The organism is Cognataquiflexum rubidum (assembly GCF_022538115.1).
Classification (GTDB): domain Bacteria; phylum Bacteroidota; class Bacteroidia; order Cytophagales; family Cyclobacteriaceae; genus Cognataquiflexum; species Cognataquiflexum rubidum.
In genome coordinates this window covers 1-115,343 of record NZ_JAKZAL010000004.1, presented here as the reverse complement: position 1 = coordinate 115,343, position 115,343 = coordinate 1, and the positions used below count along the sequence as shown (strand labels likewise).

Below are 115,343 nucleotides of genomic sequence, written 5' to 3'. Positions count from 1 at the left end.
AAAGATATTGCAAAAGAACTTGGGATATCGGTTTCTACAGCTTCACGCGCTTTAAAAGAACACCCTGACATTGCAAAAGATACGATTCGTTTAGTTAAGGAATATGCTGAGGCCCACCATTATGTCCCCAATTTTTTGGCTGTTAACTTTAGGAAAAGCAGAACCTTCAACATAGGCCTGATCGTACCCGAATTGGTTCACCATTTTTTTTCGACCGTCATCAGCGGAGCTATCGATGAAGCAAAAAAATGTGGTTACAATGTATTGGTCAGCCAATCGAATGACTTGCTCAAAGATGAAATAGTAGCCTGCCGCACCATGTTGGCATCAAGTGTCGATGGACTCTTGATTTCCATTTCCAATGAAACCTTGGAAGGAGATCATTTATCGGATTTCATTTCCGAAGGAAAACCTGTCATCCAATTTGATAAAATCACAGACCAACTAGACACTCCCAAAGTAACGGTAGATGACTTCGAAGGTGCCTACCACGCTGTTAGCCATTTAATCGACCAAGGATATGGACGGATCGCCCACCTCCGAGGTAGAGAAAATGTCAAAAATGCAAAAGAAAGATTTGAAGGCTACCGAAAAGCGTTGTCGGATCATGAGATGGAGTTTTCCGATAATTGGGTAAAATCCTGTATCGCCATAAGTGAACAGGAGGGTTTTGATTTTGCCAAAGAACTGATGGAAGGAAACAATCCACCGGATGCCTTTTTTTGCATTACTGATCTTGTGGCCTTGGGAGTTATCAAATACCTCAAAGGTGCCGGGTATCAAATTCCGGGTCAGGTAGGGGTAATGGGATTCAGCAATTGGAAACTCGCGGAGGTGGTAAGTCCGGGTTTAAGTTCTGTAGACCAATTTGGGTATGAGATGGGAATCAAATCCATGAAACTACTGATCGAATTGATACAGAATCATGATTTGGAAAACCATGAAACCTTCGAAATCAAAACCAAATTAATCGTAAGAGAGTCTTCCTTGAAAAGACAGAAATAAGTAACATTTTCTTAACATTAATGTAAAGAATTTTTAATGTCATATGGCAGGAATTGAATTGAATGCTATATTTGTGTATTTAAAATGCAATTTATGGAGACCTTCTTTTCTTTTGCCCTACTGACCGTCACCTACTCGTTATTTTTTTTATCTATTTATCCGGAAAAGTACCTGAAAAAAGTCAGCCATATCTATAGCCATAGGAATTTTCCTGAATACACTAAATTCTCTCTTTCCGTCCCGATATTTTTTTCATTTCTATTGGGATATTCATTGGCTGCAACCATGGTATTTCTTTTTATCCGATAGGAAAAAGTATAAAACCATCAAAATTACTATTGAGTTATCCAATCAGTATTTTTAAATTTGATTTTTTCCAACCTTAAATACTGACAATCATGGGTAAAGGAGACATCAAATCCCGGAAAGGAAAAATCTGGAAAGGATCATTTGGGGCCTGCAGACCAAAATCCAAAAGGAACCAAGCTTCGAGGAAAATCAAACTCGGCTTTTCAAAAAAATGATTTTCCGGAATCAAAGCATTGCGACAAAGGCAATGCTTTTTATTTTTAAATAGACTCAGAGTTGGTTTGCCGCTTGAATATTAATTAAATTAGAAAATTACAAAAAGGTTTTTTCGTGAATAATCCTAAAGTTTTACAGATATTAAAGGATTCCCCATGGCTGGAAGCGCATGCGCAGGATATCCAAGAACGGTATGAAAGATACCTTGCCACGATCAAATTTATAAACCATGGTTATGGCAACCTTTTGGAGTTTGCACGGGCACATGAGTACTATGGTATTCATTTTGACAGCTTTAGAAAGGGCTGGGTATACCGGGAATGGGCTCCAAAAGCATTTAACTTATTTTTGATGGGTGATTTCAATCATTGGAACAGGTATAGCCATCGAATGAAAAAAGACCACCGAGGCGATTGGGAGATATTTTTGCCATATGAAGAATATAAAAATTCTTTTGTTCATCAAAGTAGCGTTAAGGTACACATCGAAGGTGAAAATGGAGCCTTGGACAGGATCCCTGCCTATATTCGGAGAGTGATTCAGGATGAAGCCACGCATGATTTTACAGGTCAGCTTTGGTTTCCGGAGGAGCAATTTTTATGGACTGACCTGGGTTTTGACCCTACGGAGAATCTCAGGCAACCCCTAATCTATGAATGCCATGTTGGGATGGCTCAAGAAAAACTGGGAGTGGGTACCTATATGGAATTCGCTGAAAACATACTTCCAAGAATCAAAGCTGCAGGATATAATACTATTCAGATGATGGCGGTGATGGAGCATCCCTATTATGGATCATTTGGCTATCACGTTTCCAATTACTTTTGTCCGACCTCAAGGTTTGGAACTCCGGAAGAATTGAAGTTTTTGATCAACAAAGCCCATGAAATGGGAATTTCTGTTGTCATGGACCTCGTCCACTCACATGCTGTCAAAAATGTATTTGAAGGTTTGAATGAGTTTGACGGTTCGGACCATCAATACTTTCATCCCGGTCCAAGGGGATACCATGAAGGATGGGACTCCAAACTGTTTGATTATGGCAAATTGGAAGTGAAACATTTCTTACTCTCCAATGTGCGCTATTGGCTTGAGGAATTTCACTTTGATGGCTTTAGATGGGATGGAGCTACCTCCATTATCTACCTTCACCATGGAAACATTTCATTTGACAATTTGGAAAAATACTTCGACGCAGGTGTGGATGTGGATGCGTTGATTTACCTGCAATTGGCCAATCAGTTGATTCATGATTTTTCACAAAATGCCATTTCCATTGCGGAGGAAGTGACAGGAATGCCAGGTCTCTGCCGGAAAATAGACGAAGGAGGAATTGGTTTTGACTATAGATTGGCAATGGGGATTCCGGATTTTTGGATCAAAACACTGAAACATCAACCTGATGAGCATTGGGATCTTTTCAATATGTGGCATGAACTGACCAACAGACCCGCAACAGAAAAAACCATTGCCTATGCAGAATCCCACGACCAGGCATTGGTAGGGGACAAATCCATTGCTTTTTGGCTGATGGACAAAGAGATGTATTCCAGCATGTCAAAGCTTCAGTCAAGTCTCGTAGTGGACAGGGGAGTAGCTTTGCATAAAATGATCCGGATGATCACCATTTCACTTGGCGGAGAGGGCTACCTGAATTTTATTGGCAATGAATTTGGTCATCCCGAATGGATAGATTTTCCCAGAAAAGGCAATGATTGGAGCTACCAATATGCCCGAAGGCAATGGTCCTTGGTGGACACCGACCACCTCCGGTACCATGATTTGTTTGATTGGGATAAAGCCATGATCAAATTGGTCTCTGAATATCAGGTCTTGGCCTCACCTCCCGCAAATCAGCTTCATTTGGATCCGGATAAAAAAATCCTCGTTTTTGAAAGGGCGGGATTGATTTTTGCGTTTTGCTTCCATGTTTCCGAATCCTATTTCGGCTTTGAATTCAAAGTTCCCGAAAAAGGAAAGTACAAAATCGTCCTAAACTCGGACGACAAAAAATTTGGAGGATTTTCAAGAATTGAAGGGAATCCTATTTATTCTACAGATAAGAAGCAGCAACTCCAGATTTATCTTCCCAACAGGACTTGTTTGATTTTCAAAAAACAATAAAGGGGCTCAAGGCCCCTTTATTTTTGTATCCAATGACAGGTATCAACTAAACTTCAAGAAAAGCCTTACTCTCCGTATGAGCAGAAAGGTATTCTGGGCCATTGTCTTCAGGTTAAAACGAACCATAATCCCTAATGTTGAATTAAATTTATTAATAGGCATCATAGGTTTTTTAATGGTTCTATATAGAAATGAGCAGGAGTTTGTTCGAATAAATTTTTTTGGAATCAATCCAAGAACTTGTCCAGCTCGGAATAAAACCAATCCGGTTCGTCATAAAAAACAAAGTGGTAAGCGCTTTCGGCTATCAATAGCTTGTATTCAGGAATGGTTTTCAATTGGTCATCCATATTTTTTTCAACAGATTCTTTTGTTGAGCCATAAGGTTCATAAGCAGCCCAAGAACCAAAAACCAAGACAGGAACTTTGATTTTATCCATTAATGGCCTGATGTCCGTGGTGTACATTTCACCATAAGCTTGCCCTATGACGGCAGGATTGCTTTTTATTCCCATTTCGACCACCTTAGGACGCTTAGCTTCAGTGGCAATCATGGATGCGATCATCATTTCCTGATTTGCCTTTGCAGCCTCAGGTGACATGTTTGACATGGCTGTGGTCATTTGGGAAGAAACTGCTTTGGCTGTCTCGGCGGTGATTCCGGGCATTACCAAAACCGGAAAATAAGGCACACCGTCCACTGACACGATTCTGCCAAAAACATCCGGTGCCTCAGCTGCAGCCCAAAGTCCCAAAAATCCGCCCATGCTGTGTCCAATGAGGGTTGGTTTATTCAGTTTGTTTTCCTTCACATAAGCAATCAATTCATTTTTGACTTCTTCCAGATAATGATTCGCTTCGCCTTTTTCTCCATTTCCAAATCCTTTGATCCTGACCAAGTGGAGTTCATTTTTGGTTTTATATTTTTCGACAAACTCATCCCAAACTTCAGGTGCACAGGCCATACCGTGGATCAAAATTATAGGCTTTCCTTTTCCGACAACTGTGGTGGAAATCAATTCTTGGTTGGCAGAAACAGTTGACATTTGGAAGATGACCAAAATAAAGGCCACTAACATCCATTTGATTTTGTTGGTTTTCATAGTTTTTTGTTTTTGTTTGTCCAAAATTGGAGGTTGAAAACCAACTGAGAAAAATCATTTGACGAAGAGAGATTACTTCCTGACCATCTGTTTGAATTGGGTAAATTTTTGAAAAAGACCGTTTTTACCTTGTAAATAATCCTGGTATGGTGATTTATTTTGGTTTGTCCTTCATATTATCCCTTTGGTCAAGTAATTCTTATTTTTGGTCAATACCAATATTTTAAAAATAGGAGTATGGTTAATTTAGCCTCGAAACATAAGCAGAGTTTTTGATTTGATTGGTCTGAAGCATAACCATGATACAGATCGGATGAAAAGGGCTTCTGTAAAGCAAAGAGTGTTTCTAATCAAATTTTAAAATGGTAAATCTCGGAAATTGGACCTATGGTATTCTATCAAAAATAGGCCGGTATAAAGTCCATCATATCCTGTTTTGGATGTTGTATTATGTGTTTTGGCTATTTACATACCAGAGTATGTATAAGGACTTCAGCCTGCTTATGAAAGTAACCTCGGTGTATCTGTTTTCGCATGCGACTCTTTATTATACCTCCCAATACTTCCTCAATCCCAAATTACTGAAGAAAGACCGTTCATTTCTATTTCTGATTTCATTTTTGGGTCTTTGTGTATTGCTGTCGTTGTTGATGTATGCTGCAATAGCATTGATCATGGGTAAATCTCCAGATGACCTTTTTCAAGCTCCTTTTTTCCAAATCATCTCTGTATTTTTCTTCTCCAATTTCTTTGCCGCAGGCATCATGTTGGCGATAAAGGGATATTTTGAAACCCGGAAAATGCATCGGAAAAATGAATTGCTAGAGAAAGAAAGACTTGAAAGCGAATTGCAGTTTCTGAAATCCCAAGTCAATCCCCATTTCCTTTTCAATGCCATCAACAGTGTGTATGTTTTGATCCGGATCAATCCCGAATTGGCATCGGATACTTTGATCAAACTTTCCAATTTGCTTCGTTCCCAACTTTATGATTTTTCGGCCGAAAAGATAGAAATACAGCAGGAAATCGAGTATCTCAAAAATTATATTGAACTGGAAAAAATCCGCAAAGGGGAGCGCCTCGAACTGTCGTTTGAAGAAGGCGATAATCTTGAAGACTTTTCAATTGCCCCGTTGATTCTGATTCCGTTTCTTGAAAATTGTTTCAAACATCTGTCCACCCATACCGATCGACCCAATATAGTCAAGGTTAAAATTTGGTTGGAGGATGGTTTCCTTTTGGCTTATTTTTACAACACCACCGAACCCAAAGAAAAAAATCATGCAAGAAATACAGGGGGAATAGGACTTGTAAATATCAAAAGGAGGCTAGAACTGCTCTATCCAAAATCCCATTGGATTGAAACCAAAGCGGAAAATGACAGTTACGAAGTCAGGTTGAAAATCAGAATGAAGTAATATGAAAATCCGGACAATCATTGTAGAGGACGAACCGCTTGCAAGGGAAGGACTGAAAAGCTATGTCAGGGAAATTGATTCCTTGGAGCTTTGTGCTACCTGCGAAAACGCCCTTGAAGCCAATGAGGTGCTCAAAATTGAAAAGCTGGATCTGATGTTTTTGGATATCCAAATGCCCAAAATCACGGGAATTGACTTTCTCAAATCTCTCCAAACGCCACCGATGGTGATCCTGACCACTGCTTATCCCAATTATGCCCTACAGGGATTTGAATTGGATGTGGTGGATTATTTGGTCAAACCTTATCCCTTTGGCAGGTTTTTGAAAGCTGTAAACAAAGCCAAGGATTTATTCCAACTAAGACAAAATCCTAAAGAAAACCCGATTCAAAAAGAATCGATTTTTGTCAAAGTCGATAATATCCTGAAAAGGGTCTTGCTCCAGGATATCATTTACATCGAAGGAATGGAGAATTATGTAGCGATCCACACCGGCGAAGGTCGGCTGATTACACTCATGACTATGAAAAGCATGGAGGAAAACCTTCCTACTGACAGATTCCTGAGGATTCACAAGACCTACATTATTTCCAAAAACCACGTCAAGGGAATAAAAGGCAATGAAATAGACATGGGAAAAACAAAAGTTCCCATGTCCAGAAATAGAAGAAATGAAATCATCGATGAACTGATCGGGCGTTGATTCCTGATAATTTCTCGCTCAAAATCACTTGAGAATCCCTGAATAAATCAGACCTGCTTCCACTCCCCGGATTTCTGCCAAACCTTTCAACCTTCCGATTGCAGTATAACCAGGATTGACAATCGGTTTTTTGATATCATCCAACATCTGATGACCATGGTCAGGACGCATCGGAATGGATATTTGACGTTTTTGCTGGACTTTCAGAATTTGATGGATCACTGCTTCCATGGGTACATCACCGGTCAAGTGGTCATCTTCATAGAAGTTGCCATCGACGTCCCTTCTTGTGCTTCTGAGGTGGATAAAATGGATATGGTCTCCAAACGCTTCAACCATTGCAGGAAGGTCATTGTCCGCTCTGACACCATAAGATCCTGTGCAGAAAGTAAATCCATTATTTGGGCTGTTATTATCCGAAATGAGCCTTTTCATATCCTTTGCGGTACTCATCACTCTTGGCAATCCAAAAACATCAAAAGGAGGGTCATCGGGATGTATGGCCATTTTGACCCCGTTTTTCTCAGCAATCGGCAGTATTGCATCCAAAAAAAGTTGAAGGTTTCTCTCTAACTCTGCATGTCCGATTCCTTGGTAAGAGTCCAAAGCGGCCTGAAACTGCTCCATGGTATAGCCTTCTTCAGATCCAGGAAGACCTTTGAGGATATTGTCATTCACCCTTTTGAGAGTTTCTTCAGAAGCGTTTTCAAAAAATTCTTTGGCTTTTTGGATTTCCTGTGGAGTATATTCCTTTTCGGCACCTTTTCTTTTCAACATAAACAAATCGAAGGCCACGACTTCCTTTTTCTCAAACCGAAGCGCCTTTGCGCCATTGGGAAGTGTCCATGCCAATTCTGTCCTCGTCCAATCCAAAATCGGCATAAAATTATAGCAGACGATTTGGATGCCTTCTGAAGCAAGGTTTTCTAAGGTGGTTTTGTAATTTTCTATGTTTCTTAGGAAATCCCCTGACTTGGTTTTGATGTTTTCATGGACGGGAACAGATTCCACCACAGACCATTTCAAGCCTGCTGATTCGATGGTATTTTTTCGCGTTCTGATTTCCTCTTTGGTCCAAATTTCTCCGTTTGGGATATGGTGAAGGGCAGATACAATTCCTGTGGCACCTGCCTGACGGATATCTGCCAAACTCACCGGATCTTTGGGACCATACCAACGCATGGTTTGCTCCATTTTATAAGCCATAGTATTTTGTAGTAAGGGTTGTAATTGTTGTAGTGGTTGTAATGGTTGTAGTGGTTGGAAATGTTGTAGTTGTTGTAATTGTTGTCTGCTTCGCGTTGTCAGGAGGCTTGGTACTTGGTACTTAATACTTTGTTCAATCAAGATTAATCTTTGTCTCAAATCTCACATCTTGAGTCTTTTGTCTTATATCTTGCGTCTTTTTACACCCCGGAATAAGCACTGAAACCTCCATCGACTGCGATAATTGTCCCTGTCACAAACTTTGAAGCATCAGAACAAAGCCACTGAAGTGTTCCCAACAAGTCCTCGGGTTTTCCGAATCGGGCCATTGGCGTGTGGTTGATGATCTGATTTCCTCTTTGGGTAAGGCTTCCGTCTCCTTCTGTGAGCAATGACCTGTTTTGCTCAGTCAGAAAAAATCCGGGAGCAATGGCATTGACCCGGAAGTCAGGTCCATATTTGGTGTTGAGCTCCACTGCCATCCATTTGGTCAGGTTATCGATAGCAGCTTTGGCAGATGCATAACCCATCACTCGGGTCATCGGTCTGCTCGCCGCCATGGAGGAGATATTGATGATATTCCCCTTACTGTTAGGCAGCATCAATGGAATAAAATGTTTGATAGGAATGAATGTGCCCTGATAATTTAAATCCATGACATTTTTTACAGCCTCAACGGACAATTCACCTATCGTCTGATCCGGTCTGACCACAGCACCGGGTAAGTTTCCTCCCGCAAGGTTGATAAGAATATCAACGGTTCGATATCTTGATTGGATCTGTCGGGCGGCAGCTTCCACTTGATTCTCTTTGGTCACATCCGCTAAAAACCCATCTGCTTTCCCATTTCTAGACCTGATTTCGCTGACCAATTTTTCAACTTTTGATGCTGTCCTGCCAATAACTAACACGTTGGCACCTTCCTTAGCTAGGTGAAAAGCCATCGCTTCGCCTAAAACTCCGGTGGCACCGGTAATGATTATTTTTTTATCTGTGATATCAAACATGCTGGTTTTGGTTAATTACCGAAATCAAAATACTCATTGGCATTATTGTAACAGATGTCTGAGATGATTTTCCCGATCCACTGCTCATCATTTGGTAATTCTCCATTTGCGATATCCCTTCCAAATAGGTTGCATAAAATCCTTCGGAAATATTCATGCCGCGGAAAGGAAAGAAAACTTCTGGAATCAGTAAGCATCCCGACAAAACAGGATATCAAGCCAATATTAGACAGGGAATTGATCTGTTTTTCCATGCCGTCTTTTTGATCCAAAAACCACCAAGCCGACCCAAACTGAATTTTTCCTTTGATACTTCCATCGTTGAAATTGCCTGCCATGGTAGCGATTACTTCATTGTCTGATGGATTGAGGTTGTAGATGACGGTCTTGGCTAATTGGTCGGATTTATCCAATTCATTGAGAAATCCCGACAGGGCAGAAGCCTGACTGAAATCCCCGATGGAATCAAATCCGGTGTCAGGTCCCAATTTGGTAAGACTTCTGGTGTTGTTGTTTCTCAAAGCACCCAAATGGAACTGTTGTACCCAACCTTTGGCATGGTACATTTTTCCCAATTCTATCAATGTCCGGTATTTGAAGAATGAGATTTCTTCTTTGCTCAGAACTTGTGCCGAAATTGCTTTCTTGAATATGGTATCCAAATCAAGATTTGAATCCGGTTCAAAGTACAGGCTTTCCAAACCATGATCCGAAAGTCTTCCACCCACCTGATGAAAAAATTCTATCCTGTTTTGAAGTGCTGCCAAAAGATCATCGAAGGAATTGATGGAAATAGAAGAGGCTGCAGATAGCTTTTCGATATAGCTGTGGTAAGTCAAGGGATTTTCGACCGCAAAGGCTTTATCAGGCCGGAAAGCCGGTTTCATTTTTAAACCTGTTCCTTGTTTGGCAAAATTCTGATGATGGATCAGGCTGTCGGTAGGATCGTCCGTAGTGCAGACCACCTTCACATTCATTTTTGACAGCAATCCTTGGGTACTGAATTCGGGAGATTGAAGTTGACTGCTGGTCAGTTCATATATATCCCTTGCATTGTTTTGATTCAGTGTATGATGTATTCCAAAATACCGCATCAGTTCCAAATGGGTCCAATGGTATAGCGGGTTTCTCATGGTATAGGGAACGGCATAGGCCCATCTTTCAAATTTTTCCCAATCACTTGCCTTTCCTGTGATGTATTCTTCGGAAATACCCAAAGCACGCATTGCCCTCCATTTATAATGATCACCTGCCAGCCAAATGGAAGTGATGTTTTCGAAAATTTTATTCTCTGCTATTTGATCCGGAGCCAAATGATTGTGGTAATCAATGATGGGTTGACCGGCAGCGTAGTCATGGTATAGAATCTTTGCATACTTATTTTCCAGCAAAAAATCTTCTGTTATAAATGATGGGCTTACTTTTGACATTGACACAGGCATGGGTTTCAAGGATTACAAAGATAATGTCAATTTAATCCAATAAAGAGAATTCCAATTAACCATTCTTCAATTTTTGATGCAAACGATTTCGGGTCAAAGGTTCAATTTTAACTGTAAAGATCAAGGAATTGTGGTTAGTTTGCTTAATCGAAAAAAGGATGGTTATTTTAAAAATGAATTACTCTTTGCAAAGAAAAAATGGCAGAAGTTAACATCAAATACCTCGCTGCAAAATTGAAACTCTCCCCCTCAACGGTCTCCAGAGCGCTCAATGACAGCTATGAAATCAGCCAACCGACCAAAGAGAGGGTCGTAGCAATGGCGAAAGAGCTCAATTACCAGCCAAACCCATTTGCAAGAAGTCTTCGGGAACAGAAGAGTAAAACAATTGCGGTCATCATCCCCGAAAGGATCAATAATTTTTTTAGTCAGGTGATAGATGGTATTGAAGAAATCACCCAAGAATATGGCTACCATCTTTTGGTCTACAGTACCCATGAAAATGTGGAAACGGAAAGAAAAATAGTCTCTTACCTGTTAAATGGAAGGGTCGATGCGATCGTGATGTCTGTTTCCAGTCAGACAAAGAAAATAGACCATTTGGAGACAGTTTATTCAAAAGGAGTGCCGCTGATATTTTTTGACCGGATATGTCAGGAAATCCCGACTACAAAATTTATCAGCAACGATTATGAGAATGGATTTAAAGCCACTATCCACCTAATCGAAAGGGGTTGCAAAAGAATATTCTTTTTAATGTTGTCAAAAGAAATATCAATAGGGAGAGAAAGGTTGCGTGGATATCAGGATGCACTCAAGAAATTTGGCTTGCCCTATGAAGAAAATTGGATTGTCCAATGCAGTCAATCCGAGGAGGCCAATATCAAACTGATTGCCAAGATTCTATACGGCTTGGATAGACCGGATGGAATTTTGGCTTCTGTGGAAAAGTTAGCCATTGCAACTTACCATGCAGCTCGCGAAACAAAACTTGAAATGCCAAAGGATTTTAAAATGGTAAGTTTTTCCAATATGAAAATCGCAGGTTTATTAAAACCGTCATTAACCACCATTTCCCAGCCGGCCTTTGAGATTGGATCAGAAATGGCCAAGCTACTCATGAAAAAACTTACCAAACCCAACCAGCCGGCCTTTGAAAACAAGGTTATCCAAATGCCTTCACAAATAGATTTTAGAGAATCATCAAACTGAGAAATCCATAAAAAAACCCTATCAGAATTTTCCGATAGGGCAGTTAAATAGGTTCATGTGAGAAATTAGATTTTCAATTTAGGTTCCCAGCCTTTTTCATATTGCCTAGACCAAAGCTCCATTCCTTTTTTATTTTTGATGTGACCGTTTGTAGGATCACATTCGAAGTTTTCCCCGATTCGGTGGGAGATATTTGCTAAATGACAAAGCAAAGTACTGACAGCACCTTCATCGATGGTAGAGTTTTGCTTCTCTTTACCTCTGATGGCTTCAAAGAAATTTGTCACATGGACTGTAGTCATATCTCCGCCGCCGCCCAAGTTGGTGCTTCCCTCGACATTTCCGGTTTTGACTTCTTTGATTAGCTTGCCATTGCGGTCAAATAGCCTGTACAATTCTCTGTTGACAAATACAGAACCCTCAGAACCATAGATGATCGTTCCCCTGTCAGAGCCATAAGTGGCGTAGTTGTTTCTGCTTTTTCCATCCCAAAGGATGGTCTTGTCACCCTCAAATTTGAAAGTAGCAAGCATTGTATCATACATCGTCCAACCGTCGTTGACAAAATGGTACTTGCCTGAATCTACGGTCACATGCTTGGGGTATTCCACCTGAAGTGCCCAACGTGCCACGTCCAACTCATGGGTGGCATTGTTTCCTGTTTCGGCTGTCCCATAATCCCAACCATACCAATGCCAGTTATAATCCCATGTATTGTGGGTATAACTTCTCCTTGGTGCCGGTCCCTGGAATAACTCCCAATCCAATCCTTCAGGTGGATTGGCTGCCGTCTGCAAGGGAACTTCGCCCCGGCCATTGATATAAAAAGCAACGGCTCTAAAAGCTTTACCTATAATACCATTATGAATCTGATTGATGATTTCAATGGTATGGTCAGAGGACCGCTGTTGGTTACCCATTTGGATTACCTTGTTGTACTTGTTTTTATAAGCAATCAATAACTCACCTTCCCAAGGATTGTGGCTGCAAGGTTTTTCCACGTAGACATGTTTTTCGGCTTCCACTGCCATCCATGTCCCCGGCGCATGCCAATGGTCAGGGGTAGCATTGATCAGGACATCGACTTCCTTGTCTTCAATGACTTTTATGATGCTATTTTCAAGTTTGGGTGAATAATCGATGTGCTTGGAAAAACTTGCAGCAGCATTGTCTCTTTGGGATTTCATGACATCGCAAAGCGTAACTAGGCGGACATTGCTTTTCGGCATCGCAATCGGTTCATAAAAAGCACCTAGTCTCCTTCCCAAGCCTGCTATGGCGACATTGAGACGGTCATTGGCACCGATAATGTTCCCGTAGCTTTTGGCTGAGAAACCAACTGCTCCCAAATAGGAAACCCCTGCTGTGGCCAAAGCTGCTTTTTTGATGAATTCCCTTCGGTTGTTTTTATTATTGTCCATGGTTATTGGGTTAATTACTTCAGTTCCTTGATTTTTATGTTTTTGAAATGTACTTCATTTCCGTGATCCTGCAGCAGGATATGGCCTTCGGGTGCTTCACCAAAATTTTCCCAGATTTTATATTTACTGATGGCGACCAGTTTTTTGTATTCCTCCGAGCCCCTGACGTATTCGAGTACTTTAACCCCGTTGAGATAATGCTCGACTTTGTTGTCGGGATACACCACAACACGGCCTTTATTCCATTCTCCGGGTCCTTTCACAGGACTTACCTTCTTATCAGCCTTAATCAGGTCGTAAAGGGAAGCCAATGTCCTGTTTCCATCAATTCCCATTTTGGCATCAGGATGGTTTTTATCATCCAGGATTTGATATTCCAAACCAATAGCCGAACCGGAAGTCTGTTCATTTAGTGTGACAAAATACTTCAAACCGCTATTCGCCCCTTCGGTAAATTTGAAATCAAAAGCTAGGTCAAAAGTGCTGTATTTGTCAACAGTTACGATGTCTCCGAAATTACTGGATTCGCCGCCATCGGCACTTTCTACTCTTAAAATTCCATCTTGGATATGCCAACCTTTTTCAGGAAATGTTTCTTTGTTGGCACTTTTCCAACCATCAGCATTCTGTCCGTTAAATAGCAATTTCCATCCTTGGGCTTTTTCCAATTCAGTCAATTCATTCAGCCTTGTATTGACTACAAAAATATCCCCGGTGAAGGGAGTAGGGGTCAGGTTTTCAGTTTTGACCCTTACATTTCTGAAATAGGTTTTATTTCCCTCATCCTCCGGCTTTTTTATACTGTGGACCTGAAGGCCAATAAAACCTTTTGCGTCCATGTCATCTACCACATAGGCAACTTCCTGTCCGTTTACCCATGTTTTAATTTCATTCCCTATGGCTTCAATTTTATAGGAATTCCATTCATTCAATTTGAAAGCTGACTTCGCACCCGGATTCAGATCCAGAGGATAAATCCAACCTCTTCTTGCTTCATCGTACAAACCACCTGACCAAGCCCTGTCGGTCGGATCAGCCTCAATCTGATAACCAAAGACCAAACCTTTGCCATCTTTTCCAGCAGGATCATATTGTCCCCTTGTCATGACCCCTGAGTTGCTTGACAAATCCTCTATTTTAAGATCAAGCTCCAAAACAAAATCACCAAATTCCTGCTCTGTGACCAAAAAAGTATTGGGCGTATTTGCTTTTGCATAACCCACTATTTCGCCGTTCTCGATTTTGTATTCTGCCTCTCCGCCTAAGATTTTCCATCCTTTAAGATCTTCACCGTTAAATAATTCGGTCCACCCATCCATTGTCTTGTTTTCCTTTTGATCACAGGAAAAAATTGTTGTTAAACATACTAGAAATAGAAATTGAATTGAGATTCTCATTATAAAATTGGGGTTTGTTTCAGATACCAAAGTCCTTAAAAACAAGGTCATTTTCAAGGTTATCAAGTTCTAAATTACGCAATCGATTTCGAGTTGGTTATTGTCAAACTTTATTTTAACAAGGTAAAAAATTATAAAAGAATAAAATTCCCGGAATTGACAAAAGGGAAATAAGGTGTTTGAGCCAATACTCCCAAGTGAAGAAATGCTCCTCCAAAATCCTGCTACATCCTTTTGGGAATTTCTTTCTTTCAGTTTGACTTGGTTTCTGTTATATTGAAATCCAATCCATAGAATTCTTGTTAACAATCCTCCCAAAATAAAACCTATGAAAACCAAATCTCTAAGTTTTTTCAATTTCATCCTGATATTTCTTTTAGGATCATATTCACCCTCATTTGCACAGCAGATCAATACCAAACCCATACTCTCTCCATGGGCCGAAAATGTGGATTCCAATGCGCCGCATCCAGAATATCCAAGGCCTCAGATGGTCAGAGGAAGTTGGAGAAATCTCAACGGCCAATGGGATTACGCTATTTTGGAAAAAGGAAATGGAGCTCCGGTAACTTTTGATGGGAAGATCACTGTTCCATTTCCTGTCGAATCTTACCTTTCGGGTGTGACCAAAGCGGTTGGCGCAGAAAAGGAATTGTGGTACGACAAGGTCATTCAGTTGTCCAATTCGGAGAGAAAAGGCAGGATCTTGCTTCACTTTGGAGCAGTGGATTGGGAATCAGAGGTTTTTGTCAATGGAAAATCCGTAGGCAAACATCAGGGAGGATACGACCCTTTTTCATTTGACATCACTGATTTTCTAGCCAAAGGTGTGGATCAAAAAATCACGGTAAGGGTTTGGGATCCTAGTGACAAAGGCCCTCAGCCTCGCGGAAAGCAAGTCAACCAACCCAGAGGGATTTGGTATACACCTGTAACAGGCATTTGGCAGACTGTGTGGTTGGAAATTGTTCCAACTACCTATATCAGCCACATCAAAACCACACCGGATTGGGACAAAGGGACTTTTCAATTTTCCATAAATGCCAATACTTCAGATCCGACTTTGACTTATAAAATTACTGCGATGGACAAAGGGGGCAAAGTCGCTGAAAGTACCGGGAGTTTTGGAAAAGAATCAATCCTTAAAATCCCAAACCCTATCAGTTGGTCGTTGGAGAATCCACACCTATATGACTTTGAAATCAGCTTGCAAAAAGGTAAAAAGGTCCTTGACAAAGTTACTTCCTATGGCGCCTTGAGAAAGGTTTCCATTGTTTATGATTCCAAAGGAATGCAGCGTTTTGCATTAAATGACCAACAGGTATTCCACTATGGTCCTTTGGATCAGGGTTGGTGGCCGGATGGATTGTATACTGCGCCTACTGACGAAGCATTGGCTTTTGATATCCTCAAGACAAAAGAATTGGGCTTCAACATGATCAGAAAGCATGTCAAGGTCGAACCGGCAAGGTGGTATTACCATTGTGACAAGATGGGGATCATGGTATGGCAGGACATGCCGAGCGGGGATATGGGAAATAGATGGGAACAAAAGTTGGGCGTAATCGGAAAAGGGACTGATCGGGAAAGGACACCGGAATCCGAAGCCATTTACAAAAAGGAATGGAAAGCCATCATTGATGCCAATTACAACTTTCCTTCCATCGTGGTTTGGGTGCCGTTCAATGAAGCTTGGGGACAGTTCAAAACCCATGAAATATCCGATTGGACCAAATCCTATGATCCCACGAGATTGGTCAACAGTGCCAGTGGGGGCAATTTTGAGTTGAAAGGTGCAAAAATCGCAGGTGATATCTTGGACGTGCACAACTATCCGGATCCGGTGATGCCTTCTGCTGACTTGTTTGGCAAGATCCAGATTCTGGTTTTAGGAGAGTTTGGCGGGTTGGGATTACCGGTAGAAGGGCATACATGGCAAGAAAAAGACAATTGGGGATACCAAAGTTTCAAGTCCAAAGAAGAACTGTTGGACAGGTATAAAATCCTGATGAAAGACCTGCAAGACCTGATTCCAATGGGCTTGGCAGCCGCAGTTTACACCCAAACTACCGATGTCGAAATAGAAACCAACGGAGTCATGACTTACGACCGGAAAGTGATCAAGATGCCTGTGGATGTTTTGAAAAAACTACATGGGGAGTTGTATAAATAATTTTATATGGTTATCCGTTTCTTTGCCTGTAACTCTATGTTATTCTTCAAGTGTGACGGAAGACGGAAGACCGATGTATCGGGCATTTCAGTTTGGAGGCAAGATTTAATGTAGATTACCGATCTACAGGCGAAAAAGTAAAACTGAGGATTCTAGGAAGGAGCTTTTTGGAGCTTGGGAATCAACAAAAAGTTCAAAAGAAATATAGAAATTGAGAATTGGACATCATGAAAAATAATCTCTTTAGGTTTTGTTTAATTTTTATATTCATAATAGTCGCAATTATATCTTGCTCTCCCGAGAAAAAATCTACCAACATCCAACTCTCTGGCAATCCGATTTTTGAAGGATGGTATGCCGATCCGGAGGCTATCATCTACGGTGATACATACTGGATTTACCCAACTTACTCTGACAAGTTTTCCAAACAGGTTTTCATGGATTGTTTTTCTTCCAAAGACCTGATCAATTGGACCAAACATGAGCGGATCATCGACACCGCGATGGTCCAATGGGCTGATTCAGCGATGTGGGCACCCGGCGTAATTGAAAATAAAGGGAAGTATTACCTTTTCTTTGCTGCCAACGATGTGCACGAAGGTCAGGTAGGAGGCATCGGTGTGGCAGTCGCCGACCAACCTCAGGGACCATTTAAGGATTTGCTTGGTAAGCCCTTGATCAATGATATCGTAAACGGTGCGCAGCCAATTGATCAGTTCATCTTCAAAGATAAAGACGGCAGTTTTTTGATGTATTATGGAGGTTGGGGCAAGTGTAATGTGGTCAGATTGAATGATGAATTTACCGGCCTGCTTCCTTTTGAAAATGGAGAATATTACAAAGAAGTGACTCCGGAAAGTTATGTCGAAGGACCATTTATGTTTGTACGCGATGACAAATATTACTTCATGTGGTCGGAAGGGGGTTGGACAGGTCCTGATTACAAAGTAGCCTATGCGATTTCAGATAGCCCTTTTGGACCGTTTGAAAGAATCGGAGTGGTGCTCGAGCAGGATCCTGAAGTAGCTACAGGGGCAGGACACCATTCGGTTTTGTTCGAACCCAAGTCCGACCAATACTATATGGTTTACCACAGGAGGCCATTGGGTGAAACAGACGGGAATCACCGGGTAACCTGCATCGACAAAATGGAATTTGACGAAAAGGGTTTTATCAAGCCAGTTAAAATCACTTTTGAAGGAGTGGCTGCCAATCCATTGTAGCACATACGGTTATGATTGAAGTAAAACATCTTTTCCATGAATTGGACATCCTGCTGATTGACTTGCTTAAAAGTCTGGAACCTTCCGATTGGGGAAAACCTACTTCAGCCAAACTTTGGAATGTGAAGGATGTAGCTGCCCATTTATTGGATACCAACCTGCGCACTTTAAGCATCCAAAGAGATAAACATGTTGGCGAAAAACCTCCCAAGATCAATGGCTATGATGACTTGGTCACTTGGCTCAACCAATTGAATGCAGATTGGATCAAAGCCACCAAGATGCTAAGTCCAAATGTTTTGATTTCACTATTGGAAAGTAGAGGGAAAGAGGTTTCTGAGTATTATGTGGGCCTTCCTGATATGGAAGAAGCGATATTTTCAGTGGCGTGGGCAGGGGAGGAGAAGAGCTTGAATTGGATGCATCTCGCAAGGGAATACACCGAAAAATGGCATCACCAACAGCAAATCAGGGATGCGGTTGGCAAAAAGGGACTTTTGGAAAAGAGATTTTTTGAACCTTTGATGGACACTTTCATGATGGCTTTGCCTTTTACGTTTGCCAAAGAAAATGCAGCAAATGGCACCGTGATAGAAGTCAGGATTTCCGGAGAGTTTACAAAATCTTGGTGGCTTGAAAAAAACCAAGATCATTGGAAGTTACTCAATCAGGGAGGAAACCCGCCGACTTCCATTGTCCAATTAGAAGATAAAATAGCTTGGAAACTTTTTTGCAAAAACCTTCGGCCGGATGAAGTTTTGGGTCAAGTTGATATTTCAGGAGATTTCACTTTGGGAAGAAAAGTCCTTGATATGGTGTCAGTCATGGCTTGACAAAACCAAACCAAGCCCGGTAACAATGACGAATTTGTCGGAGCCGTCACTATGAGTCTCAAACATTTTCAAAAAAACATTCAGAAAAGGAATGACTTTGAAACGATTTTATTTTGGCCTCGTCCACGATAGCGATCGGGATCGGCCACCGAGGTTGTGCTTGAGAAAGGGGGAGGAGGAAAAAGCGGCGCAGCCGCTTTTTCCTCCTCCCCCTCCAAACCCCGAATCTCAGGTCCCTGAGCTTGTCGAAGGGGAAAATTCCATTTCTGTTATTTGGAGTGTAGCGAAGAGTCTCAAAGAATAATGAGTTTCTTCACCTTCGCAAGCTGCGGTTCAGAATGACGCAACACCAACGTCATTCCTTTTCTGAACATTTTAAAATGTGAAGGCCTCAGGATGACGCTACACCAATCTCCATTTCAAAAAGAAAAAAGAAATGGTCGGTAAATCCTACCAACCACCTCCCAATGCTTTATACAATCTGACAGTGGAAACAAGCTGATTTTCCAAAGCCAATGATTTTTCAAATTCTGAATTGAAAAACTCCCTTTCTGCATCAAGTACCTGCAGGAATGAGGTATAGCCATTGTCATAAAGCGCCTTGGAGAGCATCAAGGATTTTTCGGTGGCCGCGACTTGGGTTTTCCTTGCTTCAAATTCATTGCTGTAAGTCCTGATTTCTGCCAAGGAATTTTCAACTTCTGCAAATGCCGTTAAAAGGGTTTTTTCATATTGAAATCCGAGTTGTACTGCTTTGGCCCTTTCAGCTTCTACCCGTCTTTTGTTTTGTCCAAACCTGAAAAAAGGACCTGCCAATTGCCCGGAGAGAACTCCAAGTCCTGCCTGACTGCCAAACAATGTTGAGATTTGGGGACTTGCCACACCCAATAATCCTGTCAAGCTGAGAGATGGAAACCTCAAAGCAACGGCAACACCTATTCGCTCTGTCTGTGCAATCAATTGCTGCTCAGCAATCTTGATATCGGGTCTTCTTTCAAGCAATTCAGAAGGCAATCCACTAGGGATTTCCAAAGGCAACTGCTGTTGGTTATTTTCTAAGCCCCTAGATATCGGAATATATGTTCTTCCCAACAAGACATTAAAGGCATTTTCGGTGAGGATGATATTTCGCTCAAGGCTGTATATCTGCGCTTTTGCAACAGCAGCTATTTGCTCTGCCTGTAGTTTATCCAATTCAGACACATTCCCCTTTTCAAAGCGGGCGGTGATAATTTCCAAATATTCCAAGCGGGTTTCATAGGCGCGTTGGGCGATTTCAAGCCTTTCATCCAAACCACGAAGTCTGAAATACAGTTCTGCCACCTGAGCGACCAAACTGATGTACAATGATTTCTTTGATTCTTCTGTTGCCATCAATTCCGCGAAGGCAGCACGGTTGGCGTGGCGGAGCTTACCCCACAGGTCGATTTCCCATGACACATTGCCCAACAATCCCACCATATTGGGTGAAAAAGTTACTCCTGCCTGTTCGGATAAATTTCTGAATTCAGTAGTCCTTCCCATCGCACTGTAATCAAGGAAAGGATAAAGGTTTGCTTTGTTGTAGCCCAAGATTGCCTTGGCCTCTTCAACCCGGTAAACAGCCGTCATCAGGTCCAGGTTAGAATCAATCGAAGTTTGTATCAGACTTTGCAACAAACTGTCCTGGTAAACCTCCCACCACTTCAGATTTGTGATAGAATCAGTTTGGGATATAGCTTGTACATAGCCAACAGGCTTTTGGGTTTCAGGTCGGGAATATCTTGGTCCTACCGCACAGCCATATGAAGCAATCAGGACAAACAGGAGAAAATATATATTCTTCATATTAATGTGCCGGTTCTGATGGTGAAATAGGTGCATCTGATTTTTTCTTTTTTGCTCCGATGCTTTCAATGAGTACATATAATCCCGGAACCACAATGACTCCGATTATGGTAGCGATCAAGGTCCCACTGAATACCGCCATTCCCATGACTTTTCGGGCTTCCGAGCCTGCGCCAGAGGCAGTCAATAAAGGAACTACCCCTAGCATAAAAGCAAGGGATGTCATGATGATCGGTCGCAGCCTGAGTTTTGCAGCTTTAAGTGCAGCTTCCAACAGTGGCGTTCCACCTTCATATTCCATCTTCGCAAATTCCACAATCAGGATGGCGTTTTTGGCAGTGAGACCGATGAGCATTACCAATCCGATTTGGGCAAATACATTGTTGACATAGCTTGAGCTCCAAAAACCTCCCAACCACAAACCGAGATAGGCCCCAAGGATAGCCGCAGGAACACCAAGCAATACGCTGAAAGGCAATTTCCAACTTTCATATTGCGCAGCGAGAATCAGAAAAACAAAGACCAAAGCCATCAAGAACATGGTACTTCCGGTGCCTTCAGCGGCTTTTTCCTGATAGGACATGTTGCTCCATGCGATGCTGAGTTCTTTTGGTAGCCCGGCAGCCACTTCTTCCAAAGCCTTGATGGCTTGCGAAGAGCTGAATCCGGCCTTCGGCGCTCCTGAGATTTCAGCCGAACGGTACATGTTAAACCTGTTTGTAGTGGCTGGTCCTGAAATATCTTCCACAGTGGTGACCGTACCCAAGGGAATAATTTCGCCTTTCTTACTCCTTACATAATATTTGGACAAATCGGAGGGGTCGAGACGATCTTCCCCTTCAGCTTGTACAAAGACCTTGTATTGCCTGCCAAATCTGTTGAAATCATTCAGGTACGCACTTCCCAAGTATGTAGAAATGGTACTGGTAATTTCGGATAGGTCAATGCCAAGTTTTTCTGCTTTGTCATAATCTATCCTGATTTTCTTTTGAGGAACATTGGACCGGAAGAGGGTGAAAATATTGCCTATTTCAGGTCTCTTCTTGGCCTCTGCAATAAACAGCTGCGCCTGTTCATCCAAATACTGTGGTGTGTTCCCGGATCTGTCCTGAAGCTGTAGGGTAAATCCGGCAGAGGTTCCAAGACCTTCGATCGGAGGCGGTCCAAAAGCAATGGCCGATGCCTCTGACACCAAATTTCGGAAGGCAAAATTGGTTGCAGCTACCAATTCCTTTGATGTTCGCTTACGCTCATCCCAAGGTTTCAATGAAATAAACACAAAAGCATTGTTGGTAGAATAAGAACCTGAGATCAAACTGTACCCCAATACCATGGTGGAATATTCGATTTCTTCAAATCCGGAAAGAATATTTTCAACTTTTTTAGCCACTTGGTCAGTTCTTTCTATAGAAGAAGCATCCGGCAATTGGATATTGACCAAATAGTAACCCTCGTCTTCTTCCGGTAAAAATCCTCCAGGAATTCCTTTGCCCAACAAAACAACAAAGACCATGACAACCCCGATGATCATCGCCGAGCGGATTGATTTTCTGGCCACAATCCCGGCAACACCTGTATATCCCAAAGTGAATTTGTCAAATACCCGATTAAAACCATTGAAGAACCTTTGCAACCCACTATTCGACTCTTTCTTTGGCTTTAAAAGTAGGGCACAAAGCGCCGGGCTAAGTGTCAAGGCATTGAATGCAGAAAACAAAACTGAAATGGCAATGGTGATGGCGAATTGCTGATACAAACGACCTGTGATTCCTCCTGCAAAAGCTACAGGCACAAATACAGCTGCAAGAATCAGGGCTATGGCAACCACCGGACCGCCTACTTCTTTCATGGCTTTTTGGGTGGCTTCTTTTGGTTTCATGCCATGTTCGATGTTGTGCATGACCGCCTCCACGACCACAATCGCATCATCCACCACAAGTCCAATGGCCAAAACCAAACCGAGCAAAGACAAAACATTGACCGAAAATCCTAAAAGAGGGAAAATGATAAAGGTGCCCAACAAAGAAACCGGCACTGTCAGTAAGGGAATCAAAGTGGCCCTCCAATCCTGAAGGAATAAGAACACCACCAAAATCACCAAAAATACCGCTTCAAAGAGTGTATGGATAATTTCTTCTATACCGACAGAAATTGCCCGGGTAGTATTCAATGATACTTCATATTGGAGGTCTTCAGGAAAATAGTTAACCAAATCATTCATGGTGTTTTTCACATCCTCGGACACCTCAAGGGCATTGGAACCGGGGATTTGAAATACGACTATTGTTGAGGCAGAATTTGCATTCAGCCTACTTGAAGAACTGTAATTGTCCATTCCCAATTCAATTCTGCTGATGTCTTTCAACCTGACTATAGATCCTTTTTCATCAGATTTGACGATGATATTGCCGAATTCCTCCTCTGTCACCAATCTTTCCTGCAGCGCAACCGTGTAGGTGTAATCGACACCCGGCGGGGTAGGGGCTGCTCCGAATTTTCCGCCGGGAGATATGGCGTTTTGCTTTCTGACAGCATTGGAAACATCATTTACCGTGAGATCGAGTTTGGTGAGTTGATCGGGATTCAACCATATCCTCATCGAATAATCAGCCCCACCAAATAGGAAAACGTCTCCAACGCCTTTGAGTCGCTTCAGTTGGTCGACGATATTGATATTCGCATAGTTATTCAGGAAAAGTCCGTCATAAGTTTTGTTGGGAGAAGTAAGAGAAACGAGCATCAAAGGAAAAACCAATGATTTCTTGGTCGTAACCCCAAAATTCTTGACTTCTGTCGGCATTTTTGCCGTGGCTTGGGATACCCTGTTTTGGGTCAGCATGTTGGCATTGTCCAAATCAGTGCCCACCTCAAAAGAAACCTGAAGAATCATTGTTCCATCTGCCGCATTGATGGATTTCATATAAAGCATGTTTTCTACCCCATTTACTTGCTGTTCGATAGGGGTGGCAACTGCCTGTTCTACGTTGACGGCATTGGCACCGGTATAATTGGTGGTGACCTGAACCATCGGCGGGGTGATTTCAGGATATTTGGAAACAGGTATTCCACGGAGGGTAATCAATCCCATGATGATCATCAGGATCGAAATTACCATTGCAACTATTGGCCTTCGGATGAAAAATTCACTCATAAAAACTGGTCTCAGTTTAAGGTTTTGATTTTATTGATTGGGAGAGTTCTCCGGCCATTTTTGTTCGACTACCTCTATTTTGGCATCCGGTGTCAAACTTGCAGATCCAACGATGGCTATCCTATCACCTGCATTTATACCTTTGGTAATGATCCATCCATCCTCGTATTTTGGACCTGTTACGACAGGAATCGCTTTTATGGAACTCGAATCTGTGACAATAATTACCCTGGAAATATGCTGTAACTGCATCACTGCACGTTGCGGGATCAGAATGGCATTGGGGAATGTTTTGATTAAAACCCTTGATTTTACAAAAAGCCCCGGTCTCAATATTCCTCTTGGGTTAGGGAATCTTGCCTCAATGGTCAGCGTACCTGTTTTTGGGTCTACCTCCCGGTCAGCAAAATCAACTTCGCCGGTCTCAGGATAAAGTGAACCGTCCGCCATGATGAGTTGAATGTTTTTCTTGGCCGTCTCCAATTCTTCAGTAGTCATTTGTGTCAACCTGAGGTATTCCCTTTCGCTGATCTGAAATCTTACCCGTACTGCACCGATACTGGATATGGTCGTCAATACGGAAGTGGTACCTGACCTGGTGACGTAATCGCCTACTCTAAAATTGGAGATTCCCACCAATCCATCAAATGGGGCATATACCCTCGTATAGCCATATTCTACTTTGGCATTTTCAAGCGAAGCTTCAGCAGCCCTAACCTGGGCTTGTGATGCTTCGTATTTTGCCTTGGCATTGTCAAGGTCCTGCTTGCTCAAGGCATTCATATCAGCCAATGGTTTGACCCGGCTAAGTTCACCTTGCGCACGCACCATTTCTGTTTGTGTGGCGGTCAATTGACTTCTGACTTGGTCGACCCTGTTTTTATATTGGATATCATCGATGATATAAAGCAAATCGCCCTTTTTCACAAAGGAACCTTCCTTGAAATTGACAGAAGTGACCCAACCTTCCACCCTCGCCCTGATGTCAACGTCAGATTCTCCAAATACCTGAGCCACAAACTCTTCATAAATCGGAACATCCTTTTGAATGGCTTTTACGACATTTACTTTTACAGGAGGAAGGATGATCTCCTCTTTTTTTGTACAACCCATGACCAAGCCGATTGTCACAAAAAACAATGTTGGCTTATACAGGGATCTGATATTGTTTGGATAAAATCTCATAATCTTGAAGGAATGAAAGTCGGGGACCTGAAGTTTTTAGAAGTTTATTAGAGGAAATAGAACATTATGTTTTTTTTCGATATAACCCAATTGGATGAATATTTCCTAATTTTTTGATTGCTGAATGTTTATTGATAAGGATGAGTTTTCTTGGAATTAAAATTTGAATAAGTAGAGAAAATCTCTCGGGGTGCTAGTTGGTTTCCGGAATTATGGGAGGTAAAACCGGAAAATCATGATTGCTGTTGTTATCAAAATACACATTAAGAATTCCAAAATTGCAATAAGAAGGAAATATCATCGTTTGCACAGCAATTATTTGGGTTCGAAAATAGAAATAAAAACCAAACATGACAATAATCATGTTTATGGTCTATAAAAAATATATGACATTCTAATTTATCCTTACAAAATTTGGCATCCCAATCAAATTTCGAAACGGAGGCAAACTTCAACAGAGGGAAAAATGGAAAAAATACAGCATTTGGTTTTTTACTCCTTACTTTTTCTTGCTGTTTCTTCCTGCAATGAAACAAAGCCCTTGGAGGAAAAATCCATCACCTCTTACCAGAAAGAAAAAGATTATATCAAGGCTATTCCGGGTGAAGACCAAGAACTTGATATTGCACTTGTAAAAAAAGGAGAAGTGTTGGTGGCGTATTCGGATTGCTACGACTGCCATAAGGAGGATAACCGTGCCAAAGGACCGGCTTTCAGGGATATTGCCAAGAGATATCCTGCCAATCAAATTTATGTTGAACATTTAGGCCGACAGGTGATCCGCGGAAGCAGAGGTTCTTGGGGATATCCTGTCATGAGTCCCCATCCCCAAGTTAAGAAAGAGGATGCGGAAGCCATGGTGACTTTCATCCTCTCTCTCAGAAGTCAATGATTTTAATTTATTTTACCGCAAAGGACGGGAAGGTTTCGCAATGGTCGCGAAGGTGGGATTGATTGATTTACCACAGAGGGCACGGGAGCACAGAGAATAGCGGGTTTCATTTTCTCCCGCAGATATCGCATATTGACGCAGAAGGTTCCCATTATCCTGCTTCTCCAGAAGCAGGTAATAATTATTTTACCATAGAGCTCCAAGAGGGCACAGAGAAATGCAGGTATATTTTTTTACCACAGATTTCGCAGATTGACGCAGATGTCTCCCGTTATCCTGCTTCTCCAGAAGCAGGTAATAATTATTTTACCACAGAGCTCCCATAGGGCACAGAGAATTGGAGGTTTATTTTTTTACCACAGATAGCACAGATTGACACAGATGACTCTACGCCAATGTTTGAGTCTCCACAAAAATTCGTATCCTCTACCTGCCAATGTTTGTGTCTCCACAAACATTCTTTTCCTCCGCGGCTCCGCGTGAGTTGATATTTTTTACCGCAAAGGACGGGAAGGTTTCGCAATGGTCGCCAAGGGTTTAGGAGCTATAGCCACATAGTGGCGAACATAGAAGCCATGGGTAAGGTGCGAAATCTATCCTTATACTACCAAGATCCCGATGCACCGCAGCCCATGGTTAATAGGAATGCCGTTATTTTTTTTTCGGTCACGGATTTAGTAAAGTAGGGTATGATAAGTCATACAGAATTACAGTTTTTAAAAATGAAATTTGAAGCTAGAATTAATAAGGGTGAGTTTTGATTAATCCACGATAATTTAAGATCCTTCACTCGTCCCTCGTTCAGGATGATGGTGAAACCTTTTACTTTTTACCTTTCACCTCATTTTTAACTCTGAACCGAATCAAACCCTGATCAAAAAAAAAGGATGTAAGGCTAAATTCCCTACATCCCGTTTTGTAAATCAATATTCAAATTTGACCTCTGCTTTAAACCAAGAAATCAGGGTTTTTATATTTTGGTTTGGGGTATTTGTAGAATCCCTCTCCTGATTTTTCTCCGAGTTTTCCTGCGTCGACGTATGTTTTCAGCAGCGCGGCAAAAGCTTGGGAGGCTTTGTCGGGCTGGTTTTTGGTGACATGCCATGCCGTTTCCAATCCGATGGTATCCAAGATTCCAAAGGGGCCTTTGGGCATGTTGAAGTTGACCATCCAAGACTTGTCAATGTCCTCAATCGAGGCGATGTCGTTTACCAAAAGCTTTCCTGCTGCGCCAATAAATGACATCAGCATGGTATTGAAAATATAGCCGTTGTTTTCCTTTTTGACCAAAACGGGAACCTGTTCCAAGGACCTGCCAAAGTCCATCAGCAGGGGAATAAGTGCTGAGTCTGTGCCCGGATGCGGCATGATGTCGACCACTTTTGCGGTAAACACATCATGGAAATGAAGGGCACAAAACCTGGAAGGACGGCCTGAAACTTCCGCAAACATGGAAGGCAACAGGTAGGAGGTGTTGGTGGTAAAAATGGTTTTTTCAGGAGCGATTTCTCCAAAAAGTTTCCACACTTCCGTCTTGACACTCACTTCCTCCAACACACTCTCATTGATAATATCTGCCTCATGGACAGCGACTTTTGGATCTTTGGTGAAAGTGATTTTTTCGATGGCCATCAAACCGGATTCGGATTCCAAGCCACTTGCTTTGGCAAGCTTGGTGACTATCGTTTCCATCACTTCTTTTGCGCTTTTCAGGGATTTGAGATTGATGTCATAAAGGGAAACCTCATATCCAGACAAGGCAGCCTGAAGGGCAACACGGGTTCCCAATGTACCTGCACCTAGAACACAAACTTTTTTGATTTTCATAGTTTAAATTTTATTGGTTTGGATACTGTTCATCGCTTTTTTTCCACAGGCATCTACTACATGGATCAATGCAGAAAACCTTGGATCTTGGGCAAAGCCCATTGTAAATCTTTTATAAATCTGCTGGGCAATCACAGCTACTTTGAATAAACCATAGGTATAATAAAAAATCATATTTTCCAAATTGAGGGGGCTTTTGGAGGCATAATAGTCAATGGCTTCAGCCCTGGTAAAATTGCCTTCCATGTAGCTCAGGTTAAACATTTTGAGGATATCCGAGTCTCCTGCTTCTGCCCAATAAGCCAAAGAGGTGCCAAAATCCATCAATGGATCTCCGACCGTCGCCATTTCCCAATCCAAAACAGCTTGAATGGTAGGGTCCTGCGGACCGGCTAAGACGAGGTTGTCAAACTTGTAATCATTATGGATAAATCCGATGTTCTCGTTTTTGGGAAGGTTTGATTTGAGCCATTCACTGACTGCTTCCAATTCTTTCAGTTCGTCCGTTTTGGCATTGAAATACCTTTCTGACCAACCCAAAACCTGCCTTTCCACATAGCCTTCCGGTTTTCCCAATTGGGACAAACCCGATTTTTCAAGCTCCAGGTGATGGAGTTCCAATAATCCATCTATCGTGTTTTTGGACAGTTTTTGGAAATAGTCCTTTCCGAGCGTCATACCCTCGGGGATTTTATTCCTGAGGATCAGGCCCTCTACTTTTTCCATGATGAAAAAAGGTGCCCCGATGACCGTTTCGTCCTCACAGCATAAAATGGGTTTGGGGATTTTGTCATATCCTGCTTTCTCTAGCGCCTCCAAAATCCGGAATTCCCGGACCATGTCATGGGCTTTGCTGATTTTCATACCCAATGGCGGCCTTCTCAGGACATATTGCCCATCAGGGGAATGGATCAAAAAAGTAAGGTTGGAATACCCTCCCTTGAATTGGGAGATCACCGTACTTTGAGGATCGAGATTAAGTTTTGCTTCCAAAAAAGGAAAGAGGTTTTCGAGACCTTGAGGTTCCTTGTTCATTCTTGGGAATAGTTTTTTAGGATTCTTTTGGCCAAAACTGATTTATGTACCTCATCCGGCCCGTCGTAAATCCTTGCCCCGCGCTCATGTCGGTACCAAAATGAAAGCAAAGTGTCATCGGTTATTCCCAAAGCGCCATGTACCTGAATGGCTTTGTCCAAGGTAGTCATCAGGACATCCGAGACAAAGAACTTGATCGTAGAAATGTCCTCTTTGGCGGCTTTCGCTCCTTCCTGCTCGATCTTGTGCGCAGTCATCATCACCATCAGTCGGGAAGCTTTGATACCGGCAGCGGCTTCGGCAATCCAATTTTGGATGGTTTGTTGGTTGGCTAGAGGTTTGCCGGGATCCAATTGTCTGGACAAGGCACGCCTGCACATCATTTCTAAAGCCCGCTCACAGATTCCAATCCAACGCATGCAATGATGGATTCTGCCCGGTCCCAACCTTTCCTGAGCTAAGGCAAATCCTTGTCCTTCTTCCCCAATCAGGTTGGAAATCGGAACCCTGCAATCGGTAAACATCACTTCTCCATGAGATAGGTAGTCTTCGCCGACATCACCCATGATGGGGATATTTCGGAGCAATTTGTAGCCGGGATTTTCCAAAGGAACCAATATCATGCTTGCCCTCAGGTAAGGATTGGGGTTAGTCGGATCTGTCAAAGCCATGACGATGGTAAAATCCGCCCCATCCGCAGCCGTGGTAAACCACTTGTGGCCGTTGATGACATATTGATCACCTTCTCTGACTGCAGTGGTCGAAAGGTGAACAGGATTGCTGCCGGGATTATTGGGTTCGGTCATGGCGAAGCAACTCCGGATTTCACCCCTTTGAAGCGGCGCAAGGAATTTATCCTTGAGCTCTTTGCTCGCAAAGCGGTGCATCAGTTCCATATTCCCGATATCGGGTGCGTTGCAATTGAATATGTAATGTCCAAGTGGGCTTTTTCCCAACACCTCAGAAATACTCGCAAATTCCGTCAGGTCCAAGCCCAAACCTCCGTCTTCCTTGGAAAGGTGGGGGGCGAAGAGCCCTTCCTTTTTTGCCAGTTCCCTCAAGGATTTCAACTTCGGCAAAACTGCCTTGAAAGAACCATAAACAGCATCCTGTTCCAAAGGATGGACATGGGTTTTGATAAAAATCTCGTACCGAGATACCAACTCCTGCACCTCTTTCGAGGCAAATATTTTATTGAATTCCATAAGGTCGATAGTTAAATTGTAAAACCTCCGTCTGCCGTTAAGGTAGCGCCGGTGGTGTAGGAAGAGGCTTTGGATGCTAAAAAGAGTGCCATGGCACCGATTTCCTCGCTTGTTCCCACCCTTTTGATGGGGAGGGCTTTCATCATGTGCTCCATGATTTTATCATTGCTCCAAAGTGCCTCTGAAAATTTGGTTTGGATCAATCCCGGGCAGATGGTGTTGACACGGATTTTATGGTCACCCCATTCTTTGGCATAAACTTTTGAAAGCGAAATCAAGGCCGCCTTGCTGACACTGTAGATTCCCAATCCTTGTTCGGGGGATATGCCGCCGATCGAACTGATGTTGATCACTGCCGCACCTGAGGAAGCCCGCAGGTAAGGAAAACATAAATTCATCAGGTGAAAAGGGGCTTTGACATTTACATCCATGATTTTGTCAAAAGCTTCGGGAGTTGTATTATGAACCGGTCCAAAAACAGGGTTGACGGCTGCATTGTTGACCAAAATATCAATTTGTCCATATTTTTCGATGGTCTGTTTGACCAAGCTGTCCAACTCCTCCATGCGGCCCACATTGCATGCAATGGCGGAAACCTCATAACCCTTGCCTTTGAGTTGGGAAGCCATTTCATCCAATGCTTCCTGCTTTCTGCTGCTGATTACGACTTTGGCCCCTGCAGCAGCAAAAATCTCTGCGATCCCGAAACCTATACCTTTGCTGGCACCTGTGATGATGGCCACTTTGTTTGCCAATGAAAATAATGCAGATAAATCCATAATTGTTATTTGGGTTTTTAGATAGGCTACAAGATAAAAATTAAAGCATTTAATGGCTATTCGGATAAGAAAAATATTATGCATACCGAGTATTTTTTATAACTTCATTTTTGAATTCAGAAAATAAATCCATCTCAACAGAATTATGAAACAAGTAATTTTTCACCAAACAGGCCTTCCTTCAGAAGTTTTGCAACTTGAAGAAGCCCCCATGCCACAGCCAAAACCGCATGAAGTCAGGATCAAAGTAACTGCACGCAACATCAATCCATCGGACATCATGTTTGTAAGGGGTATGTATGGCATCACCCCAAAACTACCAAGCAGCGCCGGATTCGAAGCAGCCGGAGTCGTAGATGCATCCGATGAAAGCAACTCAATACCCGTGGGTACCAGAGTGATTTTTACCGCTATCGGAACCTGGAAAGAGTATGTTTGCATTCCTGCCGCATTGGTCATCCCTACACCGCAGGAAATGACAGATGAGGTAGCCTGTCAGGCATTTGTCAATCCTTTGACAGCATTTGGAATGATTGAAACAAGTGGACTGAAAGAAGGGGATTGGCTTTTGATCACTGCGGGGGCTTCTGCTTTTGGCAAATTGGCCATCCAAATGGCGCACCAAAAAGGCATCAAAGTTGCCTGCACAGTCCGCAGGGACGATCAAAAGGAGATTTTACAATCCATCGGCGCGGACCTTGTCATCAATACCGAAAAGGAAAAGCTTCAAAAGGTAATTGCCGAACAAACCGGAGAAGGTATCTCTGTTGTATTTGATGCAGTAGGAGGGGTTCTCGGTGCCAAAGCCATCGCAAGCTTAAAATCCGGCGGGAAAATGATGGTTTTTGGATTGCTGAGTCTGGAAAATATTCCTTTGAATTCAGGCCTGTTGATCTTCAAAAATCTGAAAGTTGAAGGTTTTTGGTTGACAACTTATATGGAAAGTCTGAATCCCGAACAAAGAAAAACGGTATTCAAAACTGTGTTTACCTATCTTCTTTCCAATAAAGTAAAGGTAGATGTGCAGGATTCCTTTCCTTTGGAGCAATTCAAAGAAGCCCTTGAAGCCTACGAGAAAGGTGGAAGAAACGGGAAAGTATTGTTGGTTTCCAAATAAAAAAAAGGAGAGATTTTTCTCTCCTTTATGCTTTTTTCTGATGATGTTTTTTCCTTCGTCATTCTGAACCGCAGCCTGCGGATCCCGACAGCTTTACGGGAGAAGAATCTCTTTAATGAGACACTTCACTACGTTCAGTGTGACGACCCGGATATATACGTCATCCTGAGTGGTCAACATTAATTTTAATGTTCAGAAAGAGTAGTGACATTAGTGTGAAATAATTTGGCCTCGTCCACGATAGCGATCGGGATCGGCCACCTCGGTTGTTCTTGGGAGAGGGGCAGGAGTGGAAAAGCGGCTGTGCCGCTTTTCCACTCCTGCCCCTAAATAGCCAAACACTAGTTCCCCGAGCTTGCCGAGGGGTCTTTTAAGTCTATGTCATTGGTGAGGAGGGACTGCCTGTCCCGTTTTCTTCGGGAACTGAAAGATCTCATTTACTTAAGGTGAGACCCTTAGCATCACTACCAATGGCAGAATTTGTTTCATTGGAGGACGTTCAACCCCTTTGGGGTTGGACTGAATTTCGCAATCGCGCTGAATCCCCGGGTTACAACCCGGGGTTATTATTGGTTCAACCCCCGCTGGGGGTTTTTAGTATTAATCTTTACTTTTCTGAACATTTCTTATTATGTTAAAAATCGGGGTGACGGCCCCAAAATCTGCTATCGGCAACCGCAGCCAGCGTCATCTTGAATCCGAGGTACAGCCTGTCCCGTTTCTTCGGGAAGGATGAAAGATCTCGTTTCTTTAGACTCTTCGCTACACTACTTATGACAGAAATTGAATTTACCCCTTCGACAAGCTCAGGGACCGGAGATTCGGTGTTTGGAGGGGTAGGAGGAAAAAGCGGCGCAGCCGCTTTTTCCTCCTACCCCCAATGCCCAATTGACACCGGTGGCTGAGCTTGCCGAAGCTCCATGTTCGTTATGTAGGTTACATCCCTGCCCGACGACAGGCGGGGGTCTTCCGTCTTCTGTCTTCCGTCTTTTTAATTAACAGATATGGGGTCACTGGCATTCAGCCGGACCGGATGATTCTATTCACTAAAACAAACTTCCCTGAACCGGTTGTACTTTTTGAGCCTGAAAAGTTCCTTTGAGCATGTCTTGGAGCAATCGGTTGAAAGAGGGTTTCCAGGTTTCCAGGTTAATTTTTGCATCTTTTCCTTCGAATCCAACCGGACCCAACAGCCTTTCATATCCTACCAACATGGCCCAAATCGTGTAGAAAGTGGCCTCGGGCTGTAATTCAGGCCTGATGCTGCCGTCTTTTATTCCCTGTACGACCATTTGGGTACCGATTTTGCCACAGTCATGGTGGACCTCAAGCAGCTTTTGAAAATGCTCACTCGCCAAAACCAAAGGATCGATATTTGACTTCAGGTTTTCATCATTGTAAAGCTGTACCAAGCCCATAAAATTCAATATGGCATCATAAAACATGCGGTTGTTTTTGGCAAACTTGAAGTAATTATTGGATAGCTCGGTTAGCATGTCCAGCCCGTTTCTGCCTTTGATTTTGATGATATCACGGAATACGTCTTTCAGTTCATCGAAGGCTTTTTTGGTCACCGCCATGTATAGGTCTTCTTTGTTTTTATAATAAAAATAGGTGAGTCCTTTGCTTATTTTGGAAGCTTTGGCCACATCTTCCATTTTGGTGGCATGGTAACCTTTCTCTGTAAAAAGCCTGATCGAAGCTTCTAAAATCAATTTTTCTTTCTGTTGTCTTTCCTGAGCTCCCATATTTAAATAGTATTCGAATTAGGGTCAAAGATATTAAACGTTGGTCAGAAAATCATTGAAAATTTTGAGGCAATATGTAAATGCCTGAAAAAGAAATATGAGTATCCGCTTTTATATCAGTAGCCAAATATCATCTTTCTCCACCTCGGCAAGCTCGGTGAACGGATATCGTGAGATCAGAGGGGGGTGGTAGAAATGCGGCAAAGCCGCATTTCTACCACCCCCCTTCAATATCAATTAATTCCGGTGGTCGATCCCGATAATTATCGTGGACGAGACCATTCTGTAGGTAATCCCATACTGGTAAGAAGGCGGATACACATACTATTTTTATGTTTTTTTAATAAAAATCAATTCTCCTTGATATAATAAATTGATTTTTTGCAATCTTAAGCACGGTTAGGCATGAAAAGACTAGGACCTTTATTCCACTCTTCTAGAATGCAGAGAAAAAGTTATTGACTCCCGATTTTAGTTATAAATTACAACGCTTCAATCGCTGAAATTCACCCGTTTTTTACCATAAACATCGAATATGAGCCAATATGCACTGATTACAGGGGCTAGACAAGGTTTGGGCAAGGCCTTCGCCATAGAATTGTCCAAAAGAAAAATCAATACCATACTCGTAAGCCGGCCAAACAACGGGTTGAATGTATTTTGTGAGGAATTGAAGGAAAAATACCAGGTAGACTGCAGGTATTATGAAACAGATTTGTCAGTATATAAAAATGTAATTGATTTGGCTGCCTGGATTAACCTTCATTTTGAGATCGTCATTTTGATTAATAATGTAGGAACCGGCGGGACCAAAAAAATGACAGATGCTCCCATAGAATACATCAATAAAATTTTGAACCTGAATATTGTAACCACCTCGGTGCTTACCCATCAACTTTTGCCAAACCTGCTGAGGCAGCCTAAAGGATATATTCTGAATATTTCAAGTTTGGCAGCATATATTCCTATAGGTTTTAAAACCGTCTATCCTGCATCAAAATCATTTATCTATTCCTTTTCAAGAGGGCTTAACCAGGAATTGAAAGGCTCTAATGTGTCTGTCAGCGTGGTCAGTCCGGGCCCAATCAAGACGAACGGAGATGTGCTAGAAAGAACAGCAAAAGGATATTTTGGCAAGTTTATGATCTTGGAACCGGAGGTGATTGCCAAGAAATGTATTCATCAATTATTTGAAAGGAAAGCTGAAATCATAGTAAACCCGATGGTTTGGCTCCTCATAAAGATTTTGCCGACATGGATCAAAACTCCCTTGATGACTAAAATAGCGAAGAAAGAAATAAGCTGATCTGCTTAAAACAAATGTTGAAATGGAACTGCAAATACCCATGAAAAAACAAATCAGGTTCGAGAATAGTCAGGTAAGATCATTTTAACCTTACCTAACCATCTCGATTGATCTAAACCTAAAATTAAATGTATGTACACAATTATGCCAGTAGATTGGATATCCATTTAAATTTTTGTCTGCAGACTGAAATATCCGGTACATCGGTCTTCCGACTTTCTCCCGATAGCTATCGGGATCCGTCCCCATGAAGAAGAAAATAGGGTTACTGGCAAAGAAGCGTATATCCATGTAAATTTATATCAAGCAATTATAGATATGATGTAATACTGTTTTTTACCTTTTTGGACCAATAAGTACTTCCCCTGAAGCAGTGAAAAAGAAAGACCTTGGTTGGGGTCTGTAACTTTCTCTTTGTTGATCGAAACCCCGCCTCCCTGAATCATTTTTCTTGCCTCGCCTTTTGAAGGAAAGATAAGTCCATTGGTTTTTTCTGACAGTAAGTCTACCACATTTGCAGCCGACTCAAACTCAGATTTAGAAATCTCGGCCTGTGGTACGCCATCAAACACCTGCAGGAATGTCCGTTCATTGAGTGTGGCGAGATCCTCGGTGGATGATTTCCCAAAAAGAATTTCTGAGGCTTTTACGGCCATGTTGTATTCATTTTCTCCATGCACCATGATGGTGACCTGCTTGGCGATTTCTTTTTGGATTACCCTGAGGTGAGGCGCTTGAGCCTGTTCTTTTTCCAAGTCTAGAACAGTTTCCTGATCCAAAACCGTAAAAATCCTGATATACTTAGACGCATCTTCATCAGAGACATTCAGCCAAAACTGGAAAAATGCATAGGGTGAGGTCTTCTCAGGATCGAGCCAAACAGAACCGCTTTCAGTCTTTCCAAACTTGGTACCGTCAGCTTTGGTAATCAAAGGGACAGTCAGCGCATAGGCACTTCCACCTTCCATTTTGCGGATCAATTCAGTACCGGTGACGATATTTCCCCATTGGTCCGAACCGCCGAGTTGGATGGCTACATCCTTGTTTTTCCACAAATGATAGAAATCGTATCCTTGGATCAGTTGGTAGGAGAACTCTGTAAATGACAGGCCATTTCCGTCTTCCAATCTTCTTTTGACCGAATCCTTGGCCATCATGTAGTTTACGGTAATGTATTTGCCCACATCCCGGATGAATTCCAAAAACGAAAATTGGGACATCCAATCGTAGTTATTGACCAGTTCGGCCTTATTCGAAGTTCCTTCTCTGAAGTCCAAAAAATGGGACAATTGCTTTTGAAGGCATGACACGTTGTGGTCCAAAGTGGCTTTGTCCAAAAGGTTTCTTTCTGCTGACTTGAAACTCGGATCACCGATCATCCCTGTAGCCCCTCCCACGAGCGCATAAGGTTTGTGGCCCGCCCTTTGGAAATGGAGCAAAGTCATCACCCCGACAAGGTGACCGATATGCAATGAATCAGCTGTCGGATCGAATCCAAGGTAGGCAGATGCCATTCCTTTGTTCAGGTATTCTTCGATCTCCGGGGTCATATCCTGAAGCATTCCTCTCCAGCGCAGCTCTTCAATAAAGTTATTCATGGGAAACTCTGATTTTTTGAAGGTGCAAATATAGTTTTTTGAATTCCTCATTCAGAGAAATAGTGCGAATTCTTGAATCGGAAATTGAATTCACTTACCTAATACCTGTCAGAGGGGGATTGATTTTGGTCGTAAGTGAACATTAAAGACCGTCTTCGGACAAAGGGGAGTTGTTAAATGTCGTTTTTTCAATAATTTCAGGCCTTTCTTTGGCTTGATCCTTGTCCTGCTGTCATTCCTGTCCAAAGCCACTTCATCCTTTTCCCATAATGATTTCAAATTACTTTAAGGTTTCCCTGAGAAATATAATCCGTCACAAAAGCTATTCCCTCATCAATATTGTCGGATTGGGTGTTGGCTTGGCAACTTGCCTGCTCATTTTTTTATGGATCCATGACGAATGGAAATTTGACCGATTCCACAGCAATTCGGAAAGAATTTTTACTGTCATGCTCAACAATACCTACGCGGACGGTTCCATATCCACTTATGGCGCTACCCCGGTGAATCTCGCTGAGGTGATAAAAAGTGACATTCCGGAGGTGGAGATTGTTTCACAGACAAGCATGGACGCCGAGCTTCTCCTAAAATCAGGAGATAAGGCATTCCTTCAAAATGGCATTTACGGTGATCCCGGGTTGTTTCAGATTTTTAGTTTTCCCGTTGTAAAAGGAGACAAGGTGAATCCCCTTGCCAACCGAAAAGTCATTGCCATTTCAGAAAGCCTCTCCAAAAAATTATTTGGTAGTTCTGATCCAATAGGCAGAGTCATTATTGTAGATGGGAAGCATGATATGATGGTCAGCAGTGTCTTCTTGGATGTACCTTCAAATTCAAGTATCAAGTTTGATTTTGTCCTGCCATTTGACCTGTTCAAAGAAGAAAACCCTTGGACCAGAAATTGGCAGAGTGGGGGATCTCGAACTTACGTCGCCTTGCACGAGGAGGCCGATCTGGATGCGACAAATCAGAAAATTTCCAGCCTGATCAAGAAAAACTGTGCTGAATGTACCAGCACGCCCTTTTTATTCCAGTTTACAAAATCCAGGCTGTACAACAAATTTGAAAACGGACAAATTGCCGGAGGAAGAATAGACCAATTATGGCTGTTTTCTGTGATCGGTATTTTGATTCTTGTGATGGCCTGCATCAATTTTATGAACCTTGCCACTGCTAGATCGACCACACGTAGCAAAGAGATCGGTATAAGGAAAGCGATCGGAGCAGGAAAAACAGGTTTGGTAAAGCAATTCCTCCTTGAATCCATGCTGCTTTCATTTTTTGGTCTTATGGTAGCCATTGCTTTGGCCAGTCTGATTTTGCCTTATTTCAATGAATTGACGGAGAAAAATATTTCTTTGGAAAATACCGATTCAATAATCCTCTTCGGAGTGGTTATATTGACTTTGGCATGTGGCCTCTTGGCAGGGTCTTATCCTGCTTTTTTTCTTTCTTCCTTTAGACCTGTGGCGGTTTTAAAAGGAGATTCAGGTTCACAGTTAAAAGGAACAACCTTAAGAAAATCCCTGGTAGTAGGTCAATTGGCTTTGTCTACTATTTTGATCATATGCAGCTTGGCTGTTTACAAACAAATTGAGTTTATCAGCAACAAGAACCTTGGATACCAAAAGGAACAAATCATTGTAATTGATGCCCAAGAGTCCATTTTGAAAAATCACGGGGCTTTTAAAAATGACCTCCAAAATTTTGTGGGGATAGAACGTGTGGGCCTTGGGGGAAGTGATATTCTGTCAATCCCGATTACTGCCAATGATATTTCGTGGAATGGTAAGTCTGAAAGTGATAACATCACCTTCAAAATACTCCGCTGTGATGAAGATTTCCTACCTACTATGGGAATTCCATTTGTCACAGGCTCCAATTTTTCTCCGGACCAAAACCCCGAAAATCCAAAATATATCATCAATCGAAAAGCCATGGAAGTTATGGGAATCTCCCAAGATGAAATAATCGGGTCTGAGTTGGAGGCTTGGCATGGTCTAGGTCAGGTGATCGGCGTTACGGAAGATTTTCACAACAATAACCTGAGGGAAAACATCGAGCCGATGGTTTTTTTGTACAGCCCTAACCTCGGATTCCACTACTATGTCCGGACAAATCCCGAATATGGAATGGAGGAAACTTTGAGCCATATGGAAGCCACAATGAAAAAATATAGCCCTGATTATCCTTTTGAGTATACTTTTTTGGATGAAGCATTCCAAAGAGAATACCAAATGGAACAAGTCATAGGCAAGCTTTCCATGGGATTTACGGGCATAGCGGTACTCATAGCCTGTTTGGGATTATTCGGTCTGTCCTCTTTTTCAGCCTCTAAAAGAGTCAAAGAAATGGGAATCAGAAAAGTAATGGGCGCATCCTCCGGTCAATTGATCTTATTGTTGGGAAAGGATTTTTTCAGGTTGGTATTTATCGGTGTGCTTTTAGGGTTTCCTTTGGCATGGTATTTCTCTAAAATGTATTTGGCTGAATTTGCTTTCCATACCCAACTCAGCGTTTGGGCATACCTGTTTACCACGATGTCATTGTTGGGGATTGCCCTCCTGTCTGTTACCTACCAATCCATGAAAGCTGCCTTGTCCAATCCTGTTGATTCCCTGAGAAATGAATAAACCACGGGCATTTAGAAAGCAACAATTTCTACCAGGCTATCCCATAATCTTCGCCGTGGTTGCTTGAACCTCCCCAAAATGTCCCATGCTTCCAATCAAACCAAATGGCATTGAGTGGGCCTGAAGTTCTTTCAAGCATGTTTGGCTTATAGCCTCTATTTTGCAAGTCTTTTCTTACCCAAGCAGGAACCTGATTGTTGAGCGTGATGGACCCAGGTTTTGACTCATGCGCTCCAAAGGAAGATTGGATCTGGTAATTATGGATATTGGCTGCCTCTGCAGCTTCCTGTACGGTCATTCCAAACTCCACGATATTCAAAAATAACTGCAATAAATCCTGGTCTTGGGTATCCCCACCCTGCACCGCAAAGGACAAGAAGGGTTTACCATCTTTCAGTGCCATACTTGGGGTCAGGGTTACCCTTGGTCTTTTTCCCGGTTCAAGGACATTGAAGGGATTGAGCCTTTCGTCCAATACGAAGCTCTGCATCCGCTGACTCATGCCAACTCCTGTATTTCCTGCGATGGTCGCCGGAATCCACCCTCCTGAAGGCGTGATAGAAACGACCCAACCTTCTGCATCAGCTGCCTGTATGGAGGTCGTGCCTGCAAGAAAATGGTCCAGAAAAGGATCGTCCAAGCCTTGGATCGGCAGTTCAGGCCGGTCGTACACCAAGGCTTCTTTTCTGTTTACCAAGAGATGTTTAAAAGGATTGGTTTCTCCCTGAAAAGGGTAGGGGTCACCCGGGCCGATTTCGGGATCGTTCTTTTCTTTGATCAGTTTTGCCCGGTCTTTCGCATATTCTTTGGAAAGCAAGCCTTTCATCGGGCTTTTTGGAGTAAAATCAGGGTCACCGTAATAGAAATCCCTGTCAGAAAATGCCAAACTCATGCTTTGATAGACTGTATTGATATAATTGGCTGAATTGTATCCCATTGACTTGAGGTCAAAATTTTCCAGGATATTCAGACTTTGGAGCAATGCCGGACCTTGGGTCCATTCCTGAAGTTTGTAGACATCTATGCCTTTGTAATTTACTTTCAGCGGTTCTTCGATTTTCACTTTCCATTTGGCAAAATCTTCCATGGTGAAAAGACCGCCCTGTTCTCTTGCTCCTCTTACAATTTCAGCAGCAATATCTCCCTTGTAAAAACGCTCATAGGCTGCATAAATGGCTTCTTTCCTTGATTTTCCCGAAGCGAGCGCAGCTTTTTCTGTATCCACCAATTTTTTCAAAGTCTGATACAGATCTTCCTGCACAAAAACTTCTCCCGCATAGGGAGCTTCTCTTTCTTCTCCCAAATGGGGCAAAAACACCTTCTTTGAATAAGGCCATTCCTTGATTTTGTCCTTATTCCTTTCGATCATGTTTGCAGTCTGGGCTTCGATTGGATATCCTTTTGCCATTTCCATAGCAGGGGCGAGTACCTGTTCCAAACTCATTGTGCCATATTCGGCCAAGATGGTCATCAATCCACCCGGTGTTCCGGGAGTAGTTGCGGCCAAGGGACCAAATTCAGGTGGATAGGTCATTCCTTTTTCTTTGAAAAAATCCACTGTAGCACCTGTCGGCGCGATTCCCATGGCATTGATGGCAATGACTTTTCCGGTTTTGGGATTGTAAATCAATGCCTGCGTTTCGCCCCCCCAACTCAATACATCCCACATGGTACAAACTGCCGCTAACATCGCGCAGGAAGCGTCTATGGCATTTCCCCCTTGGTTGAATATCATGGCGCCGGCTGTAGCACCGAGCGGTTTACCCGTGATGGCCATCCAATGCTTTCCATGTAAAGGTGGTTTTTGGGTTTGTGCAAATGCACTTACAAAGCAAAAACTGAGGAACAGAAGAATTAGAGATTTCTTTATCATGGCTGATTGTCGATTAATTTGGGTAGTAAAGGGTCAAAGCCCTCAAATTTGCTGTTGTATTGGGTGAATAAACTGAAAAGGGAAGAAGCTTCTTTGAGATTGAGTTTGTTGCTTTCGGCAAATGCTTCCATTTCAGCTTGGTTTTCACCGAAAATCGTAAATATTTTTTTCTTGTTTGTAGGGATTTCGATGACATTTTTGCCTTCGATATAGTAATAAACGTACCTTTTTACCACCCTGTCATCAGGTTCACCGACCATTAAGGCTTGGTTGTAATTTGATTCTCTGATGGAGGCGATTGTTCTTCTGACCAAGGGCAGTTTTCCATCTACCAACACTTCAAAAAATCCAGCTATGGGCGAACCTTCATCTTTGAAATCCATGCCATTGATAAAATACCTTGGGACTCCATGTTCTGAATCTATCCAAACAATGTTTCTCACCCTTAATCCGGGTACAGTGGTAGCGTCTTCTGAATTTTCTGACCTCAGTTCAAAATTGTTGCTGTTTATGTTATACCTCACGAAATATCCCTCTATCAATTGTTCATCTTTATAGAGTAGGATGGAAGCTTTATTCCATTTTGTATCCAAATAAAAGTTTCCTTGTAGTTTTTTTGGTTCAGGGGGAATTCCATAAATGGAATTTCCTCCGATAAAATTTGGTCTTTTGTTGAATAATTCGGTAATATTGGTGGCTCTGATTGTTTTTTGCAAGGCGGCACCGGTCTCATCTTCAAAGCCCATCGGAAATAGGGTGATTACTCCCAAATTCAAATCATCTTTAACCTGAATCTGTGCCTGATAGGACTGAAATCCGCCCATTTTAACATTCAGGACATAGGTATTTGTAAAAACACTGTCTATTGTAAACTTTCCTGATTCATTGGAAACAGCAGAAAAAGCAAAATCTTTTAAAGTCACCTGGGCACCTGAGATCAATTCTTCAGTTGCCCCGTTTCTTAAGATTCCCGTCAGTGAGTACCGTTGAGCAATTAATTCATTTGCTGAAAAAGTCAGAAGCGAAATCATAATCAACAACACCTTAGATCTGATCATTTAGCTATTTATATTGGTTTAAAGTATTGATAGTAAATAGTTAGGAATGGCATTTGTTTTGTAATCTGACTATGTTATCCTACATTTAACACTTGAATATAATTATTGATTTGGAATAACAGGAACAAAAATCCATGTACTTATTTTTTCTTTACTTAATGGCTGGTTTTTTTGTTTTTGCAGGAACCATGCATTTTGTAAAACCAAGAATGTTCATCAAAATCATTCCACCTTACTTTCCTCACCCAAAGGTGTTGAATGCCATAGCCGGAATGTTTGAAATAATTTTTGGTGTCGGGTTGTTATTTGAATCTACAAGGACAATTTCCGCAATTGGAGTGATTTTGCTTCTTTTGGCTGTTTTTCCTGCCAATATTTATATGTATCAAAAAGGTGACAAAGGAATACCAAAATGGGCCCTATTCCTGAGACTGCCATTACAATTTGCGCTTATTGCCTGGGCCTATTTATACGTTTAAACTGATTGACTTTGAATTTTAGTGATTTTAATTTTGAATCAAGCCTTAGAGAAGGACTTGATGCCATGGGTTTTGATAAACCCACTCCAATACAAGAATTTGCCATTCCGGTAATCCAACAGGGCAAGGACTTGATCGCTTGTGCCCAGACCGGAACCGGAAAAACAGCCGCATTTATTCTTCCGATCCTCAACAAGATGGCGAAGGAAGGAATGACAGGATTGAATACTTTGATTTTGGCACCCACAAGGGAATTGGCGATACAGATTGACCAACAGATACAGGGATTTGCTTACTTCACAGGAGTGAGTTCAATTCCCGTCTATGGCGGTGGTGACGGCATTGCCTGGGAGCAGCAGAAAAAAGCCATGGAAGTGGGGGCAGAAATCATCGTCGCTACGCCCGGAAGACTGATCGCCCTATTGGCGGGTGGGAAAATCAATTTTGAAAAGTTGGAGCACCTCATCATGGATGAAGCGGACCGGATGCTCGACATGGGTTTTTCTGAAGATATTCTAAAAATCGTCAATTACCTTCCAAAAAACAGGCAGACGATTCTTTTCTCTGCAACAATGCCTCCGAAAATCAGGCAATTTTCCAAACAACTTCTCAATAATCCCGAAGAGATCAGTCTTGCAATCGGTAAGACTGCGGCAAACGTGACGCAAGGGGTTTATTTTGTTTATGAATCCCAAAAGGAAACTTTGGTCAGAAATATCCTTTCCAAAAAGGATTATGAGGCAGTGATCATTTTTGCCTCTACCAAAGAGAAAGTTAAAAACCTGTATAAGTTGTTAAAAAAGGATTTTGATATTGAAGCTTTTCACTCTGATTTAGAGCAAGTTGAAAGGGAAATAATCATGTCAAGGTTTAAGAATAAATCCCTTAAAATTTTGATTGGTACAGATATCATTTCAAGGGGAATTGATGTGGTCGGGATCCAGTTGGTCATCAACTATGATACGCCTAACGATCCTGAAGACTATGTCCATAGGGTAGGTCGTACCGCAAGGGCGGACAGCAACGGGGAAGCCATCACTTTTGTAAGTGACAAGGACCAATACAAACTTTCCCGCATCGAGCAGATGATAGGGATGGAAATCGAAAAATTCCCCTTACCGGAAGGATTTGAATCAGGCCCGGATCACAAGAGTAAAAGCCATCATTCCGAAAAGTCAGGTGACTTCAAGGGAAAGAAAAGTTTCTCGAAGAATTCCAAAAAGAAGAAAAACTTCAAGCCAAGAGACAACCAAAACGTTGCGGCCAAAGATCCCAGTCAATCCAAACCTGCTGAACCAGTACAAACCCCAAGGCCTCCAAGAGAGAAGCCTACTGAAGCAAACAAAGATAAAAACACTCCTTTTGGTAGAAGGACCAATGTGATTGAGTAATCCATTTAAATCAGCTTCTTTGTTGGATTCCCGTTATTCCACTTTATTTGGGATGGAAGTCCGAAGTAAGGAAGTTGAAAGTTGCAGACTTGAAATTTCAATATTTCAATTTGAAGAACTATACAATAAAGAAAAAACGTCAGCTTCTACTGACGTTTTTTTGTTTGGAACTTTAGCAGGGCTTTTACTTCGGCAGACTTTCCAAAACCATCCTTACCAATTCTGCTTTTTCTTTGTCCTTGATCCATCTCGCCACGATCACCAAGTCGTTTTCTTCATCCACATAGACCATGTTGGTACCTGCACCTCGATGGAAAAAAGCTGATTCAGGGGCTGCGGGAATTTCTTTTCGGTCTGTATTCAGGAAATAATTCATGAAACCATAATTGGGCTGAACAGAAGTCGGCGTTCTGGACTTTCTGATCCAATCCTCCGAAATCACCTGAACGCCGTTCCAGTTTCCCTTTCTTAAAGTCAGGTAACCAAACCTTGCCTGGTCATAGGCATTGATAAACATGCCCCCGCCCCAATGCGACCCGCCGCTGACAGACTGCATGATCTGCCCATCAAGGATGATAAAGGAGTTTTCATAACCAGTCCATCTCCAGGTTGGACTTGCCCCGATTTTGTCCATCAGGTTTTCCTTCAATACCACGGGAAGTGGCTTTCTCCACACATTCAAAATAGCCAAGGCAAGGACATTGACTCTGGTGTCATTGTATTTGTAAACTGTCCCCGGTTCTTTTCTTGGCCTGTTCAGCCATTCTGATGAATTGCCCTGAGGACGGTCCGCCCAATCGGGTTTGCCCCAAAGTGTTCCTTCCCAATCTGAGGTCTGACGCAGCAAATGCTCCCATGTAATCTTGCGGTTATGGGGACCTTCAAAAAGGTCAAAAACATCCTCATCCTCCAGGTGATCTGCTTTGTTCATTTGGCTTTTGTAGGGCTCGTAGGGAATGATTGGTCCTACATATGGATAAACAAGGTCCTTTTCACTTTTGATCAGACCTCTATCCACTGCCATACCAACAGTAGATGACAGGATACTTTTTGCCACACTGAAGGTCAGGTCAACCCTTTCAGGATCACCCCATTGCCCAATGATATAACCTTTGTAAATGATCAGGCCGTTTGCCGATCCTCTTTCTTTCATTGGCCCAACAGGAAATCCAAAAGGCTCTCTCCCAAAGGCACTTTGATAGTGGGCCATTTTCAGATTGGGGTCAGCTTCGCTTTCAGTAGCAATGGCAAAATCAATCGCTTGCTGAATTTTTGCGGCATCCACCTTCATTTCTGCCGGCTTTTTCTGTTGCCAGTCCCCAAGGGAAGGGAAGTAAGCTTTCTGTCCAAAGGAGGTAAAAGGGATCAAAAAAACGGTCAGGGCAAAGCATGCCTTGTATATCTTTCTCATAATATTTTTTTTCGAATGTATCGGCAAATGCGTGTTCATGGAAATCAAATTACAGGATTAGCCCTTTTAACATTTAAAAGGTTGGTAATAATGCGTTAAATTGTAGCGTAAAACAATTGTGACAGATATTTGTCTTACTTAAAATTGTCTTAAATGGATCATCAAAAAATTTATATAATCGGAGCCGGGATTTCCGGCCTGATAGCAGCATACGAACTTGAAAGGGCGGGATATAGTCCCGAAATTCTGGAAGCTTCAGACGGAGTTGGAGGGCGGGTCCGTACAGACATTGAAAAAGGATTTCGCTTGGATAGGGGATTTCAGGTTATGTTGACAGCTTATCCGGAAGCCAAAAGATACCTTGATTATGAAAAGTTGAACCTCAGGAGGTTTGATCCGGGAGCAATGGTATTCAAACCGGGTGACTTTTTTGCAATCCATGATCCTTTGAGAAATCCCATGAGGCTATTTGGGATGGCATTTTCGAAAGTGGGAACTTTCAAAGACAAGTTTAAAATATTGAGTCTTACCAATGTCCTGAAAAAGAAAAGCGAAGAGGAGATTTTTGCCGAACCATCCATTCCTACCATTGATTTCTTGAGGAATTATGGCTTTTCTGAAACCATCCTTGACAATTTCTTTAAACCTTTTTTCAAAGGGATATTCTTGGAAAATGGCCTGCAGACTTCCTCAAGGATGTTCAATTTTGTCTTCAAGATGTTTTCAATCGGCTATGCTGCCATACCTGAAAAAGGAATGCAAGAAATTCCGAACCAGTTGAAAAGCAAGCTCCAAAAGACTGTTTTCCATTTCAATTCTCCTGTCGAAAGAGTCGAAGGAAACACCATCCTTCTAGAGGATGGAAGGAAACTACAGGCAGACAAAGTCATCATCGCCTCACGTCCTGACAAAGTGCTGCCACAGATGGAAGGTCAGGTCAAGGAATATAGAAAGGTGATCAACCTCTATTTTTCCCTTGAGAAATCCTTTATTGCAAAGCCTATGATTGGCTTGGTACCTGATACCAATTACCTGATCAACAATTTTGTTTTCATGACCGATGTTTCCAAGTCCTACAGCAGTACAGGCAAAGCACTGCTTTCGGTCACGGTGACGCAGGATTCCAAAGCGGATGACCTTTTGATCAAGATGGTGGCATTGGAACTCGAGGCACTTACCGGCATCAAGGCTTCCTATTTTGAACATATCAAAACATATGAGATTCTCGATGCCCTTCCACAGGTCGATGACATGCAATACACGATTTCGCCCACCAATACAAAGATTCAGGACCACGTTTACCTTGCGGGAGATTATCTCCTCAATGGATCTATCAACGCAGCCATGACAGCCGGGAGAAAGGCTGCGGAAGCGGTTATGTTAAGCCTTCAACCCACCCACTAAATTGAAAAAGACCATAGCAATTGCAGGAGCAGGAGGATATATCGGAAGATGGTTTATCAACAAGTACAAAGGAAAATACAACATCGTCGCACTGAGTAGGCGGGAGGCCATCCAAAATCCTGATCCTGAGGTGGAATGGCGAAAAGTGGAACTGTTTTCCATCACTTCTACCATTGAAGCGTTGCATGGGGTAGATTATGCCATCTACCTGATCCATTCGATGAGTGCTTTGACTCGGTTAGATCAGGGAACCTTTGAAGATACAGACCTTTTGTTGGCGGATAATTTTTCGCGGGCAGCTGAGGCAAATAATATCAAGCAGATCCTTTATCTGGGAGGAATTCTTCCCAAAGAAGTCGAAGAAGAAAAGATGTCTATCCACCTCAGAAGCAGGCTTGAGGTTGAAAAAACCTTGGGAGAAAGGGGAGTACCTGTCACTGCACTTAGGGCCGGAGTCATAGTTGGCCCGGGAGGGTCTTCTTTTGAAATGGTTAGAAATCTGGTCAGAAAACTTCCCATTCTGATGTGTCCCAAATGGACCACTTCCCAAACGCAATCCATTTCTCTCCGGGATACATTGACGATCATGGATTCCTGCATTGGAAATGAAAATGTATTTGGAAAAGCCATTGAAATCGGAAGCCCTGAAATTTTATCCTACAAAGGAATGCTGGAAGAGACCGCAAGGGTAATGGGAAAGAAAAGGTTTATTTTCACAGTGCCCGTTTTTTCCGTGGGTTTTTCAAAACTTTGGGTTTCCTATTTTGGAGAAACTCCGGCGAAATTGGTTTCCCCTTTGGTCGAAAGTCTGAAACATACCTTGACTGTTTCGGAAGAACTGAAATTCAAGGAAAAAGAAATCGATTATCTGACTTATGAGGAAAGCGTCAAAGAAGCGCTTGATCCAAAGAATAAACTTCCTGCACTTCCAAAATTCAAAAATGACCGGGAGGTAAAAAACACTGTCAGAAGTATCCAAAGGATGCCCAATACAAGACATAAAAGTGCCTTGTGGGTAGCCAATAGGTATAAACGTTGGTTACCGACTTTTTTTAGGTTTTTGATCAATGCAAAAGAAAACAATAGGGGAGACATCGGTTTTTACCTGTTGAACGGCTCCAAACCAATGTTGCAGCTGACCCTTATTCCTGATAGGAGTGACATCAAGAGACAACTGTTTTACATCACAGGAGGATGGCTAGTCAAAAGATTTGACTATGGATGGCTGGAATTCAGGGAAGTACTCGGCGGAAAATACATGATCACGGCCATACATGAATTTGTACCCAGACTTCCTTGGTTTGTCTATCTCAATACCCAAGCTAAAATCCATCTATGGGTGATGAACCGGTTTAGAGAATACCTAGAAAAGTACAGGGGTAATTAATTTCCGATGGATATACGCTTCTTTGCCCGTAACCATATATTCTTATTCAGTCGGGACGGAAGACAGAAGACCTCCGCCTGTCGTCGGGCAGGGATGTAAATGAAATCGTACTCATGAAATAGCGTTAAAACGGAAATTCTATCTTCGGCCATCCATGCGTTCGGACATTTAAAACATCAAAAAAAGGAGTTCAAAATCCCACAGCTTTGTCGTCGCCCCTTTTATCCGCTCCACCTTCAAATTTTCCGTTTGGAAGTTTGAGGATGGCGTCTACTTTGCCAATAATCGGTGTGTTTCCTTCATTGATAAGGTATCCTTTTGATTTTAACTCATCCAGTATGGTTTTTGGAAATCCCTCGGGTTCGAAATTGATGAGATCGGGAAGCCATTGGTGGTGAAAACGGGGTGCATCAACCGCCTGCTGCATGGTCATGTCAAATTCCACTACATTCAGAATGGTCTGCAAAACCGAGGTAATGATGGTCGAACCTCCCGGTGTTCCCACCACCATGAGAAGCTGTCCATCTTTTTCGACAATAGTGGGGGTCATAGAACTGAGCATCCTTTTACCGGGAGCAATGCTGTTGGCTTCAGCCCCGACAAGTCCAAACATATTGGGAACTCCTGCTTTGGCACTGAAGTCATCCATTTCGTTGTTCAGAAAAAATCCAAGTTCATCACTGTACAATTTGGATCCATAGGCTCCATTTAAAGTAGTCGTTATCGCCACCGAATTGCCAAAGGGATCGACAATGGAATAGTGCGTGGTTTCATCAGATTCTACATATTGGATCACTCCTTGAGATACTGCGCTTGAAAGTGTGGCTCTTCCCGGATTAAAATCTGAAATCCTATTTTTAAGATACCCCTTGTCAATCATTTCACCAACGGGCACTGCCACAAAATCAGGGTCACCCAAATAGAAGTTTCTGTCTGCATAGGCCCGTCTTTCTGCTTCCGTCAAAGTTTGGATGTATTGGGCAGAATTGTGTCCCATTGACTTTAGGTCAAACCCTTCCAGCATTCCCAGAATTTGTGCCAATGTTACCCCACCACTGCTAGGTGGTGCCATCGAAATGATCCTGATGTCTTTGTAGTCAAAGGAAATAGGATCACGCCATTTGGCTTCATAGCCTGCCAAATCCTCCATGGTGATGATTCCTCCTTTTGATTGGATAAAATCCACCAACTTTTGGGCAGTCTCCCCAAGGTAAAATTCATCTTTGCCATTCTTGGCTATTCTTTTCAAGGTTTCGGCAAGAATCGGGTATTTGATCGTGTCATTGGTTTTAAACTCCCTTGCAAAAAACGTATTTTCTCCATTGACTTTGATAAAATTGTCCCGGTTTCCCGCAAGCCTTTTTTCTTGGTTTGAGGTCACGACAACACCCTTTTCTGCCAATTCAATCACTGGGGCAAGGATTTCTTCCATCGGAAGAGTTCCAAATCTTCGGTGAACTTCAAACATTCCTGCCACCGTTCCGGGAACGCCCACAGCCAAAGCTCCCATGGTACTCAATTCAGGGATAACTTCTCCATTTTCATCCAAATACATATCCCTTGTAGCAGCTAAAGGTGCTTTTTCCCGATAATCCAAAGAACCTGTTTCACCGTTTTCCAACCTGAAAACCATAAATCCACCGCCTCCCAGATTTCCTGCAAAAGGATAAGCCACGGCCAATGCAAGCTCCGTAGCAATCATGGCATCAAAAGCATTCCCGCCTTTTTCCATGATCATCAGTCCAATCTTGGAAGATTCTTCTCTAGCGGTGACAACCATGGCCTTTTCGGCAATCAGCCCGCGGTTTTCTAAAGAAACAGAGTCATTTTCCTTACAGGAAAAAACAAACAAAAATGCAAGGGTTGCTAAAAGAAGGGTATATTTTTTATTTCTCATCTTGGTCAATCAGTGTTTCATTGAACAGTTTTAAAACCCTTTTGTACTCATCCGTCCAACTGCTAGGTTCCACGAAGCCGTGGTCTTCCACAGGATAAACAGCCATTTCCCAATTGTCTTTGCCCAATTCGATCAGACGCTGCGCCAGCCTGACCACGTCCTGAAAATGTACATTGACATCGATCATGCCATGCGCTATCAATAAATTCCCTTTCAGTCCTTCAGCAAAATAAATAGGAGAGGACCTCTTGTAAGAAATAGGGTCATTGAAAGGTTCATTCAGGATATTGGCCGTATAGCCATGGTTATAGTGCGCCCAATCGGTCACGGACCTCAAAGCAGCGCCTGAGGAAAAAGTTTCGGATTCATTGAACAACGCCATCAGGGTGATGAATCCACCGTAACTTCCCCCATAAATCCCGATTTTTCCAGGTTTGACACCATGGTTTTCCATCAGAAATTTGGCTCCATCAACTTGGTCTGAAAGGTCTTTTCCGCCCATGTGACGGTAAATGCCTGTTCTCCAGTCTCTGCCGTATCCTGCACTTCCCCTGTAATCAATATCCAACACCGTGTAACCCAAATCCGTCAAAAGATTATGGAACATGTATTCTCTAAAATAGGTTGACCACCATTTATGGGCATTTTGCAGATAACCCGCCCCATGGACAAAAATCACCGCAGCTCCATTGCTTTTGATGGCCTCAGGCACATATAATCTTGCAGGAACCATTTGGCCATCAGCTGCTTTGAAGGTTACCAATTGGGGATCACGCCAAGAGTAGGATTTAAATTCCTCACTTTGACCGAAAGTCAATTGCCTTGGTTGGGATTTGGGTGTGTTGGGTTGGATAAATAATTCTGTCGGCTGATTGCTGTAGGAGTAGAGGATTGCCATGTTTTTCTCATCCGGAGAAAGGGATACTTCATTGTTTCCGGTGAGTGTGGTCAGCTTTTCCATTTTGCCCCCCAAGAGTGGCATCATGTAAAAATGTCTTTCTCCCGGGTGGACTTCAGAAGTGGTGAGGTACCAAAACTTTCCGTTTTTGGAAATGAAGGGATCAAAGACCTCAAATTTTCCTGAAGTCAATGCTTTTTTGTTTCCTGTGGTTACATCCAATAGGTAAAGATGGGAATAGCCACTTTCCTCAGATTGGAAGTATATGTGCCTGTTATCAGGTAACCAACCCAAAGTTCCTCCTCCAAAACCCCATCCGATCCCCGGACCTGCGATCCAGGCTTCATCGCGTTGTCTGTCAACAGATTTCAAGTTTGCTGACTCAAGGTCAAGAAGGGTAATCCACCTGTCTTTGTTGTCGTTTGAACGGATATTGACAATGGCATTCTTTCCGTCATTTGAAAATACAGGAGATGCGATAGTCACTTTCCTTAATTTTTCTTCCCATGTTTTTTCAGGATAATCTTTGACATAGTCAGGAAGATCTTTGATCCCGGGAAGACTGTCGGTAGCCACATAGACCACAGTGTCTTTTGCAAAACTGTAGACTGCAAGCTCTATGGTTTGTGGATTATCTCCCACTTTGGACCTCGTATTCAGGTTGGTCGTGTATCCTGAAGCATCGGTATAATCCGGCACTTCAGTCCTTTTGTTTTCAGCGCGGCCAAGCAGTAGGAGTGTGGCGTACTTTTCATCAGGCGAAAGTTGGATATTGATGACCTGCTTGCCTTCCGAATAAAAGGTGAAAGGTTCTTTTTCAGCAATAGACTCGTAATAATTTTTAGACTTTTCTTCTTTTTCTTTTCTCTCATTCACCACCTTTAGAAGGTTCAGGTTGTCTTCCTGAAGCCATTTTTCTCTATCTGCCTGCTTTTCTTCTTTGTCCTTTGGCCTGCTTCCGCTTTGGATACGGGTCATTCGTTGAAGTTTGCCGCTTGGGATATCTAAGACAAAAAGATTGCCGGATGATTCAAAGGCAATCCTGTTTTCATTTGCCAAGAAAGTTGGATTAGAAATTCTGTCACCTAATTTGATCAATGAGGTTTTACTGCCTGTGGTAAGGTCATAAAGTATGATTTCACCATCCTTTGCGTAGATTTTCTTGGTTTTGGCCAGGTTGCTTTTGGCATTTCGGGGAACTAGGTTTTTTTGTTCCTGAAGTCCAACTTTTACCGGAATTGATCCTAACGAGAGTTCAATTTTATAAAGGGAATCTGCAGGGTGTTGTTCCGGATTATATTTAAAATAGATTGATTGGCCTTTGTCATCCCATTGAAGATCAGATGGAAAAGTCCCCATCCATTTTGGGTCTTTCATGATTTTTTCTACGGAAAGTTCGCTTTGGGCAAGGGAATATTGACCAAATAATAAACAGGCAAAAGCGAACAGAAATAGGCTTTTCTTCATAAAGAAAGGGGTTTGTTATTCTGATTATAGGAATAAAGTTCTAAGAACCGTATTGATTTGAAAATAAAAAAATGGGGAGAGGTAAAAAAATGGTTTTGATTACAATGAATCTAGGAAAGTGTGTAATTCTTTTTCAATAATCCCTATGTCATGAAGCAATTCATTGAAGTGTTGGTGGGAATTTTCAAGATCACCTTCTATGGATTCCAATATTTTTCTGGTCTGAATGGCACCGATATAACTCAGACTTGGTTTTGCTTTGTGGCATCTCCTCTTGATCTGAGCCCAATCTTGAGTTGCGTACAATTCATCCATGTTTTTTAAATCCTTCAGGTTTGAATCCAGGATTATTTGGATCATTTCCTGCAACATTTCTTTGTCGTCATCGCCGAAATACTGAAAAATTGTTTGCGGGCTAATAAGCTGATACATAAAATATTCGAATAGCTGTATGGAGTATATAACAATCAAATTTATGTATTTCAAAATAAATAAAAGTGATTTTATTGTTTTTTTTTAAAATCCTGATTTCTCCGCTTTCAATAAAATTTATAAGATGTTCATTCTGCGATAGTTTCAAATTTTATATCAAGAAATTATCTCCTAATTTTAACTTCTCAAAACATCTCAAAGTTATTCATGTTTCACTTTTTATTGCTATGAAAAAAAATAAACTCGTATTCTTGATACTTGCCGTCATATTTGTTTTGTGCATGCTTTGGATAGGAATTGATATGTCAAGAAAGACAACCTTTCCGGGATCCAAACGGAATTTAAAAGAAAGAATAGCCCCCTCAGATACCTTAGATGCAAATGTCAAAGAAAAAAAAGATTGATGTCAACCTGATCGATTTGGATAAAATGAAAGAAAAGACCACAGATATGCCTGGTCTTTTACCTTATGCCCATCAGTCAGGTAGTGCCATTATCAAGCCTGAAGATAAAGGAAAAATAACAGGTAGGGCAGTGGCTGCTATGCATTCCCAAACCGACATGCAGATGGCCCAAATCTACCAACAGATGCAACTTTTGGCTGACCAAGCCAAGCTGATCCAAAAAAGGGTAGAGATCTCAGAAAGAATCTATAAAACATCCATGGGTTTTGAACCGCTTATCAACCACCATTACTATTTGTATGAAAAAGAAGATGGAACTGATTTTTTGAGTTTGGTAGCGCCCGAAGAATGGGGCAGAAAAAGTAAGTTTTCCAAGTTCATCGCTGAAATAAGATTGTTGGCTGACCATACCTGGGAAATCATCCGAAAAGATGGTTAATTTTGCCCATGCACCATTTAAAAGTGGAGAATATTTACAGAATCCTCAAAGATTCTGACCTCCAAGTAGAACACAACTTTCAGTTGGATGTCAACCCAGGCTTTCTTAAAGGAAAGGGCGAGACGCTTTTGAATGAAGCCTTTTCGGGTCTTGGAGGAAATGGAAATGTTCCCCTTCTCGAAAAGCTGAGGTTTGACTTCAAGATCAACAGACATGTATTTCTTTATGACGACGAAGTGCATTTCAACAGATACAGGTTGGCAACGCTCAAAACCTCCTTGTATGAAGTTTTTTCTTTCCCTTGGGCAGAGACATACCTCAGGCTTTGCAGGACTTATGAAAAGGAATGCCTAAAGACGGGGTTACAGGAAAGGGTTTGGAACGGGCCGCCAATTGCAGGAAAACTTTTTGGCAAAAGTGAACCTCCCGGGGACCTTTCAGCTAATGGATCCTCCGGATGGAAACTGAATGCTTACAACGACACCCAATATGACCTCGTAAGCAGGCTTCATGGCTATAAACTCATCAGAATACCCCTCTATGAAAACCTCATGATAGGGGGAAGTCTGAAAAAAATAGATGATTTGTTGTTGCACCCAAAAGAGGAAAACCAACAAGGTCTCTTGAACTGGTTTTCAAGGAAATTGGTCTGAAAGTCCACGCATCTTTAGGAAAACAACCCATAAATCTCCCGATCTATCCGCTGTACAATCGATGAAAAATCTTCGGGATACTCCACAAAGTCCATCTGGTTGACATCCACAATCAGCAATTTCCCCTTATCATAGCCACCTATCCATTCTTCGTAATGGGAATTCAGGTTTTTTAGATAATCAATCCGGATGGCATTTTCATAGGATCTGCCCCTTTTCTCAATCTGGCCCACCAATTTGGGGATATCAGCCTTCAGATAAATCAGCAGGTCGGGTGCCTTGACATAATTGATCATCGAGTCGAACAGAGAAAGGTAATTTTCATAATCTCTTTCTGAAAACAATTTTGATTTGTAGAGATTGGCTGCAAAAATATAGGCATCTTCATAGATTGTCCTGTCCTGAACCACCGACAAACCGCCTTCCCTGATCCTTTTGATTTGGTTGAACCGGCTATTGAGAAAGAAAACCTGAAGATGAAATGACCAACGCTTCATATCTTCATAAAAATCAGCTAGATAGGGATTGTTTTCCACAGCCTCCAACTCCGCATGCCAACCGTAATGCTTGGCCAATTTGATGGCCAAAGTCGTTTTCCCACTTCCTATATTTCCTGATACCGCTATGTGCATGGTAGTTTTTACTTTAATCTTCCCCCTATTTATCCAAATCCCAAAATGCAAAGCGCTTACTTGAACCTCGCCGACACCTTGAGGTCTTTGCTTCCCGACGTATATACATAAAATCCTTCTCCTGTTTTCACTCCTTTAAAACCTGCTTCCACCATATTGACCAACAGTGGACAAGGCGCATATTTCGGATTTCCAAAACCATCATGCAATACCCTCATGATAGAAAGACAAACATCAAGCCCGATAAAATCTGCCAATTGAAGCGGACCCATAGGATGCGCCATGCCTAGTTTCATTACCGTATCGATTTCTGCAATCCCCGCCACTCCTTCAAATAAGGTATAGATAGCTTCATTGATCATCGGCATCAAAATCCTGTTGGCCACAAAACCCGGATAGTCATTCACCTCCACCGGTATTTTTTCGAGATTGGAGGAGATTTCCATCACCAATTCCGTTGTTTCCTTGGAAGTCGCATATCCTTTGATCACTTCCACAAGTTTCATTACGGGAACCGGATTCATAAAATGCATGCCGATCACCTTGTCCGGCCGCTTGGTAACAGAACCTATTTTTGTTATTGAAATGGAAGAAGTATTGGTAGCCAAAATGGTATTCTTGGGACACAATTCATCCAACTGGCGGAAGAGATCCAATTTTACCTCTAGGTTTTCTGTGGCAGCCTCAATCACCAAATCAGCATTCTTTACACCCTCTTTCAGGGAATTAAAAGATTGGATGCGGCTAAGGGTGTCCTGTTTGTCATATTCAGTCAAAGTTCCTTTGGCCACTTGCCTGTCTAGGTTTTTGGAAATGGTAACCAAAGCCTTATCCAAGGCAGCCTGATTGACATCAATGAGGCAGACGTGGTAGCCATATTGGGCAAAAACATGGGCGATTCCGTTTCCCATTGTTCCGGAACCAATAACAGAAATAGTATTCATTTTGATTTGGGTTTAGTATTCAGGTAGTTAACAATTGAAATGAAAAATGTACCGAAAAGGATTTAATTTTCCCCGTCAAATTTTGACCAAATCTAATTTGATTCGGAAGCAAATCCAATTCTCAATCATATAAAATGGCTAACTTTGGGGCATGAAAGAATTAGGAAAAATCAGTTCACTTCTTATAAACAGGTTCACTGCCAATGGTGCTTACCTTGCCCTGCGTGAAGGTGGGGAAGTTTTATTGCCAAAAAGCTACCTCAAAGGCGAGGAAAAAGAAGGAGAGGAACTGGAAGTTTTTGTTTATACGGACAGTGAAGACCGACCTGTGGCAGTCACCAACAGGCCAACCGCATTGTTGGATGAATTTGCTGTCATGGAAGCCAAAGAAATCACTGATTTTGGTGCTTTCATGGATTGGGGTCTTCCTAAGGACCTTTTTGTTCCTAAATCAGAAATGGGCAAAACCATGGAAGTCGGGGGTAAATACCTGGTCATGGTCTGTCAGGATTACAAGACCAACCGCTTGATCGGCGTATCAAAATATGAGGATTTCATCCTGAGCGACACGCAGGCATATGTTTCAGGTCAGGAAATAGATGCGCTTATTTTTGAAGAAACTGACCTAGGATTCAAAACGCTTATCGACGGGAGTTATGAGGGATTGATTTATAAAAATGAAGTTTTTCAACCCATCAAGGTTGGTGATAGGATAAAGGCTTTTGTCAAAAAACGTCGAGATGATTCCAAAATTGATTTGCAGTTGTTGCCTTCCGGTAGGGAAAAATACGAAGAAGGGGCTGAAAAAATCCTGGAAGCCTTAAAAGTCCGGAAATTTTTGCCCCTTCAAGATAAATCATCCCCTGAGTCTATCAAAGAGTTATTGGGAATGAGTAAAAAGCATTTTAAACAGTCGATTGGTCAACTATATAAAGCTAAAAAAATTACAATTGAGGATGATGGAATCAGACTCGTCTAATCCAATTCCAAAATGTTGTTTGGCGTGAGACAAAGCACTGCTTTGTCTTTTTTTATGGCAATAGGTGCTTTCAACAAATGTGGATTTCTGATCAAAATATTAAGCCATCCTTCATCATCCCAGGATTTTCCCGCAATCAGATTTTGGTAATCAGGATGAGCCCTGTTCATCAGGTCTTTTGGCCTGAGGTTCAGCTTATCCAAAATCGTCCTCCAACCTGTCATCGTGATGGATTCCTTCTCGATGTTGATTTCATTGATATGCCGGGCTATGGACTTTGCATAAGCCCTCATCTGCTTGTCTACTTGATGGCTTGGATTGAAGTAGACAAACAATTCGCTTGGATGTGCTTTCATAGTTTGTTGGTTTAGAGACACTTAATATACTTTTTTTTACAAGAATTACCAAAGAATCCTCCTTCAAATTTGAGAGTATTGAATTTTTATCCTTTCGGAAATTCTACAAAAAAGTCTGAAAAACTGTGCTTAAATGAAATTGGGGTTTTAATACAGCTATTGGAGCTTCCATATTTTTTTGGATGGAAGCAAAAAATGAAATTTGGCTGCTTAAAAAAATTAACTCTTTCTCTCACATTATTTCAACTTTGAAAACGCCTTTTTATCACAGACTTAACCCTCAGAACTACTTTGATTTGTCTGATTGACTTCGAAATATTTAAAGACTTTATCAAAGATTGTAGGAAGTAAGACAATCTGTTTATTATTTTAGGGTTTAAAACCTATTGAAAAATAACCATGAGCAAAGAACAGGAGCATTTTTTAGGAATAGATGTCGGAGGGACCCATCTAAAAATTGGCCTTGTCAACAAACAGGGAGAAATTGTTTCGTTTGATAAAATCGACACAGCACCGTACCGTGATGACCCCAAAGGTTTCAGTGTCTGCTTTGTTGACAACATGGTTGACATTCTGAAGAAATATCCTGAAGTCAAAAAAGTAGGTATCGGTTTACCCGGTTTGATCTCCAAAAACAGAACAACCACACTAGAAATACCGGCTATCCCTGACCTGAACGGCTACAACCTCAAGGGTGAACTCAAGAAAAAATATCCCGGTATTTCTTTCTATCTGGAAAATGATGCCGCTGCCGCCGCTATCGGAGAATACAGGTATGGAAAAAACAATCCTCCTGAAAATTTCCTATTCATCACCATGGGAACAGGAATCGGAAGTGCGTTGGTATTGGATGGGGAAATATTTAAAGGTTCACGTGGCAATGCCATGGAAATGGGTCACATGCTTTCCCGAGGAAATGAAGGATTGGAAAAGTTGGTAGGAAGGAACGGCATTCTCAAAATTATGGAACGGTTTATCCAAGGTTATCCAAGACTAGCAGGTGAATTGATAGACAAAGAACTCGGAACCCATCTCTTGGTCGATACCGCTAAAGCAGGAAACGAGGTTTCCCTGATGGTATTTGAAGAAGTAGGAAGGATATTGGGAGAAGCCATTGTGTCAACCATCCGCATCCTGGACGTGACCCACGTCTATTTTGGAGGCGGTATTTCAGCAGGATTGGAATTTATGATGCCTTCTTTGGACAAGACTGTCAGACAGTACCTCACTCCCTATTATGTCCGGGATTTGCAATTGGTCAGAGCGACTTTGGCCAACAATGCCGGTACTCTTGGTGCAGCAGCTTTGTGCTTTATGGATGAAGATTAAGAGTTTTAAGGTTAAAATATTAGAAGGTTTTAAGGTTCGAAAGGTTCCTTAAAACCTTTTTTTTGGATGATTTCTAAATTTCAAATTTATCAATCCAATCAATTAAGGATAAAATATAAGCTAACTCTTATTTCTGAAGCAATATCAATTAATATCAAATATCAATTAATATCAATATTTCAGAAACTTCATTCTTTCCCAACCTTTAAACTTTTCAACTTTCCCAACCTTTTACCTCTAACCAATTAACCTTTAACCATTTTTCACGGATCCAACCTGCTGATTACCACCTCACTTACCCTACTGTAGGCATTCATCCTGAGCATCACTTTCATTGGTTGTTCTGCAGTGGCATCAAAATTCTCACAAGATGGGGCAGGGTCTATGAAATACATAAAAAAGGATTGGCTTCTGTCTGTCAACTCGACTTTGTCAGGCCTTCCAAAAGTCTTGATAATAGATTGGTTGTCTTTTCCCAACAAATCATTTTTAACTACTCTAAAAGCTTCTAATTCCTGCATACGTAATCCAATACAGCCATCTCTGTCTTTTTTCCAATTTTCCAGGTTTACATTTTTGAGATCTACTTTACTTGAACAGGCAGGGAAAAGGACTGATAATGAAATTATTCCAAAAACAACAACGAAAATTTTACGCATTTTGAGGGGTTTGATTGACTGATTTTTGGAAACTCTTAACCGTACCGTAATTGTACCAAAGCCAAAAGTAGGAGAGTGCAGCATAAATAGAAAGGAAAACAATGGATATGTTCTCGGGCGCCAGTTCTTTTAGGACAAACCAATTTGCCACAACGAAAACTGCAACCCTCAAGATTTCCTGAACATGGTACCACTTCTTTTGTTCAAAAATCCCGGAGAAACTTACGGTACTCCAAACAATCAGCGTGGATAGTCCAACTTTGGTCATCCAGTCAAATTTGCCCAGATTGAAAAGGAAAAAAGCAGTCAAACCCATCAGCACTACATACTGGAAAAACACATAATAATTGAGGGCTAAAGGCACGGTAGTATCGAATTTTTTGTAATCAGGCCCCACATCTTTTACGGGACGATAGCCTCCGAGATATTCAGGTAGCCATCCTGGCTTATTGAATAAATATCTCATTTTATCCTTCAAATTGGGAATCATCTTCATTTCCTCCTTCATCGTAGCGTAATGGGAAATATTCACCCAAACAGGATTCCAGCTTTGCACAGGAGTCGTAATGCCATAAGTTGGCCTTTCTTCCTCTTCCTGAAAAGTGCCAAACCACTTGTCAAAGATGATAAAAGTACCGCCATGGTTTTTGTCAATGTATTTGGGATTGCGCCCATGATGTACACGGTGGTGCGAGGGGGTATTCATAAATTTTTCTAGAAAGCCCATCCTGTCAATCGCTTCTGTATGGATCCAAAACTGGTATAGCAAGTTAATGCCGGATACCAATACCAGCATCACCGGATCAAATCCGATTACTGCCAAAGGCAGGTAAAACATGAATGTCCAGATTGTCTGCGTGGAGCTTTGTCTCAGTGCTACAGAAAGATTGTATTCCTCCGAAGAATGGTGGACAACATGACCGCCCCAAAAAAGGTTGATTTCATGACTCAGACGATGAGCCCAATAATAACACAAATCATAAAGGAAAAACAGGATAAAGAATGTCCAGACATTGTTTGGAATCTGAAACAAACCGAATTTCTCAAAAAAGAAAGTGTAAATACCAATAGAAAGCACTTTGAGAAAAACACCCGAAACCTGGGAGACCACTCCAAGGTTAATGTTGGTGATGGCATCGTTTAACCGGTAAGTTGGGTTTTTTTGAAACCTCAAAACGAGCAGTTCAATCCCCATGAGGATAAAGTACATCGGGATGGCGATTACGACAGGACTCAGATTCATCTTTCTATCAGCTATTTGGGTTTTTGGATTGGAAATCTACTTATAAAAACCCAAAAAGGAAAAAACAGTTTCGGATTTGTACCATCATTAATCTTTATATTAGCATCCAAAATCAACTCATTTATGTATTACCGATTCGGCAAAGTATTTCATTTCATTTCAGTACTCCTCTTTTTATTTACCTTTCTTTATTTCTATTCGGCTATGCCCGATGTTATTTCATATGAACTCGATGAAAACGGGTATGCCACAAAGGAGATTTCCAAAGGAACATTTTTTTACATCGGTATTATTCTTTTTGGAATCTTGAATTTTGTCCTCATTACTCCTGCCAAATTGATCGAGAACAAGAGTACCAAAACATTCAGGCAGCTGTTACCCACAGGTGATGTTTTCAGGGATTACATGCTGACATGGATTTACAGTTTTACGGGAGTGGTGAACATCTCCCTTTCGATCATGAGTTTGTTTATCCATGCCATCAACAATCAGAATGAAATCAGTTCGGGCAGTTACTCATTTTTCTTTTACATGATTCCAATTCTTTTTCTGGTTTGGATTATCGCTTTGTTTTGGATATTGTTGCAGAAATTCAATTCAATCAGAAGTAACAGCACCATTTAACCTAAATTACCATTAGCAAATTTTCATGGCAGAAAACGTTAAATACAACGAAGACAGCATCAAGTCATTGGATTGGAGGGAACATATCAGGCTGAGACCGGGTATGTATATCGGGAAGCTCGGAGACGGAAGTGCCCAGGATGACGGGATATATGTTTTGGTCAAAGAAGTCCTGGACAACAGTATCGATGAACACATGATGGGATATGGTAGGACCATCGATATCAAAATTTCAGAACACAAAGTTGAAGTGCGGGATTATGGCCGGGGAATTCCATTGGGCAAGGTCATCGACTGTGTTTCCAAAATCAATACCGGTGGAAAATACGATTCGGGAGCATTTCAAAAGTCAGTTGGATTAAATGGCGTGGGTACCAAAGCGGTAAATGCACTTTCCGACTTTTTTAAAGTACAATCCTACCGCGACGGAGAAACGAAAGTTGCCCAATTTGAAAAAGGCATTATGGTCGAAGACCGTCCCATTGAAAAAACCACCGAACGAAACGGTACCAAAGTCGTTTTCTCCCCAGATGCAGGGGTTTTCAAAAATTACCATTTCATCCCCGAATACCTCGAAAACCAGATATGGAATTATGCCTTCCTCAACGCAGGCCTGACGATCAATTATAACGGCAAGAAATTTTTCTCAGAAAGGGGCCTTTATGACCTTTTGATGAGAAAAGTAGATGAGGAAAGCATCAGATACCCCATCATTCACCTCAAAGGGAATGATATTGAAATTGCCATTACGCACTCCAACCAATATGGGGAGGAATACTATTCCTTCGTGAATGGCCAGTTTACTACCCAAGGAGGTACCCACCTTGCAGCATTTAGAGAGGCCATCGTCAAGACAATCAGGGAGTTTTATAAGAAAGAATATGATGCATCAGATATCAGGGGAAGCGTCGTGGCAGCTGTGGCCGTCCGTGTTATGGAACCGGTATTTGAATCTCAAACCAAAACCAAGTTGGGTTCTCAAACCATTGGACCTGATGGACCGACTTTAAGAACTTTCGTCAACGACTTCGTCAAAACAGAATTAGACAATTTTCTTCATAAAAATCCGGCTGTTGCCGATGCTTTGCTCAAAAGGATTTTGCAGTCCGAGAGGGAAAGAAAGGAAATTTCAGGCATCAAAAAGCTGGCAAACGAAAGGGCCAAAAAAGCCAACCTGCACAACAAAAAACTAAGAGATTGCAGAGTTCACTATGACGACGTAAAAGGCGATGAAGAACAAAAAAACAAATCAATGCTCTTCATCACTGAAGGGGATTCAGCCTCAGGTTCTATCACAAAATCACGTGATGTGCAGACACAGGCAGTGTTTTCCCTTCGTGGCAAACCTTTGAACTGCTACGGCATGACCAAAAAAGTGGTCTATGAAAATGAGGAATTCAACCTCCTGCAACATGCCCTGAATATTGAGGATGGAATTGAAAACCTTCGTTTCCGAAAGATAGTCATCTCCACAGATGCCGATGTCGATGGCATGCACATCCGATTGCTCATCATGACCTATTTCCTCCAGTTTTTCCCCGACTTGGTCAAAAATGGCCATCTCTATATCCTGGATACGCCACTTTTCAGGGTAAGAAACAAGAAGGAAACCATCTATTGCTACACAGATGAAGAAAGACAACGGGCGATCCACAAAATCGGGAAAACTGCCGAAATCACCCGCTTCAAAGGTTTGGGGGAAATTTCTCCGGAGGAGTTTGGGAAATTTATAGGAGATGACATCCGCCTGGAACCGATTATCCTCAGTAAGGAAACTAAAATTGTGGAGTTGCTGAATTTCTACATGGGCAAAAATACCCCGGATAGACAGACGTTTATCATCGACAACCTCAAAATAGAAAAAGACATCGTATTTGATGACCCTTCCAAAAAACAGGAAGAAGAGACAGAAGCGGCCTAAATCCTGCCTTTTGACTTAATTAGTGGATTCAATTACAGTTTACCCAATAATGATGGTAATTGTCCATCCAATCATTCAAAATATAGCATGAGCGATATAACCAACGAAACTCCGGAAGGAAAAGACGGAGGCCTCCATGAATCCATTCCGGTAACAGGAATGTACAAAGACTGGTTTTTGGATTACGCTTCTTACGTAATTCTGGAGCGTGCCGTCCCTGCGATTGAAGATGGCCTCAAGCCTGTGCAACGCCGTATCCTTCATGCCATGAAGGAAATGGATGACGGCCGGTTCAACAAAGTCGCCAATATCATCGGTCAGTCCATGCAATACCACCCCCATGGTGATGCTTCTATCGGAGATGCCATAGTCAATATGGGGCAAAAAGACCTCCTGATAGAAACCCAGGGCAATTGGGGAGACATCAGGACAGGAGACGGCGCAGCGGCAGCCAGGTATATTGAGGCGAGATTGTCGAAGTTTGCTTTGGAGGTTGTTTTCAATCCCCAGACCACAGAATGGCAACTTTCCTATGATGGCCGAAAAAGAGAACCTGTCACCCTTCCTGTAAAATTCCCCTTGGTATTAGCCCAAGGCGTGGAAGGGATTGCTGTTGGACTTTCTACCAAAATTCTCCCACACAACTTTTGCGAGCTGATCCTTGGATCTATTCAGATACTCAAAGGGGAGCGAACACATATTCTGCCAGATTTCCCAACAGGAGGAATGGCAGACTTTTCGGAATACAATGAAGGCGTCAGAGGGGGACGAGTTAAAGTTCGTGCAAGAATAGAAGAAGAAGACAATAAAACCTTATTGATCAAGGATATACCTTTTGGTACTACTACCAATTCTTTGATAGAATCCATCATCAAAGCCAATGACAAGGGAAAAATCAAGATCAAAAAGGTGGTCGATAACACGGCCAAAGATGTAGAGATTCAAATCCAATTGGCTCCCGGTCAGTCTCCCGACATGACGATCGATGCGCTATATGCCTTCACAGATTGCGAAGTAAGCATCTCTCCAAATGCCTGCGTCATCAATAGTGACAAGCCTGTTTTCCTTTCGGTCAATACCATATTGGAATACAACACCAAGCAGACCAAGGCACTTCTGAAAAGAGAGCTTGAAATCCGCAAGGCAGAACTGATGGAGAAATTGCTTTTCTCCTCTCTTGAAAAAATCTTTATTGAAAACAGGATTTACCGGGATATCGAGGAATGTGAAACTTGGGATGCAGTCATCCAAACGATCGACAAAGGTTTGGAACCTTTTAAGCCGGATTTCTATAGAGAAATCACCACTGAAGACATTGTCAGACTGACAGAAATCAAAATCAAGCGGATTTCTAAGTTCGATGCTTTCAAGGCTGACGAACTCATGAGAAGGCTGCAGGAAGAGCTCAAAGAAGTCAATCACCATTTGAAGCACTTGACCGACTATGCCATCCAATACTACCAAAACCTCCTGGACAAGTACGGTAAAGGACGTGAAAGAAAAACCGAAATCAGGGCTTTTGACACCATCGAAGCCACTGTCGTCGCTGCCAACAATGCCAAACTCTATGTAAACAGGGCGGACGGGTTTGTCGGTTATGGATTGAAAAAGGATGAATTCATCTGTGATTGCTCTGATTTAGACGATGTGATCGTATTCCGCAGGGATGGCAATTGCGTGGTGACCAAAATTCAGGAAAAGGGATTTGTAGGGAAAGACATTCTCCATGTCGCCATCTTCCGCAAAGGAGATGAGCGAATGGTGTACAATATGGTCTACTTGGATGGTGAATCGGGCAAGGCGATGGTGAAACGTTTTCAGGTAATCGGAGTTACCCGAGATCGTGAATATGACATGACCAAAGGCAGCAAAGGTTCCAAAGTCATGTACCTGACCGCAAATCCAAATGGCGAAGCAGAAATCATTACCATATTCCTAACTCAAGGTGCCAAAGCCAAAATCAAAGTATTTGACTTTGACTTCAGCACCATCGAGATCAAAGGACGTGCAGCAGGTGGAAATATTCTTACCAAATATCCTGTCCGTAAAATCCAATGGAAAATGGCAGGAACCTCGACCTTGGGTGGCCTTGATATCTATTTTGATGCCTCTATCGGTAGACTTAATACAGACCAAAGAGGCCGCAAAATCGGCAATTTCCTTGGCGAAGACAGGATCATTGTCTTTTACAAAAACGGAGATTATGAGCTCACCACCTTTGAACTTACCAACAGATATGAAGCCAATGAGGTGGTATTGATCCAGAAGTTTGACCCTGAAAAAGTGATTTCAGCAGTCTATTTCGATGGAGTGAGCAAATCCTTCTTTGTAAAGAGATTCCTCATCGAAACCACCACCGTCAACAAGAAATTCAACATCATCTCCGACCACAAACAATCATTCCTGAAAATAGTCTCGACTGATAAACAGCCACAGGTAAAGGCTGTTCTTCAAAAAGGCAAAGAAAAAGAGGAACAGGAGTTTGACCTTGATATCCTGATTGATGTCAAGGGATGGAAAGCCATCGGCAACAAACTTTCTTCCTATCAAGTACTGGAAGTAACATTGATTGAAAGCGTTGCCAAAATTTCTGAACCTGAGGAAGAATCCGAAACCAAGGAAGAAACTGACCCGAAAGAAGAAACAGATACAGCAGCAGGGGATGATAACTTAGAAATAGGATCCACCATTGAATTCAAAATCAAAAAAGAAGAGGACGACAAAGACCAATTGGATTTGTTTTAATATGCTGGGCAGGAGGTATTGAGTTGGGAAAATGGGCGAATTTGAGGAATGATCGATTTGTAAACTAAATTTGAAAAGTTAAAAATTGGTGATTTTACAGTTGTAAGAGGAAAAAAAGACAAAAGTTAAATGGCAAAAAAAAACAACTCTTGCCATTTTACTTTTTCTTGCTGTAAAAGTAAATCGGCAAATCCTTGAAACAACATGGGCCTGGATTGACCAAACTGTTGTTGCTGTAAAGGATCATTCTTTCTGTAGGACCCCAACCATAAAAATACGGTCCCAGGTTAACACAAGTCCAACATGGAACCTCCTCGGCTAAATCTTGTGTTTGTGAATAGGATAGAGGAAAATACAGATTGATATAAGTACGGATTTCGTCTACCTGATTTTCCCCCGGAGCTTCAAACTTAAAACTTCCTGAAAAAGTGAGTCCTGTTTTGGAATTAAATTTCGTAAAGGTGCCATTTCTGAAAAATTCATATTCCTCACTGTACCCTATTTCATCTTTGGAAAGCTTTGTTCCGAGATGAGGGGTAACAATTTCAATTTTTTCCCAAGTACCATTAAGGATGTTATCTGGACTGTTGGGGTCTTCTTTATCGCAAGAAGTCAATATCAAAATAGAAAGAAGTGCGTATAAAATATTTTTCATGGCTACCATTCTTGCTCAAACAACGCTTAATTTAAGTATAAGTTGTATAACCATTGCCTTATTTAAGGGCTTTTTTTATTGGATAAAATTAATAATCCGCTGCTTTATAGGCCATTGTAAGACAAAACCTTAAAATCACTAATATCAAAAACAGCCTAAATTGAATCAGATTCACACCATGCGAAATGGGAATAAAAAAGGCAAAAGCAAGAAATAATCTCACTTTTGCCTTTTTACTTTTTCTTTAAATTTTACGTGTAAATGCAATTAAGTCTTTAAATCGATATCCTTGATTAATTTATGGCATAAGCCCGAAATGTCCGGTACATCGGACTTCCGACTTCGGTCTTCCGTCTGTTTAAAGTAGAATATGTGGTTACTGGCACAGAATCCGGTAACTACTTTAAAACTTATCCCCAAAGAAGATGGCATTGAAGAACAGCTTGTTTGTTCCAAACCATGTACCGCGGAAATTCGGGTTGTCGATAAAGTGAATTACCCTTCCTTGTCCAACTGAAGAAACCAAAACACTGGAGCTCTGCTTGATTTTTTCAAGGTTTGCCGGTGAGACATATCCACCAAGTAATGGATTGGCAGTATACCTGACCGGTGTTTGGGACTTGTTTTTTGATGGTTTGAAGAAAAGGGTTGTATTTCTATAAACAGGAATTTCTGAGTTTTTGTACCCAAATCCCAAAGGATGGGTATTGTCCAATTTCCCCAAATAAATGCTTCCGCCGATTTCTTGCGCTCCCGATAAGTTCCTCGAATCTGCAAATGGAACGGATTCAGTTCCTTTTGCTTCTTCGGCAGTAACAAATTCTTCCTGAACAATTCCCTGACTTTGGAGCCATTGACTTGCTGTCCGCATGGAAATGATGGTTCCACCTCTTGAAAGCCAATCTTTCAAATGGGCTATTTGAGGCGCTGAAAGACTAGAGTAATTTCCTGAAGGAAGGGTCAAAGTGGTGTAGTCAAACAGATTGACCCTGCCAAACATACTCAAATCCACTTTTGTCATTGGCATTCCAACTTTGGTATCCATCAGGTGCCATATTTCTCCGGCTTCATATTGTGATGTTCCCTGTCCGACAAGCATGAGGACTTTTGGTTTTTGGATGGCTGAAATACTGCCGCTACCCAAGTCAATCCCTTTCAAGCTGAATCCTGTCGTGCTTGCAAATACATTTTGGCCGGACATATCAGCTGCTTCTTTCAATGCTTTTCTCAATTCTTCTTGAGAAAGTTTTTGGAAAGCCGTTGGAATTACCAATGAACCTGCAGGGAATTCCTTTGAACCTTGATCGGTATTTGAAGTAAAAGGCTGTGCAGTGACTTCAACATGGACTCCTGCTGACTGAATATGGTTCAGGAATTTGGCAGCAAAATAATCGGACCAATCCACCATATATGCAACATATTTCCCATTGGCAGGGAAGGTCAAGTTTTGACTTGGCAATTCCTTGATCTCTTTGCCACTAACAACTGTTTGCATGGCGTAAGGCATGCCATAGGCCAAGGCCATCGTCCAAGAAGAAGCGTCGTAAAATACCGAATCTGAAAATGTAGTCACCTTCTCAAACATCGATCTCACCATCCTGTATTGTGGTTGGGATGTAGGAACAATCCAGGATTTTCCTTTCTTAAATGACTTTCCTTCAGAGGTTATATCTTTATCATTTTCAAGTACTTTAATCTTATGATCCAATAATAACTTTAAGAAAAGTCTGTTTCGGGAATCATCTGACTCATCTCCAAAAACATACCCTTTGGTTTTGTCTTTACCTGCTTCAGTGATGGCAGTCTGGAAATATTCGCGCAGGTATTTGTGCATGTATTCCCTTTCCTTGACGCCGGCTTCCATGGTGGCAATGGAGGTTTTGAGTTGGTTCCTGATCGTAAATTGAAAGGTAATATCGCCGCGCTGTGAGCTTTGGATATGGCCCCGTGAACTCGCTTGTTCAAATACCAATCCCAATCCTCCCTGAATATCCGGATAGGTAGATCCATATCCGGGATAGCTGTTGTCAAATACTTCCTTGGTCCAATACAAACTACCGATATCATCCAAAGCCTTTGCAAAGTAAGCCGCAAACTTGTTGTTGATTTCGTCATAGTTTTTTCTTGGAATCACAGGGTTTTCACTGCCAAAAGGTTTGGTCGGTTCAAAGAAGTAGGTGGCATTGGTTCCCATTTCGTGAAAATCTCCCACTACGTTTGGATACCAAGTATGATACCAAGCGATTTTGCTTTGTAATTCCACTTGTGCCAAAGGCAGCCAATCTCTGTTCAGGTCAAACCAATAATGGTTGACACGTCCTGAAGGCCATATTTCATTGTGTTCTCTGTCCAAAGGATCTGCGACAGGTGGAGTCCCTTTGTGCATATTTGCCCAATTGGAATGTCTGTCCCTTCCGTCAGGATTGATGGCGGGATCGATCATGACCACGGCATTGTTTCTGATTTCTTTGGCAAGGTCACTTTGCGAAGCCAAAAGCCAATAAGCTGTCAGGATGGAAGCTTCTCCGCCTGAAGGTTCGTTTCCATGGACGCTGTAGGCAAGGTTGACGATGGCCGGCATGCTGCTGACATCAGGCATGGGTAAGGTTGGGTCTACCAATTTGAGGTGGTTAGTCCGGATAGATTCCAAGTTTGAAATATTCTCTTTCTTGCTGATCACAAGGACGACCAATGGCCTCAGCTGATTGGTATAGCCGATGGTGACAAGCTCTGCCATATCCGATTTGTCAGCCAACAACTGAAAATATCCCACAAGACGGTCGTACCGGGTATGCCATTCCCCAACATGGTAACCCAAATAGGAGTAGGGACTTGGAATGTCATTGGAGAAAGTTTCTCCCGGGAAATAATATTCCTTTTGGGCTTTTGCAGAATATATATGGAGCAAGAGCAAAGTTATCAGTAGTAGTTTCTTTCGCATAGGTTTAAATTTGGAGGAAATTACCTGTAAGCTAGCACAAGCCAAACCAAAAATCCATCAACGGCTTTTGAAAGCTTGCGATTTGGCTTAATTTGGAATCCGAAAGAATTTTATGATTGTATTGCTGAAATAAAAAACTATTAAATAAACCAATTAACCTATGAAAAAGCTTTTTCTAGCCTCTTTGACAATGATCGCGGTGATGGCTGTCATGCCTTTATTTGCTCAACAAAAAGACATCAAACTTCCGCCGGAAGCTACCGAATTTTGGGAACCTGTTCCCAGAAAAGTGACGGCTGCTTCCCAATTGGGTCAAGCTCCTTCCGATGCGATTGTCATTTTTGATGGGAAGAACCTTGACAACTTCGTCAGTGCAAAGGATGGCAGTGCCCCACAATGGAAAGTTGAAAACGGTACATTTACCGTAGTTCCTAAAACAGGTGGGATCAAAACCAAGCAAGGATTTGGGGATATGCAGCTTCATATCGAATGGTCTGCACCTACTGTAATCAAAGGTGAAGGTCAGGGTAGAGGAAATTCCGGAATCTTCTTGATGTCTTTGTATGAATTGCAGGTTTTAGATTCATATGAAAGCAGGACTTATTCTAACGGTCAGGCAGGAAGTATCTACAAGCAACATCCTCCTTTGGTCAATGCAATGAAAGCGCCCGGAGAATGGAACAGTTATGATGTGATTTTTACCGCTCCAAAGTTCAATGCGGATGGCATGTTGGTCTCTCCTGCACGAGTGACTGTGCTTCACAACGGGATTTTGGTACAGAATAATGTAGAAATCAAAGGTCCAACAGAATACATCGGAATTCCTAATTACAAAGCCCATGCTACTGAAATGCCGCTAGAACTTCAGGACCACGGGGATTTGGTTAGCTACAGGAATATTTGGGTGAGGAAGTTGTAAAAGTGTCGGATGACCGATGACCGATGAAAATCAAAAAAATCCACATCATTCATCAGTAACCATTTCTTAAAAGAAAATACGGAAGGCAGAAGATGGTAAAAACCCATATTTTTGTCTTCTGCTTTTTTTGATTCAAATTTTAAACTTTATATAACTTTTTCCTTTGTTACTAATGACATAATTCTAATTTACCCCTCGGCAGGCTCGGGGAACGGAATATTGGGCTTCTGAGGGCTGGTAGTGAAAAGCGGTAGGCCGCTTTTCACTACCAGCCCCTTAACATAAACAAGCCCGGTGGCCGAGCTTGCCGAGGCCGGAATATTTAACATCAAATTCAAATTTCAAATACTTCTTATTCTTTCTCTCATCCCAAACATCGGTCATCGGTCATCGGTCTTTTTCTTCCCAAATTCCTATTTCTTAACAGCACCTTCTCATCCTAAAAGACTTCTCCCTCTGGTCGAAGTGACAAGGATAGGTTTTCTGTTTTCTTGCCATTCTTCCAACAATACCTTCAAATTTCAAATACTTTTTACTCTTTCTCTCATCCCAAACATCCGTCATCGGTCATCGGTCTTTTTCTTCCCACCTTCTCATCTTTAAAAGACTTCTCCCTCTGGTCGAAGTGACAAGGATAGGTTTTCTGCTTTCTTGCCATTCTTCCAACAATACCTTTACATATCAAATATTTCTTATTCTTTCTCCCATCCCAAACATCGGTCATCGGTCATCGGTCTTTTTCTTCCCAACTTCTCATCTTTAAAAGACTTCTCCCTCTGGTCGAAATGACAAGGATAGGTTTTCTGTTTTCTTGCTACTCTTCCAACAATACCTTCAAATTTCAAATACTTTTTATTCTTTCTCTCATCCCAAACATCGGTCATCGGTCATCGGTCTTTTTCTTCCCAACTTCCCACTTCCCAACTTCCCACCTACTTCAACCTATCCATCAATCCTTCCTGGTAACTGACACTGATCGGGACGAGCTTATCGCCTACAGTCAATTGGTGCCTCTCGATTTTTTGAACATGTTGGATATTCACCAAAAAAGAACGGTGGGATTTGACAAAATTGGAAGGCAGGATTTTTTCGACTTCTGCCAGGGTCATTCTGCTGAGGATTTTATCTTTTGGAAGCTGGAAATTCACATAGTTGCCATTTGCCTCACAAAAGAGCAACTCGTCGAAATTGACCTTGATCTGCTCATAGCCTGTTTTGACAAAAATGGTCCCTGCTGCATTTCCTTTTTTCAGTTCATGCCATTCCTGTGCTTTTTGGCAGGATTTTAAAAACCTCCCGAGGTTAAAAGGCTTGAGCAGGTAATCTTTCGCATCCAATTCGAAACTCATCACAGCGTGCTCTGAGTAAGCTGTAGTGAAAATGACCATGGTGTCTTTCGGAATCAAAGCGGCGAGTTCCAGCCCTGAGATATCGGGCATTTTGATATCAAGGAAAATCAGGTCCACTTGCTCGCTTCTGATATAATCCAAGGCAAGGATTGCGTCTGTGAAAACCTTACGCAAATCTAAAAAAGGCACTTTGGCTGCATGGGCTTTGATTACCTCAAGGGCCATCGGTTCATCGTCTATGGCTATTGCATGGAGCATATCAGGAGCGTTTTATGGTTAAATGTACAAAATATTCCACTTCGTTTTCCCGAATGACAAGTTCATGTTTCCCCGGATAGAGGAGTTGGAGACGCTGTTTGACATTGTCTAAGCCGATACCGTTTGACTTGGATTCAGGGTCTTCTTCATGGCTTCGGTGGATACTGTTGTTGACATCCAAATGGATGGTTCCATCCGTACAACGCAGGCTGATTTTGACCCATGATTTCTTTTGGAAACTGATTCCATGCTTGAATGCATTTTCCACAAAGGGGATAAGCAACATCGGCGCGATATCCCCTGTACAGTTTTCAGGATTATGCCTAAAATCAATGTCTACATTGTCATGGGATTTGATGCGCAGTACTTGCAAGTCGACATAATTGATCAGGTATTCCTTTTCTTTTGCAAGCGGGATTTTGTCCAAGTTGTTTTCATGAAGCATAAAGCGCATCATATCTCCGAGCTTTTGGATTCCCTCAGAAGTCCTTTCTGCGTTTTCCTGCAAGGCTGTTCCATACAGGGTGTTCAGGATATTAAAAAGGAAATGGGGATTGATCTGCATCCTGAGTAAGGAGAGTTTGGCTGAACCTTCGTCCACCCTGTAGCTAAGCGTATTTATCTGACCTAAAAGGTGATCATATTTTTTGAACAGCAGGTTGGAAAAGGGGATAAGGAGGCCAGCAACAAATATCACCACCGCCAACCCAATGACCAAGATGCCGACATTCCTGTATTCAATTGCCAAAATCAAAAAGAAAAAACACAATGCCAATATCAACAATACAAATAGGGAATTGGCAAGCTTGTTCCGTTCTTTCTTTCTGTTTCGGTATATAAAGAAGTAATTATAAAGCACAATGCCAAGCATCACAGGGATGGCGATCGTGTAGCTTAGCGGAATCCAGTGTTCGATGATATCTTGTAAACCAAACAGAAACAACATCGCAAAGGCGAAAATTGTAATTATTCTTACAAGGTTATAAGGCTGAAAGTCTTTCGTCTCGGCACTTGGAAAAATCTGCTCTATCACGTCACAAAGTAAAAGGTATCCAATATAAAGGCCCACCGTACTGAAATAGTAGGGTGCCGCGAAGTTTTGGGCGAGTTCACCCATCATTGAAAATCCGCCAACAAAAATAAAGGACATCAAGAGGATAAGGAAGGAGTAAATGTAGTAGGTGGATTTACGTTTTCTGGTTTCTTTGCTCGGAATCAATACCTGATGGTGCAGGAAGAAAGAAAGGAAAAGTATAACAGGTATCAGGATTTTGGCAAAATACCTTGTAAGTTCCGACCCATTCGGTTCAAAATAGTAGAAGTTGGACTGGAAAATGTTGGCTAAAATGATGGTGACAAACAATACTGTCATCACCCACCATTCTATCTGTCTAAAGGGTAGAGGTTTTTCTTTCATGGGATTAGTTTTCTTAATTATTTGGACTGGGTAGGGTTATTTTTTGGGACTGAAATCCCAGTTGTGGCTTTGAGTTTTTGTTTTTCTTCTTCCGCTTTTCCTATCAGCCAAATATTATATAATATGGCTGCTATCAGTAAAATGAAATAGGGAGTCTTTGATTTCATGGTTTAGGTTTGTCGATTCTTTGACAAGGATAAGCCTGATAATAAAGTACCACAAAAAAATGTGATGAAGCGATTGGTATTTGGGGTGGAAATGCAGTTGGCAGTCTCTTTAGCCGGTTTACAGTGATCAGTCGCAGTTTTCAGTTAACAGTATCAGATTTTAGTAAAGAGTGACAGTTTGCAGAGGAAATTTTGCAATCTTCCAATCTTCCAATCTTTCAATCTTTCAATTTTCCAATCTTCCAATCTTCCAATCCCTTAACCTTTCAACTTTAAAACCTTCTTAACCTTTCAACCTCCTAGCCCCTTCCAAACACTCATTCCTCCAAGCAATAACGTAATCAGCCAGATTGCGAAGGCCATAACATTCATCCATACTCCGTTGGTGTGAGTTCCCATTACAGATTTTTTATTGACCAACCAGAGGATGTATCCACTCAATATGGGAAGCAAAACGCCATTTGCCAGTTGCGCAAAGAGAATCAGTTGGATCGGTTTGATCCCAAATGAAGAAAATACCAAACCCAAACCCAAAATCCCCACAATACTGATCCGCATAGGAAGACTTTTGAGGTCAATGGATAAGCCAAAACTTCCCGCTACGACCAAGGAACCTGCCAAAGGAGCAGTGATCGCAGAAGTGATTCCTGCAGCAAATAACCCGAAAGCCATAAAATATTTGGCCATTTTTCCCATCAAAGGTTCTAAACCGATAGCCAAATCAACCGCTGAGTTGACTTCGGTGGCAGATCCTGCTTTGGCAGTAATGATGATGGCCATAGAAACCAATCCTCCCAAAATCACAGCAATTAAGGTATCAACCCTGATATATTTGAGGTCTTGGATGGTTTTCCATTTTTGGGAAATCAGAGAAGAATGTAAAAAAAGATTGTAAGGAACCACGGTCGTACCGATCAATGCGACGATGGTAAAGATATTTTCAGCATTTACGGTGGGCTGAAAGCCTGAAAGCAATTCCAGAAAGTTGGGCTTGGACCAAACTGCCGTTCCTAGGAAAGCAATACTCATCAAAATCACCAAACCTGTCAGGTAGTTGCTGATGGACTTATAACTTCCGGTCAACAATAAGACCAAAGCCAGAGATCCTATTAAAAGATTGAGCAGATTTACTTCCAATTGGCCAAGGTTTAAAATCTGGGTTTGAAAGAATAATTCAGCACCCAAAGCACCTCCGCTGATATTTCCGGCTTCGTAAGCGGCATTTCCCAAAACAATGGCAGTCATCACAAGGAAAATGGAGAAGTAACGCAGGATTCCTTTTTGAAGGGTTTCTGAAATGACCGAAGCCAATCCTTTTTGGGTAACCAATCCGATTCTAGCTGCCATTTCCTGAAGGACAATCGTAGCAATGACGGATAAAGCCATTGCCCAAAGAAGGTCAAAACCAAAATTTACTCCCGCAAGCGTACAAACAGTAACCGTCCCAGGCCCAATGAAAGCGGCTGCAACAATCGGCCCGGGACCGATGTATTTCCTCCAACTCATGGCGCTTGCTGCAAAGCATATATTGCATAACTGCCTAACCAATGCGTTCCTTCATAATTGTCATCGACAATAGAAGGAAGGGAATAATTGATGTGCATATTTGCTACCTGCATCAGGTGGCCATATTCCTCAGGATAATCTTTGATCAAACCATACAGCACCCAAGCCCTGCTAAAGTTAAGTCCGTCAAGGTGAACCAATTTTCCATCAGTCCTATCGCTGACTTTTCCCGGTTCCAAAGCAAAATCAGTATTCGCCAATTGGGGTAAAAATTGTTTGACCCATGGTCGAAAATCTTCTTTGGGCATCACTTTCCTCATGATATCCAATTCCTGAAAGCAGGGCGACAAAAAGTCAAAACCGCTCGGTTCATAGACCAAAGGGCAATTTTCATCTTTAGAAAACCAGTCCAAAGCCCTGGATTTAATCAATTCCTGCAGGCCCACGTGATTCAATGTTTTGGCATAATCATAAGCCAATGACAATCCAAAGGCAATATTGGTATGCTCACCAACTCTGATGGGATAAATGAGTTTTGGCAAAAACTCAAGGTACTTTTCCACCATGAGATCCGTCAAGGGCTGGAGGTTTTTTTCCAGTTCCCTTGCCAAAGGATCATCCCAAAGATGGATTTCCTCTGCGAGTTTCAGCATCCAAGCCCAACCGTAAGTCCTAGAAAAATCTGGATCAGAAGGGCCTTTAAAATAGGCGACTTCTACAGCAATGTTTTCTGCACTGATATTTTCCAATAATTTCCTTCTGATTTCTTCCCCATTTTCTAAGTCGGGAAATTGCCTCAGCAGACTCACCAACATCCAATGACCATGCATACTTGAATGCCAGTCAAAGCAGCCATAAAAAGCGGGATGAAGTGCTTTTGGGCCCTTCAGTTCAGATTCATTTCCCAATGTCTGATTGAGTTTATTGGGATATTCGGTTTGCATACAATGCAGCGGAAGTTTTGAAAGTCTGTTGGCTTCAGCTTCTGTCAGGCGTATGGGGTCGGGGATTTCGGGGGTTTCCTTTTTTGGCTGACAGGACAAAAGAAAGCCTGCCAGGAAAAGCAATAAGAACAAAGATCTGATCATGTCGATGGTTTTGGATTTTGAATATAAGGGATAAAGGTGATTTTTTCAGATTGGCTCATTTATTTGGCTTTTTCGGGTTATAAATAGCTTGATTATTGATATTTTGCCTGAAGATTATCCCAACAAAAATTCATGAAAAGATTTATTCTAAAGTTGCTTAAGGTCATATTATTCCTTGTTTTGGCTGTAATCCTTGTTTTATTGGCCTCCTACAGGGGTGACATTTCTTCCGAGGAACTGATAGGAAAATACAGCGATGAAAACTCCTTTTTCTTGATGGTAGATGGTGTCAACGTTCACGTGAAGGTCAGAGGAGAAGGAGAACCGATCTTTTTGATCCATGGGAGTTTTTCTTCCCTCCATACTTGGGAAGCTTGGGAAAATGAATTGAGTCCATTTTTCATGACCATTTCTATGGACCTGCCGGGTCACGGCCTTACCGGTCCTGATGGCCAAAAAAGATATGGGATTGAAGATTATTCCAAACTGGTTTTTGGCATTGCTGATCAATTGGGTTTGGATGAATTCCATGTGGCAGGCAACAGTATGGGCGGAGGAGTAGCGCTAAAAATGGCTTCAGACCAACCTGACAGGATTTTGACGCTGAACTTGATCGATTCATCCGGTGCAAGGCAAAAAACCAAAACTGACACCGCCCAAAGCAAATCCTACAATTCAGGTGCAATGATATTTAAAGTAGCCCAAAATCCTATTTTCAATAAACTTTTGCTCAAATGCACGCCAAAATTCATTTTTGGGATTAACCTCAAGCAGGTCTTTTATGACCATTCCAAAATCACAGATGAGATGTTGACCAGGTATTACGAACTGTTGAGAATGGAAGGAAACCGTCAGGCTACTTTGGACAGGTTGACCACAAGGAAATCTTACGACGTGGATTTTGAAAAACTGACTATGCCTGTGCTGATTATGTGGGGCAAACATGATAATTGGATTCCTTTACAAAACGGAGAAAGGCTCGCGGAAGCCATTCCAGATTCCAAATTGAAGGTTTTTGAAAATGCCGGACACGTGCCTATGGAAGAAATACCGACAGAGACTGTCTCGGAATACTTATCATTCTTGGGGATTCAGGTAGAAAGGGATTACTTTTCCACGCCAAAATTCTTAAGCCATGTCCATTGAAACCTTATTGATTTCTCTTTCTATAGGTCAGTTTTTACTGGTCATTTTTTTAGTCATCAAAATCCAAACCCAAAAGTCAGACAAGGATTCCAATCAATTGGCTTTGAATCAATTAAAGCATGAATTTGCACAGCAGATGTCAGCCAATAGAACCGAAATACAAGAGGGATTGCTGCGTCAGTTTGGTTTGGTGTTTGACTCTTTAAGGGCAAATTCGAAAGAACAATCTGAGGTTTTGAAGGATTTTGGAAGGATTTTCAGAGAAAATGTCAAAGAATTCAATGAACTGCAAAGAGAAAAATTCCAAGACCTGATCTTCAAACAGGAAAGGATGTTGGCATCTACCGAAGAGCGGCTTGACAAAATGAGGGAAACGGTCGATGAAATATTGCAGAAGACCTTGGAGGCTAGATTAGGTCAATCATTTGAGTTGGTGACCAATCAACTTTTGGCTGTGCAAAAAGGACTTGGGGAAATGCAGAATCTGGCAACCGGAGTGGGTGACCTCAAGCGGGTGCTGAGTAATGTCAAAAGCAGAGGAGTGTTGGGAGAATATCAATTGCATGGGATTTTGGAAAATATCCTTTCCCCCGAGCAGTATGCAAGTAATGTTTCAGTCAAAAAGGGGAATGCGGAGCGCGTGGAGTTTGCCATCAAAATGCCCGGAAGCAAGGAAGACGGGCCGGTTTACCTTCCGATTGATGCCAAATTTCCGCAAGAGACTTTTTACAGGCTTCAGGATGCCTATGATACCGGAGACAAGCTTATCATAGATTTGGCAAGGGCCGAACTCTTCAAAGCCATCCGGAAAGCCGCACAGGATATAAGCCAAAAGTACCTTCATCCACCCTTTACAACCGATTTTGCCATGCTTTTCCTTCCCATGGAAAGTCTCTATGCGGAAGTTCTCCGTGAACCCAATCTTGCCCAATCCCTGCAAAAAGATTTCAAAATCATCATTACCGGACCGACTACATTGGCTGCCATGCTGAACAGCCTTCAGATGGGATTCAGGACTTTGGCAATTCAGGAAAGAAGCAGTGAAGTATGGAAAGTATTGGGTGCAGTCAAATCCGAATTTTCCAAATTTGGAGACCTGATCAGCAAAGCCCAAAAGAAAATTCATGAAGCGCACAGCGATTTGGATGAATTGGTAGGGACACGGACGAGGGTAATTCAGAGAAAGTTAAAGGATGTGGAAATGATGCCGGAGGAGGAGGGAAGAAAGCTGTTGGAATGATTGGTTGGATATTATTCCTTCTTATTTTTGAAAAAAATTTCTCTCCAATGAAATTCTTCGGCTTAATATTTTGCCTTTTCATCAGTTCATTTTCATCTGCGCAACAGATTTTCGATTTGGATCCCGAGGTAAGAGGAAATTCTATTGAAATCAACAATACCGCTGTAGACATGATTTCCAAGGGAAATTATGAAAGTGCAGCAAGGATTTTGGAGCAGGTGATTGTGAATGACCCTTCCTACCATGCGGCATATTTAAACTTCTACAGAGCAGGAAGCCAATTGGAGTCCAGGAAGGAAAAAGTGATCGAGACACTCCGTGAAGGACTTTTGATATTCGAAGAAGACGATGAAATGGCGTATTATTTGGGCAATATTCTGCAGAAAGAAAACCGCTTTTCAGAGGCCATTCAGGCATATTCTGAGGCAATTAAATATAGCAAAATCAATGGGGAGGAATTTGAACTCGTTTGGGCCTACCATTTTAATAGGGGCAATTGCTACCTGAAAACCAATCAACATGCCAAAGCTATCCCGGATTACGATTATGCTTTGAAATTGAGCCCTTTAAATGCAGACGTATTGACCAACAGGGGCTTCTCCCATTATAAGCTTGACAATACAAAAACAGCATGTGAGGATTGGAATGAGGCCAAAAGACTCGGAAACAAACAAACCGATAAGTACCTCCAATCCTTTTGTAAATAAAAAAACTATTTCTTATTGCGCTTAGGTACAAAACATCATACCTTTTGCCCGATTTGGACAGGAAAAGCTTTCACACCCCTGACATTTATTGAAATTATCAAATGGGAATGAACATTGTCATTGCAGGGGCCGGAGATATGGGTTACCATCTAGCCGAGCAACTAAGTTATGAAAACAAGGATATCACCCTTATTGATGTTGATAAAGATGCATTGGACAATGCTGCTTCGCATCTCGACGTCATGACCATCATGGGAGATGCTACCTCCCTAGAAATTCTTAACAGCGCAAATCTGAAGGATACCCATATGTTTATGGCTGTGACGACCTCAGAGAAAACCAATATTGTAGCAGCTACCTTAGCAAAGCAATTGGGAGCAAAAAGAGTCATTGCCCGGGTTCGTAACCATGACTACCTGGAACCTGAGCATGAGATTTACTTTAAAAATATCGGGATTGACAATATCATTTCACCCACGATGCTTTGCAGCGGTGAAATATACCGGATGATCAAAAACTCGACTTTCACAGAAGTATTTGAATTTGAAGGCGGCAAACTCAACATTGTCGGGATATCTTTGGATCAATATAGCCCACTATTTAATAAAAAGATTTCTGATATGAAGGACATCCCGTTGTTTGGGGATATCAGGATCGTGGCAATAGTGAGGGATCAGATTACGATAATCCCGAGAGGTAATACGGTCATCCGCAACAATGACCATGTGTTTTTCATCTCCAACAAGAAAGCTGTTGAATCCATAATCGAGCTATTGGGAGAGAAGAAAGTCACCATCAAAAACATCATGATTATTGGTGGAGACGATATGGCTTATGCCACGGCTTTAAAGTTGGAAGAAGAATTCAGGGTCACCTTGGTACATAGAGACAAAGAGCGCTGCAAATGGCTATCAGAAAGATTGAATAACACATTGATTATCAATGGTGATTATAAGAACATCGAACTTTTGATAGAAGAGGGTTTAGAACAGATGGAGGCATTTATATCGCTTACCGAATCTTCCGAAACCAATATCATCACCTCCCTAAGTGCTAAAAACCACGGGGTTTACAAGACCATTGCCCATGTAGATACAAGAGAGTACATCCACATCTCACACAGTATCGGCGTAGATTCATTGATCAATAAAAAACTGGTAGCTGCCAATCAGATTACCAGATTTTTGAAAAAAGGGAAGGTAGAGGCTGTTTCGGGAATCTACGGCGTAGATGCAGAAATTATTCAATATGTTATCACTAAGGGGAATAGGCTGACCAAAAAATCTCTTAAAGACCTTCATTTTCCCGATACTGCTATTGTGGCGGGTGTCATCAGGGGAGAAGATGTATTTATACCGGATGGGGATTTTATTCTTCATGTAGACGATAAAGCGATTGTTCTCGCTTTGCCTGCAGCCAAAGCCACTTTAGAGAAACTTTTCCATTGATATGATTCACTATAAAGCCATTGGAAAAGTAATGGGGGCATTGTTAATGCTTTTGTCTCTTTTGATGTTTCCTGGTCTTGGATTTTCCCTTTACTATGACAGTGGGGACCATTTTGCATTATTGATTTCTGCTGCTGCTTCATTTTTTGTAGGAGCTGTTATGTTTTTTTCATTTGCGAAGCAGGACCAAAATATCAGAAAAAGGGAAGGTTATCTGATCGTCACTCTGAGTTGGATTTTCATGTCTATTTTTGGTATGCTACCCTATATTTTGAGTGGGACTACACATACTTTCAGTGATGCTTTATTTGAAACCGTATCGGGACTGACTACCACAGGAGCAAGTATATTGACTGACATAGAAGTGGTTCCCCAAGGAATTCTATTTTGGAGAAGTATGTCACAGTGGGTTGGTGGTCTCGGTATCATCGTATTGACAGTAGCCATTTTTCCGCTTTTAGGAATTGGAGGAATTGAATTGTTTGTGGCTGAATCTCCGGGACCGACCTCTGACAAACTGCATCCACGAATTCAGGAGACTGCCAAAAGGCTTTGGCTAATTTATGTGGGGCTAACTTTTACGCTTGGCATCTTATATTATATTGGTGGAATGACTTTTTTTGATGCCGTCAACCATGCTTTGACTACCATGGCAACGGGAGGATTTTCAACCAAAAATGCAAGTTTGGCCTTTTATGATTCTGCTTTTATCCAGTATTCGGCCATTGTTTTTATGTTTTTGGCAGGAACCAACTTCACCGTGATCTACTTCGGACTGACCGGCAAATTTGATAGAGTGTGGCGATCTGACGAATTTAGAGCCTATGCTTCGACCATCATTGTACTGGCATTTTTCTTAGCCGTTCCTGTTTATTTTTATTCCGGCCATGATTTGGAAAAAGCTTTCAGGGACACTTTGTTTCAGATTGTTTCTCTGATTACTACAACAGGATTTGTTACTGCTGATTATACTTCATACAATGATGGACTGACTTTGATTTTCTTTATGCTTCTGTTTTTGGGTGCATCGGCCGGTTCTACAGCCGGTGGGATCAAATTTGTCAGACATTTGACATTCTTTAAAAACAGTTGGCTGGAGTTCAAAAGGATTGTGCACCCAAGGGCTGTAGTTCCCTTAAAAATAAATGGAGACAGAGTTACAGGGAAAATCATTACCCATATAATGAACTTCCTGCTGATTTACCTGATGATCTTTGTGACAGGATCGGTTATTATCTCTTTGATGGGTTATGACATCCTGACTTCTTTTGGGGCAGTTGCCACCTGTCTAGGAAATGTCGGTCCGGGAATTGGAAAAGTTGGGCCAATTTATAATTTTGCCTTTTTTGATCCGTATTCAAAAATAATTCTCAGCTTTTTGATGCTTTTGGGAAGGCTTGAATTATTTACAATTTTGGTCCTGTTTACCCCTTATTTTTGGAGAGCCAATTAGGATTTTGGTAGTGTGAAGCAAAAAGTAGAACCGGAACCGATCTGGCTTTTTGCCCAGATTTCTCCCCTGTTTTTTTCTACGAGCTCCTTGGAAAGCAACAATCCCAAACCTGTACCTTTTTCCTGATGGGTACCTGAGGTGGTATAAAAGTCATTTCCAAACAACTTACTCAAACCTGCTTCGGTCATGCCGATTCCTTGGTCAGAAACCGAAACTTTGTAAAAACTTTCTTCCTCCTCCAATGCTACTGTGATCTTGTCATGTGCACTTGTAAATTTCATGGCGTTGGTCAGCAGGTTACGGATTACGATCTCGAGCATGGTCTTATCTGCTTCTATTTCAATGGACTTGGGTATGTAATTCTCGAGAACCTGACCTTTATAATACCCTGATCCTAAAAGGAATGATATGTTTTGTTCGATCAATTGATAAAGGTTGAACCTTGAAAATTGAGTATTCATTCCCTTCATCTGACTCCTTGACCATATCAGGATATTTTCAAGCAACATGGAGTTATTGCCGAGGTTTTGGGAGAGTATTGGAAGGTAAGATTCAAATTCTTCCTGACTTAGGTTATCTTCATTGATAAGCTTTACCATTCCCCAAAGTGAATCCAAGGGGGCTTTTAAATCATGGGCAAGAATGGAGAATATTTTGTCCTTTTCAATATTCAGCCTGTTGAGTTCAGCAGCCTGACTTTCGATTTGTAACTGCTTTTCCCTGAGTCTCCTGATATTGTATATTTCTTTTTTGTAAGATCTATAGTAAATCGAAAGGGCTACAAACAGTGAAAATGCCAACATCAACAAGGCAAAGGTGATGTACATCTTGAACTTCTGATTGGACTGCATCAGTTCATTTTCTCTGCTTAGTGCGGCTATTTCATCTTTTTGCTTTTTGATGGTAAGCCCTGCAAGGTAATTTTTAATCCTTTCGGCACTTAAAACCTCCTTTTCCTCGTCCAGAAGGGAGAGGTATTTCTTGGATTCGGCTGTGTTTCCCCTGTCAAAATATAACTGGTACATCATCTCATAAATCTCAATCATCGATTCTGAGTTGGGTCTTTGTTCGTGAAGGACTTTTGCTTCTTCTGCGAATTGGACAGCCTGAGAAGTTTTTCCCGTCGCCAGGTTCAATTCCACAAGTTTCTCAAGGGCATGGATAGCTCTGATTTTGTCATTGGTGATGCCATAATGGTAAAGGTTCAAGATATCCTCTTCCACGTTGTTAAATTCCCCCATAGACATCAAAAGAACAGACCTGTTGAATTTCGAAACAAGCAATTGCCTCTCATTACCTTCTTCCTCACGGATAGCTATGGCCTTATTGATGACTTCCAATGCTTCCTTGTTTTTTCCCAAAGCCCCTAAAACAGGACTCATTCCGGTATAGTTATAAGCTAACCCTTCTTTGTTATCTACTTTTAGAAAATTGGTTTCAGCTGCTTTGTAATATTCCAGCGACTCTTCAAAAAGATCCCGGTAAAAATAGATTTGACCGATGTTATTCAGGGAATGTCCAATTTGGACAGGGTTTTTGTTTTTTTCACTTATAATCAATGCCTCCTCGTACAGTTTCAATGCTTCTTCCTGAAGGTTCATGTTTCTGTAATAGACGCCCAGCCTGTTCAAGTTTTGAGCTTCTAACTCATGGTCTTGAAGTATATTGGCGAGTCTGATGGCTTCAGGATAGTACTTTTGGGCAGAATCAGAATAGTGAATGACTTTGACCAACTCGGAGATTAAATCAAGTTTTTCTCTATCCGAATCTGCATTCTGATAGAGGTAAAGTAAACTGTCTGCTTTGGTACCATATTCCTGAAAATAGTTCCCAAATGAACTGGCCGGCGTAATAAACAGACTAAAAAGAAGCAAGGAAATTATTGGAAGCGGGTTAGATTTCAACATGTAATATTTTTCTGCTCTGAAAATAAAAATCGTTCGAAAATAGCCTTAAAACCTCTGATAACAAAATATTTAATTGAGAAAATGCTAAAAAAAAAGGCTCAAACAAATAACACAACTTCAATTATCAATTTTTGAATATAAAAATAAACCATCTGTTCCTTCTTGTTCCAATTTTAGCTATTCTATCATATAAGCTTTCATTTTTGCGACCCTGTCTTCAATAGACTCAGAAGAAATTGTAGCCCTAAACAAACGGTCCACCATAATAGGAAATGAAAATGGCGTGAATTGACCGGGGGTTTTCAAGACAATTTCATGGCTGTTGATCCGTCGGATGGCTTCGAGAACTTTGTCTTTTTCCATCTGCATATCCAATACCTCGCGGTGTGCCTGCTTGAGGAGTAAATTGTCTTGATCATAATCTTCAAATACCCCAAAAAGAATTCCAGAGTTGGACTGAAGATGTTTGAATTTTATCGGCTTTCCCGGGAATCCTTGGAAAACAAGCCCTGAAATGGTCGCCACGTCCCTGAATTTCCTTTTGGCCATTTCACTTTCATTGATACAGGACTTGATATCCTCTGCCAGATTATTTTCAGAAAAAACATCCTCTTCCAAAATGTCTTCTATCGGTATCGGCATATCTGAAAGCATCTCAAAACCATAATCGTTCATGGCGATACTTAGGCTCATTGGGTAGCTTACGCTGATCCTGTAGGCAATCAGAGCAGCAAGGATCTCGTGAACCATTCTTCCCTCAAATGGAAAAATGAAAATGTGGTAACCTTCCTTAGATATGATCTTTTCGATCAGAAGTGTCTTTTTATCCGGTACCAAGGAAATCCTGTTTTGCAGGTCGAGCAGCGGTGCTACATGAGCTATTTCTTCCGAGTCATAAATCCCATATGAGGACCTTTCCAGGATTTCTCGGATTTTCAATGCAAGTTTGGAAGTGAGTGAAATCCTTCCTCCCAAGTAGGAGGGTGTGTTGGTACTTTTCTTTTTGGAGAGCTGGACAAGGGCGCTCATTTCCTTGATGGCTACAAATTCAAGATTTCTTCCTGCAAAGAAAAAACGGTCTCCCGATCTCATTTTGGTAAAGAAATTCTCCTCAACCATTCCCAAGAAGGCACCATTCTTGAACCTGACTTTGAGCATGGGTTCGCTCACAATAGTTCCCATAGAAAGGCGGTGCACCATGGCCGCTCTTTTGTTTTTGATGCGGTATTTTCCGGTTTCATCCTTTTCAACTTTAGAGAATTCTTCGTATCCCTGCAGCGATTCTCCGCCTTGGGTAATAAACGACAAGGACCATCGGTATTCTTCCTCGGTGAGGTCTTGGAAAGTATAGGTGTTTTTAAGAATAGTAAACAATTCATCTTCATAAAATCCCTCCCCAACAGCCAAGGTGACCAAAAACTGGATCAAGACATCAAAAGTCAAAGTGGGGCATAAGATGTTTTCAGACTCATTGTTTTCCATGGCACTCCTCAAAGCAGCTGCTTCGACTAGCTCCAATGAATGGGTAGGCACAAAGTAGATAAGGCTTGGCAATCCCGGTTGATGGCCGGACCGCCCTGCCCTTTGGATAAACCTTGCCACACCTTTTGGACTTCCTACTTGAATCACGGCATCCACGGGTCTGAAATCCACCCCAAGGTCCAAGCTCGAGGTACATACTACCAATTTGAGTTTGCCAAAATGGAGAGATTCTTCCACCCAAGTCCTTACCGTCTGATCCAGAGAACCATGGTGAATGGCTGCCAATCCTGCCCAATCAGGTCTCTTTTCCATGATCTGATGGTACCAGATTTCTGTTTGTGCTCGTGTATTGGTAAAAAGTAGAACGGAATTATGTTTCTCAATAATCGGAATGACCTTGTCAATAAGTCTTACCCCCATATGTCCTGACCAAGGGTATTTTTCAAGTTCATCCGGATAGACAGTTTGGAGTTTGATGGTTTTTTCAATCTTGGCTTTGACAATATGAACGGGGTGTTTGTCACCCAAAAGAATCTGACAAGCTTCTTCCAGATTGCCGATAGTAGCCGAAATCGCCCAAAGTTTCAGCTCTTGAGGGCATTGATGGCGGATATAAGCCAAGGCCAATTGGACCTGTACACCTCTTTTGTTTCCCATCAATTCATGCCACTCATCGATCACAATTGCCTGCATGTTTTGAAACAAGGCATGATTGTCTTTTTGGGCCAAAAGGATATGCAACGTCTCCGGAGTTGTGATCAAAACCTCTGGAGGACTCTTTTTTTGAGAAAGACGCTCTTTGTTTTCCGTATCCCCATTCCTTACCGAAACTTTCCATGGCAGCCCGATTTCTTCACAGACTTCCTGCATGGCTTTTTGGATATCCTGTGCCAATGCCCTTAAGGGCGTAATCCAGATCAGCTGGATGCCGTTTTTTCTGGGTTCTTGCCAATCATCAGGGTGGCTACGAATGTATTCTAATATGACAGGAAAAAACAAAGCAAAGGTTTTCCCGCTTCCTGTTGGGGCATTGAGCAAACCGGATTTGCCATCTAAAAAATCCTGCCAGGTTTCCACCTGAAATTCAAATGGAGTCCATCCCTTTTTCTCGAAATATTGAAATGCAACTGAAAGGGGATTATTTGCCATAGACTGAAAGTAATGATTTTAAATCTTCCAAAGTATTGGCTTCTTCGATTGGCTTGTCTTTTCGCCATCTTTGGATTCTGGGAAAACGCAGGGCAATTCCGGATTTATGTCTTGGGCTTTCCTGTATCCCTTCAAAGGCGATTTCAAATACCATAGCAGGTTTGACTGTGCGTACGGGACCAAATTTTTCAAGGGTATTTTGCTTCACATATTTATCTACTTCCCGGATTTCCTCATCCGTCAGTCCTGAATAAGCTTTTGCAAAAGGAATGAGTTTTTCACCCTCCCAAACAGCCAAGGTATAATCAGTATATAGGTCTGCCCGTCTTCCATGTCCTTTTTGTGCATACAGCAGCACGCCATCAATGGTAAGCGGTTCTATTTTCCATTTCCACCAAGAACCTTTTTTCCGGCCAACCTCATAAGGGGAATCTGATTTTTTTAGCATAAAACCTTCTGCCATTCTGATTCTTGATTCGCCCTGAAGTGTAAGCAAATCATCCCAATTATTCGCTTCGACCAAAGGGGAAATAATTAACCTGCTATTGTCAATGGTGTTGACAAGAGTATCCAGGATCATCCTACGTTCTTTGATGGGATTTTGCCGGAGATCAATTCCTGATTGTTCCAAAATGTCGTAGGCCATAAAACTTACCGGAGCTTCCTGAAGGATTTTTTTACTCAGGGTTTTTCTTCCGATCCTTGTTTGAAGCAAGGAAAAGGGTAGGGGCTTACCTTCTGAAAATGTGAGAATTTCACCATCCAAAACAGTTCCTGAGGGCAATTCCAAAGCCATTGTGGCAAGCTCCGGAAATTTTTCAGTGACCAATTCTTCCCCTCTTGACCAGATAAATACTTGGCCATCTCTTTGGATGATCTGCCCTCTGATTCCGTCCCATTTCCATTCAACCTGCCAATCATTTAAATCTCCATAAGTAGACAATTCCTTTTCCAAAGGATAAGCCAAGAAAAAAGGATAGGGCCTTGAGAGGTCGTCACTTTGTTTTTTTGACAGAATCAAGTCTTGAAATGATACACTTTGGGGATTCCAATCGCCCATAATGCGGTGGGCGATTTCGGTTTTTTCCAGATCAAAGGCATCTGCGACAGCTTGGGTGATGAGATTTTGGCTCACCCCAATCCGAAAACCGCCTGTCATGAGTTTGATGAAAATAAAGCGTTCTTCTTTAGTCATCATTTGCCAAGCCTGCAGGATTTTTTCCTTTTTGGCACCTTCATCAAGTTTACTTAGATCCATCAAATAGCGTATCCAATAACTCAGGGAAAAATCCTGCTGACCATCCGTGACAGGCAAAAGCAAGGAAATCGTTTCAGCCAAGTCGCCTACGGTCTGATAGGATTCTTCAAAAAGCCAATCGGGAATTCCTGACCATTCGCAGCACCATTCACGCAACAACCTCGTATTGACCTGTCGCTTCGGCCTGCGATGTGTAAAAAGCGCAATCGTCCACATCCTGTCCTCATCCTCAGCAGACAAAAAATACTCCTTCAGCGCCTCGATTTTATCCGTCGTTTTGTTACTTTGGTCAAGGCGCATGAACAAACCTGCAAAATGTCTCATGGAATGGTGTTTCTACTCCGTTCAAACTTCAGATAATGTGACAAGGTTCACATCAGGGGAAAACTTAAAATTGTATATTTAACCCGTTATGGAACTTCGGTTCAAATCCAGCGTAATTATTGTAAAAACCATACCGATATGAAAAAGTTGGCATTTATCTTTCTTTCATCCCTTGTCTTGTTTTCTTGTGAGCAAGAGAAAGAAACTATTTACACCACCAATGAACTGACTTACAACCTTTACCAAGGTTCTGACTTCAATTACACAGGTAAAGTCCAGATAAAAGAATTACTGAGCGGGGACTTAGAACTGACATTGGAACTCAATGGAAGCAAGGACACTGATCCTTATTTTTTTCCAGCCCACTTACATTTTGGATCCTATGAAACTGCAGATTCTCCGATTGCATTTCAACTTGACCCTGTAGATATCAGGACTTTGAAAAGTGTAACTATTCTCGGTCAGCTTTCTGATGGGTCCAAATTGAAATTTGCTGACTTAAATACTTTTGATGGACATATAAAAATACATTTGGCTGATTCAGGACCTGACTACCAGGTTATCTTGTCGGTCGGGAATATCGGCACCAACGATAACAGCCCCCAGGCATTTAAAAGGGAGGAAATGTCAATCTGTTCCCCTTACCTCAAATAAAAAAAGGTCATCGCAGGATGACCTTTTTTGTTTAGGTTATTTCACCTCTTCCATTACTTTTGGAACGGTAAGCATTTTAAATTTTTCGTGGAGTTGGGCGATTTCCGCATGCATTACTTTTTGATAATCGAGATGTTCGCTGTCTTTGAAAGGTTTCATCGGATTATGCACATGGTATTCGCGGCCATGCTCATCATCGTGCGAGTGCTCAAATCCCGGAACTTCAATGATATCCTTGTCCCATGTTTTTAGCTCTTCTTTCAAATCAGAGTAGTCAATGTTTGATTCTTTGGCCTGCTTCTCAAAACCGGTAATTTCTTCCCTTAGATCCAGGGATTTTTGAAGGTAATCATTTGCCTCGGCATAGATTTTTGGGTCTCCTTCAATTTCTTTTTTTCCCGAACAGGAAATTGTCATGAAAAGAACGGATCCTAAGATCAGAAGGTGGGATAATTTTTTCATAGCGTTGAAATTTTTATGCCAATATAATCAAAAAAGGCTGTTTCGATAGAAGCAGCCTTTTGTAATTTATCAATTCAAAGTAACAGGAAATGTAATATCCAAGTCAGTTTCTCCGCCTGCCTGTACAAAATTCTCCCAGTTTGGATTATTTGCACCTGCAAAATTTTTGTTGAGATCATGTCTCAATACAACTCTCATCTGAGCGGCATTAAAGCCAAGGGTCTGAACATTCCCTATTAGTCCCACAGGATTGCCATCAATGTCTTCATCACCGTAGCTATAGCTCAGCAGCGCAGTTCCGCTAAAGGCCGACCCCAAGAAAAAGAATTGATGCTCTTCTTTTTCCTCGCGGATTTCTTCAGTGATGTCTTCGTTTTCTATGCCATTAAAAAGAAAAATTTCCATCAAATAGGTTTTTCCCCTGCTTAAAGCGATTGTTTGGATTGTTGGGCCATTGCCAAGCTCAAGACCATCAGGATCGGTGGCTTTAAATTCAACTGGCGTTCCAACAGGCGCTCCCGCTGAATTAAGCTCGGTAAACTTGAGGGTAACTGCTGTGATAACTTCACCTTCGTTTTCCGGTTCCGGATCATCACTTTTGCAAGAAGAGAATAAAACTGAAATAGCGGAAAATGCTAATACAAGGTAATTGAATCTGTAATTTTTCATTTTAGTAATTGGTTTATAAAGTATTGATTAAAATTCATAATTGAGTTTGAGGAAAACATTCCTTCCGAGTTCATGGGAAAAATACCTGAACCGGTTCATATAATCTTTGTAGGCTTCATTAAAGAGATTGGTGACCTGCAAACCCACATTAAGCTTGTCTTTTCCCATTTTGAAAGATGTTTGAACCCCGAGGTTCCAAAGCATGTAAGCAGGTGGGGCAGGAGCGAGGTCAAAATCCGGTTCTCGGGTTTGTTTGGCTACAGCCAGATTACTGAAGGAAATCTTTGATTCGTTTTTTGATAGACCGGTCAGAAATTGATAGCTCAATCCTGTTTCCAGCCGGTCAGCCGGGATAAATGGCAGAAAGGAATTTTCTGTAGTGTTTTTAGCCCTGACAAGTGAACCTCGGGAGAACAACTCCCAGTGTGAAGACATAGTCCAAATAGCGCTCAAGTCTGAACCGATAAAATACGCATCAGTCTGGAGGTATTCAAAGACATTGAATGTTCCCCTCAGGGAAACAAACCTGTCCTCAGTCGGATTGAGGTAGATATAATTATTGATCCTATTGGCATAGCCTGTAAGTTCAATGTTGAGCTTACTGTCTGAATAATTCAGGGTGTTCATCCATTTAAAGGACTGCTCACTTACAAAATCAGGGTTTCCGATTTCAATTCCCGCCAGTCCATGGTGCAATCCCTGACTGAACTGCTCATTGATGCTCGGTGGTCTCCAAGCTGTGCCAAGATTGGTATTGAAAGTCAGGTTGCGGGAAATAGGATACATAGCCCCTATGAATGCCGAAAAATTATTGAAGTTGAAAACATCCTCCTGCAGCACGCCGCCTCGGTTGACCCTTGCGGCCTCGACATGCCTATAATCATACCTCAGCCCTCCCTCAATTTCCAACGGCCCGCTTGTGAATTTTTCGATGGCAAAGAAACCAACATTGAGCATGTCATAATTTGGAATCAAAGGCACCACTCCTGTACCTGGAATATTGGAATTTGCCTGCTGAATGAGTTGCACGCCGACAGACCCGTTCCAGTTTTTTCTTGTTTGATGGTTGTAGCTGAGATCAAGTGTATTGGTAAAAAGCACCAAGTCCAGAGAAGGTCTGCTGTTCAATTCACCCCTTCGTCTGTCAAATTCCTGCCTATGATTTCTCTGAAAAGCATATTGGATATTCAATTTGGCTCCTCCTGCCATATGGTAATGCCCCTTCAATTTCAAAAGCTGATGGTCAACATTTTGCCTAGGGCTTTGGATCTCATAGGTGAAATCAGGATTTCTAAAGGGCCTTCCGTTTTCGATGATACTTTCCAGATCTGAAAGGTTGCCGGTGTGCGAATCAGTCAAAATACCAATAGAGGTCTGAAAATGACTCAAATACACCTCGGTTCCCAGTCGGGAATTGCTGAATCCCAAGGCTCCTGAAAAATTCAACTCCCGTACGCCTGTATTGTCAAGCATGTAGTCCGGTGTTTGGAGATTTCCCGCGATTTTTGAAGATGCCTGAACCCAATAACCCAAGCCTTTTATTTTTTCGGAACCTCCCAATAAGCCAAACGAACCGTTGATTCCTCTACCGTTAGAGAATCCTATCAGGTCTACTTCTCCACTTTGTCCGCCTTTGACCGGAAGAGGTGCAGGATTCACCAAAATCACTCCACCCATGGCATTCGGACCAAAACGGACTGTCTCAGCTCCTTTGACCACGGAAATTTCCCGGGCTAAAAAAGGATCAATCTCAGGAGCATGGTCCGCTCCCCACTGTTGTCCTTCAAGTCTTACTCCGTTGTTGAGAATCAAAATCCTATTGCTGTGAAGACCATGTATAACAGGCTTTTGGATGCTGGATCCTGATGAAAATGAAGTAACCCCTGGAATTCTTCTCAAAGTCTCGCCGAGGTTTTGACCTCTGGAAATCCTCAATTCTTCCCCATAAATACCCGAAACAGTATTGGTAGTCAAAAGCGCTTCCTCATGTCCATGGATCTCAACACCTTCCAATTGGATGTCTTCAGCCAACAATCTGATGGTTAAATTCATATTGGACTTAATGTTGACTTTTTCCAAATGCTCCTTGTGACCAAGGTATTGAACCCTGAGAGTATGGTTTCCTATGCAAATTTTTGAAATCCTGAAATTTCCCTGCATATCCGTCACCGCACCGATTTCTGATTCTATGAGCCAAATATAAGCCCCGACTATAGGTTCATTGTTTTCTTCATGGACCACCTTCCCCCTTATAGTCAACTCACAGGATTCTTGCCCCAAAGCATTGATAGCAAAAAGAATGAATGAAAGGAAAAGGGTAACTGACTTGGACATAAATGTAACTATGTTGCAAAAATAGTCATCCTATCTATTTAGACCTAATGTTAATGCAACTTTGTTTCAATTTCTGACTTCAAAAAATATCGGAGGGCTTTATGCCAAGAAAAAAAAACTTTTCCGTCAATTGATTTTGATTTTTGATCTATACGGAACCGATAGTATGCCGTAACTGATTTGAATTATAATTTATCAAAGGTTTCCCATTGCTTTTATTTTTTGAAACTCTATTGAATCTAAATTATATTTTGACTTAATTTATCAAGGCCAAATGGTATTTGGTATTATCTATCACTCAAAAATTATTCTATCATGATCAAAAAATTCTACAGATTTATGGGAAAGCCTGCCGGAATTGCAGCGTTAGGCCTAGCTCTTGTTACATTCTCCTGTCAGGAAAATGCAGAATCACCGTTGATGGATTCCCAAGACCAAGTAATGAGGTATCAAAATGGTGATATCATTCCCGGAAGCTATATCGTAGTCTTAAAGCCCCAATCTTTGGGATTCAGAAAGGATGGGAGCTACCAAGACAATCAAGCTTCTATGAGAAAAAGTGCGTCAGGTATTTTAGCCAAATACAGAATTTCTGACCAAAATATCGGGGCAGTCTATGCGGCAGCTTTGGATGGTTTTGCAGTGAAATTGGATGAGAGCGAACTTGAACTGTTAAAAAATGATCCTGCTGTAAGCTACATAGAGCCTGACAGGGTGATGACAATAGCCCAAAAAGGCAAGCCAGGTGGAGGCGGAGGAAGTACAGCCCAAGAGACTCCTTGGGGAATCACCAGAGTTGGCGGTGCAGTTAATTACACCGGTACAAACGCTGCCTGGGTAATTGATACAGGTATTGACTTGACTCACCCTGACCTCAATGTCAGAGCAGTTGATGGCTTTACTGCCTTTACTTCAGGAAGAGATGCCAACCTCAACGATGGAGATGGACACGGAACACACGTTGCAGGAACTATCGCGGCTATCAACAACTCGATTGGTGTGGTAGGCGTGGCTGCCGGTGCCCCTGTTGTACCTGTTAAAGTTCTGGACTCAAGGGGTTCAGGTTCTTATACAGGCGTAATTGCCGGAGTAGATTGGGTTGCAGCTAAGGGAAAAACTGGAGACGTGGCAAATATGAGTTTGGGTGGTCCTGTGTCTCAGGCGTTGGATGATGCTATTGTAGCAGCAGCCGGTAAGGGCATCAAGTTTGTGATTGCGGCCGGAAACAGTGCTGCAAACGCAAATAACTATTCTCCTGCAAGGGTAAATGGTGCCAATATCTTTACCATTTCAGCTTCTGATATTAACAACAGGTTTGCTACTTTTTCCAATTTTGGAAATCCTCCAATCGACTATTGCGCTCCTGGAGTTAGCATAAAGTCAACATGGATTGGCGGCGGATACAATACCATAAGCGGAACTTCTATGGCAGCGCCACATGCAGCGGGTGTATTGCTTTTAGGAGCAGCAAGAACTTCAGGATTTGTGACCGGTGACAAGGACAGCACTGCTGACCCAATCATTTCAAGATAATTGCAGCATAAAAATTATAATCATAAACCGCCTTCTTCACAGTTTGCGGTTTATTTTTTTCAATTCCCAAAGGATTTCTTCTAAACCGTTGAGGCGGATTTCATAAAGTGTACTCAGCCACATTCCAAGTTTACCTTCGGGAAAACCTTTCCTATGCATCCAAATCAAATAGTCTTCCGGAACATCGCATAGCAGCTTTCCTTTATACTTGCCAAAAGGCATGGTCTTCGTGACCAGATCAATCAATATTTGCCTGTCCATTGACCAAAAGTAGAAGATAAAGAATTAAATGTGGCTTTGATCCGGAATTTCCTGCTTCCGATTTTAATGGCAGTATTATTGATCACAAAGTGAGTGTGGAAAACTGATTCTTTTTTCTATCAGTAAAGTGAATTCCAAAAACATCTTTCAAAAAAATGAGGTTTTCATTCCGAATGCAGTATTTAGCTAATAACTTCGTGTAGTTCAAAAAACCAAATCAAAACCATGAAATCTATCACTTTTAGCAATGGCGACCAAATGCCAATTATTGGCCTTGGCACATGGAAATCCAAACCCGGAGAAGTATATCAGGCTGTCCTTTGGGCAATTGAAGCCGGATACCGGCATATAGATTGCGCCGCAATCTATGACAATGAGAAGGAGGTTGGCAACGCCCTCGACAAAGCATTTAAAGATGGTCTTGTCAAAAGAGAAGACCTTTTTATCACATCCAAATTATGGAACAGCAATCACCGACTTGATGATGTGGTACCTGCTTTGAAAAAAACGCTGAAAGACCTACAACTACAATACCTTGACCTTTACCTCATCCATTGGCCGGTAAGCTTCAAAAAAGGCGTATCCTTTGCCCAGACAAGGGAAGAGTTCTTCACTTACGGAGATGTGCCTTTGGCCCAAACATGGGAAGGGATGGAAGAGGCAAAAAATCTGGGATTGACAAAACATATCGGGGTCTCCAACTTCAACATTTCCAAACTTGAGGAAATAATCAATTCAGGAACAATGTCTCCGGAAATGCTTCAAGTTGAATTGCACCCTTTCCTTCCACAGAATAAGTTGGTCAATTTCTGCAAAGAAAAAGGCATTCTACTGACTGCTTATTCCCCGTTGGGTTCGGGTGACCGTGCCGCTACTTCCAAAAAAGCCAATGAACCAAGCCTTTTGGAAAATGAAACTGTCAAAGAATTGGCCTCCAAACATGGCGTCACAGCAGCGCAGGTTTTGGTGTCCTATTCTGTCCACAGGGATATTGCTGTCATTCCAAAATCTGTAAACCAAGATAGAATCAGTCAAAATCTAGCTTCTATTGAAGTGAATCTGGATGAGGCTGACATGGAAAAACTTGCCAACATAGGAACAGCATATCGGTTTATCGACGGTTCTTTCTTTACCGGAGCGCAAAGCCCCTATAAGTTGACTGACCTTTGGGAAAAAGAATAAATAATAGATAGCCATTTTACCTGCTGAATGTCTCAGGTAAAATGGCTTTTTTTCAGCTGATACTTAAAATCCTCTCGACCAATAATTCCCATTCTTGTTCCAAGCTGATATCAGGTCGGGTTTCACCGGCTCGTCGGTACCAATAATCAGCATTCCAAATATCTCCTTCTTTCCGGTGGAGATAAGCATGCACTCTTGCAGAAAGCCTGTCAGCAGGACCGTCGGCCCTGTCATGGGCACTCTTCCAATCCCCTTTTCCGTCATACCATAAGGCTTCCAATTGGGTGCCCAAACCTGCAGGAGGATTATCTTTCAGGAGAGAAGATTTGAATTCTGATACTGTCATTTCCATTAAGTTTAAAGTTAGAAAGGATAACCTATACCGATGTTGAAAACGGTCTGACCCCGCTGACCTGGAAAATCTCTAAAAAAGCTGTCCAGAATGTATCGCTGTCCAGGTTTTCGAGCAGGATCGAATGCTTTGATACCCATATCCAGCCTGACAACCAAAAAGTCAAAATCCATTCTTAAACCCACACCGGTACCTACGGCAATTTCTTTGTAAAACCTATTGAATTCAAAATTTGCTCCAGGCCGGGAAGTGTCAACATTGAATGTCCAGGTGTTACCCACGTCAATGAAAAAAGCCCCGTCAAAGTAGCCGTATATTTTGGAGCGAAACTCAAACATGCCTTCAAACAGGATTTCACCGGGCTGCTCAAATCGGTAATCAAAAGAGCCGTCATCCAAGGTTCTCGGGCTAAAAGATCCCGGTCCTAATCGTCTCGGCTGCCAAGCCCTGATACCCGTGCTACCTCCTGCAAAAAAGTATTTTTCATAAGGAAGTACACCATTACTCACGCCATAAGGCTTAGCCAAACCCAGATTTAGGCGGTAGGCAAAAGTTTGGTCCTTGGTGATCGGGATATATTTTCTGTAATCCGACTGAAACTTCAAGAATTGAAAGTAAGCCAAAGATCTTTCCTCCACAAAACTGCTGCTGACAAAATTCAGTGTCGTCCCGCCGCTTTCAAAGAAAAGTCGCCAAAGTGATGCTTTGTTTTTTTGAAATGCACCGTATTGGTTAAAATTAAAAATTACCTGACCCGAAACACTGCTGACATACGAAGGCAGAAATGAATTGATGAGGTTGTTTCCTTGTTCCTGAAGTCCTTCCAATAGCACCCGGAAATCGTCACTCAAATTGGAGCGGATAAAATTCGCATCCAAGGCATTGACGGTGTATTGCTGCCTGAGATTCCGGGTATTCCAATTATAGGCGATAATTCCATTGACACTTTCACGGATATATTCCGGCCGATTGACATAATTATATCCGATCAGTGTCCTGGTCCGTGGATTATACCTACCAAATCTTTCAAGTGAATTGACACTTAAGGGCAGTAAAAACTGGGGAAAAATAACCGAAGCAGAAGTGTTCAATTCCCGGCTTCTGAAAACACCGCCTTCCCCTGTGGCCGATACAACGCCTTCCAAACCTGCCCTGAAGAAAAATTCAAAGATTTCAGCTCCCCTAAAAAGGTTTCTATTTCTCAGGGAATGGCTAAAGAAAGGACCGGGAACCTGTTCTGTTATAGTGGCACCGAGTTGGTTGGTGATCAAATATTTTTGATTGGATTGCGTATAAATCCTCGGCCGCAGGACATTTCCCAAGGTATCAAAGGCAATGTTTACAAACCTGAACAAGTCAAGATTGGCGAGTTGTCGTTGGGTTTCGATGACATTTGTCCTGTTGTAGAGATTTCCTTTCTCGAGAAAAATCCTTGAGGAAATGATTTTTTCAGAATACCTATCCTCATACACTTCAAAAACAATATCCCTGTAGGAGTTATGAAATTCGTAATCTACAAACGCTTCGGACGGGGGATCAATAAAAAAGAAAATAGAATCCAGAGTATAGACCTTATGACTTTCTGAAAAAGAAGGGTTTCTGATGACTTCCTCTATTCTGACTTTATGCTCGACGGTATCTTTATAAACATTATATTCCAGATACGACTTTGAAAAAGTATAATAACCATTGTCTTTCAACAAATCTTCCACCCTTTGTCTTTCACGCGAAATTGAATTTTGGTTATAATTCTCTCCAACCTTGATCTGATTTTCTTTTTGATTTCGATCCAAAAGGGCCAAGATCCCTACATCGTCTGATCTGGTAAAAAACGAATCCACTACGTAAGGTTCATGCTCTGTGATGCGATATATTATCCTCGCTTTTTTGTTTTTAAAAGAAGTCTCAAAATTGGTCTCAGCATCAAAAAAGCCATTGTTGATCAAATAGAACTTCATTTGCCGGCTTGTTTCCTCCGTCAAAGTACTGTCAAAAATGACCCTTGGATTTCCTGTGCGCATGAAGAAATTTCCGTATTCGAGCTTTTTATCCAAGGAGGTCAAGTAATCATTGACTTTATTCAGCCTTTTGACCTGCTTTTTGGTGAGTTGTTTTTCATCTCCCATTTTTCTGAGTTCATCTCTTTCCGCAAGGAACTCTGCCTGTTTGTTGAGGTGCCTGGTACTGTCATAGATCCATTCTCCGAATCGGTATATGGAGATTCCCACAGAAGTGTTCAAAATCGGGATTCTGGTATTAGGCTCTTGTTGGATTAGGTCTGAAAGGTCCGACTTGGAGCTTTTTTTTGCTCCGGTCACTTTTACATCATATACCAAATATTGACCTTCCTTGAGTCCTTTGGTCAAAGAACAGGAAGAAATTAAAAAAAGCAGAAAAAGAAAGTTTATATATTTGGCTTTATTCACAATTAGGCAATTGACCGAATGTTGAGCAAAAATACGCTTAAGTTTATTAAATCCTTGCAACAGAAAAAATTCCGAAAAGAGGAGCAATCATTTTTTGTAGAAGGAAGTAAAAATGTAACGGAATTGCTTCTTTCAGATTATGAAGTGAGCCATGTTTTGTGCACCCAACAATTTGGAAATGAACATGCTAAACTTCTCAAACGACTACATGCAGCTGTTTTTGAAGTCAGCCAATCTACCCTCGAATCAGTAGGCTCATTCCAAAGCAACGATGCAGCACTTGCGGTTGCCAAAATCAAACCCAATATTCCGATCGGTTTGTCTACAGAAGAATGGGCAATCGCCTTGGATGATGTCAAAGATCCGGGAAACCTTGGAACAATCATCAGGATTGCTGATTGGTATGGCATCCAAAAACTGTTATTAAGCGATGAATCTGCAGAATTTTACAATCCTAAAGTCCTTCATGCAAGCATGGGGAGTTTTACAAGGGTCAAGATTTTCTATACAGATTTGCACAGTGAACTGAAAAAAATAGGACTTCCGGTCTATGGGGCATTTCTAAATGGAGATTCTATCTATGAAACCAAATTTGGTAGCGGAGGGATTATTCTGATGGGCAATGAATCCAATGGAATCTCCAAAGAACTTGAGCCCCTGGTAAACCGCAAAATCACCATCCCGAGATTTGGCCATGCAGAATCATTGAATGTAGCGGTGGCCACAGCCATTATTTGTGACAACATCAAGAGGAGCACCCAATAGCATCAAACTATCATTCCAATGGCCAAACTTAGGGAAAACCTTAACCGTGTAGGACTGAATACCTTCTTTTTCCTTCTTGTAGGGATGATTTTTCTGGCCAAAGCCTTTCCTGAATGGGGATCCGATGCAAGTCCTTTGCCTTTGAAAGCCATTACGGGAATCGGTATATCGGTCATCTTCTTTTTTTACGGAGTCAAGTTAAGTCCAGAGAAACTCAAACAGGGATTGTCCAACTGGAAGCTTCATATTCTGGTCCAATCAACGACTTTCCTGATCTTCCCATTGGTTGTCTTGTTGCTTTACGCAGTCTGGGGTGACGAAGCAAACCTTTTCTGGATCGGGACATTCTATCTAGCTGCTTTACCTTCTACCGTTTCTTCCTCCGTGGTGATGGTTTCGATTGCGGGTGGTAACCTTCCTGCAGCAATATTCAATGCGAGTATCTCAAGTATGGTGGGAATTTTTATCACGCCGCTTTGGATGGACCTGATGTTACCGGAAACTGCAGTGGATTTTGACCTGACGGATACCATCATCAAATTGAGTTTTCAGGTGTTGGTTCCTGTGATCTTGGGCTTATTTGTACACAAGTATTTGGTGAAGTATGTCAATAAACACCAAACAGCTTTGAAGAATTTTGACCAAGCGATCATTCTACTTATCATCTTCACAGCCTTTGCTGATTCGTTTTCAGAGAATATGTTTGATGGTCATACTGCGGGACAATTGATTTTACTCGGTGTTTTGATGTTGGTGTTTTTCCTCCTGATGATGGGATTGATGTACCTTTTGTCCAAAGCACTGAAATTTTCAAGAGAAGATATGATCACCGTGATTTTCTGCGGAAGTAAAAAGTCATTGGTACAGGGAGCCGTGATGGGAAGGGTAATGTTTCCGGATCCTGTGGTGTTTGGTGTGATGCTATTGCCGCTGATGGTTTACCACGCGCTGCAGCTGATGGTCGGTTCAGCTATAGCTCAAAAGTTGGGAGATGTCAAGAGCAGTGGTCAGTAGCACTAGGCAGTCTAAATAGGCAGATTTCAGAGATAAATCGCAGTAATCAGTCTCAGTAGGCAGTAATCAATCTCAGTATCCTCTAAATCTCAAACCAATACAACCATTACAACAATTACAACCATTTTAACAATTACAACCACTACAACCATTCTACCCCATGGAACTCAAAATCTACCAAGTTGACGCATTTTCAGAAAAGGTTTTTGGAGGTAATCCCGCTGCAGTCGTCCCATTGACCGAATGGTTGGAGGATGAAATTCTTCAAAAAATTGCTTTGGAAAATAACCTTTCGGAAACTGCTTTCTATGTCCGAGAGGAGAAAAATATTGTTTTGAGGTGGTTTACTCCGGGAACGGAAGTCGATCTTTGTGGTCACGCCACCCTTGCTACAGCACATGTACTTTTTGAACATGAAGGTTTTCAGGGATCAGAAATTTCTTTCTTGTCACCAAGGTCAGGGATTTTGAAGGTGAAACAGGAGGGAAGCCAACTCGTAATGGACTTTCCCCTTGATCAGATCCAAGAGATCGAACTGACAGAGCAATTGACAAAACCCTTTAATCCAAAACCGATTCTGGCATTTAAGGGGAAAACGGATTACATCTTGATTTTTGAAAATGAAAGCCAAATCAGAAACCTAAATTTTGATCTTGCTCGTATTGCTGAATTGCCTGTCCGGGGTGTGATTGTCACGGCTAAGGGAATTGAAGTGGATTTTGTTTCCCGCTTTTTTGGGCCGCAGGTAGGTGTTCCTGAGGATCCCGTCACCGGTTCTGCTCATACCAGTCTGACACCGATTTGGTCACAGAAGCTTGGAAAAGACGAATTGACCGCCGTTCAGGTTTCGCCTAGAGAAGGGAAAATCGGCTGTAGGTTGCTAGGAGAGAGGGTGATTCTGACGGGAAATGCGGTTACTTACCTGATCGGAAGGATTTTTATCTAAGGCTGGAAAAAGCTCATGGCTGGATGTAAACAAATGCATTGACATTCATTCCGGCACCTACTGAAGCAAAAACCATAATGTCTCCGGGATGGAATTGGTGTTCAGGCAGTTGATTTCTTACAATCATATCATAAAGAATAGGAACTGTTGCCACTGAATTATTCCCCATTTTTGAGATGATCATTGGCATGATCTCCTCAGGCATTTCCTCTTTTCCAAACAGCTTAAAGGTCCTTTCGAGAATGGCGTGGTCCATTTTTGCATTGGCCTGATGGATCAAAACCTTGTCGATATCGTCAATTCCCAACCCTGCTTTTTCGATTACCTGTTTGACCAATACCGGAACTGTATTCAATGCGTATTCATAAAGCTTTCGACCATTCATTTTGAGAAATAGTGTATCATCCTTAAAATCTGGATTGTAGGACACATCCATTTTCAGGTAGTGCGCTTGTGTAAGGGTATCTGTTCTTGTCTTATGGGCAATGATTCCGACAGGTTTTTCACTTTCAATTCCCTCAATAACCACTGCGCCGGCACCATCTGAATAAATCATGGTATCGATGTCATGAGGATCTATAATCCTTGATAAGTTTTCAGCACCAATGATCAAAGCACGTTTTGCGTCCCCTGACTTGAAAAAATAATCGGCCTGGATCACACCCTGTACCCATCCCGGACAGCCAAAAGGCAAATCGTACGCCACGCAGTCCGGGTTTTGAATCATGAGCAAATGTTTGACCCTGGTCGCTATGGTCGGGACCATATCCGTTTTTTTATTGTCGTGTCTGATTTCACCAAAATTTTGGGCAACAATGATGTAATCCAATGTCTCAGGATCTATTCCTGAAGCCTCAATCGCTCTTTGAGAAGCAATGAAAGCCATGTCTGAAGTATTCATTTCAGGTGTCAGATACCTTCTTTCCTCGATTTCAGTGATATCCTGAAACTTCTGGATGATTGCCGCATTGTCCTTTGGGATTTTCTTTCCTGTGGCATCAAGAAAATCATTTTTTAAAAAATCTTCGTTCTTTATAACGATTTCCGGCAGATAAGACCCCGAACCAATAATGACAGTATAGATAGACATGGTGGCGATGTTTGGCTATTGGATTCAAGTTCCAATTAAGCAATAAAAAAATTAATTAAATCAAAAACGGACAAAGAAAAAGCTCCGTTTTCGCGGAGCTTTCTTAATCTAGGTTCAAATATTTGGTTGTGGGGTAGTTCTTAAATAAGATTTTATTCTTGTATGTCCTTTCGGGAACCTGGCAGGGATATCTTCATCTTTTATAGCAGGTGTGATGACCACATCTTCGCCGTTTTTCCAGTTGGCCGGAGTGGCAACAGAATACTTGGCTGTCAATTGTAATGAATCAATTACCCTGAGCAATTCATCAAAATTTCTTCCGGTACTGGCAGGATATGTGATGATCAGCTTTATTTTTTTGTCCGGTCCGACCACAAATACCGATCGTACTGTAAAATTTTCATTCGCATTGGGATGGATCATGTCATACAATTCTGATACATGTCTGTCTTTATCAGCGATCAAAGGAAAATTAACTGTCGTATGTTGGGTTTCGTTGATGTCTTTGATCCATGCTGCATGGTCAACCAATCCATCCACACTGAGTGCCATTACTTTGACATTTCTTTTTTCGAATTCAGATTTCAACTTCGCAACAGCACCCAATTCTGTGGTACACACAGGCGTATAGTCAGCTGGATGTGAGAATAAAACTCCCCATCCATCGCCTAAATATTCATGAAAATCAATTTTTCCTTCCGTCGTCTCGGCGACAAAATTCGGTGCTAAATCTCCTAATCTTAGTGACATGGTTATTTTTATTTAAAGTCTATAGAAATGATAGGTAAATAACTCTTTACTTCCATCAAAAGTTCAAGGTTTGGAAAAAGTATTCTGTTTGTTTGAGCCTATTATATAAAGCACTTCAGAAAAAAAAATGAATGAAATTCGGTTTATCTTGATAGTTTGCCTCGAATTCAAAAAAGTATGAGAAATGAAAATGCCCTGATTGTTTTTCAAAAAAACGCAGTTCTGGGAAAAGTGAAATCTAGACTTGCCGCAACCATCGGTGAAAAAAAAGCCTTGGAAATCTACCAGTCATTGCTTTTGCATACCTACAGGCAAATCGAAAAACTGGAAAACGTAGATATTTCCATTTTCTATTCGGACTTTATTGAAGAAAATTCATTTGGCCAATTCAAGCCTGATTTTGAAGAAGTACAATTAGGCGTGGACTTGGGAGAAAGAATGTCAAATGCCTTCCTGTCGCTCTTTCAGAAAGGCTACAAAAGAATAATTATTATAGGCACGGACTGTCCCGAAATCAGAACCGCTGACATAAAGGATGCTTTCCAGGCTTTGGAAAAGAAAGAAGTCTGTATTGGACCTGCATTGGATGGAGGATATTATTTACTCGGAATGTGCCAATTTTATGGAGCCCTTTTTCAGAATATCCCATGGAGTTCATCAGAAGTGTCAAAAAGGACCTTAGAAATACTAAACCGTGACCAAATAAGTTACGAATTGATGAAAACACTCCGTGACATAGATACGGAAGAGGATCTGATCGCAATTTTCCCCAAATAAACCATTTCTAGATGTCGTTTTTATTTTGGAATTTGGCATGGTCAGAAGCTATATGAAAATGAAAAACCTCTACAAAATATGCTTATTGGTGTTTTTTCTTCCCTTGGGTTTGCTTGCCCAAGACTTCCAAGAGTATGACATTTCCATTGCAGGAATATCTATCGGAGAGATGACAGCTACACGAAAAATCTCCGGAGAAAATTCCCAAATCGATATCAGAAGTAAAGTTGGTTTCTGGTTTTTTGGCAAAATTGAGCTTGATTACCACACAGTTTCTATTTTTAAAGGAACCCATTTTATCAAAAGTGAAGTCAATTCCAAAACCAATAAAGGAAATTTCCGATCGCTCATTACTTGGGTCAATGACCATTACAAGGTCAATTCCCGCAATTATAAATATGAGTTGGATACAGAAGTCAGAAAGAAACTGTTTTTCAGTTCTGCCTCCTTTTATTTTGAAGAACCCAAAAACGTGAAAGAATTTTTTGCCGAAGGATATGGATTGGTTTCTCCGGTGACAAAGTACAAGGACCATTATGAAGTCAATGTCAACGGCAACAAAAACAGGTTTTACTATGTCAATGGCAAGCTAGACAAAGCGGTGATGGAGTTTCCGATCAAGAACTTTGTGGTGAAAAGGAAAACTCCATAATGCCCCTATGAAAATTAGTATCATCATTCCTGTATTGAACGAAGCAGAAAATCTAAAAGAACTTTTGCCTTTTTTTCGAAAAGTAAAAAATCGGGAACAACAGGAAGTGATTGTTGCGGATGGAGGAAGCACTGACGGGACCAAAGAAGTGGTAGAAAAGGCCGGATTCAGGTTTTTGACCTGCGGCATCCAAAGTAGGGCAGCGCAGATGAATATGGGCGCGAAAGAGTCTAATGGAGATATTTTTTACTTTGTCCATGCCGATGTGAGGATCTTGCCATCCTTTTATGAAGATATCATGTTAAGTTTGAATGAGGGTTTTCAGACCGGCTGTTTTGCATACAATTTTTATTCAAACAAAAAGATGCTCCGGATCAATTCTTGGTTTACCCAATTTAACGGGTTGTTTTCTGGTGGAGGCGATCAGACATTGTTCATTCGGAAAGATGTCTTTTTGGAATTGGGAGGGTTTGATGAGAAGTTTTGTCTAATGGAAGACTTCGAATTGGTGCGTCGGATAAAAAAGAAGTACGGGTTTAAGGTTATCCCAAAAAGGATTTTGGTCTCTGCCCGCAAATACGAAAACAATTCATGGCTGAGGGTACAAATTGCCAATATGATAGTTTTTGGGCTTTTTTTCCTCCATCATCCCCCAACAAAATTGAAGACTCTCTATTCAAGACTGTTAAAATAAGAAAACGGAACAGCAGTGCCGTTCCGTTTAAAATATCATCAATACCTATGAAGAGAACTTACTAATGCAAAGGTATGTCATCAAATTTTCACCTTGGTTAAGGTATTATGAACTTATGGTATCTGTATGTTAACTTATTTCTTTAAAGCTCCTTTTGCGCCATGGTTTGTGCCTTTACCAACCAAACTTAGCTCATTTGACGCCATTTTTTGTGTCTTCACAAACCAAACTTAGAATCAGCTTACTTTTTCACGCCATGGTTTGTGTCTTCACAAACCAAACCTTGGTCATCTCACTTTTTCTCCATCATCACATCCTGATTTTTCAAGATATCCATCGCAAACAAACTCATGGCTTTGATTCCGGTCTTGATGGTGGGTTCGGGTAGTGGTGCAAAATAGGGGCTGTGTAATCCCGGAATTTCCAATCCCTTTTCTTTTGCTTCCTCAAGGAATTTTGGATCACTTGCTCCCAAGTAAAACATGGTGATCGGAATGTTTCTTTCCTGCATACCAAACCTGCTGAAATCTTCACCGATCATTTGTGCTTTAACTTCTTTTACGTTGTCCTCACCGATATTCTTTTTGAAAACCTCCACCATTTGTTTGGTCAGATTTGCGTCATTGATTAGTGCCGGTGTATGTGGGTTTCTGATCCAATATGTCGGCATTTTGTTTTCGGGTACTCCTGCAGCCCTTGCAAGGTTCTCACTGATGCGTTTGACACTCGAAATCATTTCTTCCCTGACATCCATGGAATAGGACCTCAGAGTGAGTTGCATGATCACTTGGTCAGGAATTATGTTATGGACCGAACCTCCATGAATAGACCCTACTGTAACCACCGCAGGTTCCATCGGGGCGATTCTCCTGCTGACGATGGTTTGATAAGCCTGAATCATCTGTGCACTCAATACGATTGGATCAATTCCTGTATGCGGTGCAGCCCCATGTGCACCGACTCCGTTTACAGTCACATTCATCATATCGACACCTGCCATCAGCGCACCTTCTTTATAGCCAAGTTTTCCAGCGGGAAGAAATGGGTCATCATGCAGGGCAATGGCAAAATCGGGATGGGGGAATCTTTTGTAGAGCCCATCATTCATCATATTCCAGGCACCCATTCCGTTTTCTTCTGAAGGTTGACCGACCATCAGCAAGGTTCCTCTCCAGGAGTTTTTGTATTTCATCATCATCTTGGCTGTTCCGATAAATACCGTCATGTGGATATCATGTCCACAGGAATGGGCGATGAAAGTATCCTTTCCGTCATTGCTGATCCCTTTTTTTACCGAAGCATAAGGCAGCCCTGTTTTTTCTTCCATAGGCAAAGCATCCATATCCGAGCGGATAAGCAATACAGGTCCGGGTCCGTTTTTGAACACTCCGACAACACCATACCCGCCCACATTTTCGGTCACTTCATAGCCTATGGCTTTGAGTTCCTTTGCAATGCGCGCAGAAGTTTCTTTTTCCTGAAGGGAAAGTTCAGGGTTTTGGTGCAGGTGTTTATAAAGCCCATCGAGTTCGGGATAGATCCCGTCAATGTAAGCATCAACAGACTGTGCCGGCAAAATATCGGTAATGAAGAAGGACATAATCAGAAGGAATAAGGTATTTTTGATCAATTTCATTGTGATTGATTTATTTTTGTTAACCAAATAAAACAAATAATTCCCTGTTTTGTGGATATGTTTTTATTTTCGCCAAACTGATTTCTCCTTTTTTATGCCTTTGATTGGAAAGTCCACCTATGGTAAACCTCCCAAATTCCTTTTCAACGGGCATTTGGAAACGATCATACCCAGTATTTTTAGAAAAATTCAAGGGATCCAATATTCAAGGGAAAAGATCAATACTCCTGACGGGGATTTTTTGAACATTGATTGGTCAATAATCGGAAGCAAAAAACTCCTCATCATTTCACATGGCTTGGAAGGCAGTTCGGACAGGCATTATGCGATGGGATTGGCCAAATTATTCAACCAACACGGTTTTGATGCCTTGGCTTGGAATAACAGATCCTGTGGAGGAGAAATGAACAAGGGACCGATCTTGTACCATCACGGAGCTTCCTACGATCTGAAAACTGTCATTGACCATGTCGAAAAATCCCATACTTACGAATCCTATTATCTGGCAGGAATCAGTATGGGGGGAGCACAGACTTTAAAATATTTGGGAGAAAATGGACTTGACCTCAATTCAAAAATCAAGAGAGCCGCCGTTTATTCCACTCCCTGCAACCTGCCTGATTCGGCAGCAACATTGAGAGAAAAGAGAAATGCATTTTATAAAAACAGGTTTCTCGGCAAGCTGAAAGCTAAAATGCAGGTTAAGGGGGAACAGTTTCCGGGATTGGTAGATTTGGATTTGCTAAAATCAGTCAAAGACTTTGACACATTCGATACTCACTTTACCGCCAAAGTGCATGGATTCAGGGATGCGCAGGATTTTTACCGTAGCGTCAGCGCCGACAATTGGATGGAACATATCCAGATCCCGACTTTGATCATCAATGCGCTCAATGACCCGCTGATCATGGACCGCTGCTTTCCCGTCAAGCTTGCCGAAACACATCCCCATATTTTTCTTGAAATGCCAAATAGGGGAGGGCACACCGGATTTTTGGTTCCGGGTCAGGAATTTACATGGGCGGAGTATAGGTTTTTGGAGTTTTTGAATTTGCCGGTGGGGTAAGAATAAAAAATGTTGAAGAAATTCTAAATTTATTTACTTTTCTAGAATTGTTTCTTTGTCAACTATTTGTTCGTTTTCAGTCAAAATAGCCATCAATTGTATCTCAAGGACCTCTTCAAGCTTGGTTATCGTTGAAAGCTTGAAATCATTTCCCCCTTTTACAAGTTTGCTGACTTGCTGTCTGGTGACATCTAAGGCTTTGGCAAGGTCTGTTTGATTCCAACCCTTTTCTTCAAGAGCATCCAAAATACGTAGAGAAATTCGGGTTGACTTTTTGAGCCAAGCTTTATTTTCTTTTCTAAAAGCAACCGTTTCCTTCCAGCCGGAAACAGGATTATCAGCCGCTAGTTTTTTTAATCTTTCTTCTGTATTGCTCATGGGTTTAAATGTCTAGGTAAACGAACTCTCCTTTTTCACCTTTCTCTTGCAAGTAATCTCTTACTATTTCAAGCTTATAAAACTCTTCCTTCGTGTGCTTCCGATCCTTCATCTGATCGGTCAACTTGATCGCTCCACCTGTAATGACAAACGAATTGCCATAACGAATGGCGTAAATTCTCAGGAATGAATTACTGAGTGTACCGTAAGCTTTAAGTTGTTGTAGTTCATAAGCTGTTCCAGCTTCCTTGTTGTGTAATGGTTTAAAAAATTCGCTTAGATGTTTTCCTGATTCATCTTCGGCCAATTTGAATAGAGTTTCAAATAAAGCATCTGCATCTTCAATTGCTTTCTCGACGATTTGGCTAAGAGTTGCTTTTCCATAATACGCTTCGTAGTCTCGTTTGAATTGTTTGAAAAATGTACGCAAATCCTCCGGATCAGCCCATTTTTCCTGCAGTATTTTAAGCGCATCCTGATCACTGCCCTCATACATTACTGCATAAAGACAATCTTTGGAACGCTCAAATATACTGACAATTTTCATAATGTCAACCTATAAGTTTACAATTTGGTTCATATGCACTTATTTATTTCCATACTTTGAGGCGGGTTCTGCAGCAATATTCAAATGAAATTCATCAGAAGCCTTAGTCTCCACCACCCCCTTCAAACAACTCTGCATCCATTGTTCTTGAGTGGTTTGATGGGTTTCTATTTCTTGTTTTTCTCCGTAAAAAACACTTCCTCCCGGACCTGCTTTTGGATATCCCAACCTGCTTTAATCAATGCAGGAGTGATAAATTTGGTACAGATATCGCGTTCAGTGAGGCTTTTTTTATGCATTGGGAAAAAAATAAATGAGCAAATGGATCCTTAAATATATTAGTTTGAAGTTGAAAAGAAAACTTAATTATTGGAATATGAATAAAATCTGTTGTGGATTTATTAATAGATCAGTTTTTTATAATTCTTACTTCAGATTTGGAAAGTTCAACCATTAGATTCCTGACTGCCTATTAAATATATACTTGTTCTTGCAAATGCTTTGGGCGGTAATAATTCTTTCTTATTTCGGCTGTATTTTCGGATTGTACATTGACTGCCTGCAAAAAGAGTTGAATCAAGAATTAAGAAGCAATTAACCTATTTAATCCAAAAAAAAATTTCAGATATGAATACTTTCAAAAAACTCTCGGCTCTAGGGCTGCTGCTACTTTTTTCCCTATCCGTTTCAGCACAGCAAATCCAGGGGCCAAAGCTGATTGTGCGGGGAGATGACATGGGTTCGTCTCGATCGGCCAACCTGGCGAGTATTGAAACTTATGAAAATGGCATTGAGACTTCCATAGAGCTGATGGTCGTCATTCCATGGTTTCCGGAAGCTGCCCAAATGCTCCGAAAACATACCGGAATCGATGTGGGGCTTCATCTTGTCATCACCAGCGAATGGGACAATATCAAATGGAGACCGTTGACAAATTGTCCAAGTCTGGTGGACGATAACGGCTATTTTTTCCCGATGATGGGGCCAAACAAGAACTATCCAGGCTTGGCAATTACCGAAAACAAATGGAATCTGGAAGAAATTGAACGGGAATTTAGGGCACAGATTGAGTTTGCATTGAAGCATGTTCCCCAGATCAGCCACCTCTCAGGGCATATGGGTTCGACAGGTTTTGATCCCAAAGTGGTGGAAATGGTGGACCGATTGTCTGCGGAATTTGACCTGCCTGTGATGGGAAGATCAGTAATGCAGGGATTGGGAATTTCGGGAGTTTCTTATGATGGCGCAAAAACTACCTCGGCAGAAAAAGAAACGGCATTTCTCCGCATGCTGGACAAACTTGAGCATGGCAAGAGTTATATGTTTGTGGACCATCCTGCCTACGACAATATTGAAATGCAAGGCGTAGGACATATTGGCTACGAAGAAGTTGGCGTGGACCGGCAGGGAGTGACAGATACCTGGACAAGCGAAAAGGTAAAGAAAGCCATTTCCGAAAAGGGAATTGAATTAGTAAATTTCCCCTCTTTGGTTAAAGGATTACCCAGAAGTGCAGCAGAAGTAGAAAAAGTCAATCCAAAAAATATTGCCAATTATCTCGAAGCAGTAAAAGCTAGTGGTCAGGAGCTACACAGTTTGATGATTGTTCGGCATGGCAAAGTTGTCGCGGAATATTGGTTTGGGGAGAATGCTTCCAACAAACCCCATGTCCTCCATTCAGTCAGCAAAACTTTCACTTCAACGGCAATTGGATTTGCTGTTCAAGAAGGAAAGCTGAAAGTCAGCGACAAAGTCATTTCTTTCTTTCCAGACAAACTCCAAACGGAGGTGAGTGAAAACCTGCGAGATATGGAAATCAGGCATTTGCTGACCATGACGGCCGGACATGATACAGATCCTACCCGTGCTATCCGTGCCGATAAAGAGAATGATTGGGTGACTGCTTTTTTGGCAACACCTGTAGAACATAAACCGGGAACTCAATATGTTTACAATAGTGTGGCGACATACATGCTTTCAGCAATTTTGCAGCAAGTAACCGGAGAACGTGTCATTGATTATTTGCAACCGAGATTGTTCAGGCCGCTTGGAATAGTTGCAGCAAGGTGGGAGGAAAGTCCACAGGGAATTCCTGTCGGTGGTTGGGGACTTCATCTGAAAACGGAAGATCTGGCAAAACTCGGACAGTTTTATCTCCAAAAAGGAAAATGGAACGGCAAACAGCTGCTTTCAGAAGCTTGGATAGAAGAGGCAAGCACTGCCCAAGTTTCTTCGCTTCCTGCAGGAGTCAAAAGAGAAAACCTCAAAGTAAAGGCCAAAGACAGTGATTGGCTTCAGGGATATGGTTACCAATTATGGAGAAGCCGCCACAATTCCTACCGCGCAGATGGGGCAAATGGTCAGTTTGTATTGGTTCTACCTGAACACGATGCAGTCATTGTCGCCACTGCAAACATTCAGGACATGCAGGGTGAAATCAATCTGATCTGGAAACATTTGTTGCCTGCTTTGAAGTAGGTTGCCATTCTATGTGTTCAAATTGGAAAAAATAGAAAAGGGAAGACCTTGGAGGACCGTCATTCTGAGTCCTCAAAATTTTAAAATCTTCACAAAAGAAATGACGTATGGTGTTGCGTCATCTTGAATCCGAGGTACGAGGATGAAAGATCTCAGTATAAGGAGACACTTCACTACGTTCAATGTGACGACAAAGAGATTCACGTCATTTTTAGTGTTTAACATTTTCAAAAAAACATTCAGAAAAGGAATGACATTGAAACTATTTTATTTCGGCCTCGGCAAGCTCGGCCACCGAGGTTGTTCTTGAGAGAGGGGGAGGAGGAAAAAGCGGCGCCGCTTTTTCCTCCTCCCCCTCCAAGCACCGAATCTCCGATCCCTGAGCCTGTCGAAGGGGAAAATTCCAATTCTGTCTTTGGTAACCTCCGCAAGCAGAGATGAACAAGCGGAGATGAAAAAGCAGAGATGAAGAATCTTCCTTAATAAAGACACTTCACTATGTTCAAAGTGACTGCACCTGCAATTTGGTCAAACATCCGTCATCGGTCATCTGTCATCCAGACCTCCCAAACCTCTTCAAAGCCAATTCGCAGACTGTTCCGCCGATGGACAAAGAACTTGTCGCAGCAGGAGAGGGGGCGTTCAGGACATTGATCGCAAATTCATTTTCCCTGATACTGAAATCATCCAATAATCCACCTGTACGGTCGCAGGCTTGGGCACGCACACCGGCGCCACCATCGACCAAGTCAGATTCATTGATATCGGGAATCAGTTCCTGCAATGCTTTGGTAAAAGCGGCTTTGGAAAAAGAGCGGTAAATTTCGCCCATTCCAGTTTTCCAGTATTTTGCCGCCACTTTTTGGAATCCCGGCCAGGATAAGGTTTCGGCAAGCTCTGAGAAGTTGATGTCAGTTCGCTTATATCCTTCCCTTTTGAATGCCAAAACAGCATTTGGTCCTGCTTCGACGCCACCTTTCATCATTCGTGTAAAATGAACTCCTAAAAATGGAAAATTTGGGTCCGGAACAGGATAGATCAGGTTTTTGACCAGGTATTCTCTTTCTTTTTTGATTTTGTAATATTCTCCCCTGAATGGAATGATCTTGACATCAATCTCTTCTTCTTGGTTCATTTGAGCCACTTTGTCTGAATAAAGGCCTGCGCAATTGATGACCAATTTACAGGAGAATTCATGATAGGCTGTTTTGATATATGAAACACCATTTAATACCTTGATTTGATTTACTTTATGCTCTAAAAAAATCTCCCCACCCACAGATTCAAATTTTGCGGCATAAGCCTTTGCAACCACTTTATAATCAACAATTCCGGTTTGGGGAACATGGATGGCAGCCACTCCCGCACAGTATGGTTCGTATGCCTTTAACTCATCCAAGGCAATGGACCTTGTTCCGGTAAGTCCGTTTTGAAGACCGCGCTCCAATAATCCGTTAAGAATCGGTATCTGCTCCTCTCTTGTAGCGACAACGACTTTTCCGGTCAGCTCAAAAGGAACATTTTCCTCTTCACAAAACTTGATCAGTTCATGGTAGCCGTTGATGCAGTTGATGGCTTTGAGTGATCCCGGTTTGTAATAAAGACCCGAATGGATCACTCCGCTGTTATTGCCGGTCTGATGTTTGGCTACTTCGGATTCTTTTTCCAGAATGGCGATTTTAAGATAAGGTTTTTGTTGTTTGATTTTCAAACCTGTTGCCAAACCGACAATTCCTCCGCCAATGATGATGATATCGTATGTCATTTTCTATATTGTTGCAGACAAATATAAGGATGGGATTTATTTTTGAACAGGATAATTTTGTTGCAAGAAAGCAGGACAAATTCTTATCCTTTACAAAAAAAGAACGCTTATTAGAACTTTTCGACGATACGTGCGTGTTTGGAGCCGTACCTATAAACCATTATGAAAAGAGTATTTTTATTTGTTTTGCTATTTTTTGGATTTTTGACCCTAAGCCTTGCCCAGAATATCATCAAAGGAAAAGTAACTGACATCGAAACGGGTGATCCGATACCTTTTGCAAGTGTGATATTAAAAGGAACTCAGGTCGGAATTACCACAGATTTTGAGGGCAATTATGTCATTACTACTTCCATCAAGGCGGATAGTATTCAGGTGAGTTATGTTGGCTTTGTTTCACAGACTAAGCCGATTGTATATTCCCAATCTATAGTTATCAACTTTCAATTGCTTCCTTCCACATTTAACCTTTCGGAATTTGTCTTCGAATCAGGGGAAAATCCGGCTTTTGCCATCATCAGAAAAGCCGTTGAATCGAAAGAAAAATTTGATAAGAGAAATTTAACGGCATACGAATCAGATAACTATACCAAAATAGAACTGGACCTGGATGAGGTAGAAGGGGCTTTTCAGGAAAGAAATCAGGTCAAAAAAGTGATCGCTGTCATGGACAGTATCAAGCAGCTGACCAATGATGAAGGGAAAAAAATCCTTCCCGTTTTCTTTTCAGAAACATTCTCCAAATTCTATTTCCGGACAGATCCGCTTTTGAAAAAAGAGATTATCGAAAATTCTAAACTGAGCGGCGTCGGAATTACAGACGGAACAACGGTTTCGCAGATTACGGGCTCGGCATTTCAAGAGTATAATTTTTACAGGAATTGGCTGACGATCGTGGAAAAGGAATTTGTCTCGCCGATAGCAGACGGTTGGAAGACATTCTATGATTATGACCTGATGGATTCACTCATGGTAGGAGAGGACTTTTGCTACATGTTGAAAGTCTATCCGCTCCGTGAACAGGATTTGGCTTTTACGGGGACCATTTGGATCAAAAAGGAAGATTATGCACTCAAGCAGGTTGACCTGACCATTCCCAAATCTGCCAACCTTAACTTCATTGAAAGAATCAAAATTCAACAGGAATTGGTCGCAACCGACGCCGGTCCATTGCTTCCTTCCAAAACCAGGGTATTGATCAAAATCTCCAAAATCACGGACAATACGGTTGGATTGCTAGCCAAATTTTATAATTCAGGCACCAATTTCACTGTAAACAATCCCTTGCCTCCAAGTTTTTATTTTCAAGCCATTCAGTTGAAAGAAGATTTTGACAAGGGAACAGAGGAATTTTGGCAGAATGTAAGACCTGAACCACTTTCTGCCCAAGAAATTGTTTCCCGACAAATGGTGGACACGCTCAGTAGGATTCCCATCATCAGGTTCTATTCTGAAGGCCTCAAATTTCTGGGAACCGGTTTTCTGCCTGTAGGAAAAGTAGACCTTGGACCTTGGACCGGACTTGTCAATTATAACAATATCGAAGGCTTAAGATTGGGTGCAGGATTGCGAACCAACTTCAAATTCAGCAAAAAATACATCCTTTCGGGATATCTTGCTTACGGATTTGCAGATAACCAAATCAAGTATTTCCTTTCAGGAACAAAGATTTTAGACCGAAAAAGATGGACAACCATTCAGGTCAATACCCAAAGGGAAATCGATCAGGTCGGATTGGAGATTGAGAATCTTTCGCTCAACAGCATTTTCCTTGCAGCCTCCAGATTTGGGACTTTGAATAAGCCCTATTACGCCAAGTATTATAGACTTATTACACAGCGTGAGGTTTTCAAAGGATTTAACCTGACTGCCGGATTTACAAGAAAGGAATTTGACCCTGCATTTGATTTTTCTTATTATGATGAAACTACAGGTAATTACAAAAGCAGATTTGACTTGGCTCAGGTCACTATGGGATTGCGTTATGGCAGGGATGAAGTGAACATTACCAATGACAATTATAGGGTCTCACTCGGACCGGTGAAATGGCCGATTTTTGACTTTAGGTTTACCCAAGGACTCAATAGTCTTGGCGGTGATATCAACTACCAAAAATATGTCATGAGTATTTACCAAAAACTCAATCTTGGATTACTCGGTGTTTCCCGATATGAACTCAGGTCAGGTTTTGTTCGTGGCACAGTACCATATCCTTTGCTCGAAAACCATATCGGTAACGAAACGATATTCTATACTACTGTTGCATTTAACCTGATGAATTTCAATGAATTTGCAAGTGACCGGTTTGCAAGTTTGAGTTACAGACATTCTTTTGAGGGATTTGGATTGAATTGGATTCCTCTGATCAAGAAACTCAAATGGAGAGCGGTGGCCAACGGAAACGTACTTTGGGGAAGCGTCAGCGACAAGAATCTGACGAATTCCTCGGATCTGGACGAAGAGGGAAATCCGATTCCTGCTTTTGGAAGATTGGATCAGGATCTGCCTTACATTGAAGTGGGGTATGGTATTGAAAATATATTCAAGTTTTTCCGAGTGGATTTTTTCCATAGATTAACCTATTTGGATAATCCGGGTGCAAATTCGTTTGGGGTTAAAGTAAGTGCGCAGATTATTCTGTAAAAAAGCCTGAAATAGAAATCGGAATTGAATAGGCTGATTTCAAAAATAAATAGGAAAATATGATTATCCGCAATCATTCCAGTAAGGATAAATTGAAGCAATGATGAGTCTGTCAAAAAGCTTTTGACCGAAATA

General features: G+C 41.7%; 93 protein-coding genes (1 of these 93 running past the window's edge). 43 read left to right on the top strand and 50 right to left on the bottom strand.

Annotation, left to right across the window (positions count from 1 at the left end):
• The 3 genes from MMU05_RS06375 to MMU05_RS06365 all read left to right on the top strand — a co-directional run.
• On the top strand, nucleotides 1-1,005 hold the 3' portion of the coding sequence (locus MMU05_RS06375; RefSeq protein ID WP_241140842.1) for a LacI family DNA-binding transcriptional regulator. The gene continues 3 nt to the left of window position 1, outside the view; 1,005 of the gene's 1,008 nt are visible here — the last part of the coding sequence; its start codon lies off the left edge, out of view; it ends in the stop codon at nucleotides 1,003-1,005.
• A 398-nt stretch (nucleotides 1,006-1,403) separates the two neighbouring features.
• Complete coding sequence (locus MMU05_RS06370; RefSeq protein ID WP_241140841.1) at nucleotides 1,404-1,529, top strand: 30S ribosomal protein THX; 126 nt, start codon at nucleotides 1,404-1,406, stop codon at nucleotides 1,527-1,529.
• 115 nt (nucleotides 1,530-1,644) lie between these two features.
• A complete protein-coding gene (locus tag MMU05_RS06365; RefSeq protein ID WP_241140840.1) occupies nucleotides 1,645-3,654 on the top strand; it encodes an alpha amylase C-terminal domain-containing protein in 2,010 nt (669 codons plus the stop codon).
• Nucleotides 3,655-3,881: 227 nt separating this feature from the next.
• Here MMU05_RS06365 and MMU05_RS06360 read toward each other — a convergent pair whose 3' ends face one another.
• Nucleotides 3,882-4,757 (bottom strand): alpha/beta fold hydrolase, encoded by an 876-nt coding sequence (locus MMU05_RS06360; RefSeq protein ID WP_241140839.1) that lies wholly within the window; start codon nucleotides 4,755-4,757, stop codon nucleotides 3,882-3,884.
• A gap of 362 nt (nucleotides 4,758-5,119) precedes the next feature.
• Here MMU05_RS06360 and MMU05_RS06355 point away from each other — a divergent pair, with 362 nt between their 5' ends.
• Both MMU05_RS06355 and MMU05_RS06350 read left to right on the top strand, forming a co-directional pair.
• Nucleotides 5,120-6,175 (top strand): sensor histidine kinase, encoded by a 1,056-nt coding sequence (locus MMU05_RS06355; protein ID WP_241140838.1) that lies wholly within the window; start codon nucleotides 5,120-5,122, stop codon nucleotides 6,173-6,175.
• Between the two features lies 1 nt (nucleotide 6,176).
• A complete protein-coding gene (locus MMU05_RS06350) occupies nucleotides 6,177-6,878 on the top strand; it encodes a LytR/AlgR family response regulator transcription factor (protein ID WP_241140837.1) in 702 nt (233 codons plus the stop codon).
• Between the two features lie 24 nt (nucleotides 6,879-6,902).
• Here the strand turns inward: MMU05_RS06350 and uxuA are convergent, their stop codons facing one another.
• The 3 genes from uxuA to uxaC form a co-directional block, all read right to left on the bottom strand.
• Nucleotides 6,903-8,084 carry a mannonate dehydratase gene (gene uxuA, locus MMU05_RS06345; RefSeq protein WP_241140836.1) on the bottom strand — a complete coding sequence of 394 codons (1,182 nt, stop codon included), beginning with the start codon at nucleotides 8,082-8,084 and terminating at the stop codon, nucleotides 6,903-6,905.
• Between the two features lie 200 nt (nucleotides 8,085-8,284).
• The gene (locus MMU05_RS06340; RefSeq protein ID WP_241140835.1) at nucleotides 8,285-9,091 is read right to left on the bottom strand and encodes an SDR family oxidoreductase; all 807 of its coding nucleotides are present in this window, start codon (nucleotides 9,089-9,091) and stop codon (nucleotides 8,285-8,287) included.
• Nucleotides 9,092-9,102: 11 nt separating this feature from the next.
• Nucleotides 9,103-10,521: a glucuronate isomerase gene (gene uxaC, locus MMU05_RS06335; protein ID WP_241140834.1), complete on the bottom strand. Its 1,419-nt coding sequence runs from the start codon at nucleotides 10,519-10,521 to the stop codon at nucleotides 9,103-9,105.
• A 210-nt stretch (nucleotides 10,522-10,731) separates the two neighbouring features.
• Between uxaC and MMU05_RS06330 the strand changes: the two genes are divergently transcribed.
• Nucleotides 10,732-11,745 carry a LacI family DNA-binding transcriptional regulator gene (locus MMU05_RS06330; protein ID WP_241140833.1) on the top strand — a complete coding sequence of 338 codons (1,014 nt, stop codon included), beginning with the start codon at nucleotides 10,732-10,734 and terminating at the stop codon, nucleotides 11,743-11,745.
• Between the two features lie 65 nt (nucleotides 11,746-11,810).
• Here MMU05_RS06330 and MMU05_RS06325 read toward each other — a convergent pair whose 3' ends face one another.
• Together MMU05_RS06325 and MMU05_RS06320 are read right to left on the bottom strand one after the other, a co-directional pair.
• The gene (locus MMU05_RS06325; protein WP_241140832.1) at nucleotides 11,811-13,166 is read right to left on the bottom strand and encodes a Gfo/Idh/MocA family protein; all 1,356 of its coding nucleotides are present in this window, start codon (nucleotides 13,164-13,166) and stop codon (nucleotides 11,811-11,813) included.
• 14 nt (nucleotides 13,167-13,180) lie between these two features.
• Nucleotides 13,181-14,485, bottom strand: a complete 1,305-nt coding sequence (locus tag MMU05_RS06320; protein ID WP_241140831.1) for a 3-keto-disaccharide hydrolase — start codon at nucleotides 14,483-14,485, stop codon at nucleotides 13,181-13,183.
• Nucleotides 14,486-14,891: 406 nt separating this feature from the next.
• Between MMU05_RS06320 and MMU05_RS06315 the strand changes: the two genes are divergently transcribed.
• From MMU05_RS06315 to MMU05_RS06305, 3 genes are all read left to right on the top strand, one after another.
• Nucleotides 14,892-16,736 (top strand): glycoside hydrolase family 2 protein, encoded by a 1,845-nt coding sequence (locus MMU05_RS06315; protein ID WP_241140830.1) that lies wholly within the window; start codon nucleotides 14,892-14,894, stop codon nucleotides 16,734-16,736.
• A 227-nt stretch (nucleotides 16,737-16,963) separates the two neighbouring features.
• Complete coding sequence (locus tag MMU05_RS06310; protein ID WP_241140829.1) at nucleotides 16,964-17,959, top strand: glycoside hydrolase family 43 protein; 996 nt, start codon at nucleotides 16,964-16,966, stop codon at nucleotides 17,957-17,959.
• A gap of 11 nt (nucleotides 17,960-17,970) precedes the next feature.
• Nucleotides 17,971-18,792 carry a maleylpyruvate isomerase N-terminal domain-containing protein gene (locus tag MMU05_RS06305; protein WP_241140828.1) on the top strand — a complete coding sequence of 274 codons (822 nt, stop codon included), beginning with the start codon at nucleotides 17,971-17,973 and terminating at the stop codon, nucleotides 18,790-18,792.
• Nucleotides 18,793-19,242: 450 nt separating this feature from the next.
• On the opposite strand, the gene MMU05_RS06300 is transcribed toward MMU05_RS06305, so the two are convergent.
• Genes MMU05_RS06300 through MMU05_RS06290 form a run of 3 tightly spaced genes read right to left on the bottom strand, consistent with a single transcriptional unit; the run spans nucleotide 19,243 to nucleotide 24,955 of the window.
• A complete protein-coding gene (locus MMU05_RS06300) occupies nucleotides 19,243-20,619 on the bottom strand; it encodes an efflux transporter outer membrane subunit (protein ID WP_241140827.1) in 1,377 nt (458 codons plus the stop codon).
• 1 nt (nucleotide 20,620) lies between these two features.
• Entirely contained in the window at nucleotides 20,621-23,770 is a 3,150-nt protein-coding gene (locus tag MMU05_RS06295) for an efflux RND transporter permease subunit (RefSeq protein WP_241140826.1), read from the bottom strand.
• Nucleotides 23,771-23,800: 30 nt separating this feature from the next.
• Nucleotides 23,801-24,955 (bottom strand): efflux RND transporter periplasmic adaptor subunit, encoded by a 1,155-nt coding sequence (locus tag MMU05_RS06290; protein WP_241140825.1) that lies wholly within the window; start codon nucleotides 24,953-24,955, stop codon nucleotides 23,801-23,803.
• Between the two features lie 466 nt (nucleotides 24,956-25,421).
• Here MMU05_RS06290 and MMU05_RS06285 point away from each other — a divergent pair, with 466 nt between their 5' ends.
• The gene (locus MMU05_RS06285; RefSeq protein WP_241140824.1) at nucleotides 25,422-25,847 is read left to right on the top strand and encodes a c-type cytochrome; all 426 of its coding nucleotides are present in this window, start codon (nucleotides 25,422-25,424) and stop codon (nucleotides 25,845-25,847) included.
• A 948-nt stretch (nucleotides 25,848-26,795) separates the two neighbouring features.
• Here the strand turns inward: MMU05_RS06285 and MMU05_RS06280 are convergent.
• The 4 genes from MMU05_RS06280 to MMU05_RS06265 are packed head-to-tail and all read right to left on the bottom strand — an operon-like array spanning nucleotide 26,796 to nucleotide 30,693.
• Complete coding sequence (locus MMU05_RS06280; RefSeq protein WP_241140823.1) at nucleotides 26,796-27,674, bottom strand: 3-hydroxyacyl-CoA dehydrogenase; 879 nt, start codon at nucleotides 27,672-27,674, stop codon at nucleotides 26,796-26,798.
• A gap of 3 nt (nucleotides 27,675-27,677) precedes the next feature.
• Nucleotides 27,678-28,709 carry a phosphotransferase family protein gene (locus tag MMU05_RS06275; RefSeq protein WP_241140822.1) on the bottom strand — a complete coding sequence of 344 codons (1,032 nt, stop codon included), beginning with the start codon at nucleotides 28,707-28,709 and terminating at the stop codon, nucleotides 27,678-27,680.
• Nucleotides 28,706-29,914, bottom strand: coding sequence for an acyl-CoA dehydrogenase family protein (locus MMU05_RS06270; protein WP_241140821.1), 1,209 nt, complete (start codon nucleotides 29,912-29,914; stop codon nucleotides 28,706-28,708). The genes MMU05_RS06275 and MMU05_RS06270 overlap by 4 nt, the downstream gene beginning before the upstream one ends.
• An 11-nt stretch (nucleotides 29,915-29,925) precedes the next feature.
• Nucleotides 29,926-30,693 carry an SDR family NAD(P)-dependent oxidoreductase gene (locus MMU05_RS06265; protein WP_241140820.1) on the bottom strand — a complete coding sequence of 256 codons (768 nt, stop codon included), beginning with the start codon at nucleotides 30,691-30,693 and terminating at the stop codon, nucleotides 29,926-29,928.
• Nucleotides 30,694-30,838: 145 nt separating this feature from the next.
• Here MMU05_RS06265 and MMU05_RS06260 point away from each other — a divergent pair, with 145 nt between their 5' ends.
• Entirely contained in the window at nucleotides 30,839-31,810 is a 972-nt protein-coding gene (locus tag MMU05_RS06260; protein WP_241140819.1) for a zinc-dependent alcohol dehydrogenase family protein, read from the top strand.
• A 773-nt stretch (nucleotides 31,811-32,583) separates the two neighbouring features.
• Complete coding sequence (locus MMU05_RS23025) at nucleotides 32,584-32,715, top strand: hypothetical protein (RefSeq protein ID WP_262917642.1); 132 nt, start codon at nucleotides 32,584-32,586, stop codon at nucleotides 32,713-32,715.
• A gap of 141 nt (nucleotides 32,716-32,856) precedes the next feature.
• On the opposite strand, the gene MMU05_RS06255 is transcribed toward MMU05_RS23025, so the two are convergent.
• Entirely contained in the window at nucleotides 32,857-33,558 is a 702-nt protein-coding gene (locus tag MMU05_RS06255) for a TetR/AcrR family transcriptional regulator (RefSeq protein ID WP_241140818.1), read from the bottom strand.
• Nucleotides 33,559-34,093: 535 nt separating this feature from the next.
• On the opposite strand from MMU05_RS06255, the gene MMU05_RS06250 reads away from it, so the two are divergent.
• Entirely contained in the window at nucleotides 34,094-34,864 is a 771-nt protein-coding gene (locus MMU05_RS06250; protein ID WP_241140817.1) for an SDR family NAD(P)-dependent oxidoreductase, read from the top strand.
• A gap of 302 nt (nucleotides 34,865-35,166) precedes the next feature.
• Here MMU05_RS06250 and tyrS read toward each other — a convergent pair whose 3' ends face one another.
• Nucleotides 35,167-36,462: a tyrosine--tRNA ligase gene (gene tyrS / locus MMU05_RS06245; protein WP_241140816.1), complete on the bottom strand. Its 1,296-nt coding sequence runs from the start codon at nucleotides 36,460-36,462 to the stop codon at nucleotides 35,167-35,169.
• Between the two features lie 269 nt (nucleotides 36,463-36,731).
• Here tyrS and MMU05_RS06240 point away from each other — a divergent pair, with 269 nt between their 5' ends.
• Nucleotides 36,732-39,095, top strand: coding sequence for an ABC transporter permease (locus MMU05_RS06240; RefSeq protein WP_241140815.1), 2,364 nt, complete (start codon nucleotides 36,732-36,734; stop codon nucleotides 39,093-39,095).
• 28 nt (nucleotides 39,096-39,123) lie between these two features.
• Here MMU05_RS06240 and MMU05_RS06235 read toward each other — a convergent pair whose 3' ends face one another.
• Nucleotides 39,124-40,968, bottom strand: coding sequence for a gamma-glutamyltransferase family protein (locus MMU05_RS06235; protein ID WP_241140814.1), 1,845 nt, complete (start codon nucleotides 40,966-40,968; stop codon nucleotides 39,124-39,126).
• On the bottom strand, nucleotides 40,965-42,026 hold the full coding sequence (locus tag MMU05_RS06230) for a carboxypeptidase-like regulatory domain-containing protein (protein WP_241140813.1): 1,062 nt from the start codon (nucleotides 42,024-42,026) through the stop codon (nucleotides 40,965-40,967). The genes MMU05_RS06235 and MMU05_RS06230 overlap by 4 nt, the downstream gene beginning before the upstream one ends.
• A 134-nt stretch (nucleotides 42,027-42,160) precedes the next feature.
• Here MMU05_RS06230 and MMU05_RS06225 point away from each other — a divergent pair, with 134 nt between their 5' ends.
• Both MMU05_RS06225 and MMU05_RS06220 read left to right on the top strand, forming a co-directional pair.
• A complete protein-coding gene (locus MMU05_RS06225; protein WP_241140812.1) occupies nucleotides 42,161-42,505 on the top strand; it encodes a DoxX family protein in 345 nt (114 codons plus the stop codon).
• 11 nt (nucleotides 42,506-42,516) lie between these two features.
• Nucleotides 42,517-43,896, top strand: coding sequence for a DEAD/DEAH box helicase (locus MMU05_RS06220; RefSeq protein WP_241140811.1), 1,380 nt, complete (start codon nucleotides 42,517-42,519; stop codon nucleotides 43,894-43,896).
• A gap of 184 nt (nucleotides 43,897-44,080) precedes the next feature.
• On the opposite strand, the gene MMU05_RS06215 is transcribed toward MMU05_RS06220, so the two are convergent.
• Nucleotides 44,081-45,307, bottom strand: a complete 1,227-nt coding sequence (locus MMU05_RS06215) for a serine hydrolase domain-containing protein (protein ID WP_241140810.1) — start codon at nucleotides 45,305-45,307, stop codon at nucleotides 44,081-44,083.
• 153 nt (nucleotides 45,308-45,460) lie between these two features.
• On the opposite strand from MMU05_RS06215, the gene MMU05_RS06210 reads away from it, so the two are divergent.
• Both MMU05_RS06210 and MMU05_RS06205 read left to right on the top strand, forming a co-directional pair.
• A complete protein-coding gene (locus MMU05_RS06210) occupies nucleotides 45,461-46,711 on the top strand; it encodes a protoporphyrinogen/coproporphyrinogen oxidase (RefSeq protein ID WP_241140809.1) in 1,251 nt (416 codons plus the stop codon).
• Between the two features lies 1 nt (nucleotide 46,712).
• On the top strand, nucleotides 46,713-48,098 hold the full coding sequence (locus MMU05_RS06205; protein ID WP_241140808.1) for an NAD-dependent epimerase/dehydratase family protein: 1,386 nt from the start codon (nucleotides 46,713-46,715) through the stop codon (nucleotides 48,096-48,098).
• A gap of 190 nt (nucleotides 48,099-48,288) precedes the next feature.
• Here MMU05_RS06205 and ggt read toward each other — a convergent pair whose 3' ends face one another.
• The 3 genes from ggt to MMU05_RS06190 all read right to left on the bottom strand — a co-directional run bounded on the left by ggt (nucleotide 48,289) and on the right by MMU05_RS06190 (nucleotide 52,792).
• Nucleotides 48,289-49,995, bottom strand: coding sequence for a gamma-glutamyltransferase (gene ggt / locus MMU05_RS06200; RefSeq protein ID WP_241140807.1), 1,707 nt, complete (start codon nucleotides 49,993-49,995; stop codon nucleotides 48,289-48,291).
• On the bottom strand, nucleotides 49,985-52,360 hold the full coding sequence (locus tag MMU05_RS06195) for a S9 family peptidase (protein WP_241140806.1): 2,376 nt from the start codon (nucleotides 52,358-52,360) through the stop codon (nucleotides 49,985-49,987). The genes ggt and MMU05_RS06195 overlap by 11 nt, the downstream gene beginning before the upstream one ends.
• Before the next feature lie 99 nt (nucleotides 52,361-52,459).
• Entirely contained in the window at nucleotides 52,460-52,792 is a 333-nt protein-coding gene (locus MMU05_RS06190) for an Hpt domain-containing protein (RefSeq protein ID WP_241140805.1), read from the bottom strand.
• Between the two features lie 381 nt (nucleotides 52,793-53,173).
• On the opposite strand from MMU05_RS06190, the gene MMU05_RS06185 reads away from it, so the two are divergent.
• Both MMU05_RS06185 and MMU05_RS06180 read left to right on the top strand, forming a co-directional pair.
• Entirely contained in the window at nucleotides 53,174-53,635 is a 462-nt protein-coding gene (locus MMU05_RS06185) for a DUF2452 domain-containing protein (protein ID WP_241140804.1), read from the top strand.
• A gap of 8 nt (nucleotides 53,636-53,643) precedes the next feature.
• Nucleotides 53,644-54,288, top strand: a complete 645-nt coding sequence (locus MMU05_RS06180) for a DUF7255 family protein (RefSeq protein ID WP_241140803.1) — start codon at nucleotides 53,644-53,646, stop codon at nucleotides 54,286-54,288.
• A 14-nt stretch (nucleotides 54,289-54,302) separates the two neighbouring features.
• On the opposite strand, the gene MMU05_RS06175 is transcribed toward MMU05_RS06180, so the two are convergent.
• Both MMU05_RS06175 and MMU05_RS06170 read right to left on the bottom strand, forming a co-directional pair.
• On the bottom strand, nucleotides 54,303-54,920 hold the full coding sequence (locus tag MMU05_RS06175; RefSeq protein ID WP_241126596.1) for a deoxynucleoside kinase: 618 nt from the start codon (nucleotides 54,918-54,920) through the stop codon (nucleotides 54,303-54,305).
• Nucleotides 54,921-54,976: 56 nt separating this feature from the next.
• The gene (locus MMU05_RS06170; RefSeq protein WP_241140802.1) at nucleotides 54,977-55,864 is read right to left on the bottom strand and encodes a 3-hydroxybutyryl-CoA dehydrogenase; all 888 of its coding nucleotides are present in this window, start codon (nucleotides 55,862-55,864) and stop codon (nucleotides 54,977-54,979) included.
• A gap of 151 nt (nucleotides 55,865-56,015) precedes the next feature.
• On the opposite strand from MMU05_RS06170, the gene MMU05_RS06165 reads away from it, so the two are divergent.
• A complete protein-coding gene (locus tag MMU05_RS06165; protein WP_241140801.1) occupies nucleotides 56,016-56,843 on the top strand; it encodes a CvfB family protein in 828 nt (275 codons plus the stop codon).
• Here the strand turns inward: MMU05_RS06165 and MMU05_RS06160 are convergent.
• Nucleotides 56,840-57,199 (bottom strand): arsenate reductase family protein, encoded by a 360-nt coding sequence (locus MMU05_RS06160; RefSeq protein WP_241140800.1) that lies wholly within the window; start codon nucleotides 57,197-57,199, stop codon nucleotides 56,840-56,842. The two genes, MMU05_RS06165 and MMU05_RS06160, sit on opposite strands and share 4 nt — an antisense overlap.
• A 399-nt stretch (nucleotides 57,200-57,598) precedes the next feature.
• Here MMU05_RS06160 and MMU05_RS06155 point away from each other — a divergent pair, with 399 nt between their 5' ends.
• A complete protein-coding gene (locus MMU05_RS06155) occupies nucleotides 57,599-58,528 on the top strand; it encodes an ROK family protein (RefSeq protein ID WP_241140799.1) in 930 nt (309 codons plus the stop codon).
• Nucleotides 58,529-58,791: 263 nt separating this feature from the next.
• Here MMU05_RS06155 and MMU05_RS06150 read toward each other — a convergent pair whose 3' ends face one another.
• Together MMU05_RS06150 and MMU05_RS06145 are read right to left on the bottom strand one after the other, a co-directional pair.
• Nucleotides 58,792-59,187, bottom strand: a complete 396-nt coding sequence (locus MMU05_RS06150; protein ID WP_241140798.1) for a hypothetical protein — start codon at nucleotides 59,185-59,187, stop codon at nucleotides 58,792-58,794.
• Entirely contained in the window at nucleotides 59,180-60,430 is a 1,251-nt protein-coding gene (locus MMU05_RS06145) for a sterol desaturase family protein (protein ID WP_241140797.1), read from the bottom strand. Before MMU05_RS06145 ends, MMU05_RS06150 begins: the two co-directional genes overlap by 8 nt.
• 123 nt (nucleotides 60,431-60,553) lie before the next feature.
• On the opposite strand from MMU05_RS06145, the gene MMU05_RS06140 reads away from it, so the two are divergent.
• The 3 genes from MMU05_RS06140 to MMU05_RS06130 all read left to right on the top strand — a co-directional run bounded on the left by MMU05_RS06140 (nucleotide 60,554) and on the right by MMU05_RS06130 (nucleotide 65,720).
• Nucleotides 60,554-61,054: a DNA topoisomerase IV gene (locus MMU05_RS06140; protein ID WP_241140796.1), complete on the top strand. Its 501-nt coding sequence runs from the start codon at nucleotides 60,554-60,556 to the stop codon at nucleotides 61,052-61,054.
• Nucleotides 61,055-61,079: 25 nt separating this feature from the next.
• Nucleotides 61,080-62,975 (top strand): DNA topoisomerase IV subunit B, encoded by a 1,896-nt coding sequence (locus MMU05_RS06135; RefSeq protein WP_241140795.1) that lies wholly within the window; start codon nucleotides 61,080-61,082, stop codon nucleotides 62,973-62,975.
• A gap of 87 nt (nucleotides 62,976-63,062) precedes the next feature.
• On the top strand, nucleotides 63,063-65,720 hold the full coding sequence (locus MMU05_RS06130) for a DNA gyrase/topoisomerase IV subunit A (RefSeq protein WP_241140794.1): 2,658 nt from the start codon (nucleotides 63,063-63,065) through the stop codon (nucleotides 65,718-65,720).
• 157 nt (nucleotides 65,721-65,877) lie between these two features.
• Here the strand turns inward: MMU05_RS06130 and MMU05_RS06125 are convergent, their stop codons facing one another.
• Both MMU05_RS06125 and MMU05_RS06120 read right to left on the bottom strand, forming a co-directional pair.
• Nucleotides 65,878-66,375 carry a hypothetical protein gene (locus MMU05_RS06125; RefSeq protein WP_241140793.1) on the bottom strand — a complete coding sequence of 166 codons (498 nt, stop codon included), beginning with the start codon at nucleotides 66,373-66,375 and terminating at the stop codon, nucleotides 65,878-65,880.
• A 403-nt stretch (nucleotides 66,376-66,778) separates the two neighbouring features.
• A complete protein-coding gene (locus MMU05_RS06120; protein WP_241140792.1) occupies nucleotides 66,779-69,316 on the bottom strand; it encodes a M14 family zinc carboxypeptidase in 2,538 nt (845 codons plus the stop codon).
• A 160-nt stretch (nucleotides 69,317-69,476) separates the two neighbouring features.
• Between MMU05_RS06120 and MMU05_RS06115 the strand changes: the two genes are divergently transcribed.
• Complete coding sequence (locus MMU05_RS06115) at nucleotides 69,477-70,235, top strand: 3-keto-disaccharide hydrolase (protein ID WP_241140791.1); 759 nt, start codon at nucleotides 69,477-69,479, stop codon at nucleotides 70,233-70,235.
• A gap of 692 nt (nucleotides 70,236-70,927) precedes the next feature.
• On the opposite strand, the gene MMU05_RS06110 is transcribed toward MMU05_RS06115, so the two are convergent.
• From MMU05_RS06110 to MMU05_RS06085, 6 genes are all read right to left on the bottom strand, one after another.
• The gene (locus MMU05_RS06110) at nucleotides 70,928-71,119 is read right to left on the bottom strand and encodes a hypothetical protein (RefSeq protein ID WP_241140790.1); all 192 of its coding nucleotides are present in this window, start codon (nucleotides 71,117-71,119) and stop codon (nucleotides 70,928-70,930) included.
• Nucleotides 71,120-71,167: 48 nt separating this feature from the next.
• Nucleotides 71,168-71,842, bottom strand: coding sequence for a LytR/AlgR family response regulator transcription factor (locus tag MMU05_RS06105; protein WP_241140789.1), 675 nt, complete (start codon nucleotides 71,840-71,842; stop codon nucleotides 71,168-71,170).
• A gap of 1 nt (nucleotide 71,843) precedes the next feature.
• Complete coding sequence (locus MMU05_RS06100) at nucleotides 71,844-73,259, bottom strand: sensor histidine kinase (RefSeq protein WP_241140788.1); 1,416 nt, start codon at nucleotides 73,257-73,259, stop codon at nucleotides 71,844-71,846.
• Nucleotides 73,260-73,276: 17 nt separating this feature from the next.
• A complete protein-coding gene (locus tag MMU05_RS06095; protein WP_241140787.1) occupies nucleotides 73,277-73,426 on the bottom strand; it encodes a hypothetical protein in 150 nt (49 codons plus the stop codon).
• Nucleotides 73,427-73,717: 291 nt separating this feature from the next.
• A complete protein-coding gene (locus MMU05_RS06090) occupies nucleotides 73,718-74,932 on the bottom strand; it encodes an Nramp family divalent metal transporter (RefSeq protein WP_241140786.1) in 1,215 nt (404 codons plus the stop codon).
• Nucleotides 74,929-76,020 (bottom strand): DUF2891 domain-containing protein, encoded by a 1,092-nt coding sequence (locus tag MMU05_RS06085; RefSeq protein WP_241140785.1) that lies wholly within the window; start codon nucleotides 76,018-76,020, stop codon nucleotides 74,929-74,931. The genes MMU05_RS06090 and MMU05_RS06085 overlap by 4 nt, the downstream gene beginning before the upstream one ends.
• A gap of 132 nt (nucleotides 76,021-76,152) precedes the next feature.
• On the opposite strand from MMU05_RS06085, the gene MMU05_RS06080 reads away from it, so the two are divergent.
• The 5 genes from MMU05_RS06080 (at nucleotide 76,153) to MMU05_RS06060 (ending at nucleotide 82,014) form a co-directional block, all read left to right on the top strand.
• A complete protein-coding gene (locus MMU05_RS06080) occupies nucleotides 76,153-77,166 on the top strand; it encodes an alpha/beta fold hydrolase (RefSeq protein WP_241140784.1) in 1,014 nt (337 codons plus the stop codon).
• Complete coding sequence (locus MMU05_RS06075; RefSeq protein ID WP_241140783.1) at nucleotides 77,156-78,406, top strand: DNA recombination protein RmuC; 1,251 nt, start codon at nucleotides 77,156-77,158, stop codon at nucleotides 78,404-78,406. The genes MMU05_RS06080 and MMU05_RS06075 overlap by 11 nt, the downstream gene beginning before the upstream one ends.
• 47 nt (nucleotides 78,407-78,453) lie before the next feature.
• A complete protein-coding gene (locus MMU05_RS06070) occupies nucleotides 78,454-79,113 on the top strand; it encodes a tetratricopeptide repeat protein (protein WP_241140782.1) in 660 nt (219 codons plus the stop codon).
• Between the two features lie 101 nt (nucleotides 79,114-79,214).
• Complete coding sequence (gene trkA, locus MMU05_RS06065) at nucleotides 79,215-80,561, top strand: Trk system potassium transporter TrkA (RefSeq protein ID WP_241140781.1); 1,347 nt, start codon at nucleotides 79,215-79,217, stop codon at nucleotides 80,559-80,561.
• Nucleotide 80,562: 1 nt separating this feature from the next.
• The gene (locus tag MMU05_RS06060) at nucleotides 80,563-82,014 is read left to right on the top strand and encodes a TrkH family potassium uptake protein (RefSeq protein ID WP_241140780.1); all 1,452 of its coding nucleotides are present in this window, start codon (nucleotides 80,563-80,565) and stop codon (nucleotides 82,012-82,014) included.
• Here the strand turns inward: MMU05_RS06060 and MMU05_RS06055 are convergent.
• From MMU05_RS06055 to MMU05_RS06045, 3 genes are all read right to left on the bottom strand, one after another.
• Nucleotides 82,011-83,921, bottom strand: a complete 1,911-nt coding sequence (locus MMU05_RS06055) for a tetratricopeptide repeat-containing sensor histidine kinase (protein WP_241140779.1) — start codon at nucleotides 83,919-83,921, stop codon at nucleotides 82,011-82,013. The genes MMU05_RS06060 and MMU05_RS06055 overlap by 4 nt on opposite strands.
• Nucleotides 83,922-84,098: 177 nt before the next feature.
• Nucleotides 84,099-86,552, bottom strand: coding sequence for a ligase-associated DNA damage response DEXH box helicase (locus MMU05_RS06050; RefSeq protein WP_241140778.1), 2,454 nt, complete (start codon nucleotides 86,550-86,552; stop codon nucleotides 84,099-84,101).
• On the bottom strand, nucleotides 86,542-88,134 hold the full coding sequence (locus MMU05_RS06045) for an ATP-dependent DNA ligase (protein WP_241140777.1): 1,593 nt from the start codon (nucleotides 88,132-88,134) through the stop codon (nucleotides 86,542-86,544). Before MMU05_RS06045 ends, MMU05_RS06050 begins: the two co-directional genes overlap by 11 nt.
• A gap of 138 nt (nucleotides 88,135-88,272) precedes the next feature.
• Here MMU05_RS06045 and MMU05_RS06040 point away from each other — a divergent pair, with 138 nt between their 5' ends.
• The gene (locus MMU05_RS06040; RefSeq protein WP_241140776.1) at nucleotides 88,273-88,788 is read left to right on the top strand and encodes a hypothetical protein; all 516 of its coding nucleotides are present in this window, start codon (nucleotides 88,273-88,275) and stop codon (nucleotides 88,786-88,788) included.
• 36 nt (nucleotides 88,789-88,824) lie between these two features.
• Here MMU05_RS06040 and MMU05_RS06035 read toward each other — a convergent pair whose 3' ends face one another.
• The 3 genes from MMU05_RS06035 to MMU05_RS06025 form a co-directional block, all read right to left on the bottom strand.
• Entirely contained in the window at nucleotides 88,825-89,250 is a 426-nt protein-coding gene (locus MMU05_RS06035) for an outer membrane protein assembly factor BamD (RefSeq protein ID WP_241140775.1), read from the bottom strand.
• 69 nt (nucleotides 89,251-89,319) lie between these two features.
• Nucleotides 89,320-89,919 (bottom strand): hypothetical protein, encoded by a 600-nt coding sequence (locus MMU05_RS06030; protein ID WP_241140774.1) that lies wholly within the window; start codon nucleotides 89,917-89,919, stop codon nucleotides 89,320-89,322.
• A gap of 27 nt (nucleotides 89,920-89,946) precedes the next feature.
• Nucleotides 89,947-92,253 (bottom strand): TonB-dependent receptor, encoded by a 2,307-nt coding sequence (locus MMU05_RS06025; RefSeq protein WP_241140773.1) that lies wholly within the window; start codon nucleotides 92,251-92,253, stop codon nucleotides 89,947-89,949.
• A 315-nt stretch (nucleotides 92,254-92,568) separates the two neighbouring features.
• Here MMU05_RS06025 and MMU05_RS06020 point away from each other — a divergent pair, with 315 nt between their 5' ends.
• Nucleotides 92,569-93,786, top strand: coding sequence for a S8 family serine peptidase (locus tag MMU05_RS06020; protein ID WP_241140772.1), 1,218 nt, complete (start codon nucleotides 92,569-92,571; stop codon nucleotides 93,784-93,786).
• 36 nt (nucleotides 93,787-93,822) lie between these two features.
• Here the strand turns inward: MMU05_RS06020 and MMU05_RS06015 are convergent, their stop codons facing one another.
• On the bottom strand, nucleotides 93,823-94,047 hold the full coding sequence (locus tag MMU05_RS06015; protein WP_241140771.1) for a DUF3820 family protein: 225 nt from the start codon (nucleotides 94,045-94,047) through the stop codon (nucleotides 93,823-93,825).
• A gap of 225 nt (nucleotides 94,048-94,272) precedes the next feature.
• On the opposite strand from MMU05_RS06015, the gene MMU05_RS06010 reads away from it, so the two are divergent.
• A complete protein-coding gene (locus tag MMU05_RS06010) occupies nucleotides 94,273-95,229 on the top strand; it encodes an aldo/keto reductase (protein WP_241140770.1) in 957 nt (318 codons plus the stop codon).
• Nucleotides 95,230-95,281: 52 nt separating this feature from the next.
• On the opposite strand, the gene MMU05_RS06005 is transcribed toward MMU05_RS06010, so the two are convergent.
• Together MMU05_RS06005 and tamL are read right to left on the bottom strand one after the other, a co-directional pair.
• Nucleotides 95,282-95,575 (bottom strand): hypothetical protein, encoded by a 294-nt coding sequence (locus MMU05_RS06005; protein ID WP_241140769.1) that lies wholly within the window; start codon nucleotides 95,573-95,575, stop codon nucleotides 95,282-95,284.
• 17 nt (nucleotides 95,576-95,592) lie between these two features.
• On the bottom strand, nucleotides 95,593-98,007 hold the full coding sequence (tamL, locus tag MMU05_RS06000) for a translocation and assembly module lipoprotein TamL (protein ID WP_241140768.1): 2,415 nt from the start codon (nucleotides 98,005-98,007) through the stop codon (nucleotides 95,593-95,595).
• A gap of 18 nt (nucleotides 98,008-98,025) precedes the next feature.
• On the opposite strand from tamL, the gene MMU05_RS05995 reads away from it, so the two are divergent.
• The 3 genes from MMU05_RS05995 to MMU05_RS05985 all read left to right on the top strand — a co-directional run bounded on the left by MMU05_RS05995 (nucleotide 98,026) and on the right by MMU05_RS05985 (nucleotide 100,732).
• Nucleotides 98,026-98,772 (top strand): TrmH family RNA methyltransferase, encoded by a 747-nt coding sequence (locus MMU05_RS05995; RefSeq protein ID WP_241140767.1) that lies wholly within the window; start codon nucleotides 98,026-98,028, stop codon nucleotides 98,770-98,772.
• 18 nt (nucleotides 98,773-98,790) lie between these two features.
• Nucleotides 98,791-99,786, top strand: coding sequence for a bile acid:sodium symporter family protein (locus MMU05_RS05990; protein ID WP_241140766.1), 996 nt, complete (start codon nucleotides 98,791-98,793; stop codon nucleotides 99,784-99,786).
• 160 nt (nucleotides 99,787-99,946) lie between these two features.
• Entirely contained in the window at nucleotides 99,947-100,732 is a 786-nt protein-coding gene (locus MMU05_RS05985) for a PhzF family phenazine biosynthesis protein (RefSeq protein WP_241140765.1), read from the top strand.
• A 13-nt stretch (nucleotides 100,733-100,745) separates the two neighbouring features.
• Here the strand turns inward: MMU05_RS05985 and MMU05_RS05980 are convergent, their stop codons facing one another.
• Both MMU05_RS05980 and MMU05_RS05975 read right to left on the bottom strand, forming a co-directional pair.
• A complete protein-coding gene (locus tag MMU05_RS05980; protein WP_241140764.1) occupies nucleotides 100,746-101,822 on the bottom strand; it encodes a 3-oxoacyl-ACP synthase III family protein in 1,077 nt (358 codons plus the stop codon).
• 114 nt (nucleotides 101,823-101,936) lie between these two features.
• Nucleotides 101,937-102,572 carry a peroxiredoxin gene (locus MMU05_RS05975; RefSeq protein WP_241140763.1) on the bottom strand — a complete coding sequence of 212 codons (636 nt, stop codon included), beginning with the start codon at nucleotides 102,570-102,572 and terminating at the stop codon, nucleotides 101,937-101,939.
• A 177-nt stretch (nucleotides 102,573-102,749) separates the two neighbouring features.
• Between MMU05_RS05975 and MMU05_RS05970 the strand changes: the two genes are divergently transcribed.
• The 3 genes from MMU05_RS05970 to MMU05_RS05960 are packed head-to-tail and all read left to right on the top strand — an operon-like array spanning nucleotide 102,750 to nucleotide 104,695.
• A complete protein-coding gene (locus MMU05_RS05970) occupies nucleotides 102,750-103,349 on the top strand; it encodes a TIGR04282 family arsenosugar biosynthesis glycosyltransferase (RefSeq protein ID WP_241140762.1) in 600 nt (199 codons plus the stop codon).
• Between the two features lie 58 nt (nucleotides 103,350-103,407).
• A complete protein-coding gene (locus MMU05_RS05965) occupies nucleotides 103,408-104,001 on the top strand; it encodes a DUF6134 family protein (RefSeq protein ID WP_241140761.1) in 594 nt (197 codons plus the stop codon).
• A 7-nt stretch (nucleotides 104,002-104,008) separates the two neighbouring features.
• The gene (locus MMU05_RS05960; RefSeq protein ID WP_241140760.1) at nucleotides 104,009-104,695 is read left to right on the top strand and encodes a TIGR04283 family arsenosugar biosynthesis glycosyltransferase; all 687 of its coding nucleotides are present in this window, start codon (nucleotides 104,009-104,011) and stop codon (nucleotides 104,693-104,695) included.
• A 292-nt stretch (nucleotides 104,696-104,987) separates the two neighbouring features.
• On the opposite strand, the gene MMU05_RS05955 is transcribed toward MMU05_RS05960, so the two are convergent.
• Nucleotides 104,988-106,331, bottom strand: coding sequence for an amidohydrolase (locus MMU05_RS05955; protein ID WP_241140759.1), 1,344 nt, complete (start codon nucleotides 106,329-106,331; stop codon nucleotides 104,988-104,990).
• A gap of 94 nt (nucleotides 106,332-106,425) precedes the next feature.
• Between MMU05_RS05955 and MMU05_RS05950 the strand changes: the two genes are divergently transcribed.
• Entirely contained in the window at nucleotides 106,426-107,397 is a 972-nt protein-coding gene (locus tag MMU05_RS05950; RefSeq protein WP_241140758.1) for a YheT family hydrolase, read from the top strand.
• 33 nt (nucleotides 107,398-107,430) lie between these two features.
• Here the strand turns inward: MMU05_RS05950 and MMU05_RS05945 are convergent, their stop codons facing one another.
• The 3 genes from MMU05_RS05945 to MMU05_RS23020 all read right to left on the bottom strand — a co-directional run bounded on the left by MMU05_RS05945 (nucleotide 107,431) and on the right by MMU05_RS23020 (nucleotide 108,621).
• A complete protein-coding gene (locus tag MMU05_RS05945; RefSeq protein ID WP_241140757.1) occupies nucleotides 107,431-107,775 on the bottom strand; it encodes a helix-turn-helix transcriptional regulator in 345 nt (114 codons plus the stop codon).
• A 4-nt stretch (nucleotides 107,776-107,779) separates the two neighbouring features.
• Nucleotides 107,780-108,322, bottom strand: a complete 543-nt coding sequence (locus tag MMU05_RS05940; RefSeq protein WP_241140756.1) for a hypothetical protein — start codon at nucleotides 108,320-108,322, stop codon at nucleotides 107,780-107,782.
• A 167-nt stretch (nucleotides 108,323-108,489) separates the two neighbouring features.
• Complete coding sequence (locus MMU05_RS23020; RefSeq protein ID WP_262917641.1) at nucleotides 108,490-108,621, bottom strand: hypothetical protein; 132 nt, start codon at nucleotides 108,619-108,621, stop codon at nucleotides 108,490-108,492.
• A gap of 328 nt (nucleotides 108,622-108,949) precedes the next feature.
• Here MMU05_RS23020 and MMU05_RS05935 point away from each other — a divergent pair, with 328 nt between their 5' ends.
• Complete coding sequence (locus MMU05_RS05935; RefSeq protein WP_241140755.1) at nucleotides 108,950-110,800, top strand: ChbG/HpnK family deacetylase; 1,851 nt, start codon at nucleotides 108,950-108,952, stop codon at nucleotides 110,798-110,800.
• Nucleotides 110,801-111,353: 553 nt separating this feature from the next.
• Here MMU05_RS05935 and lhgO read toward each other — a convergent pair.
• Nucleotides 111,354-112,565 (bottom strand): L-2-hydroxyglutarate oxidase, encoded by a 1,212-nt coding sequence (lhgO, locus tag MMU05_RS05930; RefSeq protein WP_241140754.1) that lies wholly within the window; start codon nucleotides 112,563-112,565, stop codon nucleotides 111,354-111,356.
• 162 nt (nucleotides 112,566-112,727) lie between these two features.
• Between lhgO and MMU05_RS05925 the strand changes: the two genes are divergently transcribed.
• Nucleotides 112,728-115,208, top strand: a complete 2,481-nt coding sequence (locus MMU05_RS05925) for a DUF5686 and carboxypeptidase-like regulatory domain-containing protein (RefSeq protein WP_241140753.1) — start codon at nucleotides 112,728-112,730, stop codon at nucleotides 115,206-115,208.
• The last annotated feature ends 135 nt before the right edge of the window (nucleotides 115,209-115,343 follow it).

What these genes read in the sequence shown, in the direction of transcription:
- MMU05_RS06150 (WP_241140798.1), bottom strand. Translation starts at nt 59,187, where the DNA reads ATGCGTAAAATTTTCGTTGTTGTTTTTGGAATAATTTCATTATCAGTC.
- MMU05_RS06235 (WP_241140814.1), bottom strand. Translation starts at nt 40,968, where the DNA reads ATGATAAAGAAATCTCTAATTCTTCTGTTCCTCAGTTTTTGCTTTGTA.
- MMU05_RS06105 (WP_241140789.1), bottom strand. Translation starts at nt 71,842, where the DNA reads ATGCTCCATGCAATAGCCATAGACGATGAACCGATGGCCCTTGAGGTA.
- MMU05_RS06310 (WP_241140829.1), top strand. Translation starts at nt 16,964, where the DNA reads ATGAAAAATAATCTCTTTAGGTTTTGTTTAATTTTTATATTCATAATA.
- MMU05_RS06025 (WP_241140773.1), bottom strand. Translation starts at nt 92,253, where the DNA reads ATGTCCAAGTCAGTTACCCTTTTCCTTTCATTCATTCTTTTTGCTATC.
- MMU05_RS06370 (WP_241140841.1), top strand. Translation starts at nt 1,404, where the DNA reads ATGGGTAAAGGAGACATCAAATCCCGGAAAGGAAAAATCTGGAAAGGA.
- MMU05_RS05935 (WP_241140755.1), top strand. Translation starts at nt 108,950, where the DNA reads ATGAATACTTTCAAAAAACTCTCGGCTCTAGGGCTGCTGCTACTTTTT.
- MMU05_RS06295 (WP_241140826.1), bottom strand. Translation starts at nt 23,770, where the DNA reads ATGAGTGAATTTTTCATCCGAAGGCCAATAGTTGCAATGGTAATTTCG.
- MMU05_RS06060 (WP_241140780.1), top strand. Translation starts at nt 80,563, where the DNA reads ATGATTCACTATAAAGCCATTGGAAAAGTAATGGGGGCATTGTTAATG.
- MMU05_RS06230 (WP_241140813.1), bottom strand. Translation starts at nt 42,026, where the DNA reads ATGATCAGATCTAAGGTGTTGTTGATTATGATTTCGCTTCTGACTTTT.
- MMU05_RS05995 (WP_241140767.1), top strand. Translation starts at nt 98,026, where the DNA reads ATGTTGAGCAAAAATACGCTTAAGTTTATTAAATCCTTGCAACAGAAA.
- MMU05_RS06140 (WP_241140796.1), top strand. Translation starts at nt 60,554, where the DNA reads ATGTATTACCGATTCGGCAAAGTATTTCATTTCATTTCAGTACTCCTC.
- MMU05_RS06015 (WP_241140771.1), bottom strand. Translation starts at nt 94,047, where the DNA reads ATGGACAGGCAAATATTGATTGATCTGGTCACGAAGACCATGCCTTTT.
- MMU05_RS06040 (WP_241140776.1), top strand. Translation starts at nt 88,273, where the DNA reads ATGAAAAAGTTGGCATTTATCTTTCTTTCATCCCTTGTCTTGTTTTCT.
- MMU05_RS06215 (WP_241140810.1), bottom strand. Translation starts at nt 45,307, where the DNA reads ATGAGAAAGATATACAAGGCATGCTTTGCCCTGACCGTTTTTTTGATC.
- MMU05_RS06080 (WP_241140784.1), top strand. Translation starts at nt 76,153, where the DNA reads ATGAAAAGATTTATTCTAAAGTTGCTTAAGGTCATATTATTCCTTGTT.
- MMU05_RS06270 (WP_241140821.1), bottom strand. Translation starts at nt 29,914, where the DNA reads ATGGAATTCAATAAAATATTTGCCTCGAAAGAGGTGCAGGAGTTGGTA.
- MMU05_RS05945 (WP_241140757.1), bottom strand. Translation starts at nt 107,775, where the DNA reads ATGAGCAATACAGAAGAAAGATTAAAAAAACTAGCGGCTGATAATCCT.
- MMU05_RS05950 (WP_241140758.1), top strand. Translation starts at nt 106,426, where the DNA reads ATGCCTTTGATTGGAAAGTCCACCTATGGTAAACCTCCCAAATTCCTT.
- tyrS (WP_241140816.1), bottom strand. Translation starts at nt 36,462, where the DNA reads ATGAATAACTTTATTGAAGAGCTGCGCTGGAGAGGAATGCTTCAGGAT.
- MMU05_RS06095 (WP_241140787.1), bottom strand. Translation starts at nt 73,426, where the DNA reads ATGAAATCAAAGACTCCCTATTTCATTTTACTGATAGCAGCCATATTA.
- MMU05_RS06195 (WP_241140806.1), bottom strand. Translation starts at nt 52,360, where the DNA reads ATGAAGAAAAGCCTATTTCTGTTCGCTTTTGCCTGTTTATTATTTGGT.
- MMU05_RS06050 (WP_241140778.1), bottom strand. Translation starts at nt 86,552, where the DNA reads ATGGCAAATAATCCCCTTTCAGTTGCATTTCAATATTTCGAGAAAAAG.
- MMU05_RS05985 (WP_241140765.1), top strand. Translation starts at nt 99,947, where the DNA reads ATGGAACTCAAAATCTACCAAGTTGACGCATTTTCAGAAAAGGTTTTT.
- MMU05_RS06325 (WP_241140832.1), bottom strand. Translation starts at nt 13,166, where the DNA reads ATGGACAATAATAAAAACAACCGAAGGGAATTCATCAAAAAAGCAGCT.
- MMU05_RS06275 (WP_241140822.1), bottom strand. Translation starts at nt 28,709, where the DNA reads ATGAACAAGGAACCTCAAGGTCTCGAAAACCTCTTTCCTTTTTTGGAA.
- MMU05_RS06260 (WP_241140819.1), top strand. Translation starts at nt 30,839, where the DNA reads ATGAAACAAGTAATTTTTCACCAAACAGGCCTTCCTTCAGAAGTTTTG.
- MMU05_RS06290 (WP_241140825.1), bottom strand. Translation starts at nt 24,955, where the DNA reads ATGAGATTTTATCCAAACAATATCAGATCCCTGTATAAGCCAACATTG.
- MMU05_RS06070 (WP_241140782.1), top strand. Translation starts at nt 78,454, where the DNA reads ATGAAATTCTTCGGCTTAATATTTTGCCTTTTCATCAGTTCATTTTCA.
- MMU05_RS06280 (WP_241140823.1), bottom strand. Translation starts at nt 27,674, where the DNA reads ATGAAAATCAAAAAAGTTTGTGTTCTAGGTGCAGGTACATTGGGAACC.
- uxuA (WP_241140836.1), bottom strand. Translation starts at nt 8,084, where the DNA reads ATGGCTTATAAAATGGAGCAAACCATGCGTTGGTATGGTCCCAAAGAT.
- MMU05_RS06005 (WP_241140769.1), bottom strand. Translation starts at nt 95,575, where the DNA reads ATGACAGTATCAGAATTCAAATCTTCTCTCCTGAAAGATAATCCTCCT.
- MMU05_RS06115 (WP_241140791.1), top strand. Translation starts at nt 69,477, where the DNA reads ATGAAAAAGCTTTTTCTAGCCTCTTTGACAATGATCGCGGTGATGGCT.
- MMU05_RS06020 (WP_241140772.1), top strand. Translation starts at nt 92,569, where the DNA reads ATGATCAAAAAATTCTACAGATTTATGGGAAAGCCTGCCGGAATTGCA.
- MMU05_RS06240 (WP_241140815.1), top strand. Translation starts at nt 36,732, where the DNA reads ATGATTTCAAATTACTTTAAGGTTTCCCTGAGAAATATAATCCGTCAC.
- MMU05_RS06175 (WP_241126596.1), bottom strand. Translation starts at nt 54,920, where the DNA reads ATGCACATAGCGGTATCAGGAAATATAGGAAGTGGGAAAACGACTTTG.
- MMU05_RS05980 (WP_241140764.1), bottom strand. Translation starts at nt 101,822, where the DNA reads ATGTCTATCTATACTGTCATTATTGGTTCGGGGTCTTATCTGCCGGAA.
- MMU05_RS06330 (WP_241140833.1), top strand. Translation starts at nt 10,732, where the DNA reads ATGGCAGAAGTTAACATCAAATACCTCGCTGCAAAATTGAAACTCTCC.
- MMU05_RS06165 (WP_241140801.1), top strand. Translation starts at nt 56,016, where the DNA reads ATGAAAGAATTAGGAAAAATCAGTTCACTTCTTATAAACAGGTTCACT.
- MMU05_RS06180 (WP_241140803.1), top strand. Translation starts at nt 53,644, where the DNA reads ATGCACCATTTAAAAGTGGAGAATATTTACAGAATCCTCAAAGATTCT.
- MMU05_RS05970 (WP_241140762.1), top strand. Translation starts at nt 102,750, where the DNA reads ATGAGAAATGAAAATGCCCTGATTGTTTTTCAAAAAAACGCAGTTCTG.
- MMU05_RS06185 (WP_241140804.1), top strand. Translation starts at nt 53,174, where the DNA reads ATGTCAAAGAAAAAAAAGATTGATGTCAACCTGATCGATTTGGATAAA.
- MMU05_RS06135 (WP_241140795.1), top strand. Translation starts at nt 61,080, where the DNA reads ATGGCAGAAAACGTTAAATACAACGAAGACAGCATCAAGTCATTGGAT.
- MMU05_RS06045 (WP_241140777.1), bottom strand. Translation starts at nt 88,134, where the DNA reads ATGAGACATTTTGCAGGTTTGTTCATGCGCCTTGACCAAAGTAACAAA.
- MMU05_RS05990 (WP_241140766.1), top strand. Translation starts at nt 98,791, where the DNA reads ATGGCCAAACTTAGGGAAAACCTTAACCGTGTAGGACTGAATACCTTC.
- MMU05_RS06110 (WP_241140790.1), bottom strand. Translation starts at nt 71,119, where the DNA reads ATGACCGATGTTTGGGATGAGAGAAAGAATAAAAAGTATTTGAAATTT.
- lhgO (WP_241140754.1), bottom strand. Translation starts at nt 112,565, where the DNA reads ATGACATACGATATCATCATCATTGGCGGAGGAATTGTCGGTTTGGCA.
- MMU05_RS05965 (WP_241140761.1), top strand. Translation starts at nt 103,408, where the DNA reads ATGAAAAACCTCTACAAAATATGCTTATTGGTGTTTTTTCTTCCCTTG.
- MMU05_RS06315 (WP_241140830.1), top strand. Translation starts at nt 14,892, where the DNA reads ATGAAAACCAAATCTCTAAGTTTTTTCAATTTCATCCTGATATTTCTT.
- MMU05_RS06130 (WP_241140794.1), top strand. Translation starts at nt 63,063, where the DNA reads ATGAGCGATATAACCAACGAAACTCCGGAAGGAAAAGACGGAGGCCTC.
- MMU05_RS06190 (WP_241140805.1), bottom strand. Translation starts at nt 52,792, where the DNA reads ATGTATCAGCTTATTAGCCCGCAAACAATTTTTCAGTATTTCGGCGAT.
- MMU05_RS06075 (WP_241140783.1), top strand. Translation starts at nt 77,156, where the DNA reads ATGTCCATTGAAACCTTATTGATTTCTCTTTCTATAGGTCAGTTTTTA.
- MMU05_RS06170 (WP_241140802.1), bottom strand. Translation starts at nt 55,864, where the DNA reads ATGAATACTATTTCTGTTATTGGTTCCGGAACAATGGGAAACGGAATC.
- MMU05_RS06340 (WP_241140835.1), bottom strand. Translation starts at nt 9,091, where the DNA reads ATGTTTGATATCACAGATAAAAAAATAATCATTACCGGTGCCACCGGA.
- MMU05_RS06300 (WP_241140827.1), bottom strand. Translation starts at nt 20,619, where the DNA reads ATGAAGAATATATATTTTCTCCTGTTTGTCCTGATTGCTTCATATGGC.
- MMU05_RS06030 (WP_241140774.1), bottom strand. Translation starts at nt 89,919, where the DNA reads ATGAAAAATTACAGATTCAATTACCTTGTATTAGCATTTTCCGCTATT.
- MMU05_RS23025 (WP_262917642.1), top strand. Translation starts at nt 32,584, where the DNA reads ATGACAGAAATTGAATTTACCCCTTCGACAAGCTCAGGGACCGGAGAT.
- MMU05_RS05960 (WP_241140760.1), top strand. Translation starts at nt 104,009, where the DNA reads ATGAAAATTAGTATCATCATTCCTGTATTGAACGAAGCAGAAAATCTA.
- MMU05_RS06085 (WP_241140785.1), bottom strand. Translation starts at nt 76,020, where the DNA reads ATGATCAGATCTTTGTTCTTATTGCTTTTCCTGGCAGGCTTTCTTTTG.
- MMU05_RS06305 (WP_241140828.1), top strand. Translation starts at nt 17,971, where the DNA reads ATGATTGAAGTAAAACATCTTTTCCATGAATTGGACATCCTGCTGATT.
- MMU05_RS06285 (WP_241140824.1), top strand. Translation starts at nt 25,422, where the DNA reads ATGGAAAAAATACAGCATTTGGTTTTTTACTCCTTACTTTTTCTTGCT.
- MMU05_RS06355 (WP_241140838.1), top strand. Translation starts at nt 5,120, where the DNA reads ATGGTAAATCTCGGAAATTGGACCTATGGTATTCTATCAAAAATAGGC.
- MMU05_RS05975 (WP_241140763.1), bottom strand. Translation starts at nt 102,572, where the DNA reads ATGTCACTAAGATTAGGAGATTTAGCACCGAATTTTGTCGCCGAGACG.
- MMU05_RS06255 (WP_241140818.1), bottom strand. Translation starts at nt 33,558, where the DNA reads ATGGGAGCTCAGGAAAGACAACAGAAAGAAAAATTGATTTTAGAAGCT.
- MMU05_RS05925 (WP_241140753.1), top strand. Translation starts at nt 112,728, where the DNA reads ATGAAAAGAGTATTTTTATTTGTTTTGCTATTTTTTGGATTTTTGACC.
- MMU05_RS05940 (WP_241140756.1), bottom strand. Translation starts at nt 108,322, where the DNA reads ATGAAAATTGTCAGTATATTTGAGCGTTCCAAAGATTGTCTTTATGCA.
- MMU05_RS05955 (WP_241140759.1), bottom strand. Translation starts at nt 106,331, where the DNA reads ATGAAATTGATCAAAAATACCTTATTCCTTCTGATTATGTCCTTCTTC.
- uxaC (WP_241140834.1), bottom strand. Translation starts at nt 10,521, where the DNA reads ATGTCAAAAGTAAGCCCATCATTTATAACAGAAGATTTTTTGCTGGAA.
- MMU05_RS06160 (WP_241140800.1), bottom strand. Translation starts at nt 57,199, where the DNA reads ATGAAAGCACATCCAAGCGAATTGTTTGTCTACTTCAATCCAAGCCAT.
- MMU05_RS06090 (WP_241140786.1), bottom strand. Translation starts at nt 74,932, where the DNA reads ATGAGTTGGAGGAAATACATCGGTCCCGGGCCGATTGTTGCAGCCGCT.
- MMU05_RS06035 (WP_241140775.1), bottom strand. Translation starts at nt 89,250, where the DNA reads ATGAAAAAATTATCCCACCTTCTGATCTTAGGATCCGTTCTTTTCATG.
- MMU05_RS06055 (WP_241140779.1), bottom strand. Translation starts at nt 83,921, where the DNA reads ATGTTGAAATCTAACCCGCTTCCAATAATTTCCTTGCTTCTTTTTAGT.
- MMU05_RS06145 (WP_241140797.1), bottom strand. Translation starts at nt 60,430, where the DNA reads ATGAATCTGAGTCCTGTCGTAATCGCCATCCCGATGTACTTTATCCTC.
- MMU05_RS06155 (WP_241140799.1), top strand. Translation starts at nt 57,599, where the DNA reads ATGAGCAAAGAACAGGAGCATTTTTTAGGAATAGATGTCGGAGGGACC.
- trkA (WP_241140781.1), top strand. Translation starts at nt 79,215, where the DNA reads ATGGGAATGAACATTGTCATTGCAGGGGCCGGAGATATGGGTTACCAT.
- MMU05_RS06210 (WP_241140809.1), top strand. Translation starts at nt 45,461, where the DNA reads ATGGATCATCAAAAAATTTATATAATCGGAGCCGGGATTTCCGGCCTG.
- MMU05_RS06350 (WP_241140837.1), top strand. Translation starts at nt 6,177, where the DNA reads ATGAAAATCCGGACAATCATTGTAGAGGACGAACCGCTTGCAAGGGAA.
- MMU05_RS06120 (WP_241140792.1), bottom strand. Translation starts at nt 69,316, where the DNA reads ATGCGAAAGAAACTACTACTGATAACTTTGCTCTTGCTCCATATATAT.
- MMU05_RS06265 (WP_241140820.1), bottom strand. Translation starts at nt 30,693, where the DNA reads ATGGATTTATCTGCATTATTTTCATTGGCAAACAAAGTGGCCATCATC.
- MMU05_RS06360 (WP_241140839.1), bottom strand. Translation starts at nt 4,757, where the DNA reads ATGAAAACCAACAAAATCAAATGGATGTTAGTGGCCTTTATTTTGGTC.
- MMU05_RS06010 (WP_241140770.1), top strand. Translation starts at nt 94,273, where the DNA reads ATGAAATCTATCACTTTTAGCAATGGCGACCAAATGCCAATTATTGGC.
- MMU05_RS06125 (WP_241140793.1), bottom strand. Translation starts at nt 66,375, where the DNA reads ATGAAAAATATTTTATACGCACTTCTTTCTATTTTGATATTGACTTCT.
- ggt (WP_241140807.1), bottom strand. Translation starts at nt 49,995, where the DNA reads ATGAGAAATAAAAAATATACCCTTCTTTTAGCAACCCTTGCATTTTTG.
- MMU05_RS06100 (WP_241140788.1), bottom strand. Translation starts at nt 73,259, where the DNA reads ATGAAAGAAAAACCTCTACCCTTTAGACAGATAGAATGGTGGGTGATG.
- MMU05_RS06225 (WP_241140812.1), top strand. Translation starts at nt 42,161, where the DNA reads ATGTACTTATTTTTTCTTTACTTAATGGCTGGTTTTTTTGTTTTTGCA.
- MMU05_RS06320 (WP_241140831.1), bottom strand. Translation starts at nt 14,485, where the DNA reads ATGGATGGGTGGACCGAATTATTTAACGGTGAAGATCTTAAAGGATGG.
- MMU05_RS06250 (WP_241140817.1), top strand. Translation starts at nt 34,094, where the DNA reads ATGAGCCAATATGCACTGATTACAGGGGCTAGACAAGGTTTGGGCAAG.
- MMU05_RS23020 (WP_262917641.1), bottom strand. Translation starts at nt 108,621, where the DNA reads ATGCATAAAAAAAGCCTCACTGAACGCGATATCTGTACCAAATTTATC.